The organism is Metabacillus crassostreae, from assembly GCF_016908395.1.
In the GTDB taxonomy this organism is placed as follows: Bacteria; Bacillota; Bacilli; order Bacillales; family Bacillaceae; genus Metabacillus; species Metabacillus crassostreae.
In genome coordinates, this window is the sequence record NZ_JAFBDU010000003.1 from 115,344 (window position 1) to 230,686 (window position 115,343).

The following is a 115,343-nucleotide window of genomic DNA, read 5'->3' on the forward strand; positions in this document are numbered from 1 at the left end:
ACTTCCAAAGGTGGAGGAAACTGAAAGTAATATTCGAGAAGCGATGGCAAAGTTTATATTAAGAGAAGATTTGCGTTTCCTTATTTTCGACCGTTTCACAGATGAGTTTATTGGTAGTACCGGTTTACATCGGATAAAATGGAATGTCCCTACTTGTGAAATTGGATATTGGATTGATTCAAGATTTAGTGGAAAAGGATATATAACTGAAGCTGTTGAAGGCTTAATCCATTTCGCAGTTAATGAACTAAAAACAAAACGAATTGAAATTAGATGTGATACTAATAATGATAGAAGTAAAAAAATCCCCGAGAAGCTTGATTTCACACTAGAAGGGACATTTCGCCAAAATAATTTGTCAGCAGATGGTGAGTATGTGCGAGATACATATGTTTTCGCTAAGGTGTTTTCGTGATCTTATTCCTTGATACTTAAAAAATGATCATTCAAAGGAGAATTACAACAAGTAATTCTCCTCATCTAAACTCCAGTAACCTTTCCATATGTTCCTCCACCACCTGATGATACTTGAAGTTTTCCTTCTCTTGCTGCAATGATAAATTCTACAAGCTTGTTTGGTACAACTTTTTGAAGCTCTTCTTTTGGAACGTGATGTAGGATATTCATTTCAGTACCAAACAGGTCCTTTAATTTATCTAATGTCTTCGGTCCAACACCAGGTATAAATTGTAATGGCACTTGATGTATATATGGAGGACGATTTTTATTATTTTCACGATTACCGGCTAACTCCTGTATTCGCTTTGAAACACCTTTAGTAAATCGAATACTTCCGCAATGGCTACATTCTACTTCATTTAACTCTGGCTTTAAGCCGCATTTTTCACAAGTAGTTTCATAATATTTACCTAAGTAAGGATTTAACCCGTAATTCGCTTGAACAGCTCTGCCCTCTTTAGAATGCAAAGCTTTTTGTAACTCGAGGAAGCTTGGCTCCTTTAAAAGTAGCTTTTGGTATTCACGAGCAATTTTCGGTAATGAATGTGCATCTGAATTTGTTAAAAAAGTAAACTGATGTAATTCTTCTATTTTGTCAGCCATTAATGTATCTGAGCTTAACCCTAATTCAACAGCATCAATTAATGAAGGAGAAAATATTTCTGTTAATGAAACACTCACTCCACTGCCATATAAGCTTTTGTGAGGTGTGAAAATATGCGCAGGTATAAATAGCCCGCCTAATTCTTTTGCATATTTCTGAAGATTTTCTCCTGTTTCATATATTCTCTGTGAGCTAAGTGTAATATTCTTAAGTCTTGATGAAATCCATATAGAAAATTGCTTCATTTTTTCTAGTGTTGGCATAAAAACTAAAACATGTACAGGTCCTTTACAGGTATTATCATAAAGTTCAAGCTCACTGCCGAGAATTAATGTTGTATTTTGAAACCTAATACCTCCATCATCTAATTCATAACACTCACCTTCCTCAATAAGCTTAGTTAATGTTAGCAATACCTCTGGAACATGACAATCGATTATCCCGATGATATCAATTCCTTTATGGTCACTTGCTTCAACTAATATATTTTCAAGTGTTAATGAACGTGACGCTGTTATTTTCACTGGTTTTCCAGACTTTGTTTGTCCGATATGAATATGTAAATCAGCAAAATAGCTATTCATCTCTTGAATAGAACACCCTCCTTTAAATAGCTTTTACTATCTTTGTTCTCTTTTTTGCAAAAGCTGTAAGTATTGAACTGCATAAGCTGTTTTTGCATCAAAAATTTGTTGAGTGACGATCATTTCCTGCGCTTCTTCTAGCGTGATTTCCAGTACTTCTACAAATTCATCTTCATCTAACTCTGCTTTATTTGTTAGTTTTTCCAAATTCTTTGCAATAAATAAATGGACAAGTTCATCAGCAAAACCAGGTGATGTGTAAAAAGAGATTAATGGCTCTAATTCTTCACATGTATACCCTGTTTCCTCCTCCAGCTCTCTTTTAGCCGTTGTTATTGGTTCTTCCCCTTTTTCAAGCTTTCCTGCTGGTATTTCAACAATTGTTCGTCCAAGTGGCTTACGATATTGCTCGACCATCACAATTTTATGATCATTAGTAAGCGCTAATACCGCTACTGCACCTGGGTGTTTGACAATTTCTCTTGTACTTGTTTTCCCATTTGGCAATTCGACTTCTTCTACATATAAATCAATAACTCTTCCTTTAAAAATCTCTTTCGAAGATATTGTTGTTTCTTTTAAGTTTTCCACATGATCCACTCCTGTTCTACATACTTTTTGATCTTCATATATTCTATCATACCTTACTGGAAGGGAATGGATATGAAAGTGAAAATCTATCGAAACGATAAAGGCATCGTCTTAATAGGAAAACCCCATGAAATTCAAGCTAAATTAAAGGAGTATGTTAAATTATACGAAACATTAGATCAACTGATTCAAAGTAAGAATACGAGAAAAGGGAGAGTTCTTCTTTCTCCAACCTACAAGCTTAGTGATTGATTCTTATCATTTGATTTTCCCATCGCTTTATACTACCCTCAACATAAAGACTCTAGAGGAGTGATAAGCTTTGCGAAAAAGACAGCTTGGGAATTCAGATTTATATGTAAGTGAAATTGGATTAGGCTGCATGTCACTAGGAGATAATGAACAGCACGCTCTCTCTTTAATTGACAAAGCAATTGATGTAGGAATTAATTATCTAGATACAGCTGATTTATATGATTTCGGAAAAAATGAAGAATTAGTTGGAAAAGCAATTAGAAATCATCGACATGATATCGTATTGGCAACAAAAGCAGGTAATCGCTGGAAAGAAGATAAATCTGGCTGGACTTGGGACCCTTCAAAAAAATACATAAAAAAAGCTGTTAAGCATAGCTTAAAGCGCCTACAAACAGATTATATTGATTTGTATCAACTCCATGGTGGAACAATTGAAGATAATATCGATGAAACAATCGAAGCCTTTGAGGAATTAAAACAAGAAGGACTTATCCGTTACTATGGTATTTCATCTATTCGCCCAAATGTGATTAAAGATTATCTAAATAAATCAAACATTGTATCCATTATGATGCAATATAGCCTGCTAGATCGACGTCCTGAAGAGCTGTTTCACCTTATAAATGAGCATAATGTAAGTGTAATAGCTCGCGGCCCACTTGCAAAAGGGCTTTTAACAGAAAAACCTTTGTCCTCTAAATTACAAACTGAAAACTATCTTTCCTACTCAAAGGATGAGCTAAAAACACTACTTAGTGAACTTGAAGCAATAGATTCTCCACTAACAATGACAGAGCTTGCCCTTCAATATTGTCTTTATGAAGAAACGGTTGGTGCTGTTATTCCTGGAGCTAGTAAACTTCAACAATTACTTGAAAATGCAGCTGCTGGAGATGCCAGTCCCTTAAATGCTGACACTTATCATAAGCTCCAGCAAATTGCTAAACAAGATAAGTATGAGCAACACCGATAGATAGTAACTACAATATTCAAATAGAAGAGCTTAGTAGAATTTTCACTTCTCTAAGCTCTATTTTAACGCATTTTCACTTATACTCTTTCCATGATAACGAGCTTTCGTTTAATAATTCTTCAAAGCTTTTGTTTTTTTCTTTCTGTTTTCGCTCTTCTATTTTTTTCTTCTCAAGCTCAGCCTCTTTTTCTTCTTGCTCCTTTGTTAAACCTTTTTTCACTGCTTTTAATTGCTCTAATAAATCGCTATTTAAATGATCTGAAACAGATACGTTTTTATCATCTTTTTGCTTTTTCGATTTTCTCATCTTTGCTACCCCTCTTTTCTAAACTTTTCTTAAAATTATAGGTATAACATTGTATAAATATCAAGCATTAGACATTGATCTTCTAAAATTTCAACCATGAATAAATACAAGAATACTGCCAAAAGGATAAATGTATCTTATTGAAACGACATCTTAAACACCCTGTATATTTTATTACCATTACTGACATTTTATATGGTAGGAAGGAGTGATTAATCATGGCAAAACAACAGAGTCAAAAAGGGAAACCTAATGCTGATACATCTAAAAAGATGATGGCTGCTGAAGAGATGGAAAAGGCTATTCATCCTACTAAGAGACAAAATTCTGAGCAATAACCCAAAAGGAACCATTCTGTTGGTTCCTTTTTTAGTAGATAAGATAGTATATAATGTTTTAATGCCAAACTCCAGGTACATTGACTCTAGCGGAAAAATAACACCCATTCATATCACGTTTACTACCTAATTTATGATATTATTCGTATAGATGAACGAATCAATAAGGTAAGGAGTTAATTTTCATGAAAAAACTTGTAATTGGTCTACTCATCTTTTTTTCTTATGTTTTTATCATCGGATTTTTCTTTACGAATAAAATGATGTATATCAAGAAGAAAACAGATAAAGAACTAATTGATCGTGATACAAATTTCGGACTATTTAATCAACGTGAGTATGAAGAATTAGAAAAGCGACATTTTTCAATTCCATCCAAATTCGGTTATAACATTAAAGGATCACTTATTGCTCCCTATCAACACAATCGGTATATGATTATATGTCATGGAGTGACTGTTAACAGACTTAATTCTGTTAAATACATGAATCTTTTTTTACAAAAAGGTTGGAATGTTGTGATTTATGATCATCGAAGACATGGAGAAAGCGGTGGTAAAACAACTAGCTATGGTCATTACGAAAAGTTTGATCTGCAATCTGTTGTTCATTGGCTAAAAACAGAAGTTGACGACTCCATTTTATTAGGTATTCATGGTGAATCAATGGGTGCTGTTACAACTTTGCTTTATGCAGGTATGGTTGAGGATGGTGCTGATTTTTATATAGCTGACTGCCCCTTTTCTGAGCTAGAGGCTCAGCTTCTATTTCGCCTAAAAGTTGAATTTAAGATCCCTAGTGTGTTTATTATGCCCATTGCGAAGCCTTTTGTGAAACTTCGTGATCGTTACACTATTCAAGAGGTATCTCCATTGAACGCTGTACAAAATATTACAAATCCTGTTCTTTTTATTCATAGTAAAGACGATGATTATATACCTGCTGAAATGTCCAAACAGCTATATCAACAAAAAAAGGGAGCTAAAAAGCTCTTCATTGCAGAAAACGGATCTCATGCTATGTCATACACCACCAACCGCGAGGAATATTCTAATGTTGTGGATGAATTTCTTAAAGAAATTGGTTTGTAGAATTTAACCGGTACTATTCCGCCCTTAGTATCGTGCCTTTGTATCTTACATAACAAATACCTTAACTGAAAGGAGAAACAGTCCAGTGTAAATTTAATCCCACCTTACCTAGCTAAACAAATAAATCATTAATTATTTAGGGCGGGATTTTTATGTTTAAAAAGTCATTTCATTTTTTATGGATCGGTCAAGCATGTGCAAATAGTGGTGATGTTTTCTACATTATTGGAATTATTAGCTTAATATACCAACTCACTGGCTCAGCTTTTTATACTGCTTTACTACCTTTTACAATTACATTGGCACGATTTTTTGGGAGTTTCGTTGCTCCTTGGGTATTGGATCGGATGTTATTAAAGCATGTGTTAGTAGGTTCACAAGGTGTAAAGACCTTATTGCTTATGATTACAACTTTTCTTTTTATTTCAGACTATATAACAGCTACCACAGTCATATTCATTTTTCCACTTGTCAGTTTTATCGCCTTTTTAGATGGATGGGCTGTACCAGCACGGCAAGCTCTTATTGTTAAAATACTTGATCGAAAACAACTTTTAAAAGGTAATAGCTTTCTTTCAGTTGTTGATCAAACCATTAACCTAGGATGTTGGCCTTTAGGAGCCATCATCACATCATTAGTAGGCGGGCAAGGATTACTTCTTGTGACAGGTATTTTATTTTCAATTTCCACTTTTCTTATGTTGTTTATTATGGATAACAAAAGGAACTCTTCTTCATCAACACAAAGTAAGAGTGGATCCTTTCTTGATGGTTGGAGGATGATTTGGAGCTCACCTTCTATCAGAACTATAGCAATGATCGATGTCTTAGAGTCTTTAGCAAGTGTCGTTTGGATTGCTGCTATTTTATACATCTATGTTGAGGAAATTCTTCAGAAGCCTGAAGCTTGGTGGGGGTATATTAATTCAACATTTTTTGCAGGCTTGTTAGTAGGTGGCTTTATTACTTTAAAATGTCAGCGTTTGTTTGCAACCCATGTACACAAAACAATGCTTATAAGCTCTATTCTTATTTCTTTACTTACCATTCTATTTGGCTTTACTTCAATCGGATCGGTCGCACTCATCCTTTCTGCTGCTGTTGGTATGTTCAGTCAATTTAAATTAATACTTTCAACAACAATTTACCAAACGGTAGCAACAGAACATGTGCTTGCAAAAGTATTTTCAGCTCGTGATGCTATTCTGACAGGGTCCTTTGCAGTAGGAACTCTTCTTTTCGGAATCATGGCAGACTTTTTTCATGTGACATTACTTTTTATAATCTCTGCTGCTTTTATTTTCGTTTCTTCAATCATCATTTTACTAAGTAAACGTTTTTTATCGATCCACAATTTGATGGGAAAATAGGCAGATAAAAGGGCTGACTTCTTCATAAGTCAGCCCCTTTTTATCTTAAGGATTGTTTTGTGCTTTTTTCCGTAAACAGATGTAAAAATCACTAATAAGTCTAGGGCATTTTTCTTGTTAGAAAAGTACTTATCACGTTTTAACGTTTAATTATGTCGATTAGTAACTATCATTTGAAAAGAACTATCCTAACACATCTGAAATATGCTCCATATGTTCTTCCATCCACTTTATCGCCTCATCTATAGTAGGGAATTCCTGTGCTTCAAAGGACATTTCATCCTGAAGCAACCAAACGTCCTTTGTATCTTCATGAACACCTCCAATAGACCAATGGAGGAGACTATATGGATGGTTATCATTTAAAAATGACACCCACGTTTTATTTAGTGCAACATTTTTTATTGAGTTTAATCGATCCTTCACTTATCTTTCCCTCACTTTACAAGCAAGCTCATGCGTGGATTTAGAATTTGTGAAGGGCTTTTTAACATATAACAGTTTGCTGTTTTATTATATGAAACAGTAAGCTCTTCATCTAGAAACACCATTTTTGTTTTCTCCACAAATAATGGCACAGAATTTGTTTCAATTTTCACATCATCATCATCTAACTTCTCTACTAACCACAAAGCTGTAACTCCGCTCATAACACATCCACAGCCTTCTGTATCATATTTCATTTTCAAATAACGCCCTTCATTTCTTTCAATAACAGGTGTTAGGTGATCAATTGCTTCCTTTGTCATTGTTATCTTCATGATAAATCTCCTTCACAGTTGTTCTAATAATAGTTTATCATACAGATTTCTATCCTGCATGATTCTGCTACGATAGCATCATTGATTTCCTTCTTGTTTTGGTTTGTCTACATGTTATTTCTAGAGGGGTAGATTAATATGTACGGAGATAAGGGTCTAATGTAAATTAAAGATACTGAAGTAGAATTGTTGTTAATGGCCATTCAGCAGATCTGAATAATGTAGTGTTACGTTACTGCAATAGAAATAGTAGAGGATTATTTTAAGTTTGAAGGATGAGGTTTTACTCACCCTTATTGTTATAATTACTTTCTCTTGACATCAATTACATCTGTCAGTGGTAACTGTAAGCGCGTGTTTGTTTGTTCATCCACAATCCGAAGTGTTTGCTGTATCGGATCCATATAGTGAACATAACCTGAACATGTATGAAAAAGGTGGTTTTTATAATACGTAAAAATAAGTGCTACATGTTCTTCCATCGCATGGAAAATCATCTCATTAAATTGCTCCAACTGTTGTTCATCAAGTTCAGGCTTTTCTTGATACATATCTGTCTCAGACCAGGCTCTTAATAATTTAACATGCTCTGGTAGCATCATTGATGTCCATTTAATATTTCCTCTATCGCGTATCAACTATGTCACCACCTAAATAAACCATTGTATTAGTTAAACAGCAGGATAGCCTAATTCACTCAATGTTTCGGCAATCATTTTATATCCTAAGTTATTAGGATGAATACGATCTCTTGATAAAAGCTCATCTTGCCTGCCTTGAAAAGCAGAATATAGATCAGCTACTAAAATGGTTTTACCATTATGAAAGCTATTTAAATGCTGATTAAATAGTTTTACCCATTTATCAGCAAGTTGAATTTGTGGTAGTGGATTATAGAGGTTAAGTAAATAAACACGATACGGGATACCACATTGCTGTTTTAACCTGTGAATTGTCCCCATAATTCTTACCATATTACTGTGACAATCCTTCACAGATTGAACAAGCTCAGCTGTTTCTCCAGATTCAATAAAGTCCTTACTTGCTTGAATCAAATCATTTCCTCCAGCTGAAATTGTAATAATATTCGCACGCTCAATTTTACTATGCAGCGCTTGACTCTCGACAATGTCTAATACTCCATCTGTTTCAATCCCAGATCTCGCGTAAATGCTAGTACACACATTTACATGTTTTTCTTTCTCTATTAACCTCACATATTGGCCTACAAATCCTGGTGCTAGAAATGATGCACCAACTCCAACCGTTAAAGAATCTCCCAAAGCTACATATGTGATAAATGATTGGTGATCTACTTCCACATAACACCCTCCCAAAAAATAAATAAAGTATAACTTATCCGGATTCTCACAGATACCTTGTTGTATGCGATAGCTTTTTAGAGTGCTTGTGTATCAAAAGGATAAGATCTTTATACTTTATTCTTAAATAGAAGTGTTGTGCTTTTCCTTAATAAAATGGTCAGTAAAATGCGGGTAGCTACTTGTCATGCTTTATGACCACCTACTAGTTTTGCACGGTGCTTCGCTGTCCCAGCTGTTGTGTATGACACCGCACGAAGAAGAGCATCTGATCCATATTTATGTCGAATCGAATCCATCACATATCCTAGTGTCCGCTCCTTCGTTCGATTTGGTCGAAATAAATCAAGCTGCATATCACAATCTTCTTCAATATTTGATAGCGCAATCGAAATCTTCCTTACTGTTTTATTGGCATAAAATTTTTCAAATAGTTGTAAACAAGCTTCATAAATGTCCATTGTAATGTTTGTTGGCTGTTCAATTGTTACAGAGCGATGAAAACCACCCCCAAATTCATCACGGCTATAACCAATCCCAAGGCTAATTGTGCGCCCCACCTTTTTATGTTGTCTTGCTCTTCGGGCAACTTCTTCACTTATCTCTAAAATGACATGCTTTACTTCCTCTGGATCTGGATAGTCACGAAGTAAGATCTGACTTTTGCCAAAGCTGATTTGCCCCTGCATAATCGGCGCACCAATCTCAGATAAATCTACTCCCCACGCGTGATAATAAAGCTGATTTCCCATTACTCCAAATTTCTTTTCAAGCAGTTCAAGTGGATAATTAGCAAGTTGACCAACATTGAAGATCCCCATTCGATTCAAGGTTTTTTGAACTTTTGAGCCTATTCCCCACATTTCACTAAGTGGCTCAAGCTTCCAAAGCTTTCTTTCCACATCATCATATGTCCATTCTGCAATACCAGTTTTTTTTGCTTCTGTATCTAAACAAATCTTGGCTAAAAGCATATTTGGACCAATACCAATTGCACTTGGAAGTTGAAATTCTCTCTCCATATCATCACGAATTTTTTCAGCAATCGTTCGTGCATCACCCCAAATATGCTCTACCCCATCCACTTCAATAAAGCTTTCATCAACGCTATACGTATGAATGGCCTCTTTTGGTACATAGCGATGAAATAGCTTTGTTAGCTCAGTAGAAATGCGAATATACATTGCCATCTTTGGATTTACAATTGTAATGCGAGGGTCATTAGGAACTTCAAAAAACCTCGAACCTGTTTTAATGCCAAATTCCTTTTTTAATCGTGGAGAAGCCGCTAACACAATACTGCCTTGCCGCTCTGTATCACCAACAACAGCCAAATAGCATGTTAATGGATCCAACCCAAGTAAAACCGCAGCACAGCTTGCATAAAAGCTCTTTATATCGATACAAAGAATTTTTCTTTTTGGCAATTGATCGTAATTTTCAATCATAGCCAATTCCTCCAAAATAGAATATATGTTCGTATTTAAGTATATACTTTATCTTAAGGGAATATACGTTCGATTTCAATGGTAGTTTTCACCAAGATTAAGACATGGATAGAGCGACATATAAGAAATGAAGGGTTCCTTACGACACCTTTAGGATAAATAAGTTATAATTCTTGCTTCATAAATAAAGGCTGTTTTCGCAAACTTTGTTGCTTTTAAATACACGAGAAATCAGCACAGTAGTAAGTCTAGTGGCATCTTTTCTTTATAAAATGGTAGCCTTTTATGCGAAAATACACTATTTCCACTGTATATTTTGGTTACATAGCAACAATCTTTCAGAAAAGAGCCTAAATAAAAGAAAAGTCTGATACTATCAAATAGTGAGGTGTATGATGGAAGAAAAGTTTCTATTAAAAATGCTAAGGAAAAGTTTTTTACAATATGGAAGAGACTTGAATGAAAATCCTCTTTCCAAAGAAGATACTGAAGGTTTATTAAAACAACTAAGAAAGTCAAAAACAGAAGATACAGAATGGTATGAAATCATTGAGGATATCGTATATAGTTATTTAACGAATTAAATAGAGGATAAAAATGACAAAATTCAATTTCTACTTTACAACTTGATTACTTGCTACTTTAGCGTATAATCAATAATAATCAATCACGAAATTCCTCATGGTAGCTTACACCATAAACAAAATATTTTTAAAAAATTGTCTAGAGAAATCAGCTCCTAATTTTAATCCAACTATTCAAGAAAACAGCTTGTTAAACATTCAACATAGATAGAAATCACTTAATTTTCCTAGGGGTGTCAAAATGGAGAGATTTTTTACCAAAGCAGAGCAATGGCAACAAGACAATATCCTTTTACGCGTAACTTACTCTAAAGCAAGAGTTGGCACAATCACTTTCTCCGGACGTGTGCTTCAAATATCACCTGATCATAAACAGCTCTTATTTTATAATGATGATACGAAATCTGTCTTAAATCTAGAACTAAATGCAATAGATGACGTTCTACCTTTTGAAAATTAATAAGTCCCTTACTGTTGGGGGAAACTGCATTATTACAAGGCTCTATTCCATCAAAAAAGATGCGACTAAACTATACTCATCACTGCTTTCTTCCAAGAAGTAAAAGCAACGAAATTTACGGAAAATAGCCTCAAGTAGATAACACAAGTAAACGCAGTCCTTAGATGAAACTGCGTTTTACTATATAAAGACCTATTCACAAACAATAACCTCTCTAGTAAATGTGCCCTTTTTTGCCACACAACGATCTCTTATGTTAAAACCAGCCTCTCGAAGGGGAGAATCAATAGGTTCAATTGTGATCACGACAACTTTCTTTGCGATCCTTCTTGCACTTAATAGCATATCAAGCTTTTCTTCAAAAGGAAGTACTGAACAGAGATTATAGGGCATATCAATAATCGCTACATCATAGGTATCTTTTATTTGCCTTATCTCTCTCAAAATCACTTCTCCTTCAAAGCCAAAAAATGCAATATTCTCTCTTGCTCCAGTTGTAACAAGCGGATTACGATCACTGCCAACAATATTAATATTCATTGAAAGTGCTTCAATTAAAACCGTACCTATCCCACAACAAGGATCAATCGCAGTTACCCCATCAATAGAAGGAATAGCTATATTAACCACAGCTCTTGCAACACGCGTACTTAGAGCAGTTGAATAGTTTTGTGGTTTATTTTGATGATATAACCAAACAGAATCACTTTTAGAATACTCTCCAAACATCCACTCCCCATCAACTTCCATTATGGCAAACTGGATCTGTGGAGCAAGTAAATCAACATTTCCTTTTAGTTGTAAACCAACCTTTCTTTCAATAAAGCGCCTTTCTTTAAAACCGAGTTTATTGGAATGATTTTCAAGACAAAGCACCTTAAATGTTTCTTCACCTATCTCTAGGCCTTCCACATGATGTATTAGTCCATCTAAGCTATCAGATTTATAAAGCACTTCAATTCTTTCTTTAATAAACGGACTTCGAGTTGGATTAATTCGTTTTGTACTCTTCAAATATGATTTTTGAGAATCATATCCAAAGAGAGAACGCATTTCTAACTGACAAAGTGACTTTTCATCTTCATGAAAAGCGTAGGTGTATATGTAATACAAGGGATCATTTAATATAGACAAGCTTTTTCCACCTTTTTTTGCTAAATCGTTTTATCTCTATCGTCTTGTTCAAGCCATTCAGGTTTTAGTATACTCATTTCCCAAAGACTCCAATAGCCTTGACCAACTTTCCGACAGTCTCTTAATAAACCTTCCTTTTTAAAGCCAGCTTTTTCATAGCAAGCAATCGCAGAAGCATTAAAGTCAAACACTCCTAAACTTACACGATGAAGATGGAGGTCATTGAATGCAATCTTCAATAGTTCAACAATCATTAAATAGCCGATTCCTTTTCCTCTTACACTTTCATCGCCAACTAATACTTTACCAATTCTAGCTGAGTTATTTTCTCTATCAATAGTAGATAAAGATATATGTCCAATAACATTACCAGTGTCTTTTAAGATCACACAATAAATAAGGCAATCAGAGTTATCTGTGTTAGAATTTTCCATATAATCCTCTAGTTGCTTTAAATCTAAAGGAAAGTGAAAAGCAGGTCCTCCCCATTGTATGAGAAACTCGGGTGTTTTAACCCAATTTATAAGCTGGTCCATATGAGAACGATCAAAATATCGCAATTCAATCATATACATACTCCTTTAGTAACTTAAAATAGTAACTTTATATTACTACTGAACAAAAGAAAGGACAATTTTGATGATATTGATTCTTTAATCTACCCCTTATGAGTCATGTTTCCTAAGTGCATAACCCTATTATAAATTTAAAAAGGCTGTTTTCATAAACTTTGTTGCTTTTAGGAAATTGGAGGAAACAGCACTGTATATTGTCTAGTGGCATCTTTTCTTCTTAGAAATCGTACTTCGATAAAACACTGTTGTTAACAGATAATAAAATCATTTAGCAACAATCTTTCAGAAAAGAGCCTTTAAAAACAACAAAAAACACCATGCAAAAAAAGCATCGTGTTATGGCGTAAAAGTTATTTCTTATAAAAAGCTCTTCCAGCTATTCGTTCAAATAATCTTGGCATAACTTGGTATAACGTACTCCCAGCGTTCATCCAACCAGGTAAATTAATTTCCCGTTTAGGTGTTAACATCGAAGCAACTATTATTCGTGCTACCTTATTAGGATCAAGCATCCAGCGTTCAACATTTTTGACATAATCACCTTTTTCATCAGCAATGTTGAAAAAATTAGTTTTAATAGGTCCTGGATTAACAGAAGTTACATAAATGTTACTAGGCTTAACTTCAAAACGAAGACTGTTTGTAAATCCTAATACAGCATGCTTACTAGCTGAATAAAGACTTGATTTTGGTGTGGCAATTTTACCAGCCTGTGAAGCAATATTGATTATATGACCTTTTTTCCTTTTAATCATCTGAGGTAACACCATTTTAGTACTAGCAATTAAACCATATACATTAACCTCAAACATACTCTTCATTTCATCAAAAGTTGAATCAAGTACATCGTTAAAAATACCAAAACCTGCATTATTAACAAGAATATCAATTTGTCCAACTTCTGATTCAATTTTTGAAAAGACCGATTGAATAGACTCCAGCTTCTGAACGTCTAGAGGATAGTAGTAACACGAAACACCATAATCTTTAGAAATTCGATCAGCAAGTGTAGCTAATAATTCTTCTCTTCTCGCAAGTAAAATCACATGTGCCCCTTGTTTCGCACACTCTATAGCAATTTTCTCACCTATTCCACCAGAAGCACCTGTTATTGCAACATAACATCCTTGTATTCGCGTATTCATATTTTCCACCTCTATTTATGTAACAAAATACATATGTTGATTCTTTGATATATCCACTCTAATTTGACCGATTTCTTGTAAATAGTCAAGTTGACCGACTGTTTCTGACATCGTAAGCATTAGCTGTTTATGATAAATAGTTGGAAATAAAACTTTGCTAACCTCAAAAGCAGTTAAAGGTTTTTCAGCAATGAATTTACGAACTTGTTCAGCTCTTTCAGCCTGTTTCTTTAATCTGTAAGTAATTAAATCGTTCACTTCTACAATATTTTCACCATGACCAGAATAAACAAGAGAGATTGGCAACTCTAGCAATTTAGCGAGAGATTCATTTAACTGAAGCTGTGGTTTAGGTCGATCATTCACACCTTCGATCATTGAAGGCTCTAGTAACGGGTTTGGTGAAATATGTTTAAGTAACAAATCACCACCTATTAACACTCTTGATTTTTCATCGTATAATACGATATGACTTTGAGCATGACCAGGCGTTTCTAGTACACGCCAGTTATCCAGACCATCAATCTTATCTCCTTCTTTAAGAACACCTGTTAACTCTCTGTGACAGGAATAAACTAACATATCATTTAATCTTTTCACATATGGCATAAACCTCTGATCAACACCAAACTCAACTAAAATTCGTTCGAAAAATTGAGCTTGCTTACTCATAAATTGTTGATCCTGTACTAACCATGGACTATTAAAGACGTGACCATAAACAGGAATATCTTTACTAAAAAAGTCCAGCATTCCAACATGATCAGGATGGTGATGTGTAATAATAATCTGTTCAATATCCTCAGGCTTATAGCCAACTTCATTTAATTGTTGTAAAAACGAATGCCAGGCTTCTTCTGTTTTTGGACCAGCATCAACAAGTGTTAAACGTTCACCCTTAATCAAATAAACATTCACATCTCCAACTGGGAATGGTGTTGGCAATTCGAATTTGTAAACTTGTTCAGAATCTGTAATTGGCATCATACTCTCCGCCCCATTTATTATTTTTAAATAAAGCTATCTTTAATCATTTTTTCGTAAAATTAATGTTATATAGCTATTGTAACTTGTTAAAACACTAGTGTCATTATATTCAAATAATTCAACTATCATTCTCCTAACAGTACTCATGAGCATAACTCGATAAAAGCTTGACAAAGTACTAATTCAACAGTCATAATGAATAAAAATTCAGAACATTGTATGTTTAAGTGAAATCAATATGATCAATGTGTTGACTAGGAATAGTAAATAGAATAGCAGCAGCAGAGAGTGAGACTCACGGCTGAAAGGTCCCATTGCAAGTTAATCTATTGAACCTGCCCTATGAGCAGTCAGGAAAAAACTGACCGTATATCTGCGATAAAGATGAAAAGTTGGGAATGTTTTTTCCAAATAAGGTGGTACCGCGGAGTCAATTTCGTCCTTTTTAATGGGGATAGAAGTGGCTTTTTTTCTTGTGAAAATTAACATATATTGTGATCGTATAAAATAGCGTTATCCAAAGAGTTCTTAAAATAAGCTATTGATAGAGTTCATAAACAAAAGGAGAATCGATTATGGGTAGTATTGGATTTATTGGCGCTGGTTCTATGGCAGAAGCAATGGTGGCAGGATTATTAAAAGGAAAAGTATACAAACCAGAGGAAGTCACGGTTGCCAACCGCTCGAATTCCGCTCGCCTTGAGCAGTTATCTAAAATGTATGGAATAAAAACAACACATGATAAAGAAAGACTGGTAAAAGAATCATCCATCATCGTTTTGGCAATGAAACCAAAAGATATACAAGCAGGTATTGATGGAATTCAAGAGTTAATAGAAAATCAATTAATCGTTTCTGTATTAGCAGGAATCTCATTTGAAACAATAACGAATATTCTTGGGAAACAAACTGCAATCGTACGTGCCATGCCTAACACATCAGCAGCAATCGGAAAATCAGCAACAGCTATAGCTGCTAGTAAAGATGTAACGAACGAGCAAATTGAAACTTGCAAATCGTTATTTGAGGCAATTGGTATATGTAAGCTTGTAGAAGAAAATCAACTTGATGCAGTGACAGGCCTTTCCGGTAGTGGTCCAGCTTACATTTATTATCTAGTAGAAGCGATGGAAAAGGCGGCTATTGAGGTAGGATTGGAATCAGCAGTTGCAAGAGATTTAATTGTACAAACTCTTCTTGGAGCTTCTGAAATGATTGCAATATCAGAAAAGCATCCCTCACAGCTTAGAAAAGAAGTCACAAGCCCTAACGGAACAACTGAAGCAGGCATAACAATTCTCAAGGAAAGAGGATTTGAAGACTCACTTGTTTCCTGTATTAAGCGAGCAACTGAACGTGCTACAGAATTAAAAGAAATGTTTGAAGATGAACTTATTACAATAGAAAAAAGTGACTAATGGAGTGAGTAAATCACTCCATTTTTTTAATAATCAGGTTAATAAAAGCAAGACGATTAAAATGTGCACTCAAACACATTAAATGACTCTCCCTCTCCATAACCATTTATCACTTCATGATATACCACATGCTGAAATCCATGGAAATAGAGTAATTCTTCAAATTCTGTCCTTTCATAAAGGCGAATGCAAAAATCCATCAGTTCAGATTTTATGATATCTTCGTTTTGAATTAACTCATACTTCAGGTGGAATTTAACAAAGAAGTTTCTTTGTTAAATTCCACCTTTCTGTATTCAATAATAACTTCTTGATCACATTGAATTCTATTTGTTTCTTTCCAGTTTATAATTTCATTGATCGTATCGCTTTTAGTCACAATCGTTAATAAAATTTTTCCATCTTCTTTTAATGCTAGTTTCAAATTAGTAAGACTATCGGCAACTAGTTCATCTGACAAAAGAGAAAACGAACCAAATGGAATGATAATTAAGTCATATAATTGATCAGCTTTAAAGTTTTCTATTTTCCCAGTAAACACATTAGGACTTAAGTTTAATTTTCTAGCTTTCATTTGACATACCTTAAGCATATGTTCAGAAAGATCAAAACCATCGATATGTATTCCCTCTAGCATAAATGGAATGAGCATCCTCCCATTCCCACACATCGGCTCTAACACTTTCATATTTTTATCTTTAACAAATGATAAATAAAAATCTACCTCTTTATTTCTAGCCAATGATTTGTCACTTTCATAAACTTTTGTACATAGATCCCCATAATACGTGTTCATTTTTTGTCTCCTACACTTTAATCTTGCTAAATATATATAGCAGTTTATTTCATACAACACTTCCTATTTTACCTCTACCTCTGGTCATATCAATCTATCAGCTTATCTTAAAAGCGATTTAATCGCATATTCAAGAATAGAAGGTAATGTATCAAATGCATATGGAATATGTAGCCGCTCTGTCCATTTATGAGGGTCTCGCCCCACAGGTCCAATGTTTAAAGCAGGTATATTCAGACTCTTCATTTCCTGAAATGGCAAGTGAAAATGCTTTCCATACAAAGGCATACTTGTTGTAAGTTTAGCAATTGATTCCTTACTTTCATTTAATTGAACAAAACTTAAGTCAGAGAGCCCTGGAAAATAATGCTGATGATTTAATGTAATACCATACTGATCTTGAGTGTATGAGATCACTTTTTGTATCGTTTTCTGAATAAGTCGATCATTACTAGATGAAACTGCTGGGTAAAATGGTGGACTATAAAAAAGAACAATCATAGGACTGTATTCCTTACAAAGCCCTGCTAGTTCAGAAACCATCCTAGTTGAGAAATCTCGATCTCCTTGGGCACCTCTGTTTGCTGCTAAATAATTTAGTCTTCTACGTACTTCACTTTCACCAGATTTAGCAACTGCTTTTTCAAGTAGTTCTTCGTAAGTAAAAACATTGACATTTAAATCAAGCGGAGTAAATGCAACAAATTGTTGATAATTTGTTGCTCGTTCTTTATAAAATTCCTCTACATTAATAGCCGCTATTTTCGCAACAGACAAAAGCTTTTCATGAATGTCATTAATAGCTTGATTGAACATAAGAATATTATACATCGATACTGATGTGTGTGGAATTTGAACAGAATATTCTTGCTTTAAATCTCTCATCATTAAACCTGTTGGTGGAGGTGTCACTTCATTTCCTATCTGTTCACAGAAAGAATCATTTAGCTCCATGTTACGGTTGATTTCTGAAATTAATGTAGTTGCATTAAGACCGGAAAATGGTTCTCCCACATGGGTTTCTATTCCTGAGCAATAAAAACTAGCGAGCATCTTACCAATAGATCCCGAATAAATGTATTGATTTTCATCATAAGGGTACTTTGCAAACATCGGCTCTGAATTGATACATGCTTTGTATGTTAAATCATACTTTTTTCTGATATCCTCTAATATAGCTACTGCACTTAACATTCCTGCAGAATTAACTTCTTCATCAGGAACAGTTACTAATAAGATATTTCCCTGAAATTCCCCGCTAATTGCTTTTTCTAGCATAGATAACTGAACAGAAAGACCAGCTTTCATATCCATAGTTCCTCTTCCAAATAACCATTCATCAGATTCCAAATCTTTTAACACTTCTTTAGATAGCTGAGATTTTCTGTTTTTCAACTCATTTGTTAGCTGTATTGGTTGAAAAGCTAAATTCTTTAAGTCTCCATAATCCTTCACATCGACCACATCAAAATGACTTAAAAGAACAATTGTCTCTTTGTGATCTCCCTGTCTAACTAAAGCTGTAACAAATGATCTTCCATCATGAACAGGATGCAAACCTAGATATTCTCTATTTTGTTGAAAATATTTCTTTCCCTTTAGTAGATAATATATATATTCTGATAAAGCTACTTCTTCCTGTGAACCCGTTATACTAGCTCGTTCAACAAGACTTATTAAAAGCTCCAATAACTGTTCTTTTGAATTCCATTGATGTTCCAATCACCTTCACCCACCCTTTTATCATCTTTTCATCATTGTATTAAAATTCCGAATAATTAGAAAGGAGAATTCTGCTTTGAGCAGGAAAGATGACGATTCAAAAAATATATTGTTATAATTTTTTTAGACAAATTCGATTTGGAGGAATCATAGATGAAAGCAAAGCTTTTTGAACCATTCAAAATAAAGGACATCACATTAAAAAATAGGATTGTTATGTCTCCAATGTGTATGTATTCTTCAACTGAAGAAAAAGGTTATGTAGAAGATTTTCATTTAACACATTATATTAGTCGTGCAGTAGGTCAGGTTGGCTTGATCATGGTTGAAGCAACTGCAGTCACTCCTCAAGGAAGAATTTCAGCAAAAGATCTTGGTATTTGGAGTGATGAACATATACCAAAGCTTACTCAACTAGTTGATGGTATTAAAAAGTATGGTTCAGCAACCTCTATCCAGCTTGCACATGCAGGTCGTAAAGCAACCGTTGATGGAGATATTTATGCACCTTCAGCAATTCGTTTTGATGATAAATATAAGCTTCCCACTGCAATGTCGAAAGAGGAAATAAAAGAGACAATCAAAGCTTTTAAAGAAGGTGCAGCAAGAGCAAAAAAAGCCGGCTTTGATATTATTGAAATTCATGGTGCTCACGGCTATTTAATAAATGAATTTCTTTCTCCACTTTCTAACAAACGCGATGATGAATATGGCGGGTCAAAAGAAAATCGCTATCGCTTTTTACAAGAAGTTATCGAGGCTGTTAAAGAGGTGTGGAATGGTCCATTATTCGTAAGGATTTCCGCGTCAGATTATCATCCTGAAGGATTAAGTGTTGATGATTATATTGAGTATTCTTCAAGAATGAAAGAACAAGGTGTAGATCTAATCGATGTGAGCTCAGGAGCAGTTGTACCAGCAAAAATCAATGTTTATCCTGGCTACCAAGTTAAATTTGCTGAAAAAATTAAGGAGCAAGCTAGCATACCAACCGGCTCAGTTGGCTTGATTACAAACGGCTTACAAGCAGAAGAAATCCTACAAAACGAACGTGCCGATCTAATTTTTATCGCCAGAGAATTGCTACGTGACCCATATTTTCCAAGAACCGCTGCTGCTCAACTAGGAGAGGAAATTTCAGCACCAGTTCAGTATGATCGTGGTTGGTAAATCAAATGCATGAGAGATAATCAATAAGAGAGGCCGGGACATAAGCATTTTAAGCTACTGATAAACCCGAAATATTAGGAGATATTTCAATTGATTATTCGCCTAATATTTCGGGTTTTTATTTGTTGTCTTCAATAGATTTATTGATTTTGCACACTATTTTTAAGAACTAGTGGTATGGAGCGGAAGACATTTGACTCCTGCGGGTGCAGAGGAAAGGCTCTAGACCCCATAGGCGCGCAGCTTACGAGGAGGCTTAGCTGCCTCCCCGGGAATCTTATTCTACAGCATAATGGAACGAACTTGTTTCTTCCAACTTAACTGAATTTAGATTTATTCGTCTTTTTGTATGACATCTTTAATTATGTCCCAGCATCTTTTTTACTTTTAAGATATTGCTAAAGCTACAAATAAACAAACCGTAAGCCTTTGAAAGCCCAACTTAATAACTTCTGATTTTAATTTTATAGAGTTAGCTTCGATTCGGATTTTTGCAATTTGTCTTTGATTTTTCTAATTTATCTTAAATTAGACACCTTGCGACAAAACCCTCCTCCATTAACTAACAATCTAAAAAATAAAAGGACCTCCCTAAGTTTGAAAAAATCAAGAAAGTCCAATAAGAAAATTATATTTATCGTTTCTTTATCAACTATTCACCATCAACAAAAGTGAAAAAATCATTTTTGTTCGCGTTTCTTCGGAATTTCCATCTGCATAAAATCCGAAGCAATGAAAGAGCTTGGGAATATCGCTTGTGCTTCTTTTACTAGTGTCCCAAGGTCCTCCTCTGTTTGATATCTCGAACTAATATGTGTGAGAATAAGCTTTCTGGCATTAGATTGTAAAGCAATTTTAGCAGCTTGCTTTGTTGTAGAATGAAAATAATCATATGCAAGTTTTTCATCTTCTTCTGAAAAGGTTGCTTCATGAATTAATATATCAGCATCTCTAGCAAGCTCTAAACTTTTTTCAGTATATCTTGTGTCACCTAGTATTGAGACAATTCTCCCTTTTTGAGATGGACCAATAAATTCAGCACCATTTATGATTGTGCCATCTTCTAGTGTGATGGTTTCTCCACGCTTAATTTTTTGATAAATTGGACCAGGGTTAATCCCAATATCCTCAAGCTTATCAACCAATAATGTTCCCTGTAGATCTTTTTCCATTACTCGATAGCCATAAGAATCAATACCATGCTCTAGCTTCTTAGCACTTACTTGAAACAAATGATCTTCAAAAACGATACCCTCTTTAATTTCAATAAACTCCAAAGAATATGTAAGGTAAGTAGAACTAACTGATAAAGCGGTTCTTACAAACTCCTCAATTCCCTTTGGACCATATATTGTTAATAGGCCTTCTCCACCCTGAAAGGAGCGACTGCTTATTAAGCCTGGTAAACCGTATATATGATCACCATGCAAATGTGTAATAAATATCTTTTCAATTTTTCTAGGCTTTATTGTTGTATGTAAAATTTGATGCTGTGTTGCTTCACCACAATCAAATAACCACACAGCATTTCTCTCTTCTAATAATTGTAAAGCAATACTTGTTACATTACGGGATTTTGCTGGAATTCCAGCACCCGTACCAAGAAACATAACATTCACTTACAGTTCCTCCTATTAAAAATGGCTTCTTTCAATAACTTTGTTTTTTAAAGTAAATTGAAGAAAAAAGCTATGTATATAGTCTAGTTAAAGATAGTCCTTTTATCAAAATAAACAACTCTGTCACAAAGATCATTAGAATTGTACAATCGATCAGAAGAAAATATAATAAATCACTATCACTACTTTAAGAATACACGAAAGTGAAAAATAGAGAAACAAAACACATGATGATTCTATAAATCTTCCTGCTTAGGAGGTTATACTTTCAATACTATAGTTTATTTATCGGTTTAAGCGGATAAATCTAAGTCAGAATACTTGACCAAACTGATATTATTTACTAGAATAGACTGAATTATATAAACATTTTATTAATTTAGGTGCATATAAGACGATAATTTTTCAACTATCGTTTATAATAAGTAAAGAACCAACTTTTAAAGGTTTATGGTTTGATTTACTTTACAATTACCTTTAAAATTAAGTATTTGTATAGGAGTATTTTACGATCAGTGGTCAAATATTGCGATTACATATATAGAAACTAGCTTTTTTAAGTCAAAATACGTATCGTTTCTGTATTTTTTTCACTGATAAAATAAATAAATGCATTTGACAAAGTGAGGTACGAACGTGATTACACAAGAACAACCAAAATCAGTTATTGTCATTTTCGGAGCAACAGGTGATCTAGCTAAAAGAAAGCTGTTTCCATCTATTTATCGCCTTGTACAAAACAATAAAATTGGCGAAAATTTTGCTGTTGTAGGTGTTGCTAGAAGACCATGGACAAATGAAGAATTTCGCAGTAATGTTACCGATTCAATTCAAACATCAATAAAAGATTCAAAAGATCTGGATGAGTTCACATCTCATTTCCATTATCATCCTTTTGATGTAACAAACCCTTCTTCTTATTTAGAGCTTAATGATTTATTAAATAAGCTAGATGGAACGTATCAAACTGAAGGAAATCGAATTTTCTATTTAGCGATGGCACCAGAGTTTTTTGGAACAATTGCACAAAACCTTAAAAAAGAGGGATTAACTGCAACTGATGGCTGGAGCAGACTTGTTATAGAAAAACCATTTGGACATGATTTACCATCTGCTCAAAAGCTTAATCAGGAAATTAGAGAAGCTTTTAACGAAGATCAAATTTATCGTATTGATCATTATTTAGGCAAAGAAATGGTTCAAAATATTGAGGTTATTCGATTTGCAAATGCCTTATTTGAACCACTTTGGAATAATCGATACATATCAAACATTCAAGTGACTTCTAGTGAAGTGTTAGGTGTGGAAGACCGCGGACGTTATTATGAGAAATCAGGTGCACTTCGCGACATGGTTCAAAACCATATGCTTCAAATGGTCGCATTACTTGCTATGGAGCCACCGATTAAATTAACAACCGATGAAATTAGAAGTGAAAAAGTAAAAGTATTAAGAGCTCTTAGATCAGTAAAAGATGAAGATGTTTCGAAATACTTCATCAGAGGACAATATGCAGGTGGAAAATTAGGAGACAAACAACTAATTGGATATCGTGAAGAAAACAATGTAGAAGATACATCTCAAACTGAAACATATGTTGCTGGGAAGCTTCTTATTGACAACTTTAGATGGGCTGGCGTTCCTTTCTACATCAGAACAGGAAAAAGAATGGCCGCAAAATCAACTAAAATTGTTGTTCAGTTTAAAGATATCCCAATGAATCTTTACTATAATAAAGGTGAAACAGTTCCTCCAAACTTACTTGTTATTCATATTCAACCAGAAGAGGGAATCACACTTCAATTAAATGCTAAAAAAGATGATGAAGCTGATTACTCTAAGCCAGTTAATTTAGATCTTTCTAATAACTTCCTAGAAGGTATAAATACACCAGAAGCATATGAAAAGCTTCTCTATGATTGTATGCGCGGTGATGCAACGAATTTCACGCATTGGGATGAAGTTGCCCTATCTTGGAGCTATGTAGATCCAATTTCAGATGCTTGGAAAAAAGGATTAGCTGAACTTACTACTTACCCATCAGGCTCTTCAGGTCCTGACGAAGCTGATAACATGCTTAAAAAAGATGGATTCCACTGGTGGCCACTAGGATAATAGTTGTAAACATTAATTCCTAATAGTAACAATGTGGAATCGATATCAAACATAAACCAACATTAAAAAAGCCGATCAAGAATTTTTAAAATCTCTGATCGGCTTTTTTATAATGAGAAACATAAGTTCCTTATCATTCATTATTCTTTGAAGAATAGTAACCACATTATAAAAAATGTGCGGATTAGCCTGTCTATTTGCCTCATGCATTCAATTTAATGAAGCATATAATAAGAATGTAAGAGGCAACCCTAAGTAAGCTCCTTAATTAAGCTATCACCTATGTGATAGCTCCTTTTTTAGCTTTAAGCTGTTTTTATAGTATGTTATTAGTTTAATCCTTATTTATTGATCTGACCTAAAATGAGAGCCAAGGAATGGATAGATAAGAATCAAAAAAAACGAACAAACCATTTAGCTGGTTTGCCCGTTTTTTATTTTTATTATTTTTCCATCCATTCTGTATGGAAGACACCTTCTTTATCAACACGTTGGTATGTGTGAGCACCAAAGTAGTCACGTTGAGCTTGTAGTAGGTTCGCTGGAAGTGTTTCAGTACGGTAGCTGTCATAGTATGCAAGTGCAGACGAGAAGCAAGGTACTGGAACTCCATTTTCGATAGCAACAGATAAGATTGTACGAAGTGCTCCTTGGTAGCCTTCAACAATGTCTTTAAAGTAATCATCAAGTAAAAGGTTTGCTAATTGTGGTTCCTTGTCATATGCATCTTTAATTTTCTGAAGGAATGCAGCACGGATGATACAGCCTCCACGGAAAATCATTGCAATATCACCGTATTTTAAATCCCAGTTATATTCTTCAGAAGCAGCTCTCATTTGAGCAAATCCTTGAGCATATGAAACAATTTTGCTCATGTATAATGCTTTACGTACAGCTTCAATTAACTCCTCTTTATTGCCTTCAAAAGGCTTTACAGATGGACCTGAAAGAATTTTGCTTGCTTTTTGACGCTCGTCCTTCATTGCTGAGATAAAACGTGCAAAAACTGATTCTGTAATGATTGGAAGTGGTACACCTAAATCAAGTGCACTTTTACTTGTCCATTTACCTGTACCTTTTTGACCAGCAGTATCTAAAATCACATCTACTAGAGGTTTACCAGTTTCTTCATCCTTTTTCGTGAAGATATCAGCTGTGATTTCAATAAGATAGCTATCAAGCTCACCTTTATTCCATTCAGCAAACACTTCATGAAGCTCGTCAGCTGTTAACCCTAGTACATTTTTCAATATGAAATATGCTTCAGAAATTAATTGCATATCACCATATTCAATTCCGTTATGTACCATTTTAACGTAGTGACCTGCTCCATCTGGACCAATATACGTACAGCATGGATCTCCACCTACTTTTGCAGAAATAGCTTCTAAAATAGGTTGTACTAGATCAAATGCCTCTTTTTGTCCACCCGGCATGATTGAAGGACCTTTAAGTGCTCCTTCTTCTCCACCTGAAACACCAGTACCTATGAAATGGATTCCACTTTCAGCTAGATCTTTATTTCGACGTTGTGTATCTGTATAAAGCGTATTTCCGCCATCAATTAAGATATCGCCTTTATCAAGATGTGGTAAAAGCTGTTCAATTGTAGCATCTGTAGGAACACCAGCTTTAACCATTAATAAAATTTTACGTGGTGTTTCTAAAGATTGTACAAACTCTTCAATACTGTATGTACCTACTACATTTTTTTCTTTTGCTTCTGATAAAAATTCTTCTGTTTTCTCTGCAGAGCGATTGAAAACAGATACTGAAAATCCACGACTTTCAATATTTAATGCTAAGTTTTTGCCCATTACTGCTAAACCAATTACACCAATTTGTTGTTTCGACATATGTTTACGTCCCTTCTAATCCTTAATAGTATGTAAAACTAAACGAGAAAAGTTTAGTTTCCCGACACTTCTTTAAATTGACACATAATTCGAATTATTTATTATAACTACAACTTTGAAAATAACACATTTTCAAGATACATTTCAAGTAACATATCTTATGAAATCGCTTACTCCCTTAAAAAATCTTTATTAAAGCTAGTTCCAGATGAAATGTCCTGTTTCTTTTCTCCCTTTACCCCACGTTTAATAAGCTGATTTCCATACTTGGAATTAATTTTATCAATGACAGATAATAGTGGCTCATCTTTGGCATCTTTTTCAAAGGAAAACAAATCTAGCTGCTTAATAGCATCATTTTTTTCAATTAACTCTTGGCCAGTAATACCTAATAATCGTATCGGCTCTTCCTCCCAGTGTGAAAAAAACATTTGTCTAGCTACAGTATATATATCTGCTTCTTCATCAATAGGATTCTCTAATTTCTTGCTTCTAGTAATTGTTTTTAAATTTCCATAACGAATCGTGATAAAGATTTTACTTGCTAGTACATCTTTCCGTTTCATTCTGATAGAAACCGAATGGGCAAGCTTGTGTAAAACTTCATTGATTTCTGATTCATTTGTTGTATTTTTAGAGAGGGTAGTAGAATTTCCGATGCTTTTAAAATCATAAATCGAATCAGGATCCACTTCTCTTTCATCGATTCCATTTGCACGTTCCTTTAAACGTTCTCCATTGATCCCAAGCAGTGCTTTTAATTTGACAGAATCAGCGTGGGCAACATCAAAAATTGTATTTATATTTATTGTTCTAAGTTTTTCTGCTGTTTTTTCACCTATTCCATGCATCTCACTAGCAGGAAGTGGCCAAAGTTTAACTGGCAGATCTCGCTTTCTTAAGATTGAGATTCCAAGAGGCTTCTTCATATTCGAAGCCATTTTAGCTAAAAATTTATTAGGAGCTATTCCAATACTGCACGGTAGCAAAAGTTCGTCAAGAAGGCGCTCTTGAATGGATTTTGCCATATCTAATGGCTTAGCACCATCAAATTCGCTAAAATCTACATAACCTTCATCAATTGACACTGGTTCGACGCGATCAGTAAATTCTCGGAGCAAATCGAACATTGCTCTAGATGCAGAGCGATAGCGGTCAAAGTTCGGTTTTTTAATGATAAGCTCTGGACATAACTTTTTAGCTTGCCAAAGTGGCATCGTCGTTTTTACTCCCTTAGAGCGAGCTTCATAGCTACAGGTAACAATGATCCCTTTTCTCTCCTCAACATTTCCTGCTATCGCAAGTGGTTTGCCTTTAAGTGAAGGGTCATAAGCCATTTCAACAGAAGCATAAAAGCTATTCATATCAACATGTAAAATTACTCTTCTATTAGACGTTTGCCTCATACTCCTTCACCACACATAATTTTCTTCTTACTATTTTACCATGATTACGAATTAAATGTTTTCACATTCGCTTACTATACTAGAAAATCAATTAAAACAAATAAAGTCACCAATATTTATTGGTGACTTACAATCTCTTCTTTCACGATGGCAATGCCTTCAAGCCCTGCTATTAATAAGTTAGGATCAATGATTGTAATAAGACGATCTTCAATGCTTGCAACAGCAGTAAAGTATTTAGTAGCTTGAAAAGCACCCACTGAAATTGACTTTAATTGTTCCTCTTGGATATCAAGGATTTCTTTTGCTTCTTTTACAATAAGTGCTGCAGATAATTCATCAGAGTGAACAACAATCAGTTTTGTTGTTTGTTCATCAATAATACTGTCTTGATGATAGAGAATTCTATTTGTATCAAGCACAGGAATTAATTCTCCTCTTACCTTAACTACACCCTTCATATAATACGGCATATTAGGGATTACGTTTATATCTTCTAGTTTTTCAATAGAAATAACATGTTGAATCGGCAAACCATATTCTTCATTTCCTTCACGAAAAACAACTACTTTTGATAATTCCATGATAATCTCCTCTCGGATACAGCTTGTACTCGATATATCTATGACTATCATACTATGAAAGTAGGAGTTTTGGAAGGTCTTATCTTTCTATATCAGTTCAAGTAGTCTAAAAATCACACAAATTAATAATGGAAATTAATCCGCTATTTTACTAGTGAGTATCTTTAATTTTTTCGCCAATTGATTTGCTCAGTATTGTACAATTTTTCATGAAGAATTTTTTCACATTTGGAAAAAATTGATTCTATAGCGGGAGTATCACAAGCTAAGATCCTTATCACAAGCCCTTTCACATTTAATTCACTAATACCAACACGAACATCTGCAATATCTTTTAGAGTATGTCTTAATTCTTGAAGAAGATTATCATTTACTTCTTTATGAATGATAAAAAGTGTGCCAATATGACTATATCCTTCAAGCTGCATGATATTCTCCAACTGATTACAAGGCTGCAGAAGCTGATGATCGAAAATTTCCAGCCTTCCATCTACGTAGACTTTCATTTTCATCGCTAGTTTTTTATATTGAAAAAGCAAACCATCAGCTGACCAACCAGGCGTTACAATTTCAGTATAATAAAAGACCGAAGATGATTTCATATATACATTAGTATATTGCCTAAAATCTGCATTTTTATATAAAATTAGTGAATCTTGTTTAAGAAACAATTCACTTTCATTACCCAAGAAATAATCCATTTCCTGTGAAACACCATGCTTTAAACATTTATAAACCTTTGTAGAGGCTTGTGTTGTTAATGCAAATTTTGCACCATCACCTATTGTTACCTCTGTTTTATAACGATCTCCGTCCACATAACCTCCACCTACATGAATAAGAGTAAGTAATGGTAAGCCATCTGGAAGATAAGTAGGACGAGTGATTTTGAAAACTCCATCAAAATAACTATTTGAAATAACAGACCGATCATGTTTTTTGCCTACCTCAAGTTGCAGGTAGCCTGTATACGTCATGCTTCTAATCCAACTAAAAATGCTTCCTTACGAATCCAATCCACCACATCTTTAACTCCTGATCCATCTTTAAGATTCGTAAATATAAACGGTCTGTCCCCACGAGAAACTAGTGTATCTTTCCGCATAATTTCAAGATCAGCTCCAACATATGGTGCTAAATCAGTTTTATTTATAATAAATAAATCCGATTTAATCATTCCCTGACCACCTTTACGAGGGATTTTTTCCCCCTGTGCAACGTCAATGATGTAAATTGAAAAATCCACTAATTCCGGACTAAACGTAGCTGCAAGATTATCTCCGCCACTTTCAACAAAAATTAAATCTAGGTTTGGGTGACGTTCATTTAATTCATCAATTGCATCAAAATTCATTGACGCATCTTCACGAATGGCTGTATGAGGACAACCGCCTGTTTCAACACCAATAATTCGATCTTCAGGAAGAGCACCATTTTTTATTAAGAATTGTGCATCTTCTTTTGTATAAATATCATTAGTAATAACGCCAATTTCCAGTTCATTCATTAACTCTCTCGTTAATTTATCTACTAATAATGTCTTCCCCGCACCTACAGGTCCTCCAACTCCAATTCGTATTGGTTCACTCATGTATAATTACATCCCTTCAGAAATATTTTTAGCTGTTTTCATAAACCTAGTTGCTTTAACAATTCCAAGTAAACAGCACTATAAAAAGCATAGTGGCATCTTTTTTCATAGGATAGTACCTATTTTTCCATGACAACAATGTTTCCACTGCATATTAGGTCAATTAGCAACAATCTTTCAAAAAAGAGCCTTATTTTATGACATAAATAATCGAACTGACAGCTCTTCATGTAGCATTTGAGCAATCTCTAAGCCTTGAGCACCAGCACCAAAATCAGCTTCATCAAGTGATAGTATTTCTTCAACAATATCATTTAAATATGGTTGAATCTCGATCAAAAGTTTCTGACCATCCGTTTGTCCTAGAGGAATACCTCGAACTGCATTTTGGACTAATGAAGAAGTAGTCGCAAACAAATAGGTTTCTAGTGTTGTTTTTAAATCAACTTCTAACCCTAAGCAGACCATCGCAAAAACTATAGAGCTATGTCCATGAACTTGTTTTTTTATAAGCTTTTCACGATATTCAATAAGAAAATCATTCACATATAATTCGTTCATTACCTTTGCTAGCTGTCTTCCTATCCTTCTATTTCCTTCACGAGTTTCCTTTGCCAATGCTAGAGCAAACAATTCATGATCTACTTGCCACACCTTTTCAAGGACATTATCTATCATATATTCATAGGATATCCGGCAAGCCATTCCGTCCGTATAGACGAACTGCGTTTTAATAAACTCCTTCAAAGCTACTAAAAAACTATCCTTGTTATATACTTTGTTTTCTTGGATATATGTTTCAAGTCCAAAAGAATGAGAAAATGCACCTGAAGGAAAGTTAGAATCACAGATTTGTAGCAAGTGAAACAATTGATTAGTCATGAGAATGTCCGATATGTTTAAATGCTTTGTTCATTCTCCTGTTTTCTCTCACAAACGGAACTTCCAATTCTTTCAGTAATTTCTCTACTAAATAATCGTATTGAACAACCATCTCACTGTTCTCAAATTGAGCCGGGAGATGACGATTTCCAAGTTGGTGTGCAATTTCCCCCATCTGTAAGATACTCGTAGGCTTTATGACTATTACATCATCTTCAACAACACTAATAATGATTGAGTTTTTTTCATCTTGATATAAGATATCTCCATCCATTAATTCCTTAACATCTTTCAGACGGATACCAAGTTCTTTACCATGATCTGTTTTTACTCTTTGAATCTTTTTCACTAAATCATCACTTCTTAAATAAACACGTTCAACATGATGTGGAGGTTTTTCTAATTCTTTTACATTTCCAACTATTTTCTCGATAATCATTTTTTCACCTCAAAATAAGAAATATCGTTGCGCTAAAGCAACTTTTTCATCTGGCTCACAGGTTATTAGCTCACCATCTACCTTTACTTCATACGTTTGTGGATCTACATCTATTTCAGGTGTTTCCCCATTTAATTTCATATCCGATTTTTGTAGCTGACGTATATTCTTTACAACAGCAATTTTCTTTTCTAGACCAAGTTCTTCATGAACTTTTTGTTCATATGCAGCTTTAGATATAAAAGTCATAGAGGTTGAATATTTGGCTTTACCAAAGCTAGCAAACATCGGACGGTATAATGCTGGTTGTGGGGTTGGTATTGAAGCATTAGGATCACCCATTACACTCCAGGCAATCATTCCACCTTTTACAATAAGCTCTGGCTTCACACCAAAAAATCCAGGGTCCCATAAGACGATATCAGCTACTTTCCCTACTTCAATTGAACCAACATAATCTGATATTCCATGTGTTAGTGCAGGGTTTATGGTATATTTCGCAATATATCTTTTTGCTCTAGAATTATCATTTTGTTCACCCGCAACAAGTTCGCCTCGTTGTCGCTTCATTTTATCTGCCGTTTGCCATGTTCTAGAAATGACTTCTCCAACTCTTCCCATTGCTTGAGAATCAGAGCTGATCATACTAAACACTCCTAGATCATGGAGAATATCTTCAGCTGCGATTGTTTCCTTTCGTATTCTTGAATCAGCAAATGCTAAGTCTTCAGGAACGGAAGGATCTAAATGATGACAAACCATAAGCATATCTAAATGCTCTGCAATTGTATTTACAGTATATGGTCTTGTTGGATTAGTGGAAGAAGGAAGAATATTCGGATATGAAGCCGCTTTAATTATATCAGGCGCATGACCGCCACCAGCTCCTTCTGTATGATACGTGTGAATAACACGACCATTAATTGCTTTTATTGTATCTTCCACAAATCCACCTTCATTTAACGTATCACTATGAATAGCAACCTGAATATCGTATTTATCTGCAACTGTTAACGCTTTATCAATGTTTGATGAAGTTGTTCCCCAATCTTCATGAAGCTTAAGTCCAATTGCTCCTGCTTCTATCTGTTCGATTAACGCCTCTTCATTTGATGCATTTCCTTTGCCAAGAAACCCAATATTCATTGGAAATTCCTCAGCAGCTTTTAGCATATTTTGAATATTCCACTTACCAGGTGTACATGTTGTTGCATTCGTTCCAGTCGCTGGACCTGTACCCCCACCAATCATTGTCGTTACACCTGACTCTATTGCTGTTTGGATTTGTTGTGGACAAATAAAGTGAATATGTGCATCAATGCCACCAGCTGTAACAATCATCCCTTCAGCTGCAATGACCTCTGTAGATGCACCTATGACAATGTCAACAGAATCCATTAATAAGGGATTGCCAGCTTTACCAATCGAAGTAATAATACCGTCTTTAACACCAATATCAGCTTTATAAATTCCCGTGTAATCCAGAATTAAAGCATTCGTAATCACAAGGTCAACAACATCTTTTCTTGTTGCTAACGGATGTTGACCCATTCCATCACGAATAACCTTACCTCCACCAAACTTTACTTCATCACCATATGTTGTGTAATCCTTTTCTACTTCAATAAATAGTTCAGTGTCTCCCAACCTTACCTGATCACCTACTGTTGGACCGAACATATCGGCATATTGGTGTCTTGACATCTGAAAGCTCATATTTACACTCCTTTACCGTAACACGTCATTTGTTAAATTATTTAAGCCATAGACCTTTCTTTCTCCTGAGAAAGTTATAAGCTCTACTTCTTTTTTATCTCCTGGTTCAAAACGAACTGCGGTACCGGCAGCAATATTTAATCTTTTACCAAATGAATCTACTCTATTAAACTCAAGCGAGGTATTTACCTCAAAAAAATGAAAATGAGAGCCTACCTGAATAGGTCGGTCACCAATGTTAACAACCTCAACATTAGTTACTTCCTTATTTTCATTACATAAGATAGGAGTATTCTTTAACCTATATTGACCTGGAATCACGTTCATCACCTCCTACTTTTATTTATTAAGGCTCTTTTTTGGAAAGATTATTGCTATTTGATTCCTTTATCTGTTGTAGCCAGTGTTTTATCGCATAAAGAAAAGGGCCATTTGTAGAGAAAAAGTTTCTAGAACATATATAATGCTAGTTATTTAGAGATATCAAATGCAGGAATGTTTAGAAAACAACTCTAGTAAATTCACCTTAATGGATCGGTTCATGAACTGTAACTAGCTTCGTTCCATCAGGAAATGTCGCTTCTACCTGAATGTCATGAATCATTTCTGGAATACCTTCCATTACATCTTCTCGAGATAAAATATGACGACCTTCCTGCATTAATTGAGATACTGATTTCCCATCCCTTGCCCCCTCCATTACTTCATAAGTTAAAATGGCTATAGCTTCGGGATAATTTAATTTCAAACCTCTTTTTTGTCGCCTTCTCGCTAAATCAGCTGCAACGACAATCATGAGCTTTTCTTGCTCACGAGATGTAAGCTTCATTGATATTTCCTCCTTAAACCGCTAAGTGCTTATATAGTTCATCCTCATTAACATTATCACATTTCCCACTCATTACCATATAACCACGATCAAGAATATAATAATGATCCGCACATGATAAAACAGCATCTAAGTTATGTTCAACTAATATAATCGACATTTCTTTCTCTTTTGCTATTTTCACTAAAACATCTTGAATCAATTGAACAATAGAAGGTTGTATTCCTTCCATCGGCTCATCTAAAAGAAGAAGCTTTGGGTTTGAAATTAACGCTCTGGCAATTGCTAGCTGTTGCTGTTGACCACCACTCAGATCTCCACCCCGACGATCAATCATTTCCTTCAATACAGGAAACCATTGAAATATTTCCTCAGGTATTGTTTTTGAACGTTGTGATTTCGGTAGTGCTTCCATCCCTATAAGAAGATTCTCTTTTATTGTTAAATCTGAGAATATCTCTCTACCTTGTGGAACATATGCAATCCCTGCACGTGCTCGATGCTCAGGCTTTTCCTTTTTTAAGGATTTCCCATCAAATACAACTTGACCGTTAACTGTAGGTATTAGTCCCATCAACACTTTTACTAAAGTTGTCTTTCCCACACCATTTCTACCTAAAAGCCCTACAATTTTCCCCTTTTGAATCTCAAATTCAACATTTCGTAATATCATTGTTTCGTTATACCCAGCTTGTAGCTCTGACACATGAAGCATTTAACCACTCCTTCCTAAGTAAACATTCTTCACTTCTTCATTTTCTTGAATATCCTTCATCGAGCCTTGACATAGTACTTTCCCCTCATGCATGACAACGACTTTACTAGAGAAATTACGGACAAACTCCATGTCATGTTCTACAACGACAACTGTACAATCTTTTGCTATTTCTTTAATTAGTTCACCAGTTTTTGTTCTTTCGTCACCTGACATACCAGCAATAGGTTCATCTAATAATAGTAAAGTAGGTTCTTGAATAAGCTGCATACCAATTTCAAGCCACTGCTTTTGACCATGTGATAATGATCCTGCTAAAATATGACGACATTCAAACAAGCCAACCTTTTTTAGAATCGCCTCAATTTTCTCTTGCTGAACTCGTGTCATTTTTGCTAATAAAATGGATAGTAAGCTTTTCTTCTGCTTCATCGCAATTTCTAAGTTCTCAAAAGGTGTTAAATGAAGGAAAATGGAGGGTGCCTGAAACTTCCGAGCAATTCCTTCTTGAACGATCTTCTGTTCTGGAAGTTTTGACAACTCTATTTTATCTTCAAAAAGAATTTGCCCATTACTTGCTCTAGTTTTTCCACAAATACAATCTAGTAAAGTGGTTTTCCCAGCTCCATTTGGACCAATTAAAAAGAGCACCTCTTTATTCTGCACATCTAGATCAACACCTTGAAGGGCTTTAAATCCAGAGAAATCAACCATAACATTACGACACGAGAGAATCGGCTTCACGTTGTTTTACCTCCTTTTTTCCATTATTAGAGCTAAAACGAGCTTTAATTTGTTCAACTAAACCTGCTAAACCATTTGGTAAATATAGAACAACTAGTAGGAATAATCCTCCAAGGAAAATCGTCCAGAAGTCTGGATATGTTTCACTTAAAAAGCTTTTTGCGCCATTCGTTAAAATAGCTCCTATTGCAGCACCTAAAATAGAATATCTTCCACCAATAGCAACCCAAAGCACCATTTCAATTGAAGGAATAATTCCCATCATCTCCGGTGAAATAATACCAACTTGAAGAACAAACAACGCACCTGCAATTCCAGCAAAAGCAGCTGATAAAGCATAGATAAAGACTTTAAAAATAGCTGGATTATACCCTAGAAAACGCAATCTATTTTCACCATCTCGTATCGCAATTAATAAACGACCAAAACGTGATTTTGTTAATAGGAGGGAAATACCCATAATCACCGCTAGTAATGCAACAGTTATAAAATATAATATTTGTTTTGTTCCAGGATCAGATAGTGGTACTTGGAAAACAGTAAAAAAGTTAGTTAATCCACTAGTTCCACCCGTAATATGCTGACTACCAATAAATAAAGTTACTGTTACTACAACAACCGCTTGAGAAATAAGCGAGAAAAACACTCCTTTAATACGATTTTTGAACGTAAAGTAACCGATAATCCAAGCAACACAAAAGGGAAGTAGAACAGCTGCTGCTATAGCAAAAAAAGGATTTTTAAAAAGGGTCCATATAAAAGGAAGCTCTGTAATACCGTTCCATTCCATAAAATCTGGTAACCCACTTGGTGATGCCTCAAGTTTTAAATACATCGCCATACAATAAGCTCCTAAACCGAAGAAAACACCATGACCTAAACTTAAAATACCGGTAAAACCCCAAATTAGGCTTAAGCCGACAGCAATAATAGCGAAACATAAGAACTTAGCTAGCAGCCCCATCCTAAAATCGGTAAGCAGCAATGGGGCGATTATTAATATCAGGAAAAAAACACCGTAATAGGCTCCTTGACTATATTTTTTCAACATAATTGCACCTCCGTTAATCTAATGCTCGCACTCTAACATTGACAAGACCAGTTGGTTTCCATTGTAAGAAAATAATAATAAAGGCAAATACAATCACTTTTGCAATCGTTGCGCTTGTTGATAGTTCTACAAACGTACTTAAGATACCTAGCATTAATGCAGCCAATACTGTACCTTTTAGCTTTCCTACTCCACCTAAAATTACAATCATAAATGCATCAACAATATAGGTTGTTCCCAGTGTTGGACCAATCGAACCAATTAAAGTTAAAGAACACCCCGCAATACCTGCAAAGCCACTTCCTAAAGCAAAAGCTGTACTATCTACTTTTCTAGTAGAAACACCTAAGCAAGAAGCCATATCACGATTTAATGTAACAGCCTTCATTCTTCTTCCTGAAGGTGTTTTATATAAGTAAAGAAATAACAAGAAGATACTCACACCAACTAAAGCAATAATAAATAATCGCTTATAAGGGAATGTCATACTTCCAATCGTCAATGCACCGCTTAACCAATCTGGTGCTACAACAGCAACATTAGGTGCTCCAAAGATTGATCTAGCTACTTGTTGTAAAATCAAACTAACTCCCCAAGTCGCTAGTAAGCTATCGAGTGGACGTTCATATAAAAACCTTACAATTGATTTCTCCATTAAAAATCCAATAAATGCCGCAATCACAAAGGATAGTGGAATCGCTAGAATAAAATATAAACCAAAGATGGATTCTGGAAGATATTGAATGAATGCTTGCTGGAGAACATACGTAGTATAAGCTCCAATCATAATGAACTCACCATGAGCCATATTGATAATGTTCATAAGACCAAATGTTATCGCAAGACCTAAAGCGATCAATAATAGAATTGATCCCAGACTCAAACCATTAAATAATTGAGAAATGATAATTGACAAGGATTATTCCTCCTTTATATGAAGTGAAAAGACAAGCAAGATCAAATAGTAAGAATCTATATTATAGGGGGAATAGAACTACAAATAATTGATTCTGCTTGGCTTTTCATTCATTTTTCAATAAAATATTTTAAGATTGTTTCTCGTAAAACAAACATAGACTAACATTTTGTAAAAACAGTTTCTAAAAAACCCATTTTGCAAAGAGTAAGTCGAGTCTTCCAAGCTTCACCTGTAGGGTCTCGACCTATCCTAGTGCATCCGCAGGATTCAAGTGTCTTCTGCTACATTCCACTAAAGTGATTACAGTGCAATAAATTCCTAAGAAAACATCATGCTATTATTCACTTAAACTCGTTGCCCAATCATATGATTTTAAATATGGATCAGGTTTTACTTGTTCACCTGAATTCCAAACCTCTTTAAATTGACCATCAGTTTGAACTTCTCCGATTCGTACCGTTTTATAAATATGCTGAGTTTCTCCATCGATTTTAACAACCCCGCCAGGGCCATTAAATTCAATACCATCAGATGCTACTTTCACTTTATCAACTTCAAACGAACCAGCCTTCTCTACAGCTGCTTTCCATAAATAAACGGCAATATAAGCTGCTTCTATAGGATCACCAGTAACTCGATCATCACCATATTTTGCTTTGTAATTTGCAACAAATTCTTTATTTTCAGGAGTATCCGTTGTTTGGTAATAGTTCCAAGCAGCAAAGTGACCCGCTAATACATCTGTTCCAATACCACGAATTTCTTCTTCTGCTACACTAACTGACATAACAGGAATATCCTCTGCGGTAATTCCTGCATCTTCTAGTTGTTTAAAAAACGCTACATTACTGTCACCATTCAATGTATTAAAAATTGCATCTGGTTTTGAAGATTTGATTTTGCTAATAATTGTGTTGTAATCTGTATGACCAAGTGGTGTGTATTCTTCTGCAACAACTGTTCCACCTTTTGCTTTTAGTTGCGCGTTAACAATTTTGTTTGCAGTACGCGGGAATACATAATCAGATCCTACTAAGAAGATATTTTTACCTTGATTCTCAATCATCCAATCAATTGCAGGAACAATTTGTTGATTTGTTGTTGCACCTGTATAGAAGATATTTGGAGATTGTTCCATACCTTCATATTGAACTGGATACCAAAGTAATCCATTGTTTTGTTCTACAACAGGCAGCATTGCTTTACGACTAGCAGAAGTCCAACCACCAAAAATTGTTGCTACTTTATCTTGTTGAAGTAATTTTCTTGCCTTTTCAGCAAATGTCGGCCAATCAGATGCTCCATCTTCAATGATCGGTTCAATTTGCTTTCCAAGAACTCCTCCAGCTGCATTTATCTCTTCAATTGCCATTAATTCTGCATCACGTAAGGAAACCTCACTTATCGCCATCGTACCGCTTAATGAGTGCAGTATCCCTACTTCAACTGTGTCACCATCAACAGTAGCTTTAGTGTCACTTCCTGTAGTTGTTGCTTCAGGCTCACTTGTTTGAGATGAACAAGCACCCAGCATAACTATTGTTGACATCATTAATGCTAAAAACCTCTTTTTCACTTTCATGAATGAACAGCCCCTTTTAATTAATGGAATCTTCTAACAGTAATGTTACTAAACATAACTTTCTATGTAACAAAACATAACATCACTTTATATTTCACATTATACAGAGTTTTAATTGATATACAATGAATTTTTTAAATTTTTTTAATATTTTATTATGTAAACGTTAACAAAATAGACTTTTTCTGATTTAACATTCGGATTAAAAGGAAAACTATTTACTGATAAAACCTCACTCATTAATTCCGACAAATTCCTTGTTATACTTTCTTACATAGATATTGTGATGTTGAATTTGTAACTTTAATGGTGTAAATTACGACAATGTAAGTAAGAAGACATAAAAAGAAAGGAAGATAATCTTGAAGATGTTGATAAAAAACTGGTTTATTTTATTGATCATGATAATACTAGCAGGGTGTGGAACAGGAAATGCAAATAGTAATACTGAAACGGAAGGAAGTAAAAATGGTGAAGATAATCAAATTATCGCTGGAGAAATGGTAGCCAGTTTAACAGAATCTAGTCCTTTACATTACACCTATAAAGTTAAGAACCAAACAGAAGAAGTTGTAAAACTGGAGTTTACAAGCTCACAACGAGTTGATTATCAAGTAATAACAAAAGAAGGAGAGGAAATTTTTCTATTCTCGAGTACAGCATCATTTCTTGCAGCATTAGGTAGTGAAGAAATAAAACAAGGTGAAGAATTTACTTATGACATTAATTTGTCTGAATTAAATCTTTCAAGTGGAGAATATGAGCTTTCAGTATGGATGACACCTAAAGAGGGTAAAAAATACGAAGTGAGTAAGAAGTTCACAGTGAACTAACTTTCAATTTCAATTACTTCTTCTATAAAAATTATACAGGCTGGGACATAAGTATTTAAGCTAATGATAAACCCGAATAATTAGGTGATACTTTAATTAATCATTCGCCTAATAGTTCGGGTTTTTATTTGCTGTCTTCAATAGATTTTTTGATTTTATATAATATTTTTAAGAACTAGTGGAATGTAGCGGAAGACATTTGACACCTGCGGGTGCAGAGGAAAGGCTCTAGACCCCACAGGCGCGCAGCTTACGAGGAGGCTTAGCTTCCTCCCCGGCGAATCTTATGTCTGCAGCGCAATGGAACGAACTTGTTTTTTCAACTTAACTGAATTAAGATTTGTTCGTCTTTTTGTATGACATCTTTAATTATGTCCCAGCCTCTATTAATCTGAAAAAAAGTAATCTCTTTTCTTTAATGATACATTAAGAACTAAACCAATCCCCATCATACTTGCCAAAACAGAGCTCCCTCCATAACTCATAAGCAATAAAGGAATTCCTGTGATCGGTAACAGACCTGTTACCATTCCGATATTTTGAAAGCTATGGAAGGTAAAGAGTGCCACCATTCCAATACATATGTAAAACTCAAAAATTTCCTTCCTCACATACATTGCAATTCCTAGTATTCTATAAATAATAAAGAAATATAGAGCAATGACTATTGATCCACCTAAAAAGCCAAATTCTTCTGCTACAATAGTAAAAATAAAATCTGAGTGTGCTTCTGGTGTATAAACATTACTATTTTGAAAACCTTTCCCTTCAACCATTCCAGACCCTATAGCATGAAGCGATTGATTTAATTGGTAACCTATACCTTTAGCGTGTTGTTCTGGATCTAACCATGAATAAATTCTGTTTAACTGGTATGTCCCAAAAACCTCCAAAAGAATGTCTGGATTTGTTATAAAGAGATACACGAGTATCCCAACCATTCCTAGTAGAACAAACACGATAAAGCTAATTATCCTCCAATCTATACCAGATAAGAAGATGATTGAAATCGTAATAACAAGGATGACTAACGAAGAACCAAAATCATTTTGCATCAAAATTAATAGCATAGGCAAAAATGACGTTACACCTATTTTAATTAATAAATATAAATCTTGTTTAAACGTTCTTCGATAATCGTCTCTATAATGACTTTGTGTTATTTTAGCAAGCATTAAAATTAAAAATATTTTCATATATTCAGAGGGTTGTATCGAACCAAATCCAGGTATAATAAACCATGACTTTGCACCATTACGAACTGGTGCAATTGAATCAGGCGCAATTAATATCCCTATTAATAAGAGGACTCCAATTCCATAAAAAAATGGCGCTAGCTTACTTATTTGTTCAAAATCAAAGAGAAAAATCAATCCTGCAACAACAATACCTAAAACAAACCAAATAATCTGCTTCATTACAAAATTTTCATCATATTGAGCATACTTTTGAGCACTAAGAATACTCACACAGCTACAGATCATTAGTAAAAATAAAAAAAAGATAAGTGAAACGTCAAAATAAGCGTATTTTTTGGATGTCAAAGAAATCACCATTTCTACTATTTAATTTTTTGGAGTGTAAAATAAAGAAAATCCACCTCTTATTTATTAAGTTACCATAAATGAGGTGGATATTATACAAATATTAGGTTATTTTACTAAAATTTGATTATCTTCCAACAAACATCTGTGTCCAATGGTGACCATTTTTATCATATCCTACACCGATATGAGTAAAGTCCTTACTCAAGATATTTTTGCGGTGACCTTCACTATTCATCCAAGCTTCAACAACTTGCTGTGGGGTTTGTTGTCCTTGGGCAATATTCTCACCTGCTGTTTTATAAGTTACGCCAAAATCACGCATCATATCAAATGGTGATCCATAAGTCGGACTTGTATGTGAGAAATAATTATTTTGTCTCATATCTTCTGATTTCTTTTGAGCAACTCCATTTATTTGAGTATCTGCTTGTAAATCAGGAAGACCATTTTTTCGTCTTTGTTGATTGGTTAATTCAATAACCTGTTGAACTGCTTCATTCATGTTTTGTGCAGGCTGTTGTGTTTCAGGTTGTTTTTCTGCTTGATTTTGCTCTTGCTTAGGAGCAGGTGCTGGCGCTTGCTGTTCTTGCTTTGGTTGAGCCGGTTCTTGTGCTTGTTGAGTTGGTGCTTGTTGCTCATTTGCCTTAGCCTGTTGTTTTGCTTCTTGTTGTTCTTGTTTATTTTGTTGTGCTTTCTCTTGAATTTGCATTTGTGATTTTTGATGTTGTTGAGCTAATTGTTGTGCTCGTTGAGTGCCTTGTTGTTTTTGTTGTTCAATAAATTGGTTTGCACGCTGTTTTGCATCACCAGCATTATTGGCAACAAACTTATATTTTGCTTCTTGAACGACTATCGCCTTTGTATGTGGGTAATTTTTACTCGACAAATCTGTTTTGGAACTAGAAATTGTCATGCCATCTAAATCACCATTTGTTAATGAATCATCAGGAACAAAATCTAAGTTGTTATCATCGTTAATTGTTCCAAAACGACGATCATCGTCAAGCCCATTAGGCATTGTCTCTCTCGTATCAATTTGACGAGCAAACGGCCCATAGGTATGATTACCGTTGTCATTTACATTTTGAACATCTCTTGTGCTTAATCTATTTTCATCAAAGGCTCCGTCATTATTATTACAACCAACAAGCCCTACAACTAAAGCACTTGCAGCGATAAAACCTACTTTTTTCTTTATCAAACATAACGCCCCCTTTTACATTGAAAATACTTACCATCCTATTTTCCTTCATTTTGATGAAAATATAGGTGGTAATTTTATTTTCAATTGGAGGCTTTGAACTCATTTTGTTAAAAAAACCATAAAAAAATACTCAGACCATTGATCTAAGTATTTTTCATTAAAACTTATTTAGACACTTCTTGAATAATAGAAACCACTAATTCTGCCGTTTTTTCTAATTCTTCTATAGGCATTTTTTCATTTTTTGTGTGGATGTCTTCATATCCCACTGCCAAATTGACTGTCGGAATTCCATTTCCCGCTATAACATTGGCATCACTTCCGCCACCACTTGTTTGTAGTTCACTAGTGCGCCCAATGTTAGCAGAAGCCCGCTTAGCTACCTCTACAACATGATCTTCATCTGCAAATTTAAAGCCAGGGTACATAACCTCTACCTCTACTTCTGCACGACCTCCCATTTCAGCAGCAACAGTTTCAAAGGCCTCTTTCATAGCAGCCACTTGTTTTTCCATTTTTTCTGGAATTAATGATCTTGCTTCTGCCAAAATATGTACTAAATCACAAACAATATTTGTTTGTGTTCCTCCTTCAAAACGACCAATGTTAGCGGTTGTTTCATGATCAATTCTTCCTAAAGGCATTTTCGAAATTGCTTTAGCAGCTATAGTGATAGCTGACACACCTTTTTCTGGTGCAACACCTGCATGTGCCGTTTTTCCGTAGATTGTAGCCCTTACCTTAGCTTGTGTTGGAGCAGCTACAATAATAGTACCTACTTTTCCATCACTATCTAAAGCATAACCAAATTTTGCAGTCATCAAGGACGGATCTAAAGCCTTTGCACCAACTAAACCAGATTCCTCGCCAACTGTAATAACAAATTCAATCTTCCCATGCTTAATTGATTGTTCTTTTATTGTCTTTATTGCTTCAAGCATTGCAGCTAATCCTGCTTTGTCATCTGCACCAAGAATTGTCGTACCATCTGTAAAGACATAACCATCTTTAACACTTGGTTTAATACCATTTCCTGGTACAACCGTATCCATATGTGAAGTGAAGTAGATTGTATCTATACCATCCTTCGTCGCTGGTAATGTACATACTAAATTACCTGCACCATGTCCTGTAATAGACATAGTATCATCTTCTACAACGTCTAAGCCTAAAGCAGAAAACTTTTCCTTTAGCACTTTAGCTATTGCTGCTTCATGTTTTGTTTCTGAGTCAACTTGGACAAGTTCTAAAAATTCATCTAATAATCTTTTTTTGTTAATCAATTTATGTACCTCCTACAATTAAAGGGGAATATTCCCATGCTTTTTTATTGGTCGAACTTCTTTTTTTGTTCTTAACATCTCAAGAGCTTGAATGAGCTTTAACCTAGTATCTCTTGGGTCAATAACATCATCAACCATCCCTTGGCTAGCCGCAACATATGGATTAGCAAATTTTTTTCGATATTCCTCGATTTTCTCTGCTCTGGTTTTGTCAGGATCTTCACTATTTTGGATTTCTTTTGCAAAAATAATATTAGCCGCCCCTTGAGGACCCATTACGGCAATTTCTGCGTTTGGCCAAGCATACACAAGATCTGCACCTATTGATTTACTATTCAAGGCTACATATGCTCCACCGTAAGCTTTTCTTAAAATGACTGTTAATTTAGGTACAGTCGCTTCAGAATAAGCAAATAAGATTTTAGCTCCATGTCTAATAATTCCTCCATGCTCCTGCTTAACACCTGGGAAAAATCCTGTAACATCCTCAAACGTTATTAGAGGTATTTGAAAGGAATCACAAAAACGAATAAATCTTGCCGCCTTATCTGATGAATCAATATCTAAACCACCAGCCATAACTTTTGGCTGATTACAAACTAGCCCAACTACCTCACCTTTTATCCTCGCTAGACCAATAACAATATTTTTCGCAAAACCTTTTTGTACTTCCATAAATGAATTCTTATCAACAACTTGATCGATGACAATTCTAACATCATAAGGCCTTATAGAATCAAATGGAATTAAATCAGTTAGTTCAGGTCGATCATGTGTTTCTTCTTCAAAAGAAGATCTTGGTGGTTTTTCTTCATTATTTTGTGGCAGGTAACTTAACAGCCTTCGAACTTGAAGCAATACTTCTTCCTCTGTAGAACCAGCAAAATGAGCATTACCACTAATTGTATTATGTACAGCTGCTCCACCTAAATCTTCAGAGCTAATTTTTTCTCCTGTAACTGTCTCAATGACCTTTGGACCTGTAATAAACATTTGACTTGTTTGTTCTACCATAAAAACAAAATCAGTAATAGCAGGAGAATAAACTGCTCCACCTGCACATGGACCTAAAATGACAGATAGCTGAGGAATAACACCAGAATAGATCGTATTGCGATAAAAAATTTGTCCATAACCATCTAATGATAACACACCTTCTTGAATCCTCGCACCGCCTGAATCATTTAAGCCTATAAAAGGCGTTCCATTTTGAGCAGCTAAATCCATGACTGCAGCTATTTTCTTCGCATGCATCTCACCTAGGGCTCCACCAAAAACTGTGAAATCCTGTGAAAATAGATATATTGGTCTGCCATTGACTTTTCCATAACCTGTGACAACACCTTCACCAGGTCCCTTTGTATCTTTTAATCCAAAATCATTGCAGCGATGCTCCATAAAAGGATTGATTTCTACAAATGTACCATCATCTATCAATAAATCAATTCGTTCTCTTGCTGTTAGTTTACCCTTTTCATGCTGTTTATCAATCCTTTCATCTCCACCTCCCAATTCAATCTTTCTTCTCCGCTCATATAATTCATTTATTTCCCCATAGATATCCTTTTGCATTTACCTTTCCCCCCGCTTTTTTTCACAGAACTCAATCAATACATTATTAACTGCCTTTGGATGGATAAAAGCAATCTCCATATCTGCTGCACCCTGTCTCGGCTTTTCATCAATAAGAGGTAATCCTATCTCTTTGATTTCTTGTATTCGAGATTCAATATTCTCAACCCCAAATGCAATATGATGGATACCTTCTCCCTTTTTAGCAAGGAACTTTGCAATTGGACTATCTTGTGATGTTGGCTCTAATAATTCAAGCTTTGTATTTCCTGCATGTAAAAAAGCAACCTTTACTTGCTGTGTTTTGACTTCTTCAAAGCCTAATAAATCAAGCTTTAACACATCTATATAAAACGACAACGCCTTTTCTATAGATTGTACTGCAATTCCGATATGATCTACTTTATTTTTCATTTAGACATCCAACCCCTTTGTTGAAAACGCTACCATTACAGATAAATTCTCTTTTTGAATAGAATTCTCCTTCTTATTCGTCGAATTTCTTTCACATTTTACATGTTGTCCTAATTCCTTATTCACGATAAAATAATACGTACAAGGAGTGAAGTATAATGTCACGTAAAACACAAAAAATCGTTGTATATTTAATGATAGGTGTAATGCTAATTACAACCTTACTTGCTGGTGTTTCTGTTTGGTTTTAATCTCTTTATATTTAAAGTACTGATATATCATTACTTTTACATTTTATTATCTTTCAAACATAAAAATGAGTCTAAGGGCAAAAGAAAACTTTCGCCACAATAGACTCATTTTTTTAATGCACCATATTCTATTCCTAGCTGTTCAAAACTTTCTTGAGAATTAATTATTAAAACATTTGTTCCTACAGGGACTTTCTCATATAACTTTTCTACATTTTCATTTTGGAGCCTTACACAACCTTGAGTAACATAATGACCAATCGATTCTTTTTTATTCGTTCCATGGATACCATAAATTCGACCATCTGTATCTTTTGCATTAAAGCCTATCCACCTAGTGCCTAAAGGATTATTAGCATCTCCACCTGGTATATCTTTTTTTCGATAATAAGGATTTATTGCTTTTACTGTTATCGTAAACTTCCCTTCTGGAGTATGTTCTTCTGTCACTCCAGTAGCAACGTGAAAAATATCTTTTATGTCATTTTCATTTATATATGCAAGTTCATTCGTTTGTTTATTTATAATGATAAACGGATCTCCGACGATCGGGTTTTGTCCTAAAGGCCAAATTGGTGAAGATATGATAAAAAATAAAAGAAGCATTGTTTTCATTCCATCAACGTCCTTTTATTCTTAATATGTTCAAGGAATATGAAATAAATACTACTCGTTTGCTTTCATCCCCTTAAATTGACTTTTAATAACTAAGTAGTTCTCCATTTCCCTTAGAAAGTGAAATAGAGCAGCTCTCACCTCAAATTCCTCTCGTGTGTCTGGTAAATCCATTTCCTCTATTTCTTGTCTCATTTTAAATAATTGCATAAGAAATCTATTTGCTGTATTTCCCGGATGAATATTTAATCTTAATTCATGTATAAAATCAGCTATCATTCTACTTTGATCTATTGCGATATGTATCGAAGTGATAATTGGTATGACTCTTTCAATGATTTCAAATTGTTTTTCTCTCATTTTGAAGTAATGATAGTATGTATTTTCATGTCGTAAAAAATGGTTTTCAACATCACGAAAAGCAAGGGTTTTGGCTTCATCAATTAAAATCGCAGTTTTGGTAATTTCCTTGCCATCCCATTTCCGATCTTTTTCAAGTAAATACAGCTCAATTTCTTTAAAGATATTAGCAATATTATCCTCAATTTCTTCCTGATAATTCTTCAGCTTTCTTTCTACACTTGGCATATACAAGTTCATGATTAGGGCCATCCCAATACCAATCGTTACTAATAAAAGTTCATTACCTATCAATCCAAATGTTATCTTTTCCGCACTATATAAATGAAAAATAACAACTGTGCTTGTAACAATCCCTTCAGTCGCTTTAACAATAACAGTCGTTGGAATAAAGAATAATAGTAATAAACCAATAACTATAGGATGATAGGTAATTCCTTCAAAAAAGACGAATGAAAATACCATAGCAATAGAACAGGCAAGAAATCGTGCCCAGGAACTTTTTAATGATTTCTTTTTTGTTACTTGTATACATAATATCGTTATAATTCCTGCTGATGTATAATTTTGAAGTTGTAGAAACTCAGCAAGCATAATAGCAATTGTTGTTCCTAAAGCAGTCTTTGCTGTTCGATACCCAATTTTAAACATTAAGCTTCTCCCCATTTTCTGCTAAAAAGTTCTTAAATCCATATAATTAACTTATGGGCCATTATAGGCTATTTCTAATAACTCTCAAATAAGGTTAACTGTTCGTATTTATGATACATAGTTTACACTAAATAAAGCAAAGACATAGCTTTCTTCTTCAAATTCTCAACTATTTTAAGATGAGAAAAAGAATCTGGGATTAACTAAAGAAGTCATACAAAAAGACGAATAAATCTAAATTCAGTTAAGCTTAGAGAAACAAGTTCGTTCCATTTCGCTCCACTAGTTCTTATAATAGTATGCAAAATCAAAAAATCTAATGAAGACGGCAAATAAAAACCCGAATTATTAGGCGACTGAATAATTGAAGTATCACCTAATAATTCGGGTTTATCATTAGCTTAAATACATATGTCCCAGCCTCTTTTGTGAATTATAACATTTTTTCTAAAAATAGCTGAGCACGCTTTGTTTTAGGATTGGAGAAAAATTCAGTTGGTGGAGCATCCTCAACAAGCTTTCCTTCATCAAGAAATAGAACTCGATCTGCTACTTCTTTTGCAAACCCCATCTCATGAGTAACAATAGCCATCGTCATACCTGTCATTGCCAAGTTTTTCATAACATCTAACACTTCTTTTACCATCTCAGGATCAAGCGCAGATGTAGGCTCATCAAAAAGCATCACTTCAGGTTGCATCGCAAGAGCTCTTGCAATGGCAACTCTTTGCTTTTGGCCCCCTGATAATCGATTTGGAAATTCAGAAGCTTTTTCAAGCAAACCAACTTTATCCAATAATTCTTTTGCTTGTTTTTCCGCTTCTTGCTTTGATAAACCCTTAACTGTAATTGGTGCATACGTTAAGTTATCAAGTACAGATTTATGTGGAAATAGATGAAAGTGCTGAAAAACCATCCCCACATTTTGCCTAAACTTAGCTATATCGGTTTTTGCATTTGTAATCTCTTGATTATCAAACAAAATCTTCCCTGAAGTTGGTTGCTCTAATAAATTTAAACACCTTAAAAAGGTAGACTTGCCTGAACCAGAAGGTCCTATTATAGCGATCACTTCACCTGAAGCAATATTTGTAGATATACCTTTTAACACATTTAATTTACCAAACGATTTATGCAAATCTTCAACTTTAATCACTACGTCTCATTCTCCCTTCAATACCCTTACCTAGGAGTGTTAACACCATAACTAATAGATAATAAACTAAACCTGCAAATAATAATGGTGCAAAATAATTGTAAGAATCTGCTCCAACTTGGTATGCACGTCTCATGATATCCTGAACACCAATAACTGTCACAATCGCTGACTCTTTTGTTAATGTTATAAATTCATTCATTAATGCTGGTAAAATATTTTTAAAAGCCTGTGGTAAAATAATATCCTTCATCATCTTTGAATAAGGAATACCTAATGCCATCGCAGCCTCTTGTTGTCCTTTATCAATTGCATTTATACCTGCTCGTATAATTTCCGATATATAGGCACCAGAGTTCAAAGTAAATGCTGCAACTGCTGCTGGATATGGATCTATTGGAAAACCAAGAATTTGTGGAAGTCCAAAATAAATAATAAGTAGCTGTAGTACTAAAGGTGTTCCTCTAAAAATAGACGTATAGGCATCCGCAAACCACATTAAAGGTTTTATTCGACTAATTTTACATAACGCTAAAATGATTCCCCAGGCAAACCCAAGTAATAAGGATAATACAACAATTTTTAATGTAACCCATACCCCTTCTAAGATAAATGGAAGGGATGGAACGATTGATGAGAAATTCAATATATCCACTTTTATCTAATTCCTTTCATATATAAACATTAAAAAGGCTGACAAGTATTATTGTCAGACCCTTTTATATAATCTGTTATTTTTGATCTCCGAACCATTTAACGATTAATTTATCAAGTTCGCCATTTTCTTTCATTTCTTTTAATGCAGCATCAAATTCTTCAGTATATTGACTTTCTTTTTGGAATGCAATTGCTGAACCAGCTTCTTCAGATGAATCAAGCGTAAAACCTGCTAACTGGTCGTCTTTTGCGAAATAACCATTAGCTACTGTATCTTCAATAATTGCCGCATCAATTCTTCCAGCCTTTAATTCTTGAACAAGCTCTGAAATCTTATTACGATTTTCAACTTTGATTGTTACTTCTTCAGAAATTTCAGCAGCTTTTTCTTCTTGAATAGAACCAAGCTGAACACCAATTGTTTTACCTTTTAACTCTTCGATACTTTTTACTTCATTATCCTTTAAAGAAACAATCATGTGATTCGCTGTATAATAAATATCTGTAAAATCTACATTTTCAGCACGTTCTGGTGTTGGAGTCATCCCAGCTAATACTAAATCTATTTGTTTTGCTTGAAGAGCTGGGATCAAGCTATTAAAATCCATATCTTGTACTTCTACTTTGTAACCAGTTTTTTCTGCTAAAGCATTTACTAGATCAATGTCAAACCCGATAATTTCGCTTCCTTTTGCTGTATCAATATATTCAAATGGTGGATAATCAGCAGAGGTAGCCATTTTTAATACTTTTTGCTCACCAGATTCAGCACCAGTGTTTTGTTCACTTTCATTTTTTGCCGTACCACATGCTGATACTAACGCAACAACTAATATACTTATAATGAATAACGATATTTTCTTCATAATAGTTTCCCCCTATAATTTCTAATGTGTATGTTTTCTATGCATAAAAAACTAATATTTATTCGATATTTTGTATTTTAACACATACTAATAATTATGCAATATGTATTTATAAAAATGTAATTATCTATGTTTTTTGTATATTTTAAGTTTTCTGAAATAGTTTTCGATATAATAGAACATTATATATAATTATCCATTTCGGATATTTTCTATAGAGGATAAGAGGAGAAAATAAAAAATAGAGCTGTTTTTACGTCAATAGAAATAGACCAAATCATGTTGATTTGGTCTATTTCTATTGATCACATTTAAAGATTAAGTTTGATATAACCTAATTTTTTAAACTTCTTCGCAATATTCATCAAATGCTGCTTGTAGTTTTGCAACAACTGACATTGGATCATGTCCTTCAATTTCATGACGCTCTACCATTGTCATAAGCTGTCCGTCTTTTAGCAATGCAAAAGAAGGAGAAGACGGTGGATACCCTATAAACATTTCACGTGCACTAGCTGTAGCGTCTTTGTCTTGTCCAGCAAATACTGTAACTAATTGATCTGGGCGCTTGTCAAAGTGAACAGCATGAGCAGCTGCTGGTCTTGCAATTCCACCTGCACATCCACAAACACTATTAACCATTACTAGAGTTGTTCCTTTTTTATTAAGTGTTTCATTTACATCCTCTGGAGTTTTTAACTCTGTATATCCTGCAGCAACTATTTCTTTACGTGCTTGTTGTACTACATCATTCATAAATAAATTAAAATCCATACTCAATGAAATCTCTCCTTTTAACATCAGTAATACTATTTTACCAACAAGTTAATGTATTGAGCAAATTGTTAGCTTAATAATCTATTTCCACTTAATAATATTTTGCTTTTTTAAAAAAAGCTTCTAATAAGTTAACAGCACTTGCAGAAACAGTTTTTTCTCCCTTTACAATTGCTTCTTCTAAAATAGGAAGCTTTTGTTTAATGGAAGGATGGTCATAAAATACTTTATAAAGCTCCTGCTCTACTAATGTATAAAGCCATTTCCGCTGTTGCTCACTTCTTACTTGATCAAAGACAGAGCTTGTTTTTGTTGTAATTTCAAAGTCTTGGATCACTTTCCAAATCTCATCTATACCTGTTTCTTGTATTGCTGATGCAGTTAACGCTGTTGTTGTCCATCCTTCTGTATAAGAATGTAGAAAATGAAGAATTGTATTATAATCTCTTTTCGCCATATTAGCTTTGTGTAGATTATCTCCATCTGCTTTATTAACGACAACTAAGTCTGGCAATTCCATAATGCCTTTTTTCAATGTTTGTAACTCATCACCTGCACCTGTTAGCACTAGAAGTAAAAAGAAGTCTACCATGTCTCTAACAACAAATTCTCCTTGACCGACACCCAGCGTCTCAACAAGTATCACATTATAGCCTGCAGCTTCACACAAGATAATTGTTTCTCGTGTTTTGCGACTTACTCCTCCTAGATTTCCACCAGATGGAGAGGGTCTAATAAATGCATTAGGATCTTTTGATAAACGTTCCATTCTTGTTTTATCACCCATAATACTTCCTTTTGAAACCTGGCTACTTGGATCAACAGCTAACACCGCTACTTTATATCCGTTATTTGTTAAGTATGTGCCGAAAGCATCAATAAATGTGCTTTTACCCGCACCTGGCACACCAGTAATTCCAATTCTAATAGATGTGTTTTTCTTTTGTAAAAGATCCTCTATTATTTTTTGCGCTTTTTCAAAATGACGTGGTGCATTACTTTCTGCTAGCGTAATCGCTTGAGCTAACATCACCCTATTACCATTTACGATTCCCTCAACAAGGTCATCAACCGTAACCTCGGGATTCTTTTTAATATATTTGGTCATTCTGCAACTTCCTCATAGCCCAAACGTTCAAGAATCTTATCCAAAACCTTTGTCGCAGCTACAGGTATAACAGTACCAGGTCCAAATATTTCGGACGCTCCTTTTTCCTTTAATTCAGCATAGTCCTGAAAAGGAATAACACCACCAATTATCACAACAATGTCTTCTCTACCTAATTTTTTTAGCTCAGAAATTAACTGTGGAAGCAAGGTATTATGTCCTGCAGCGAGAGAGCTTATTCCAACAACATGAACATCATTTTCTACAGCTTGAACAGCCGTTTCCTCAGGCGTTTGAAATAGTGGTCCAATATCAACATCAAATCCTAAATCCGCAAAAGCTGTTGAAATAACCTTCGCTCCTCGATCATGACCATCTTGACCCATTTTCGCAATTAAAATTCTTGGTCGTCTACCTTCCAGTTCATAAAATTGGTCTGTTTTTCCCCTTACTTTTTTTATTTCTTCTTCATTTGAATATTCTGCGCTATAAACACCACTAACAGATTTGATCATTGCTTGATGACGTTTACTCACTTTTTCAATTGCATAAGATATTTCTCCCAAGGTTGCTCTAGCTCGTGCTGCCTCTACTGCTAATTCCAATAAATTTCCTTCATTGGTTGCACTAGCATCGGTTAATGCTTGGAGTGCTTCACTAACAGACTTTTCATTTCGATTTTTCTTTAGGTTGTGAAGACGCTCTATTTGTTTGTTTCTAACTACAGAATTGTCTATTGATAAAATATCAAGTGGATCTTCTTCCTCTAACCTGAATTTATTCACACCAATAATCGCTTCTTTACCAGAATCAATTTTCGCTTGTCTTCTGGCAGCAGCTTCCTCAATTTTCATTTTTGGAAGACCTGTTTCAATCGCTTTTGTCATGCCACCAAGCTGTTCTACTTCTTCTAAGTGTTCTTTTGCTCGCTGAATTAAACTATTTGTTAGAGATTCTACATAATAAGAACCACCCCAAGGATCAATTACATCACAAATACCAGTTTCATTTTGCAGGTACAATTGAGTGTTTCGGGCGATTCGAGCCGAGAAATCAGTTGGTAGAGCGATTGCTTCGTCTAAAGCGTTTGTATGAAGAGATTGTGTATGACCCATTGCTGCAGCATGTGCTTCAAGACAAGTCCTAACGACATTATTGTAAGGATCCTGCTCTGTTAAACTCCAACCAGATGTTTGCGAGTGAGTGCGTAGCACGAGTGATTTAGGATTACCAGGATTAAATTGCTGCATCATTTCTGACCACATAAAACGAGCAGCTCTCATTTTTGCAACTTCCATAAAGTAATTCATACCAATCGCCCAAAAAAATGATAACCTTGGGGCAAACTGATCAATATCTAAACCAGCTTTTAAACCTGTTCTAATGTATTCGAGTCCATCTGCTAACGTATAGGCCAACTCAAGATCTGCAGGTGCGCCAGCTTCTTGCATATGATAACCTGAGATGCTGATACTATTAAACTTTGGCATATGTTGTGCTGTGTACTTAAAGATATCACCAATAATTCTCATTGACATCTCAGGTGGATAAATATACGTATTACGTACCATATATTCTTTTAAAATATCATTTTGAATCGTTCCTGACAGTTTCTCCTTAGCCACTCCCTGCTCTTCAGCCGTTACAATATAAAAAGCCATTATTGGTAATACGGCTCCATTCATCGTCATTGAAACAGACATCTCGTCTAAAGGAATACCCTCGAATAATATCTTCATGTCCAGGATCGAATCTATCGCTACCCCTGCTTTCCCAACATCACCTTCTACACGCGGATGATCTGAGTCATATCCTCTGTGTGTTGCTAAATCAAATGCAACACTTAAGCCTTTTTGCCCCATTTCCAGGTTACGTCGATAAAAAGCATTACTCTCCTCTGCTGTCGAAAAACCAGCATATTGACGAATTGTCCAAGGACGATTTTTATACATCGTCGCATATGGTCCACGCAGAAATGGTTTCACTCCAGGATAAGTATCTAGATGTTTTACATCCAATAAATCTTGACTTGTATAATGATTTTTTAACTGTATTTGCTCATTCGTAATATATGTTTCTACTGAAGAGTTCACATGATGATCGATATTTATAAGCGGTGCAGATGTAATAGATCGCCTTTTCATCATATACCTACCTCCATAACGTTATGAATATTGAGTAAAAACTCATACACATTTATGTCCGAAGAGATAGTTCCACTCAATCCATATTTATTCACCTTGTCTAAAGCATTATTTCCTAGCAAATAAATCTCTTCAATGTTGCTATCAGATTTTAATTTTTTAAGGTCTTCCACTTGAATAGCATCATAAGTTTTGTCTGTCCCACAGACTATAACAATTTTACTATCACTCTTAAGATCATTGAGTTTGTCATATGAAATCACATCACTATAAATGCCACCTGCAGTTAAAAGGCCAATGATAAAATCAAGCCGGGGTTTATAATCTTTTAATGTTCCGACCGTTACAATCTGTACCTTAGGGATAATTCCTGTTTGTTCTTTATAATTTATTGCATTCAACCTAAGCTTTTCAAAATGCTCCACCAAACGCTGTGTTTTTAAAGGTTCTATTTTTATCTCATCAATATTTCTACTAACTATTCCAGGTACCTTCTTTTCTACCTCTACATAATTCATTGCTTCTTCAAACGTATATACTTGTATGTTGGTTTCTTGTTTATTTTTCAGTTCAGCTTCATAGCTTACATCTAAGTGATCATTCGAATTAGCATAAACATTTGTTCCAATCACATGCAATTTTCTAGTATTTACATCATTAATTTTCTGTTTATGCATTGAGGTAATATCTTTTTGGAGTTCTCCCTTCTTTAATGTTTCTAGAAACCCACCACGTTCATCTATCTTCTTTATTTCACTCCAAGCGATTTCTGCTAACTGATTCGTTAATGCTTCCACATAGTAAGAACCATTTGTAGGATCAAATACGCCTGCTAGAAAACTTTCTTCTTTAAAAATAAATTGCATGTTTCTAGCAATTCTTTCTCCTAATTTACTAGTATTGTTAAATACAGAATCAAATGCGTCAATCGTCATTTCATCAACACCAGCCACAGCAGCTGCAAATCCTTCTGTTGTTGTTCGAAGTAAATTTACATAGATATCATTTTTTGTTTTATTATAGATCGCTGTTTTTGTATGTAAATAGATTTTTTGAGATTCCTCATTGCCGCCTAGAGCTGAAATAAGTGAAGCCCATATTTGCTTAGCAGCTCTTAGCTTTGCTATTTCCATAAAAAAATTGCCACCAATAGCAAAAGAAAAGATCATATTACGTGCAATTGTATCAATTGAAATGTTTCGATTTAATAATTCATTAATTACTTCTAAAGCGTGACTAAAAGCATAAATTAACTCCTGAACAGAATTTGCTCCAGCTTCATGATAAACATTCCCTTTAATAAGTATTGCTTTTGTCGAAAAGTGACTTTCGTCCTTCCACCTCATAATATCTGCAAGATAATCCAGCTTCGTTTCTAAACCTATAGTTTGAGAACCTGTTATTACTAGTTCTTCATATGGATCAAAAGCTATGACACCTGTGAATTTTTTTATCGTTTGTTGATCTTGAAAATGATAAAATAGCAAGCTAGCAAATCCTATGTTTTCTCCGATGTCAAAAAAGAGAGAATCATTTTCCCAATCTATTTCTTGTAGAGCAAACGTTACATCATCACTATTTTTTATAAAATCAAATTTGTTAATAAAAAAAGAGTTCTGACCACGTTTTTTCGCTTCTTGTATTTTTACTGTAAAATCTATTTGACTTTCACCAGCTATTTCCTGACTTATTTTCCAGCCACTCTTTGAGGAAATAGCTCGTTGCTTTGTTGCTTTTGTTATATTTTCTATATCACTTGAATCGTATAATGGCTTTAATTTTATTCCTTCATATGTTGAAGTGTATAAACTTTCAAACGCTTTACCCCTTAACGCTCTCTCAGCCTCTTCTTTCCATTCATTCAAACTACCGCTATTTGTAACAATTTGTTTGTCGCCCATAATATGCGCCTCCTACACAAGAGTAGGAAGCCCACCCCCTTTGACTCAAATGAATTTCTTCAACTTGGTACAGTTTATGCGGTGTTACTTCAATATAATTTAATATGAAACAATATTATTTAAATTGAATACGTTTACATTTCTAATTAAAATGTAAACCTCCCCAATTTTATTTTATTATAATTTAAATCAACTAGCAACGTAGTTTCCATTTATGGGTAAAAGTTAACATGTTTACTTATGTAATAATTTATAGAATTGCTTTTTGTACCTCTAATAATATTTAAAAACGCACTTTACGAAATTGATTTAATTTTTAAAAAAGCTTATAGAGAAATAAGGCATAATTTTCTCTACAAGCTTTTTTTGTTTTAATTTTATTGACTAACTAACTACAAAATTCAGAAGATTGAATATTAATAAATTGAAGTTGTTTCTTTAGATGTTTGTTCTAAAATTTCCTTCACTCTTGCTAAAAAGCGCCCACATATTAAACCATCTAAAACACGATGGTCCAGTGACATACATAAATTCACCATATCACGAACAGCGATCATACCATTTATGACAACTGGTCGTTTGACAATCGATTCTACCTGGACGATTGCGGCTTGAGGATAATTAATAATGCCCATAGACTGAACAGAACCAAATGATCCTGTATTATTTACAGTAAAGGTTCCACCTTGCATCTCTGAAGAAGTTAACTTACCATTTCTAACTTTATTGGCTAACTCTGTAATCTCTCTCGCAATACCTTTAATCGTTTTTTCATCTGCCGCTTTAATAACAGGTACATACAATGAATCCTCTGTTGCGACAGCGATTGAAATATTAATATCTTTTTTCTGAATAATCTTATCTCCTGCCCACATTGAATTAATTTCAGGGAATTCCTTCAATGCTTGTGCTATAGCTTTTACAAAGAAAGCAAAAAACGTTAAATTAAAGCCTTCTTTTTTCTTAAATTCATTTTTAATTGAATGACGGTATTCAACAAGATTTGTTACATCCACTTCCATCATCATCCATGCATGAGGTGCTTCATGTTTGCTTCGTACCATATTTGCAGCAATTGCTTTCCTCACACCTGAAACTGGAATTTCTATATCACCAGGTGTTACTGTGTGAGAAGCCGCAGGTGATGTTTTATTAACAGCTTCTTGCTCAGCTAACATCCTTGAATCTTCTTTATTTACTATTTCTTGTTTGTGATCTTGTTTCACAGGAATTGACCCATTAGCAATAATAGTTTGCAGATCTTTTCTCGTTATTCTCCCACCTGCACCGGTTCCGTCAACTAACGTCAAATCAATGTCATTTTCTTGTGCAAGTCTTAATACTGCTGGAGAATAACGTGCTTTATTTGGAGCATCTGTTTTGTTTTCTATAGTAGATTTATCGTTTGTTATAGAAACATTTTGATAATTTTCTTCATCAGTTATGCTTTTTGTAGTAGATGAAGTTTCTCCACCTTCAACCTCAACAGTACAAATGACTTCACCAATCGCTAAAGTTTCATCTTCTTTTGCGATCAGTTCCTTTATAACTCCTGTGAATGAAGATGGAACCTCTGCATTCACTTTGTCAGTCATAACCTCAGCAATAGGATCATATTTATTTACCTTATCACCAACTGCTATTAACCATTTGCTTATTGTACCTTCTGTTACACTCTCACCTAACTGAGGCATTTTAATTTCTTCTATCGCCACTTGACTACCTCCTTTTAAAGGCTATTCTTGTAAAATACGATATTAAAATTCAGCAAGCTTTCTTAATGCTTCTTCTACTTTATCTGGGTTAAGCATAAAAAACTTCTCCATCGTTGGTGCATAAGGCATAGCTGGAACATCTGGACCTCCAAGCCTCATAATAGGTGCATCCAAGTCAAATAAGCAGTTCTCAGCTATAATCGCAGAAACTTCTCCGATAATACTTCCTTCTTTAGTATCCTCAGTTACAAGTAACACCTTCCCTGTTTTAGAAGCCGCTTCGATTATTGCTTCCTTATCTAGGGGATAAATCGTTCTTAGATCTAACACATGAACGGATATTCCATCCTGAGCTAATCTTTCTGCTGCTTGTAAAGCAAAGTGAACACATAGCCCATAAGTTATGACAGTGATGTCTTCTCCTTCACGCTTTACATCGGCTTTTCCTATTGGCAGTACATAGTCATCATCAGGAACTTCTCCTTTAATTAGACGGTAGGCGCGTTTGTGTTCAAAATATAAAACTGGATCTTCATCACGTATAGCTGCTTTAAGTAAACCTTTTGCATCATAAGGTGTAGACGGAATAACAATTTTCAAGCCTGGTTGATTTGCGAATATTGCTTCCACAGATTGGGAATGGTACAAAGCTCCATGCACTCCACCGCCAAATGGAGCACGAATCGTAATTGGACAGCTCCAATCATTATTTGAGCGGTACCTTATTTTAGCCGCTTCTGAAATTATTTGATTTATTGCAGGCATAATAAAATCAGCGAATTGCATTTCTGCTATAGGTCTCATCCCATACATAGCTGCGCCAATACCAACTCCAGCAATTGCTGACTCTGCTAGTGGTGTATCTATTACTCGTTCTTCCCCGAATCTATCATATAAGCCTGCAGTAGCTTTAAAAACTCCACCTTTTCTACCAACATCTTCTCCAAGCACAAAGACTTTCTCGTCTCTTTCCATTTCTTCTCTCATCGCCATTGTAATAGCGTCAATATATGAAATTATCGGCATTATAGTTCCCCCTTACTCTGCATAGACATATTTTAAGGCATGCTCTGGATCGGCATACGGTGCCGCTTCGGCATATTCTGTTGCTTCATTTACCAGCTTCACAATTCGTTCAACAATCTCTTTTTCTATCTCATCTGTCAGAATATCTAAATCTTTTAGATAACTAGCAAATTTAAGGATAGGATCATTTTTCTTCGCTTCAGCTACCTCTTCTTGTTCACGATAGCTACGATCATCATCATCACTAGAATGTGGTGTTAATCGGTAGGAAATCGCTTCAATTAATGTTGGTCCTTCTCCACGGCGACCTCGATCTCTAGCAGCTTTCACAGCACGATACACTTCAAGCGGATCATTCCCATCAACTGTTTCACCTGGCATGCCATATCCAATAGCTCGATCAGAAATCTTCTCACAAGCTACCTGCATATCATAGGGAACAGAAATTGCATACTTGTTATTTTCACACATAAAAATAACTGGAAGCTTATGAACTGCGGCAAAATTTGCACCTTCATGAAAGTCACCTTGATTTGAAGAACCTTCTCCAAACGTAACAAAGGTAACAAGATCCTTTTTCTGCATTCTACCAGCTAAAGCAATCCCTACTGCATGTGGTACTTGAGTTGTAACAGGTGAAGAGCCTGTTACGATTCTATTTTTCCTCTGTCCGAAATGTCCCGGCATTTGACGCCCACCTGAATTAGGGTCCTCCGCTTTGGCAAAAGCTGATAGCATTAACTCTTTTGCTGTCATTCCAAATGCTAACACAACACCCATATCACGGTAATAAGGAAGCACATAATCTTCTTTACGATCTAAAGCAAAGGCAGCTCCAACTTGTGCTGCTTCCTGTCCTTGACATGAAATAACAAATGGGATCTTTCCTGAACGATTTAACAACCACATACGCTCATCTATTTTCCTAGCCAACAACATTGTTTCATACATGCCAAGCACATCTTCATTTGTTAAATTTAGTGAAATATGACGATTCTCTGTCATGCTAATCCCTCCTTAATAAGAAAAGCGCAAGCTCCTTGTTTAACCTAAAGCTAGACACTAAATATAAATTTTTAATTTTATTTACTAGCATTGATCTAAACGATTTAATAATGAATCGCTTTCCCATATACCGCAAGTGCTGCTTCACCAATTGCCTCAGATAATGTAGGATGTGGATGAATAGTATGTGAAATCTCCCAAGGTGTTGCATCTAAGACTTTGGCAAGACCTGCTTCTGAAATCATATCAGTTACATGAGGACCAATCATATGAACTCCTAATACATCATCTGTGTTTTCATCTACGACAATTTTTACAAATCCATCTGCTTCTCCAAAAACAAGAGCCTTACCGATTGCACTAAATGGGAATTTACCAACTTTCACCTTAAAGTTTTTCTCCTTAGCTTCTTCCTCTGTGTAACCTACACTTGCAATTTCAGGTGAACTGTAGATACATTTTGAAATTAGAGTCTCATCAATCGGAAGGGGATTTTGATTTGCTATATGCTCCACTGCTACAATTCCCTCATGTGAAGCTACATGGGCCAGTTGTAATCCGCCAATTACATCGCCAATTGCGTAAATATGTGATTCTTTTGTTTGGTAATATTTATTTGTATCAATATAGCCCTTTTCTATTTTGATATCAGTGTTTTCAATACCAATACCTTCTATATTAGGTAAACGTCCAACAGAAACTAAAATTCGGTCTGCAGAGAAAGATGCTTTCTCATTATTCAATTCTGCTTGAATCGTTACTGTATTTTCATGTTTGACAAGAGTTTCAGGTAATACCTTAGCATCTGTAATAATCTTAATACCTTTTTTTGTCATTAATTTCTTCATTTCATTTGCGATCTCTTTATCTTCTGTAGGAAGAATTCGATCAGAATATTCTAATACGGTTACTTCTACATCAAAATCAGATAACATAGATGCCCACTCAATTCCAATAACACCACCACCAACGATAATAACTGATTTTGGCAGACTTTCTAATTCTAGTGCTTCATCGGAAGTTAGGACCAATTCTCCATCAATATCTAGTCCAGGAAGACTTCGGGGACGTGAACCAGTTGCAACAATTACATTTTTCGGAATCAGCATCTCGTTTTCTTCTCCATTATTCATTTCAACAGAAATCGTACCTGGCATTGGAGAGAAGATTGAAGGACCTAAGATCCGGCCAATTCCCTCATAAATATCAATACTGCCTTTCTTCATTAAGTGTTGCACACCATTATGTAATTGTTCGATAATTGATTGTTTTCGTTGTTGAACTTTAAGAAAATTAAGCTTTACTTCAGCAGTTTCAACACCAAATTCTTCACTTTTTTTAGTTGTTGCAAAAACCTCAGCACTTCTCAGTAACGCCTTACTTGGGATGCACCCCTTATGAAGGCATGTTCCACCTAACTTACTTTTTTCTACTACTGCTGTTTTAAGTCCTAGCTGTGATGCACGAATAGCCGCTACATACCCACCAGTTCCTCCACCAAGAATAACGAGATCGTATTCAGTAGCCATTTTCGAACGCCTCCTTTAACCGAATCTTCAACATTAATTAAGCTGTTTTCGTAAACTTTGTTGCTTTTAGACATATGAAGAAAACAGCACTGTATAAAGTCTAGTGGCATCTTTTCTTCTCAAAATAAGTACCTTATATATGATAAAACCATTGTTACTACTCGAAATTAGGTAATTAGCAACAATGCTTCAGAAAAGAGCCTTAATTAAAGATTTTTGAAGTCATCTTTTCATTAGGATAATCTTTTGCTTTTTCCTCTCCTAATAAAACGCGTAAAGCACCTTCTGCTAATGCTTGAAGTTCATTTTCACCAGGAAATACTAATACATCAGCTATCCAATCTATATAAGAAGAAATTTCTTTTACAAATTTCTTACCGTAAGCTAAACCACCAGTTAAGACGATTGCATCTACTTTACCTTTTAAAACAGCACTAGCAGATCCTATTTCCTTCGCAATTTGATAAGCCATTGCAGAATAGATGAGTGTCGCTTCTGGATTTCCCGCCTCTACCATCTTTTCTACTTTAACTGCATCATTCGTTCCTAAGTAGCCAACAAGACCACCTTGACCTACAAGCTTCTTCATCATTTCTTCACGGAAGAAATCACCTGAGTAACACATTGACACCAAATCACCAGCAGGAACTGTACCTGCACGCTCTGGGCTAAATGGTCCATCACCATGAAGACCATTATTTACATCAATTACACGCCCCTGCTTATGAGCTCCTACAGTTATACCTCCACCCATATGTGTAATAATAAGGTTCATTTCTTCATATTTACGATGATGATCTGCAGCAACTCGTCGCGCAACTGCCTTTTGGTTTAACGCATGAAAGATACTTCTTCTTTCAATTGCTGGAACTCCTGATACTTTTGCTATTTCATGCATTTCATCAACCACAACTGGATCCACTATATAAGCAGGAATGTTTAATCCATTTGCAATCTCAAAAGCAATAATTCCACCTAAATTTGATGCATGCTGTCCAGCAAATCCGTTTCTTAAGTCTTCTAGCATTTGATCATTTACCGTATACGTGCCACCTTCTATTGGACGTAATAACCCCCCACGTCCACAAACAGCATTTAATTTGGAGATATTAATGCCTTCTTCATCAAGTGTTTCAAGAATCGTTTGCTTTCTAAATTCATATTGATCAATAATGCTTGGAAACGTATTAATCTTCTCTGCATCATGTCTAAGTGTTTTCTCAAACATAGATCTCTCATTATCAAAAACACCTATTTTCGTTGATGTGGATCCTGGATTAATAACAAGGATTCGATATTCATTAACCTGCAACGTTTAAACCTCCGTATAGTGAGATATCCTTTCCCATTTAGGGTTTATCACCCTTATCTATCTTAATGTGAAATTGGAGTTAAGAGATTCCTCCTCCTAACTCCAGTAACTGCGTAAATAGTCCTTATGACTTACGACTTAAAATATGATGACCATTCTGAAGGAACTGACTTCTTGAATTTCTCATTCGAGCAATTCTTTCTTCAGCTAAACGATCAGCAGCCACATATGTTGGAATATTGTCACGTTTTGCAATCTCAATAACACGCTCAATATTACTATAAATTCCTTCTACCTTTTTCAAAGCTCTCTCACTATTATAGCCATATAATTCGTCTGCAACATTTATAACTCCACCAGCATTTATCACATAATCAGGAGCATAAACAATCCCCATTTCATGAATTAGATCTCCATGCTGTGTATCTTTTAGTTGATTATTAGCAGCACCAGCAATAACACTTGCTTTCAGTTGTGGAATTGTCACATCGTTTATTGTTGCTCCAAGTGCACAAGGAGCATAAATATCACATTCGACTGAATAGATATCATTAGGTTCTACAGCTTTTGCATCAAAGTCTTCAACCGCACGACGAACTGCATCTTTATTAATATCAGTAACAATTAATTGTGCTCCTTCTTCATGAAGATGTTTACACAAGTTGTATGCAACATTTCCAACACCTTGAACAGCTACAACTTTCCCTTCAAGCGAATCTGTGCCAAATGCCTCTTTTGCCGCAGCTTTCATTCCACGATATACACCATAAGCTGTAACTGGTGACGGGTTACCAGATGAACCAAACGCAGGTGAAATCCCTGTAACATAATCTGTTTCTTCATGAATTAAATCCATATCTGCAACAGTTGTGCCAACATCCTCAGCTGTTATGTAACGTCCATTTAATCCTTGAATATATCGTCCAAAAGCACGGAATAACTCTTCATTTTTATCTTTTCTAGGGTCTCCAATAATAACTGTTTTACCACCACCAAGATTTAAACCTGCCGCTGCATTTTTATAAGTCATTCCACGAGCTAAACGAAGAGCATCTTCAATTGCTTCTTCTTCTGAATTGTATGTCCACATACGAGTTCCACCTAATGCAGGTCCTAGTGTTGTGTCATGAATGGCAATAATCGCCTTTAACCCTGATTGTTTATCTTGACAAAAAACTAGTTGCTCATAATCATACTTCTCCATATATTTGAAGATTTCCATGTTGTATTTCCTCCTAATTTTCTCACTTTTCAGTAGAGCATAAAGCTAATGCTAAAGAATATAATTTACTTTCTGAAGTATCTGATCGACTTGTTAAAACTATTGGAGCTTTAGCCCCAGCAATAACCGCTCCTACTTTTGCTTTGGCAAAATAGATGAGTGATTTATATAGAACATTACCTGTTTCGATAGAAGGAACAAATAAAATATCTGCTTGACCTGCCACAGGACTGCTAATTCCTTTTAATTCAGCTGCATCTAAAGAAATTGCATTATCAAGCGCCAACGGTCCATCAATAAGGCAATTTTTAATTTGACCTCTTTTATTCATAATTGTTAAGGCAGCAGCATCAATTGTTGCTTGCATTGATTGATTAATGGTCTCAACAGCAGTAATAACAGCAACCTTAGGCTGAGCAATGCCAATCGCTCTTGCAACTTCAACCGAGTTGTTTATAATTTGCTCTTTTTGACTTAGATCTGGAGCGATATTCATAGCAGCATCTGTCACTATTGTTAATTTTGAGAAGTTAGCTACTTCAAAAACTGCAACATGAGATAACACTTTTCCCATTCTAAGTCCATATTCCTTATTTAATACAGCTTTTAATAAGGTTGAGGTCGGAACATGACCTTTCATTAAAACTGATGCTTCATTTTCAAAAACAGCTTTAACGGCCTGTTGAGATGCTTGTTCCTTAGATCTTGTGTGAATAACTTTAACATAGTCCTTGTTACAGCCCTTTTTCACTAATAACTCTTCAATTTCATCTTTATTTCCAAAAAGCAAGAATTGAGCTAAGTCTCGATTAATAGCTTCAGCCACAGCTTCTATTACTTCTTCATCCTCTGCAGAAGCAACTGCTACAGTATTACCTCTTAATTTAGCAGCTTCTATTAGCAGATCATCTAAATTCATTTAAGCTTCAAATCCTTCCACTAATGTTTTCATCTGCATCTACTATCTTTAATGCAAGAATCGTGCCAACAAATCTTTTTTCGAAATATTTTTTTCGATATATCTAACTTGTCCTTTTTCCTTATGTTTTAAGGCGGTCTTTCTGCACATTTTAAGAATTATGTATTAAGAGCACACTATTAGTTTTTTAGAAGTTCTTTTATATCATATACCGATCATGCACCTTTTTGCAAACTATGAATTTTATTGCATGCTATTATTTGCAAGGTTATACTTTTCCATCTTATAATATAAACTCCTTAAAGAAATTCCTAGTGCTTTTGCAGTTTTTGTTCGATTATATTCATGAAGCTCTAATGAGTTTTTAACTACTTCTGCTTCCACTCTTTCAACAACCTCAGAAAGTGTCTCTTCATTATTATGAACAAAACGGCCAGTTTCTTGTGCTTTTCTTTCTTTAGCCGAAAGCTGCAGCATCGGAATATGCTTTCCATCAATTTCAATTTCATGATGTTCCATAAATATAATAGCCCTTCCAAGGATGTTCTCAAGCTCACGAACATTACCTGGCCAATCATATTGTAGTAAAAGTTTAAGTGCTTTAGCATTTACACACTCAATATTTCTTCCATAATCTTGATTTAACTTCCCGACTAACCTTTCACATAAAGCAGGAATATCTCCTTTACGATCTCTTAAAGGAGGTATTGAAATTGGGTATCTATTCAAACGATAGTAAAGATCTTCTCTAAAATCTCCTTCAGACATAGCTTTTTCAATATTGACATTTGTAGCAGCAATTACTCGAACATTTACAGCAATTGGCTTTGTTCCTCCAACTCTTACAATTTCATTTTCTTGCAGAACTCTTAATAGCTTCGCTTGCATGTTAGCCGATAATTCACCAATTTCATCTAAAAAAATACTACCATTATTTGCTTCTTCAAAAAATCCTCGTTTCCCTCCGCGCTTCGCTCCAGAAAAAGCTCCTTCCTCGTAACCAAACAGCTCACTTTCAAGTAAATTTTCTGAGATCGCAGCACAATTAACTCGTATAAATTTGTTATACTTTCGATCACTTGCATTATGTATAGCATGAGCAAAAAGCTCTTTACCTGTCCCAGATTCACCTCTTAATAAAACAGTAGCAGGTGTTTTTGCTCCAAGTTTTGCTTGCTCTATAGACATTTTAATTTCATCGCTTACACCTATAATATCCTCAAAGGTATATTTCGCTTCTAAAGTACGAATAATTTGCCTAGCTCGATTAAGCTCGGTTGTTAATGTTTGAATTTCAGACATATCATGTATAACACCAACACTACCTTTTAGCTTCCCATCCACAATTACTGGAGCCACATTAACAATCACATCTTTTTTCGAAGGACCAACCTTCATTCTAGCTCCTCTGACAGCACGCCTTGTTTTCAGTACCTGCATATGCATACTTTCACCTTCAGATATATCTGCAGTCGCCGGCTTTCCAATAACCTGTTCCTCTGTTAATCCGGTCATCTTTGTATAAGCTCGATTAATAAGAATTCCATGACCTTCTTCATCAACTACAGAAATTGCTTCCTCTGAGGATTGAATAATTGCCTCAAGCATAACTTGAATTTCCTTTAAATTCGTCACTTCTTCTGCTAAGTTAACAACTTCAGTTATATCCTTAAACAAAGATAATGCTCCAAGTAGATTACCCGATTCATCAATCATCGGAATTCTTGTTGTAATGATCTTTAAACCATTTTCTAAAACTTGTTCTTGATTTGTTTCAAGCTCTCTTGTTTTTAATGTCCTTGAAAGCATGCTGGAGGGTATCACATCATTAATATTCATACCTAGCGCAGCTTTTCTGGAAAAACCCGTGATTTTCTCTGCTGTTTTATTGAAAAGAATGATTTTTTCGTTCGTATCAATAACAATCATTCCATCATTTGTTGAATTCAATATTGTTTGTTGCTTATATGCTTCTTCTTTAAGTCTTGCAATTAATACTTCTTTTTCATCAACTAGTTCAGAAATAATATAAGCTACTGAACCTGGTATAATTACCACGCCTTGAGCTACATCTCTATGCAACTCTTGCATAACCTCTTCACTACCTGTCGCTTCAATAATAATACTTATCTTCTCATTGATCATCGTTTTCCAATTAGAACCTATGTTTATACCTAATTTTCTCGCATATTCTAATCCAGGCGCTCTCTCATTTATATCAACAACAGCAATAACATGCATAATGTTAGTTTCTACAATTCTTTTTAATAGTGCTGTTCCACCTTTACCTGCTCCTACAATCATTACTTGTTGCATATTCTCATATCCCCTTCTAAATAAACTTGTTACTTTCCACCCCATTGTTAGACACTGCAATTTTTTGCATACCTATATCATAGCCTATCGAATAACACTTGACAAACAGGTAATAGAAACAGACAATTAATATGTATGATGGCTATTTTCATAAACTTTGTTGTTTTTCAAACTTATTGGAAACAAATCTAAATAAAGACTAGTGGCTTCTTTTCTTCTACAGATTGTACTCTTAATCGAATAGAAAACTGATTCTAACAGATAAAGATGTCAATAAGTAACAATCTTTCAGCAAAGAGCCTTGATGATATAGAAAGGACTATTTGTATGTCTAGAATAATTGCATTAATCATTATGGTGATTCCCGGAATTTTAGCTGTTTATGGAATTAAGCTTATGCGTGATATGACATTTGGCTTACTTCAGCCCCCTATACCGTTTTTATGGCTACAGTTTATAATAGGTCTTTTATTATTTTTAGGAGGCTTGAGTTTTGTAGCTGGCTTTATTTTCTATCGTGATCGTAAAAGAAATAAGGTACAAAAAAGATTCGCGAAAAAATAAATTCTTTATAGTAAAATTTTCACTAACATCTACAAATATAATCACAAAAAAAGAGTGAGCTATAAATTAATTGCTCACTCTTTTTTATATTCGTTATACAATTTCAACGCACGCTCAGGATAGTCAGTTATAATAGCCGCTACTTGATCACTAAACATTTGTCTCATCACTGAGGGATCATTTACCGTAAAAGGTCTTACATCGATGCCAAAAGACTGCGCTTCTTTAATCAATGAACTTTTAGCAGCATAAAAATATGGGTGTAAACCTTGAGCTCCAATATTTTGAGCATATTCCCACGGCTTATATAAGCCCTCCATAAACAAAATAGCTGTTTTGATTTCATCTGAAATAGACCTACATTTCACTAAGCTATAATGATTAAAAGATGAAAGAATCACTTTATCTTCTAGCTTGTATTTCGTAACTAATTTTATCGTTTTTTCTTCCAATTCAGGATACTCAACAATCCCATTTTTTAATTCAATATTCACCAATATAGATGGATTCGCCACTGACCATTCTAAAACTTCTTCAAGTGTAGGTATGCGAACTTTACCACTAAACTGCAAAAAAGAATGACTTGCGTCTAACATTGTTATTTCTTTATAATCCAAATCTTTAATAAACCCTTTGCCATTAGTTGTGCGATCGACTGTTTCATCATGAATGACAACAATCACGCCATCCTTTGTCATCTGCACATCTAACTCAATTCCATGAGCCCCTGCTTGAATTGCCTCATCAAATGAAAGCATTGTATTCTCTGGAAACGATCCAGCAGCACCTCTATGACCAAAAATTAATGTCATTCTTGTATGCACCTTCTTTTCGTGTAAAATAGAATTAGGAGGAATGTCAAATGAGACCACTACAAATTTCTGCTGATACAGCACAAAAGCTTGCAAAATCACTAAACGTCCCACTAGAACAGGTCATGCATATGCCTCAGCATATATTACTTGCCAAACTAGCTGAACTTAACACAAAGGAAGAAAACGACAAGAAGGACTGAATACAGTTCTTCTTTTTCTTTTATGAAAACATTTCTGTCATTTAAAACAATCATCTTTTTAAATTATTCGCCCTTTTCATTATATTACTTTTCTATAGCAGTAAAACATATTTAATTGGATATATATCAATTTTTTATAAAAACCAGTCTTCTTTATTACGATAGTTTTCCCTCTTTCAGAGTTTTGTTTTTGAAGAATGAACAATCAAACTGTCAATATCTTTTAATTATGATAAAAATTCTCCACTTTTAGTACCAGATACTAGGGTTAGATGTTATTATTAGGTTATAAAAAATAAGAGGTGTTCATACATGAATTCAAAAGCTCGTATTACCGCTATAGGAAGTTATGTTCCAAATAATGTAATGACTAATGATGACCTTGAAGCACTTGTAAACACAAACGATGAATGGATCACTAAAAGAACGGGTATTAAAGAGCGAAGAATTGCAGGTGTTGATGAATACTCAAGTGACTTGTCTTTAAAAGCAATTAATGATTTAACAGAGCGTTATAATAAAACTATAAGTGATGTTGACATGATTATTGTTACAACACTAACACCTGACTACCAAACACCAAGTGTAGCTTCATATATTCAAGGTAAACTAGGTATAAAAAATGCTGGAGCTATCGATCTTAATGCAGCATGTGCAGGATTTACATATGGATTACATATGGCGAATAGCTTAATTACTAGTGGATTACATCGAAAGATCCTTGTCATAGGTACCGAAACATTATCAAAAATTATTGATTTCACAGATAGAGCAACTTGTATTTTATTCGGAGATGGAGCTGGAGCCGTTCTTGTTGAATACAGTGAAAAAGGAGGGTTTCTATCTTCACTCGTTACTTCTGAAGGAGAAAAGGCACATCATTTATACGGAACAAATTTATCTGATACCATGTTTGATCAAGAACTTCAACACAAGCGACAACTTGTTCAAAATGGCCGAGAAGTATATAAATGGGCTGTTTCAACTGTCCCTAAAGGCATGATGTCAGTTTTGGATAAGACACCATATACATTAGAAGATGTAGACTGGTTTATTCCCCATAGCGCAAATCTAAGAATGGTTGAATCAATTTGCACAAAAGCAAAATACAGTATGGACAAAACGTTATATAGTATGGAAAAGTTCGGTAACACATCGGCAGCTTCTATCCCCTTAGCTCTAGATCTTGGAATTAAAGACGGAAAGGTAAAAGCGGGAGATCGTTTGTTATTATACGGATTTGGTGGAGGTCTTACACAATGTGGACATTTAATTGAATGGGGATAAGTTAAATCAAATTCTTTACATTAACATTTTTTTGCAGTTTGACCTTTGTAACGACAAAAATTTGGATCTATGCTCTTTTATAAGTTTATTTTTTCTTGTGAAGTCTCTTATTATTTTTATTGTTACATATTCAGTTAGCTATAGGAAACACTAGATAATAATTGTATTTTTCTACAGGAGTTGAAATATGTGAACAAAATACACCTAGCTTCTATTCTGTTCCTTGTGTTTGCTTTTTCTACCATAAACGAAGCCTATGCAAAAACCCCAGATTTTTATGGGGCAAGTGGTGTTCTTAAAGAGCACCACCTATCACTAGTCAAAGCACTAACTTATTCACTGGAAGACGAATATTTATCTCAAGCAAACTATGATGTATATATTGAAGAATTCGGTGCTATTCGTCCTTTTGTACAGAATAAGGTTGCGGAGAAACACCATATTAATAAACTCCTATCACTATTCAAAAAATACAATATTGATGTACCAACGGATATAGCTAAAAAATTTACAACTAAACCCAAAACTATCGACAAAGCATTTTCTCAAGCAACAAAGAAAGAATTGGATACTATCTCGATGTATAGCAAGCTTCAGTCAATAAAAGTATTTCCTGAGGATATACTAACAACATTTTCTGAATTAAAAATGGATTCTTATCATCACTTAAAAAAGTTAGAATATAAAGAAACAAACTCTCTACATTAAATATAGAGAGTTTGTTTCTTTATATTTCAATTATTCCATACGAAGTTATAAGTTAACAAGTCAATTGAGCTTTAAAGGAACTCTAAATTTCACACCCTCAAATTCCATTACTAATGTATTTTTGTTATTCTTAATTTCTTCTTCACTAAAAGAAAACAATAGGTTACCTTCTAATGTACCGGTAGATGATTTATTAAAATTAATCACTCTATCTTTTTCAAGATATTCAAAGTCCTCATTCGATGGTAAAGCTTCATAAGGAGTTATATCAGCTTCTGCTTCACTTTCTATTGAAAAATTTGTATGATCAAGTTCAATATCTCCAGTATGTAATGATGTATCTATTAATATAGCTTTATGTCCTTCTTCAAATGTTAAATCCATTTCTTCACCATTTTCAACTATAACTAGTTTATCCCTTATTTCTGTTCCGTTTACCGTTAACCAACTTTCATCATATTCTAATTTCTCACTGACTTCTCCAGTAACTACTTCTGCGGAATTTTGACATCCAGCAATCAGTATAGAGATTAATAATATTAAAATTACATTAGCTCTGTTCATTTCCTTCTAACCTCTTTTTCAATTTATAAATCACATATATCTCCTTGAATAATATATCAATAAATACAAATCCTTACAATAGCGAATTCGATAGATAGTGAATTTAAAACATGAAAAACCTCTAAGTTTAATTGTTCATCTAAACTTAGAGGTTTTTTTAATTAGTCAGTCACTAACTTGTATTCGCCGGTCACTGATGAAGTGATCCAAAAAATACAAGTTAGCGCCAATTTCTTAATCGATCATACCTAGTCTATTCAGCTAGCTTTATGTTCTAAACGAAGTTTATCTGCCACCATCGCAATAAACTCACTGTTTGTTGGTTTTGCTTTTGTCATGCTCACTGTATAGCCGAATAATGTTGAGATTGAATCGATATTTCCACGACTCCATGCAACTTCAATTGCATGACGGATTGCACGTTCTACACGTGATGCCGTTGTATTATATTTTTTTGCAATGTCTGGGTATAACACTTTTGTAATAGAACCTAATAATTCTATATCGTTGTATACCATAGAAATCGCTTCACGTAAGTATAAATATCCTTTGATATGAGCCGGAACTCCAATTTCATGAATAATACTAGTAATATTAGCGTCAAGATTTCTTCCTTTAGTTGGTGTTTCATTTGTTCTCATACTTGAGTTAGCTCTTTTAATGATAGGTGCTGCATTTCCACTAACTTGACGAATATGACTTGCTAGGCCTTCCATATCAAACGGCTTAAGAATGAAATAAGCAGCTCCAAGATCAACCGCCTTTTTTGTTACATCTTCTTGTCCGAACGCAGTTAACATAATAACATTTGGCTGAGGACGATCGATTTGTCTTATTTTTTCTAAAACTCCTAAACCATCAAGATGCGGCATAATAATATCCAAGACTAAAACGTCTGGATCTTTTTCCTTTAACATAGTTAAGCATTCTTGCCCATTATATGCTACACCAAGAACTTCCATATCATCTTGACTTGATAAGTACTCCTCAAGTAAACCTACGAGTTCTCGATTATCATCTACAATACAAACTTTAATTTTATTCACAAAAATTTCCTCCTCTGTCCTGATTAGCACGTATGCATTTATATATCTATTATATATACGATTACGTTAACAATTTCGACATTTCTTCAAAAATTCCTTTAAATTTTTAAAAAAACTTTGAAAAATGGAGGAAAAGATAGTTTTTCTCCATTTTACTCCTAAATTCGACTAAATACTCCATTTGACATTTATATTAAAACCGTTTTGTCGAAAAATCTTTTCTTTCTTTTATTGTACCTAACAGATCATTAAATGGAAAGCTAAAAATAATAAAAACTGTCAAGAAAACAGAATTTTCTTGACAGTTTTTATTTTAACTTACTTTTTGTTGTTGTTTAGAGTAGATATCGATTCCAGCTTCATTTAGCATCCATTCGATATGAACACCATATCCTGAAGTAGGATCATTAACAAAAACATGTGTGACTGCACCGATTACTTTTCCGTTTTGAATAATTGGGCTTCCACTCATTCCTTGGACAATTCCACCTGTTTTATCCAAGAGTCTTTTATCAGTAATCTTTATAACCATTCCTTTAGTTGCAGGAAACTTTTGTGGAACCGAGCTTACAACTTCCACTTCAAATTCTTCTACCTTATCATTATCAACAACAGTTAAAATTTTAGCTGGTCCTTCTTTTACTTCATTCGATAAAGCGATCGGCATGGCTTTGTCCATTACACCATTATTCATATCCTGATTAAGCTCACCGAAAATACCAAAAGCACTATTTCTAGTTATATTACCAATAATTTTTCTGTCTCCAGAAAATCGAGCTAATTTCTCACCAGGATTTCCGTTACTCCCTTTTTCAATTGAGGTTACTGTTGATCTGACAATTTGCCCATCCTCAACTACTATCGGCTTTTTTGTGTCCATATCAGATATAACATGACCTAAAGCACCATATTTCTTTGATTTAGGATCATAAAAAGTCATCGTCCCAATACCGGCTGCTGAATCCCGAATATACAAACCGATTCTAAAGGATCGATCATTTTCATCTTTTAAAGGATATAGCTTTGTTTTAATTTCTTCATCTTCTCTTTTTAGTACTAAATCAAGTGGCTTTCCTGTTTTTCCAGCATCTTGAATGTACGGTGTCACATCACTCATTTGTTCAATCTTCGTTCCATTAATGTTTGTGATGATATCACCAACTTCAACACCTGCAATTTCTCCTGGTGACTTCTTACCTTCTGCTGTATTGATTTGGTGGTGTCCTACCACCAATACGCCAAGACTATTCAATTTTACACCAATCGATTGTCCACCTGGAATTACTTTAAAATCAGGTAAAACATTAACACCAACTTTTTTCACTGGAAAACCTGCAAGGTCGAAAACCACTTCTCCTTCGCCTGCTTTTTTTCCTTTTACATCAAGAGTTTGACCATCACTATTTTTTTGAACTGTAAATGCTTCTGCTGAATCTTGTGAAGCATTTACCGGAAATGAACTTTGTACAGTTACATTTTGCGTTTCAAATACTTTTAATTGATTTGGTATTTGAACGTATTCCCTAACTTCTTTAACAAAACCTAAACTTGTAAATAAAACAAGGAGAAGTACACCAATAATTTTTCTCATTTTATCTGTCTGCAAAAACCTTCACTCTCCTCGCTCCTACCCACACCATATGTTTATATATGGCTACAGTTTTAATGTAGCCTTTTCGGTGCTTATTTATAACTTGAATAAGGAGAAATTTAAAGGATTTGTTGTAAGAATTAGGAGACATGAATGAGAAATCAATAAAGTTAGTTTATCCATAAGACACTGACTAAAAATATTGTTTAAAAAAAAATGAAGTTTTCGCTATATGTTTTATAGAATTCAAAAAAGTCATCCATAAAAATAGATGACTTTTTTGATTTAGAACCTGACAATTGAAAATTTATCCTTTTGATGTATGAGCAAGTGATAATAATTCTTTAGCATGTTGTTTAGATAACTCTGTAACTTCTACACCTGCTATCATACGACCTATTTCTCTGATTTTTTCTTCTTCTTTTAATGGCTTTACACTTGTTTTTGTGCGTCCAGATGTGGTTTCCTTCGCAATATATAAGTGAGTATCAGCCATTGCAGCAACTTGTGGTAAATGAGTGATACAAAGTACCTGTGAGCCATTTGAAACACGATAAATTTTTTCGGCAATTGCTTGAGCAACACGTCCACTTACCCCAGTATCAACTTCATCAAAAATAATTGAGGTTATCCCTTGATGCTGAGAAAAGATACTTTTCATAGCAAGCATGATACGAGAAAGCTCTCCACCTGATGCTGTTTTACTTAAAGATTTCAAAGGTTCCCCTGGATTTGTTGATATGAAAAATTCTACATCATCTGTACCATTTGCTGTATATTTAACATTTTGTCCAGAAGTTTGTTTCAATGATACATTCACATCAAAAGTAGTTTTTTCCATATAAAGCTCTTTTAATTCTTGATGAATTTCATCAATTAAGACCTTCGCAAAATTTTTGCGAATACTTGTTACATTTTTCGCCTCAATCGATAAATCTTCAAGAATAGAGTCTAATTCTTTTTGAAGCTTATATAAATGACTATCTTTATTTTTAATCGTATCAATTTCTTCTTCTATTTTTGCTGAATACGTTAAAATTTCTTCTACAGATTGTCCATATTTACGTTTTAAAGTGTTAATTTCGTTCAATCTGCTTTCAACAAAATTTAGGCGTTCAGGATCAAACTCTAACGACTCCAGTTCATTTCTTACCTGATATGAAAGGTCTTCAAGCATATAATATGCATTAGAAATTGTTTCTGAGAGATCTTGTAATGTTTTATTAATACTACCAACATTCTCAAGATTACTCATAGCATGTCCTACCCAATCTAACCCTCTTTGCTCACCATGTAAGGCACTATAACTATTTTGCAATGAATCATAGACTTTTTCATAATTAGAAATCTGATTTTTTTCTTCTATCAGCAATTCATCTTCTTTTGGTTGTAATTCCGCACCCTCAATTTCTTCTAGCTGAAATTGTAATAGATCTAATCGATGAGCCATTTCTTGTTCATTTTCTGATAGCTGTATGATTTTCTTTTGTAATGTATCATAATTGCGATAAACATCAAAATAATTTTCAAGAGCAGCTTTTATTTTTTTACCACCGTATTGATCAAGAAGATTTATGTGGTTTTCCTCATTCATTAATTCCTGGTTATCATGCTGACCGTGAACATCAACTAAATATTGTCCAACCTCACGCAAAATAGCAATAGTAACTAATTTGCCATTAATGCGACAAATACTTTTTCCAGTTGCCGATAAATCTCGACGCAAAATAATCATACCATCACTAACATCAATACCAAATTCGTCACACTTATTATAAACAGGATGCCTGTCATCCTCCATTAAGAAAAGTGCTTCTAGTTCAGCACGCTTTTCCCCAAAGCGCACAAACTCTGATGATCCTCTGGCCCCAGCTAAAAGATGGACTGCGTCAATAATAATTGATTTACCTGCACCAGTTTCTCCCGTTAATACTGTTAATCCCTTTTCAAACGAAACAGTTAATGACTCAATAATCGCAAAATTTTTAATTGATAATTCCGCTAACAAACAGAATCACACCTCTTATATATTTTTATATGCAAAGTAATTTTACATTTGCATATAAATTAGTTCTACTTCATTTTTTTAGAATCCTATATATCTGCTTAAAGCATGTCTAAAAATCGCTGTGTTATGGAATCAGTATCATTCGATGTACGACAAATAATTAAAATCGTATCATCTCCACAAATTGTTCCGAGTACTTCATCCCAATCTAAGTTATCGATTAAAGCACCAATAGCATTTGCGTTACCAGGAAGTGTTTTCATTACTAGCATATGACCAGCAGAATCTATTTTAACAAAGGCATCCATTAACGCACGTTTTAGCTTTTGTAGTGGATTGAAGCGCTGATCAGCTGGTAAGCTATATTTATACCTTCCATCAATCATCGGAACTTTCACTAAATGTAATTCCTTGATATCTCTAGAAACAGTGGCTTGTGTTACATTAAAGCCCATTCCCTTTAATAAATCAACTAATTCATCTTGAGTTTCAATATCATTATTAGTAATAATTTCACGGATTTTTATATGTCTTTGTCCTTTATTCACTTTAAGCACCCCTTTTGCAATGATGCATTACAATCAATCTTTGCATGTTTATACCTTACATCTTATATGAAAACCCTTAAAAAGTACAGTTTTATTGAAAAAAACTCCCTTGAAACTGCATAAAAACTATAAAAAAGCAACTAAGATATAGCATATTATAAATAGGGTAAATAATTCATTTGCATGAATATACAGATTATTCTGTGAAAAATAAAAAAACAAGAACTGTTTTACTTCTACAGTTCTTGTTTTTCAATTAATTTATTTTCCTTTAATTGTGTGTGTGCTTCTTCCACAATATTTTTAGCCGTTTTTGAAAAGTTATTAGCTCCCATTTCTATTGGACCATTCCATCGTAGATGAAGAAGAAATTCAATATTTCCGTCTCCTCCTGTGATAGGTGAGTAGGAAAGATTTTCAATATGATAGCCTTCCTTTAAAACAAAATCAATCATTTCTTTTAACACATACTCATGTACTTCAGGATCGCGAACTATTCCTTTTTTCCCGACAAAATCTCGACCAGCTTCAAATTGCGGCTTAACTAGAGCAATAATATCACTATTAGGTACTAAAATTGTTTTTAACACAGGAAAAATCAATTTTAGTGAAATAAATGATACATCAATAGTAGCAAATTCTGGCATGCCTTTCTCAAAATCCTCAGGTTTCACATAACGGAAATTTGTTCGTTCCATCACAACTACTCTTTCATCCTGTCGCAATTTCCAAGCAAGCTGATTATAGCCAACATCTAAAGCATAAGAAAGCTTAGCTCCGTTTTGCAAAGCACAATCGGTAAAACCACCTGTAGATGAACCGATATCAATCATAACTTTTCCATCAACAGATAAATCAAATTCTTTCAAGGCCTTTTCTAATTTTAATCCTCCACGGCTTACATATTGTAACGTCTTGCCTTTTACCGTTAAATGGAGGTCACGTGAAACCTTTTCACCTGGCTTATCTAACCTTTCTTCATTTCCATAAATTTGACCAGCCATGATAGCCCTTTTAGCTTTTTCACGTGTTTCAAATAGGCCGTTTTCAACCAAAAGTATATCTAGCCTTTCTTTTTTACCACTCATGACCTCATAACCTTTTTCTCTTGTTCTGGCATCATGTCTTTTAATTCCTTTACAACGTTTTCTGTTGTCATACCTATTTCTTCTAAAAGTTTTGAGACACTACCATGTTCAATAAAACGATCGGGAATACCGATACGGGAAATTGTTGACGTTGCCTGCTGCTGTTGAGCAAACTCTAGCACTGCACTTCCAAATCCACCTTGTAACACAGCTTCTTCAATTGTCAATATAGGAATACCTTCAGCAAAAATATTTCTTAGCATATCTTCATCTAAAGGTTTTATAAATCTTGCATTTACAACTCTAATCGATTTACCTTGTTCAGATAATAAATCGGCCGCTTCCATTGCCATCTCTATTGTTGTTCCAAATGTTAAAATGACTGCATCATTACCCTCTTTTAACACTTCCCATGTGCCTATCGGAATCACTTTTAGGTCTTCGTCCATATTTACTCCGATACCATTACCGCGTGCATATCTAAGAGCAATTGGTCCATTATCATATTTTAATGCCGTATTCACAAGATGCTGTCCTTCATTTTCATCTTTTGCCATCATAATGACCATATTAGGAATATGTCTTAAAAATGCAATATCAAAAACACCTTGATGTGTTTCTCCATCTGCACCAACTAATCCTGATCGATCTATTCCTATAAAAACATTTAAGTTTTGTCGACAGATATCATGTACAACTTGATCATACGCTCGCTGCAAAAATGTCGAATAAATCGCTAAAAACGGCTTCATATCCTGTGTAGCAAGACCAGCCGCTACAGTTGTTGCATGCTGCTCAGCAATTCCTACATCAAACATCCGATCAGGAAATTCCTGGGCAAAGCCTTCTAGCTTAGAGCCCACAGGCATAGCAGGTGTAATTGCTACAATACGCTCATCCGTTCTTGCAAGCGTTCGAACAGTTTCACTGACAACCTTACTCCAAGCTGGTCCTACTACAGTAGGCTTTACAAAATCGCCTGTTTCAATTTTATAAGGACCTGTTCCATGCCACGTTCCAATTGTATCAGTTTCAGCAGGTTGATAGCCTTTACCTTTTTTTGTGATTACATGTAGTAATACAGGACCTGGCGTTTTTTTAGCATATTGGAGATTTTCAAATAAATCATCATAATCATGACCATCTACAGGTCCAAGGTACGTAAATCCAAGTTCCTCAAAAAACACACCTGACACTAATAGATATTTCAAACTGTCTTTAACACGTTCAGCGGTTGAAGCAAGCTTTCCACCAACTGCAGGGATACGCTTCAGTAAATATTCAAGCTCATCTTTAACCCAATGATACTTTCCTGCTGTACGTAAGCGCCCAAGAACATTATGAAGTGCCCCAACATTAGGTGCAATTGACATTTCATTGTCATTTAACACAACAATAACATCTTTCTTTTCACTACCAATATGATTAAGTGCCTCAAGTGCCATTCCACCAGTTAAAGCACCATCTCCGATAATTGGTATAACATGCTCCTTTGATTTTTTCAAATCTCTGGCAATAGCCATACCCATAGCAGCAGATAACGATGTAGAGCTATGACCTGTTTCCCATACATCATGCTCACTTTCACAACGCTTAGGAAAACCACATAAGCCTTGGTATTGACGTAAAGTATCAAATTGACCAGCACGACCTGTTAAAATTTTATGAACATATGACTGATGTCCTACATCCCAAAGGAACTTATCTTTTGGACTATCAAATACTTTATGAAGTGCAATCGTTAATTCAACAACACCTAAATTTGGACCAATATGTCCTCCAGTGTCAGCTAGCTTCTCAATTAAAAATTGACGAATTTCAGCACTTAGCTTTTCTAATTCATGGTTTGATAATTTTTTTAAAAAACTCGGGTCTTTAATGGATAGAAGATCCAAATGGATCACTCACTTTCGATTCAGTTTGTTTCATATAGTCAATTGTTTGTAAGTAATTTATAGGCTCTATAGCCATTTAGCATTAATTTGTGTTATTTATCTATTTTAACGTAAAATCCCATTATTTGAAAACGTTTTAGGATACAAGCTATATTTTTGCCAGTATTGATGTTAAAAAAGCTTTATAAATTTGCGAGCTATAAAGTAGTTATCAGATTATTATCTAATAAAAATACCTATTATAAACCGATGATCAAGCAAAGAAAATTTACCATAAAATTGTTCTAATTACAATGTTTTATGTCACTATAAAAATTATAGTAAGATAAATAACTCAATGGAAGTTTCTAATTTTTATTACTTTGAAACAATAGCTTTAATTAATAAAACTTATATTTAACAAATTACTTTTATTTCATCATGCTCTTTGCACACTTTGTTTCTTTTAATTATTTTTAGATTATTAAGGAATTTGTTTCAATTGCCTTTTGCCATAGAGTATTCTATATAAAACGAAATTGATGACGAAAAACACCTGAATAAAACAGTAAAAAACCGTTACCTATGGAAACGGTTTACATCATTTCGCAATTTGCTTTTTAGTGATCTCTATTTGCGATTAATTCACAGATTTGAACAAGAATGGATGATTGAACAGATAAATCGTCTATTAATTCTTTTGCTTGCTTTATATGCTCATCTAGCTTTGCCTTAGCGCCTTGCATCGTTAAAATTTTCGGATATGTTGTTTTTTCATTTAAAGTATCAGAGCCAACAGGTTTTCCGATAATTTGTTCGTTTCCTTCAATATCTAATATGTCATCTCGAATTTGAAAGGCAAGTCCAAGATGATACCCAATTTTCCTAAGCTTTTCAATATCATTTTCAGGAGCATCTGCTAAAATAGCACCAGAAATGATACTGTATTGTAGCAATTTACCTGTTTTATTTTCATGTATAGACTGAAGTTCCTCAAGACTTAAGGCTTTCGCTTCACCTTGCATGTCAGCAATTTGCCCTCCAACCATTCCCTGTGCACCTGCTGCATTTACAAGCTCTGAAACAAGTCGAAGCTTATTTTCTAATGAACAATAAGGATCATTGACTATTAAAGAAAAGCTCTGTGTTAATAAACCATCACCCGCTAGCACAGCAACTGCTTCCCCATAAACTTTATGATTGGTTGGCTTTCCTCTTCTTAAATCATCGTCATCCATACACGGTAAGTCATCATGAATTAGTGAATACGTATGAATCATTTCAATCGCACACGCAGTTGCAATCCCTAACTCCTCCCGTTTACCATACGTGTGAAGCAAAGCAAGCACCAAAATTGGTCTTAAACGTTTTCCACCCGCTTTGAGCGAATAAAGCATTGCCTCTTTAATTGTTTCAGGAGCCTTAAGCTCTTTTATATAATCGGGAAGGCGTGTTTCAATGGTTTTCTTTCGAGATTGTAAAAAATCGCTTAATACACTACTCACGATTTTTCTTCCTCCTGTAATTCAAATGGCTTTAATTCACCATCTTCTCGTAAAATAAAATCCATCTGTTTTTCAACATGCTGTAGCTTGTCATGACAAAGCTTTGAGAGAACCATTCCCTTTTGAAAATAATCAATTGCTTTTTCTAAAGGTACGTCCCCTTCTTCAAGCTTCCCAACAATTTCTTCAAGCTGCTGCATAGCATGTTCAAATGAAACTTCTTCCTCTTTTAGTTCCTTATCTTTACTCATTAATTGTACGCTCCTCTATTCCCTTTACTTGACAATCAAGCTGACCGTCTTTAAGTTGTACTTTGAGCATTTGGCCTGATTGTACTTGATTTATACTTTTTATGAGCTGCTTCTCTTGATACACAATACTATATCCTCTATCCATAATTTTCAGTGGACTTAATGCATTAAGTTTATCAATTGTTGCTTTAAATTGCGAGGTTTTATGTGTTAACACAGAAGACATCTCTCGATTCAACTTCTTCAATAAAGACATATATGCTTCGTTTGCTCTTTTCACTTGATCAGAAGGATGTTCATTCCCAAGTCGGTTCTTTAGAGCTACATAGGAGTCTTTTTTATGAGTAATAGCTCTTCGACCTTCCTTTTGTAATCGATCAACAATCGTATCCAATTGCTGCTCTTTTTGTTGATAAAGCTGTTTAGGATATCTAAATGCATAAGAGCCTTGATAGTGGGAAAGTTTGTCTCGATTTGAGGTTATCTTTTCCTGAATAGATCTTTTCAATCTGTTTTTACGATCTGAAATCCGGTCTAATAACTCATTAAAATGAGGAACAGCTAGCTCCGCAGCTCCAGTTGGTGTTGGTGCACGTAAATCTGCCACAAAATCAGCGATAGTAAAATCAGTTTCATGTCCAACTGCGGATATAATAGGTACTTGTGAAGCAAAAATTTCTCTAGCAACAATTTCTTCATTAAAAGCCCAAAGCTCTTCAATTGATCCTCCACCGCGACCGACAATTAATACATCTAGCGTTTCTAATGCATTTGCTGTTTTAATCGCTTTTGCTACAGATGCTCCCGCTTGAACACCTTGAACTAAAGCAGGAATTAATATCACTTTCGCCATTGGAAATCTTCGATTAATGGTTGTTAATATATCGCGAATAGCTGCCCCAGTAGGAGAAGTGATGACACCTATTTGATTAGGGTATTTTGGAATTGGCTTTTTATGGATCGAATCAAATAACCCTTCTTTTTGTAAGTTTTTCTTTAATTCTTCATACGCCAAATACAAGCTGCCAATACCATCTGGTTGCATTTCTTTTACATAAACCTGATATCCACCACTTTGTTCATAAACTGATATTTCTCCGCGTAATAAAACCTTCATACCATTCTCTGGCTTAAATTTTAGAGATTTATTTGCTCCTGCGAACATAACTCCTTGTATTCGTGCTTTTTCATCTTTAAGTGTAAAGTACATATGCCCACGGCTATGTAAATTAAAATTTGATATTTCTCCTTTTATCCATATGTCCGATAAATGTGGGTCAACATCAAATTTTCGCTTTATGTATTTTGTTAAGGCTGTAACAGTTACATATTTTATTTCACTCATTGTACAACCCCCTTTTTATTACATGCATAAGCAAAGGGTCAGACCCCAACAGAACGGTATATAGCTTTTAGGATACAAAAAGCCTATATTTTGTTTTCTGTTGATAAAGTCAAACCCTTTGTATGAAACTCTAATTTAAGTTTTTTGATTGTTTATGTAAAGTGATTTTTATATCAGAAACTGTATTTACTGGGAGTAAGTCGTACCTACTAAGCCTGACTTGCAGAGTGCAGACTTTTACCAGTAAACCCCACAGTAGATTGTCTTCCGCTAAAAACATCACTTTTTCGTAAGAAATTGTTTTGCAGATTGTACTGTGTTATGAGCAAGCATAGTAATTGTCATTGGACCAACTCCACCAGGAACCGGAGTAAGGTAGCTTGCCACTTCCTTAGCTTCATCAAAAACTACATCTCCACAAAGTTTACCTGTATCAAGTCGGTTAACTCCTACGTCTATAACAACAGCTCCAGGTTTAATGTCTTCACCTTTAATAAAATTAGCTCGTCCTACAGCGGCAACTAAAATATCAGCTTCTTTTGTATAAGAAGAAAGATCTTTTGTTTTTGAATGACAATATGTTACAGTCGCATGTTCATTTAGTAGGAGCTGTCCTACAGGTTTACCAACTATATTACTTCTTCCAACAACAACAACATTCTTCCCGGCGATTTCAACACCAACAGATTTGATCATTTCAACGATTCCAGCTGGTGTACAAGGTAAAAACGTTTCTTGGCCAGTCATCATACGTCCAATATTTACTGGGTGGAATCCATCAACATCCTTTAGAGGAGAAATTGTCTCCACAACAGCTGTTTCATCGATATGAGCAGGAAGTGGAAGTTGAACTAAAATTCCATGATACTCATCATTGTTGTTGTAATTTCCAATTACATCAAGCAATTCCTTTTCTGTAAATGATTCTGGGTAGTGCTCTAACTGAAAGCCTACTCCAATCTCTTCTGCAGCCTTTTGTTTTCCTCTAATATAAGATAGTGATGCAGGATTATCTCCTACTAAAATAACAACAAGCTTAGGAAGTAAACCCTTCTCTTTAATTTCTTCTACTTCTTTAGCTAGTTCGTTTCTTTTTGATGTGGATAATTGCTTTCCATCAATTATGATTGCTGCCATTCCTAATTCCTCCTCGATACTAGTGATTAACCCTCTAGGTTTTGTTTAATTTTAGAGAGAACACCGTTGACGAATTTACTAGAATGATCATCCCCGAATGCTTTAGCCAACTCAACCGCTTCATCAATTGTTACATTTTTCGGAATATCTTCTTCGTATTTCAATTCATATGCTGCCATACGTAGAATTGTAATATCAATATTAGCTAACCGATCGATTGTCCAATTTTTTAAATGGGGTGTAATGAGTTCGTCTAATTCTACTTCATGCTCAATAGAACCAAAAACAAGCTTATTCATAAATTCATCTTGATTTCCTTCTTCTAACGCATGTTCGATTGCTTCGTTCGGATCTGTATCACTTACATTCACTTGAAATAACGCCTGTAGTGCCTTTTCTCTCGCTGTTCTTCGCTTCATTCTTTACTTGCTCCTTTAATGTTTAAAAATGTCGAAAATGTCATAAAGTGATCATACCATATCTGTCTTTTAGATTCATGCCGAAAATGGATTGTTTTACATATTTCCCATATGAAAAGGCTTTTATTTTCTTGTTCTCTTTAAACTTAGCTGCTGATCTCCTTAGATGCTTTTGCTTCCTCATGGAAAATAATCTATTTTACTACCCGGGAGCCTTCACGTAAGCTAAGCTCTAGTGATCTCTCATCTCCCTACTAAAACAACTAATCCGTTTCTCCTTTATTCAATAATCTTGGATGTTTAAACAAGTTCTATACCTAATACATGGATAAACCCCAAATAATTTTGATTTCAAGAGCAAATTTAAAACAAATAAAACCAAAGGAGTCTAACCCTCTGGTTTTAATTTGCTTCTATCTCTATTTTAATTAATGTAGAAATAACCTTTTACATTTCTTGATCTATTTCAACATCCTGAGTTTTTGTTTCGAATTGGATTCCTACAACATGAATGTTTACTTCGTTCACTTCTAAAGCAGTCATGTTAAGTAATGCCTGACGGATATTGTCTTGAATTTTTTGTGCAACTGTTGGAATTGAAACACCGAAAATCATCACACAATACACTTCAATAATAATACCTTCTTCTGTAAGATCCACTTTTACACCTTTACCGTGGTTTTTCTTACCAAGTCGTTCAACAACACCTGCAGCAAAATTACCGCGCATTGAAGCAACGCCTTCAATTTCAGAAGCTGCAATACCCGCGATTACTTCAATTACCTCTGGAGCAATTTCCACCTTGCCTAAACCATTGTTTTCTTGATTCATTTCTAATACATTATTTGTATCTTTCAAGGTTTTAGCACCTCCATGTGTTTTTTACGATTCCATTACTTTATATAATTCAAGGAATTTTGTATTAAAATCCCCACTTACAAATTTTTCATGCTCTAATAATTTTAAATGGAACGGAATTGTTGTAGAAATACCTTCTATCACAAATTCACTTAATGCACGCTTCATTCGTGCAATCGCTTCTTCCCTTGTTGCGCCATATGTGATCAATTTTGCGATCATTGAATCATAGTATGGTGGGATTGAATAGCCTGGATATACTGCTGAGTCTACTCTAACACCTAGACCACCTGGCGGCAAGTACATCGCGATTTTCCCTGGTGAAGGCATGAAATTTTTAGCTGGGTTCTCTGCATTAATACGACACTCAATTGACCATCCGTTAAAGGTAACCTCTTCTTGAGTAACAGATAATTTCTCACCAGATGCAACTTTGATTTGTTCCTTAATTAAATCAATTCCTGTCACCATTTCAGTTACGGGATGCTCTACTTGAATTCGTGTATTCATTTCCATGAAATAAAACTTCTTATTTACATGGTCGAAGATGAATTCAACTGTACCTGCACCAGTGTATGCTACTGCTTCAGCAGCCTTTACAGCTGCTTCTCCCATTTGCGCACGTATTTCTTGATCAAGTGCTGGTGATGGAGTTTCTTCAATTAGTTTTTGTAGCCTTCTCTGAATTGAACAATCACGTTCACCTAAATGAATCGTATTACCATGTGTATCTGCCATTACTTGAATTTCAACATGGCGGAAATCCTCAATATATTTCTCAATATAAACACCAGGATTACCAAAGGCTGTTGCAGCTTCTTGTTGTGTAATTTGAATACCTTTGATTAGTGCTTGCTCATCAGCTGCTACACGGATACCTTTTCCACCGCCACCTGCTGTTGCTTTAATTATAACAGGATAGCCCATGTCATTGGCTAATTTTTTTGCGTCTTCAACGTCTTCTATAATTCCTTTTGAACCAGGAACAATTGGAACGCCAGCTTTACGCATTGTTTCCCTTGCCACATCTTTTGTACCCATTTTAGAAATCGCATCTGCACTCGGGCCAACAAAAATGATATTACACTCACTACAAAGCTCTGCAAAATCAGCATTTTCTGCTAAAAATCCATAACCAGGGTGAATGGCATCACTTTCTGTCAATTTTGCGACACTAATAATATTTGTGAAATTTAAATAACTATCTTTTGATAGCTTTGGTCCAATACAATAAGCTTCATCAGCCAGTTGGACATGTAATGCTTCACGATCAGCTTCTGAAAAAACTGCTACAGTTTCTATATCAAGTTCTTTACATGCTCGAATAATTCGAACTGCAATTTCTCCTCTGTTGGCAATAAGTAATTTCTTTATCATTTTATAAGCTCCTTATTCAGGCTTTACAAGGAATAGAGGTTGGCCATACTCGACAAGTTGTCCATTTTGTACAAGTATTTCAACAATCTCACCCTTAACTTCAGCTTCAATTTCGTTAAAGAGTTTCATCGCTTCAACTATACAAACGACTGTTTCATTTGTCACCTTTGATCCAACTTCTACATAGTTACCAACATCTGGTGAAGATGCTGCATAAAAAGTTCCTACCATTGGTGAAGTGATTTTATGTAAATTTGATGTATCAGCACTTGCTTCAACTGTTTCCTCCTGCTTTACCGCTTCAACAACAGGTTGAGCAGCAGGTGCAGGTGCAGATTGTGTAACTGGCTGTGCTTGAATTGTTTCAACAGCAGGTGCAACTGAGTTACGGACAACTGTTTCTACTTCTTGTAATTGTTTTTTCATTTTAATTTTTGTACCATCTTGATCAAATGAAAATTCGTTAATAGAAGATTGATCGATTAATTTAATGATCTCTCTTATTTCTTGTATTTTTAGCATGCTTAGGCACCCCTTCAATCATATAATCATGTATTAAAGTCAAAATACACGATCTCTTTAAAAATTATAATCTAGTACTAAAACTAAGTCTTATATTTCTATCTTACGATATAACCCTAAACAAATTCAACAACAATTGTACCTATTTTATATCTAATCGAAGGAATAACTGTTTTATTTACTCCAAGATCTTTTGAAAATTGGATATAAATTCTAACTTTGTTGTTATAAATAAGTTTTGCTTATGGTTGATTTCCGCTACAGGTTGCTCGCTTTCCGCGGGGCGGGCGGTGAGCTTCCTCGGCGCAAGCGCCTGTGGGATCTCACCTGTCCCGCTGCTCCCGCAGGAGTCTCGCACCTTCCGCTACAATCAACCTAAAAAGTTTTCTCGTAAAATAACAGTAATATAAAACAACTTTTATTAAGGCTTTTTTGTAAAATTTTGTTGCTATAGTTATCTGAAGAAAATAGCACTGTATAAAATTTATTGGCATCTTTTGTTTTAAAATCTTGCCTTCTAAAGGATAATCACCTTGTTGCTAAAGGGAAATTTAATTAATTAGCAACATAGCATTAATCCTTCAGAAAAGAGCCTTTATTAAAGTTTAAAAAGTATAGTGGAGTGTAGCGGAAGACACTTGACTCCTGCGGGTGAAGAGGAAAGGTCAAGACCCTACAGGCGTAGCCGATGAGCCTGACTTCCTCCCCGCGGAAAGGAAGTGTCTGCAGCGAAATGGAACGGATTCTATTCTTCCTAACAATTTTTTTAAGGCAGCAAAGTTGATAAAAACAATGATTTAAAAGAGAAATTCTTAAAGTTATCTAAACACCCTATCGCACAAATGGCCAATCCCAATTATAGGATTGACCATTTGTTATTAATCTATTACTGAGCAGGCTCAAATGTAACAATTACATCTTCCATATTATCCATCTCTTCACTTACAAGAGCCATAATTTTATTAGCAGAAGATTTGTCATGCTCTTTAGCTTTTATAGTAATTTTCACATTGTTACCATCTGCTCTTACTAAAGCATCTTCATAACCTTTTGATTTAATAAGCGTTTCAATAATGCTTTCTTTTTTCGCTGCATCAGTTAATGCTTCCATTTCATCATATGCATCGTTCTTTTCATTTGGAGAAGCATCATTACTTGCTACAATAGCTTGTAATTGCTCTTTTAACTCATTACGTTGATCATCTAATTGTAAACGAAGCTCTGTAAATAATTCATCACTTGCATTTGTTACACTAGAAATAACTGTTCCATCTTCAAATTCTTCTGTTTGAACTTCACCCTCAGCTTCAGCTTCTTCTCCCTTTTCAGTGCCTTCCTCTGTTCCTTCTTCAGCACCCTCTTCTTTTGCCGGTTGTTCTTCTGTTGCTCCTTCAGTTGTTTCTTCCGTTGCTGTAGCATCATTTGCCTGTTCCTCACCAGTCATTGCCATATTACCTGCTCCACCTTCTGGACTTGTCACATAATACACAGATAAAACCACCACTAAACTTAGCATTGTTAATAACCAAACTGTTTGTTTTTTCAACATAATCTATTCATCCTCCTTCATTTTTTTCGAGACTACTGCTACTCGGTGACTTGAAACACCTAATACCCGAGTAACTGATTCGATAATTGTTTTTTTTATATGAATGTTATCAGCCCCAGCAGCAGAAATTAGAACTCCACGAATTTCTGGTTTTTTCGTTTGTATAACAAGTGGAGTCTGTTTCTCACCATCCTGAATGATGACAACTTCTTCATCAATTGATTGATCTTCTACTTCTCTTGTTCCGCCTTCACGGTCGGTTTCTTTCGTTACTTGCGTTTGATTTACCCGGTTTTTCTCGACAATTTTCTGAGCAGTTGCATCAACATTCACCACGACAGAAACATCTCCAACACCAGATATTGTTTCTAACACTTCTTTAAGCTGATTTTCATACTCATCTTCATAATCAGAGATGGAGCCTGAATTACTGCTTTTTTCTTGTTTAAAGACTTCGGTGCTTTCTTCTGTTGCACTTGTTGAAGCTGTAGGTAGAGCTTCTTGAGTTTGATTAGTATCACTAGTAAATAGATTACTAACGAGCATGAAAGCAATACCTAGGATAAAAACAAGAATAAAATAATGATATTTAGATGGTTTTTTAGAATCTGACTGGCCAAGTAAAGATTTCAGCTTTTGCATAAGCGTTTCTTTATTGCTCATCTAATGACTCCTCCCCCCTTTCCACTTGGAGTTTGATGACTTCTACTTCTACTTCCCAAATTTCTGCTAGTGCTGCTGCAATCTTTTCTGCATCCACTTCGTCTCCTGCATCATCCTTTGGTATGACTCTTGATGTATCAATTGAAACCGGCTTAACGGTATCAACATCTCCATTTTCAACTACTTGATCCTGTTGATTCTTTTTTAGAACCACCTGGATCTCTTGCAAATCTTTGTGAGACTGAATGTTTGCAACTTGGTTTGATTCGGAAAGAAGGATCTTATCAATCATGACATCATATTTATCCACCAGCTCCTCGTCTGCCATTGTTTTCATTTGGACAGCCATCTGTTTTAAAATATATGCACGTTGTGAGGCTTGTATTTCTTTTTTTTGAAATTCTATTAAATTTTTTGTGTTTTCGTTTTCAGAGGCTGATGTAATCGTAAATTCTGAGAGTACATCATTCATATCTTTTGAAAATAATTTAAAGATTGGATTAATAATAACGATGATTAATAAGAGACTAATGACCATTTTTGCATACTTTTGCATCGATGAATTAGGTAAAAGAAGATCTATTACCACAGCCAGTAAAATAAATACGATAATATTGGTGATCCATTCAGTTAAAAATGACATAGTAGATTCCCCCTATCGCATCATAATCGTTAAATTACCAGCTGCTATGATGACAGTTAAACTCAAGAAAAACATCAATGAAACAATTGCTAATGCTGCAAAAATATAGATAACGCTTTTACTTATAATGTCCAAACAAGCAATAACTGGTCCACCACCAAGTGGCTGTAAAATGGAAGCAGCAAATTTATAAATGAAAGCTAAAGATAATACCTTTATTGCCGGGAAAGCTGCAATGAATAATAACACCGCCACTCCCAATACACCTACTGTATTTTTCAGTAAAACGGAAGCACTTATCACTGTATCAGTAGCATCTGTAAACATCCTTCCTAACACTGGTACAAAGTTTCCTGTTATAAACTTTGCCGTTCGAATAGTAATGCCATCCGTAATCGCTGCTGACGCTCCTTGAACAGAAATTACTCCGAGAAAAATAGTTAGGAAAGAAGCCAACAAGCCGATGCTTATATTTCTAAGTAATCCAGCAAGCTGGGTTACTTTATATTGATCTGTTAGCGTACTAACGATATATAATAATGCAGATAAGAAAAGCAGAGGTAATACGATATTTTGGATCAGTAATCCACTTGTATTCATAAGGAAAATAATAACTGGATGGAAAAAAGCTGCAGAGGCAATACCACCTGCTGATGCCATTAATGCTAATAAAAGAGGAATTAAAGCCAAGATGAAGTTTGTCATCGCATGAATTGCATCATTTGTATATTCGATTGCTACATGAAAACTATTTAATGCAATAATAATTAATACCATGTAAACAAGAGCGTATGCTACCTTACTTACTGTGCTTTGGTTAAACGCATTTTGTAATAATTGCAATAGCATACTAAAAATTGTTAATAGAATTAATGTGCCTAATAGCTTTCCATTTGCAATTAATTCATGAAACATAAATTTCAATAATGCTTTCATCCATTCTTGAAAGGATAATTCTTTTTCTCCACTTAAAAACTGAAGTAAGCTTCCTTTTTGACTTTCAGGTAAAAACCCACCATACTCTGTCATGACTTTATCCCAGTAGGTTTTAATATCATCAATATCAAGCTGCTCCACTTGATCATTTACAAACGTATTAGGATCAACAGCTTCCGCTCCTTCAGTTTCTGTTTTATCTACCTGCTGAGGTGTTGTTAAAGCTTGTACATCTAATGGGTTTAATAGAAAGATAAAAAGTAGGGCAATGAAAGTAAGCACTTTTTTCAATAAATCACACCTCCAGCTAAACACTTTCTAGTAATCTATCTATTTTTAAGTACCTGGAATCATTTCAAGAACTGTTTCGATAATTACTGTTAAAATTGGTATCGCCATTGTAAGAATTAAGATTTTTCCACCTAATTCAATTTTTGAGGCAATCGCACCTTGTCCAGCATCCTTCGTAATTTGGGCACCAAACTCAGCTATATAGGCAATACCAATAATCTTTAGGATTGTTTCTACATAGATTAAATTCACATTCGCATTTAAGGCTATTCGTTCAACCATTCGAATGATTTCATAAACTTGATCTATTAAAAACAAAAAAATAACACATCCAACAAACACAACAAGCATAAAGGCAAAGGTAGGTTTTTGTTCTTTAACGATTAAGGCTAGAAATGTAGCGATTAATCCTAGGCCAACTATTTGGATAATTTCGATTGAGAGCGCCCCCTTTACCCTTGGAAAAGAAAGACAGATTTAATCTTTTTAAATAAGTCATCTACAATTGATGCCACCATAAACAAAATATAAATAAAGCCAATAAGAGTAACCCATTGTGCATATTCCTTTTTTCCCATTTGATCTAAAATTGTGTGAAGGAATGCAACGACGATTCCTATCCCGGCAATTTGAAAGATCGTGTTAATATCTACGCCCATTGCTAAGACTCCCTTCGACTACTACATCAATAAAATAACTAACAATACTCCTGTTAAAACACCTAAACTTCTAACCATTCGCTCATATCTTGTTTGTCGATCAATTGCATCTGCTTCTTCTCGTTCAAGATGTGTTAATGTTAATTTAATATGCTTTTGTTGCGAAATACGATCATGCTGTCCTAAGGTTTCTCCAAACTGTTTTAAAACCTCGTATTCACCTTGTTTAAATGCTGTAAACTTCCATATATCTTGAAGACTCTCTTCCCATGCCACCTTTACACTTGTATGACCCTTAGTTAATTTTTCAGCAAATTGTTCAAAAAACCACGCTAACGGTTTTGGTGTTTGCTTGGAAATATTTTGTGCTGCGACAATTAAAGAGGTATGTCCATACATTATCTCCGCTTCTAGGGATTGAAGAGCAACCTTTAGCTGCCTAATCTGGCGTGTTCTTTCGCTCAAATGCTTGGCAGCTTCAAACCCAACCCATGTTGTGGCAATGACAATTAAAATCGCACCGACCCACTTAATCATGTTGTTACACTTCTTTCAGTTAATAATTGCTGACCACTTTTATTAAGAATTTGTTGAACAGTACCAGGTCCTTCTTTTCTAGTTAATTCCATATACCGATCAAATACGTGAGCATCGAATAATGGCTTTAAGCTTGGACGATTTCTTAACTCACTCATTTTATATCCATGTACTGTGACAAATAATTGAACACCAGCATGAACAGCCTCTAATACCGATTCAGCATCTTCAATTGTCCCTATTTCATCAACAATCAAAACGTCTGGACTCATAGAACGAATCATCATCATCATCCCTTCCGCTTTAGGACAGGCGTCAAGTACATCGACACGTTCACCAAGCTGATGCTGTGGAACACCTTTTACACAGCCTGCAATTTCAGATCTTTCATCAATAATTCCCACTTTTTTTGAATCAATCTCTTTATAGCCGCTGCTGATTAATCGGGCAAAATCCCTTAGCATAGTCGTTTTCCCAGTTTGTGGAGGACCAATGATTAACGTATTCAACCACCTTTGTTCATAAAGAAAGGGAACATATTTATCTGCGATCCCTATCTTTTGTTTAGCAATTCTTATATTAAAGGACGTCACATCTCGAATTGCTTTAACTCGTCCATTCTCAGTAATGACTCTTCCAGAAAGGCCAACACGATGTCCACCACGAACTGTTATATAGCCCTTTTTCAACTCATCCTCAAGTGTGTAAATTGAATAATGACTTAATTCGTTTAGTAAATTCATTGAATCTTCATATGTCACAACATATGAAAGAAACACAGGATTTCCAACAATTGTAACCTCCACCCTTTTCATCACACGTATTCGTATTTCCTCGATACGCTGTAAACTAGCAGGATGTATTTTTTTTATTTCGTTACTAATTGATTCTGGAAGCATTTCAATTATTTCTTTCATAAAGCTTCCCCCTATTAACCAATTCGTTACTATCAATGTATGCATGCTTGGCCACATTCATGACTTAAATGTCAGGAAGTTTTTCTTATAACCTATTTATAAATTCCAAATAAAATAAAAAACACACCTAGTCCAATAAATAGTAGTTTTGCATATGATAGTTGATCAGCAATATGAAAAATACCAATTGTCATTGTTACGATAAAAATAACTGGTCCAACAATCGCGAGTAAGGAATTAATTGTTACCGCCTTTTTAACATCATTAAATACAAGCATCAAAATTGCTGCTGTTAATTCGATAGATGCAGATAAAATTCGAAGTCCAGCCATAGTTAAAACAGTAGAATCAAAATGTCCGAAAAAACGTTTCATAGTCTCCTCCTTAACGATACAGTTTTTACACCATATGCGTTTGGAAAGGAATTTAGACAAGTATTTGTAAATGAAAGTGTTGAGGGATGAATAATTTATTCTTTGAAGTAGTGATGTTTCTGAAATGGAAAATAACAAGTGAGGAAAAAATTATTATATTGGAGGTGTTTTAAGAGTTTAAGCTGCTTTGATTCAGTTTTTTATATAATATAGTTAAACTTAAAAACTAGTTCGTTTCATTTCGCTGCAGACTCAAGATTCGCCGGGGAGGAAGTCAAGCCTCCTCGCTGCGCCTGTGAGGTCTCGACCTTTCCTTTACCTCCCCCTGGAGTCAAGTGTCTTACGCTCCATTCCACTAATTTCTTTGTACCTTAAATTCCTTATAAATAGGTTATTGGGGTACTTCAAATTCAAATCGATAATTGAAAACTTTTAACTATTTTTTCGACTTTTAATAGACATAGGACGTATGTGTGCACTCAATAATATATATTCATTAGTTAACTGGGCATTTCCATTCATCTTACACAATATGATCACCAACTATTGAATTATCTTATCTTGCTAACTTTAGGTTGTTTTAATTAGTATCAATAAATAACTATAGTTTTCCATTTGTTTTAGCACATAGTTCCATTTGTTCAACAAGCTTTTTCACACTAAGAAACTGTTTGTTAATTACAAATAGGAAATTTTTAAAAATCCCAATACGTTGAATTATCAACAAAAAAAGCGCGAATTCGGATGTGAATTCGCACTTTTTTTGTTGGGATTTACTTTTTTGTAACTCTACTCGGAAACAGTTACGTTTTCCTGGTATCGCTTTTTTCTATCAAAAAATTTAATTACGCACGTGAAACATATGAAGCTTCAGATGTGTTAATAATTAGACGGTCACCTTGGTTGATGAAAAATGGAACTTGAACTGTTAAGCCAGTTTCTACTGTAGCTGGTTTCGTACCACCTGAAGCAGTATCACCTTTGATTCCTGGCTCAGTTTCTGTTACTTCTAATTCAACTGTGTTTGGTAATTCAACTCCTAGAGTTTCTGTACCAAACATAACAATTTGAACTTCCATATTTTCTTTTAAGAATTTTAACTCATACTCAATTTGTGATGAGTTTAATTCGATTTGGTCGTATGTTTCTGTATCCATGAAAGCATGTTGATCACCATTTGCATATAAATACTGCATTCTACGTGTTTCGATTTGAGCTTTTGCTACTTTTTCTCCAGCACGGAATGTTTTTTCTTGAACAGCACCTGTACGTAGGTTACGAAGTTTAGAACGAACAAAAGCTGCCCCTTTACCTGGTTTTACATGTTGGAAATCCATTACTCGCCAAATACCGTTATCTACTTCAATTGTTAATCCTGTACGAAAATCGTTAACTGAAATCATTAAAAAAATCCTCCTAAAAATAGCTGAATAAGAGATTAAGAATTAGTTCTTAAAACCTTAATTTCTTTTTTATATGCCTGCTCTTGTCAACCTTAGAGCTTAAACATATTCTATATGTAAAGAACATGTCTTCCATATTACAAAATTATTAGATCCTTTGGTGAATGTGATAATGACTCATTACCTGTTTCTGTAATGACAGTATCATCTTCAATTCTTACCCCACCAAGGCCTGCTACATATATCCCAGGCTCTACTGTAACAACCATTCCTGTTTCGAGAATAGTGTCTGATTTAAAAGAAAGAGCTGGACCTTCATGTACTTCCATACCTAGTCCATGACCTGTGGAATGACCGAAGTATTCTCCATATCCTTGTTCTTTTATATAATCACGTGTTAATGCATCAGCTTCTTTTCCAGTTATGCCTGGTTTGATCCCATTCATTCCTCGTAATTGTGCTTCTAGCACTGTTGCATATATTTTCTTTAGTTCATCAGATGGATCTCCCACAGCAAATGTACGAGTAATATCAGAGCAATAACCTTTATAGTATGCACCAAAATCCAATGTAACAAAATCACCTTTTTCTATTTCCTTATCACTTGCAACTCCATGTGGTAAAGCAGAGCGATAACCTGATGCTACAATAATGTCAAATGACGAAGAAACTGCACCATTTTTTCTCATGAAAAATTCAAGTTCGTTAGCTACATCGATTTCTTTTATACCAGCTTTAACGAAGGTTAAGATATGCTTAAAAGCAGCATCTGCTATTTCGGTTGCTTCCTTTAATATCTTAATCTCTGCAGGTGACTTAATCAAGCGTAACTTTTCCACAGCACCTGATACAGGAATAAACTCAAGATTTTTCAATGCGTTATAGTATAAAGAATATGACTGATATGTAAGGTGATCTTGCTCAAATCCTAGCTTTTTGATACCCATCTTTTCAACTATTACAGCAGCTTCATCAATAATTGACCCTTTATGCTCAACAATTTCAAATCCGTCAATTTCTTTTGCAGCTTGTTCAGTATAGCGAAAATCTGTAATAAATACAGCACGGTCTTCTGATATAACAGCAATTCCTGCAGTTCCTGTAAAACCTGTCATATATCTTCTATTATAATTGCTTGTAATTAATAATCCATCAACCGATAATTCTTTAAAGCGATTTCGTAGTTTTTCGAGCTTCATCTTATTTTCCTCCTCGTTGTTCTTTTAAAGCTAACATTGCCAGCTCATAGCCCTTAAAGCCTAATCCAACAATTTGGCCTATAGTAACTGGAGCTGTTACTGATGTGTGGCGGAAATCCTCTCTTGCATGAACATTTGATATATGTACTTCTATTGTTGGGATGTGTACACTTGCTATAGCATCACGAATCGCATAACTATAATGAGTAAATGCTCCTGGATTAATGATAATTCCTTCATACTGATCATTAGCTTCGTGAATCGCATCAATCAAGTCTCCTTCATGATTAGACTGAAAACACGAAACATCTATACCTTCTACATCTCCAAAAACCAATAACTGCTGTTCTAGATCTGTTAGTGTTTTTGAGCCATACACACCTGGTTCCCTCACACCTAATCGGTTAAGGTTTGGCCCATTTATTACGATAATTCTCATCAACTTCACACCTCATTTCTAAAACCAATATGTTAATAACCAATTTAGAGCAATTTCTTTTCCATAAGCTATGTTAAAGCTTAATGTTGATTTTTAGCACTTTGTTGATTGGGGGTGAATATATGAGACTCCTGCTTAGAGAAGCGTGTCAAAGGGTGACCCCACAGGCGCGCAGCTTACGAGGAGGCTCCCGGACCTAGGAAAAAACGAACTGCTTTTTTTCCCGGGAAAGCGAATGCCTGTAACGGAAATCAACAACAAAGTTTAACAGAGCCTTTCCATAAAAAAATAGAATGTTCATCACATGAACATTCTATCATAATCCGTCACTGTCATACTACGTTTTCCCTTTAGCTTTCAGTACTTGTTTGAAATTCATTATAATCAAAAGAAATGGAATAACCGACGAAAACACCATATAAAATATAGAAACAGACAGTCGTTACAACTGTACCTCGAGGTAATTCAAAAACAGTATCTAAATTAGGAAATATAGGGTTTAATATGAAGAAGACAAGTGCCCATAGAGCTGCTCCAAACGCAATTCCCACCCACATAGATTGAAACCTTTTCAAAATTGCATAATAAACTAAAGCAACTCCAATTGACACGACTCCAATTAAAACAATGCTAATGATGTTTCCTAGTGTACCTTCCTTCCAATCTCCCAATGCAAAAGGTTGAAGAATAAGATTTGGGCTAACTTCAGTAAAATTCAAAAAATAAGCCAAATATGCTAACGTGCTCCAAAACACGCCTCCGATAAAGCCAATAGAGATGACTTTACCCATAGCTGAGGCGGGCTGCTCCTGTTTGTTTTGCTCAAGTTTAGGGTTATCTTTCGTTTTTGGTTCTTCAGTTTGATCTTTTTTATCCGTCATCTTGTAACACCTCCATTAATTACTATGTCCATTTTTCTAATTGAGCATGTTACGAATGAACTTTTTTATAGCATCTAAATTTAAATGTCTAGTTATTAAAAGCGTGGGCATAATGTAAATAAAGGAATGTTTACCAACCATTTGAAATATCTATATAAGCACCTAATCTTACTTAAATTAACTTAATATTATCAACTTTAAACATCTCTCTAGAGGTTTCTGTCTAAATTCTGTATTATAGAGATAATGGTTAAAATTATTTTTAACGTTAGTTATTTAAAATGAGAATTAGAATAGATAGGTAGGTTGGTGTCAGATGTCAAATCAAAATAAGCCCGCATATGGTGGGCAAGCTGTTATTGAAGGAGTTATGTTTGGTGGCAAACATCATTATGTAACAGCAATTCGCAGAAATGATGAATCCATTGATTATTTTCATGTACCTAGAAAAAAGCAAAATGCATTATCAAAATTAAAGAAGATTCCTTTCTTACGTGGAATTGTTGCAATCATTGAAGCTAGTGCTAATGGATCGAAGCATTTAAATTTCTCAACTGAAAGATTTGAAGTCAATCCAGAAGAAGATGAGCAAATAATAGAAGAAAAAAAGAAAAATGATTCAAAGCTATCAATGTGGTTAGGCATTGCAGCTGTTGGGGTTTTATCATTTTTCTTTGGAAAAGTCATTTTCACACTACTACCTGTTTTTCTAGCAGAATTTTTACGACCTCTAGTACCGTCAGATTTTGGGCAAATCGCAGTCGAAGGCGCTTTCAAACTATTATTATTACTAGCATATATATATGCTATCTCCTTTACACCATTAATTAGACGTGTTTTTCAATATCATGGTGCAGAACATAAAGTAATAAATGCTTATGAAAGTAACTTATCTCTAACTGTCGAAAACGTACAGAGTAGCTCTCGTTTACATTACAGATGTGGCAGTAGCTTTATCCTATTTACTGTTATTGTTGGTGTATTTGTTTATACATTAGTCCCAACTGAACCATTATGGTCAAGGGTTGTTAATCGTTTAGCTTTAATCCCTGTAGTACTCGGAATTTCCTTTGAAGTTTTACAGCTTACGAACAAGGTTCGTGATCTTCCTGTATTACGATTTTTAGGCTATCCTGGATTATGGTTACAATTATTAACAACAAAAGAACCAACGAATGACCAAGTTGAGGTAGCAATCGCTAGCTTTAATGAACTTTTACGTATGGAAAAAGAGACAGAAACAGCATCTTCTGAACAAATTGTTTAACTTCAACATTTGTTGACTGGTATCCTTATTGGAGGTGGTTTTATGAATCGACGTATGAATGGATTTGTCTTGGTTATCATTTCATTAGGTATAATAGGTGTAATTACAACATTAGTATCAGATCCATTATGGCTATTGAAACAAATCGCTATTTATGCAGTTTTAGCTGGTGCTATTTATCTAATTTATCGCCTTTTTATGAAAAAGCGAATGGGAAAAGAAAATACTTCCTATGCGAAAGCAGTTAAACAATCAAAAAAACGCTATGATGATCGTAATACCCGTGGTTCAAATATTAAAAATATTTCACAAGTAAAAAGATCATCAAAAACCTCAACAATTAAGAAGAAGAAACAGCCATCACATTTAACCGTAATCGAAGGAAAAAAAGGCAAAAAGAAAAATCGAGCATTTTTCTAATACGTCCACGTATTTAGAAATTTGTTTGTTCGACTCCTCCCTAGCTCAATTAGAGCTAGTTTTTTTTGTTCGTTCAATTCAAATTCAGTAGTTACAATGTCATCGACTGGAATAAACACAATATCCTTTTCATGACGACTAGATATATGTCTTCCATCATGCGCTTCTTTCATCGTTTCAAATAAAGCTCCATACATATCAATAGCATTTGATATTTTCTTTTTTGTTCGATCTTTTTCACTTGAGCTAAGCTTAATACCAAGCACAGGCCGTGTTCTTTTATAAGACTTTTCAGATTGGTAAAATAGCCAAATAGGAAAATTACTAAGCACACCACCATCACATACTATATTAACACCAGATGAAGTAGTCAGCTTTACCGGCTCAAAAAAATAAGGTAAACTACAGCTCATTCGAATCGCTCTCGCAACCGAAAACGAAGCTGGATTTATACCATAATCCACAAGATCATCTGGTAAAACAATTAACCGTCCATTGGTCAAATCTGAAGCAACGACTCTTAAGCTTCCCGGAGGAATATCTGCAAAAGTAGAAATTCCTTTGTCCTTAAGCTTTGATATAAGCCACTCCTCAAGTTTAACTCCTCGATATAACCCTAAATTCCAATAAAGAGAAATCCATTCAGTAAAAGGGAGCGACAATAAGGATTTACGCTTATCTAAAAATGTTTTTAAATCAATTTCATCCACTAACTCGAGTATTTCATCACTTGTATATCCTGCAATAATAAACGAGGCGACGATTGAACCAGCACTTGTTCCAGCAAGACGTTTAAATGTAAAGCCGCGTTTTTCTATTTCCTTATAAGCACCAATAAGCGCAAAGCCTTTAATTCCACCGCCTGAGAAAACACCATCAATATACATCCATCTCTCCCCCCTCTTATATAGTGTAAGTACTCTAGTTAGAAAATAGACCATTAAGGAGCTATTATAGGATGCTTAAGGCTATTCAAAACGGCACACAATGTAACTGTCATTGCAGGATTTAAACCAAATGTGATTTTAAAAAGAGGCTGTGACATAATTAAAGAAATCATACAAAAAGACGAATAAACCTAACTTCAGTTACGCTGTAAGAAACAAGTTCGTTCCATTTCGCTGCAGACACTCGCTTTCCACTGGGAGGAAGCTGTGCCTCCTCAGCTACGCTTGTGGGGTCTCAGCCTTTCCTCTAGTCCCGTAGGAGTCGAGTGTCTTCCGCTCCATTCCACTAGTTCTTAAAATTGTATGCACAATTAAAAAATCTATCGAAGACAGCAAATAAAAACCCGAAATATTAGGTGAATGATTAATTGAAATATCACCTAATATTTCGGGTTTATCTTTAGCTTAAATACTTATGTCCTAGTGCCTTCATGATTTTTATCACATTCAATATTACTGCTTCATTTTAGGGTCTAAAACATCTCTTAGACCATCTCCCATTAAATTAAATCCTAGCACAGTTAACATAATCGCAAGGCCAGGAAAGAATAGGGTCCATGGAGCTTGAACGAGATATTGTTTTGAATCTGATAGCATTTTTCCCCATTCTGGAGTTGGCGCTTGTGCCCCTAAACCTAAAAATCCAAGTGCTGCCGCTTCAATAATGGCAGTAGCAATCGCTAATGTTGCTTGAACAATAATCGGTGTCATGCTGTTAGGCAAGATATGTCTAAATAATATTCTAGCATCTCTCATCCCTACAGCTCTAGCAGATAATATGTATTCCTCCTGCTTAACACTTAAAACCTTCGAACGAACAAGACGTCCAAAATTTGGAATATTAATAATAGCAATTGCAATCAAAGCATTTTGCAAGGATGGACCAAGTATTGCTACAACTGCTATTGCAAGCAAAATACTAGGAAACGCTAACATAATATCAAATATTCGAGAAATGATCGCATCCACCCATTTGCCATAATATCCTGCGATGATGCCTAGTATTGTTCCAAAAATTGCAGAGCCTAGCACAGAGAAAAATCCTACCCATAGAGATATTCTTGCACCATATAAAATTCTTGATAAGATATCTCGTCCGAAATCATCTGTTCCTAGCCAATGCTCACTTGAAGGAGCTAATAAACGTTTGGATAATTCTTGGTCCTTAAAACCATATGGAGCAATTAAAGGTGCTATAATGGCAAGGATGATAAAAAATATAACAATTCCTAAGCCAACAACAGCTAATTTATTTTTACAAAACGCCTGCCATGCCTCTTTCCATGGTGGTGTAACACTTTCCTCAATTTGCGGAGGCACACTTTGAGTGTTTTTTGCTAACTCAGCCATTTCAATCCCCCCTTATCTACGTTATTGGTGATATTTGATTCTTGGATCTACAACAGCATACAAAAGGTCGACAATTAAATTGATCATTACAAATATGGCTGCAATAATTAAAATACCTGATTGAATAACAGGATAATCACGATATCCAATAGCATCATATAAATATCTTCCAACACCAGGCCATCCAAAGATTGTTTCTGTTAATATCGCTCCACCTAATAACAGCCCTGTCTGCAAGCCAATTACAGTTAATACAGGTATAATGGCATTTTTTAAAGAATGCTTATATACAACCCAAAACATTTTGAGACCTTTTGCTCTAGCCGTACGAATGTAATCAGACTTCATTACTTCTAACATTGTTGATCGAGTCATTCTTGCTATAATAGCCATTGGAATTGTCGCCAAAGCTATGCTTGGTAAAATGATATGTTTTATGACAACCCAAAACTGATCAAATCTTCCTTGAAGCAACGTATCAATTATATATATATTTGTGATGGCTGATACTGGATCTCGTACATCCTCTCTACCTGTCGAAGGTAACCAACCTAATTCTATCGAAAACGCCCATTGCTCCATTAATCCTAACCAAAAAATCGGCATCGATACTCCAACTAATGCAAGAATCATTGCCAGATAATCAAACCAAGAATTAGAAAACCATGCACTTATAATTCCAGCATTTACACCAATAAAGACAGCAATAATCATAGCTACAACAGTTAATTCGATGGTTGCAGCTAGATAAGGCCATATTTCCTCATTAATTGGACCTCTAGTTCTTAATGAAGTTCCTAGATCTCCTGCAAATAACGCTTTAATATAATCACCGTATTGGATATACCAAGGTTTATCTAAACCTAACTCCCTTGTTAATGTAGCAATGGCCTCTTTCGTAGCCTTTTGTCCAAGAATAACCTGTGCTGGATCTCCAGGAATTGCACGTATAATAGCAAAAACAACTAAAGTCATGCCAAATAGAACAGGTATAAGTGAAAAAACACGACGGATCGTATATGAAAACATATTGCTCACCTCTTTTTTAGGCACTGTTATATGATAATTGTTAATCAGAATCTTGAACTTTTATTAAACATGCTAACATTTAAGATCACTACATTATGTGTGCTTGAAACAATTAGTTAGCAATCACTAAAAAGGAATTCAAATCAACATTAAAACTTAACAGAGATTTTTATAAAACTTTTACAATGAATGTTTCGTTAACAAAAGGGGAGTCAAAACTCCCCTCTCTAAAGAATTATTTGAATTCAACATTTGTTAAAGCTTCAGAGCCAGTTGGATGTGGTAAATAATTAATCAGATCACTTGCTCCTGCTAATAACGGTGTTGAGTGAACTAATGGTACCCATGGTGCATCATCATGAATAATTTCTTGAGCTTGCTTGTATAATTCATTTCGTTTAGCTTGATCAGTTTCTGTTTGAGCTTGAATTAAGATATCATGTAACTCGTCACTACTATAGTAAGAATAATTGTTACTACCAATACTATCTTTATCTAATAAAGTATATAAGAAGTTATCTGGATCACCATTGTCACCAGTCCAACCTAACATAAATGCATCAAACTCACCCTTAGATGCTTTATCTAAATAAGTAGCCCAATCAACTGACTGGATTTCCGCCTTAACACCAATTTCACTGAATGATGCTTGAATAACCTCAGCTACTTTCATACCTTCTGGCATATATGGTCGTGCTACTGGCATTGCCCATAAATCCATTTCAAACCCATCTTCGTATCCTGCTTCTGCAAGTAATTCTTTTGCTTTCTCTAAATCATATGGATAATCTTCAATATCATCATTATAGCCTTCAACAGATGGCGGCATTGCATTTTTAGCAGCTTCTGCTTTACCACCATAGAAAGCATCGATGATTGCTTTTTTATCCACAGCATGGTTCAGAGCTTGACGTACAAGCTTATTGTCAAATGGTGGACGATTTGTTGTAAAGCCTAAGTATCCAACATTCATTGATGGACGCTCAATTAATTGAAGCTGATCATTACTTGTAACAGTGGCTTCATCAGAGTTATTTACTCCATCCATCAAATCAATTTCTCCATTTGTTAATGCATTTAATCGAGCAGAGTTTTCAGGGATTACACGGAAGATAACTTGACTTAATTTCGGTAATCCTTCTTGCCAATAATCTCCGTTCTTTTCAAGAACAATTCGATCATTTTGCTTCCATTCTACAAATTTAAATGGACCTGTTCCTACTGGATTTTCTCTAAATTTATCTCCATGCTCCTCAACAGCTGCTGGACTTGCCATTCCAAATGGTGACATAGCTAAATTCTTTAAAAATGGAGCTTGTGGTCTATTAAGGACGAATTTAACTGTGAACTCATCTTCAGCTGTAATAGACTCAATGACATGTCCTTCTTCACCTTTAAAGCCACCAAACATCGTATAATATGGAAAATCATCTGCATTTCCATTCATCCAACGTTCAAAATTAAAGACAACTGCTTCAGCATTAAAGTCTGTTCCATCATGGAATTTAACTCCTTGACGCAGCTTTAATGTGTAAGTTAGCGCATCGTCTGATACTTCCCATGTTTCAGCAAGTCCAGGATGTAATGTTGTATCTTGTTCACCATACTCTACAAGTGTTTCAAAAATATTTTCAGTTACCTTGAAGGTTTCACCTTCAGTTGTCGTGATCGGATCTAAAGATGTTGAATCACCACCACGTCCAAATACAAGTGTATCTTTTTTAGCTTCTTCTTTAGCTGGTTGTTTCTCCCCTTCAGCTTCATTGTTTGTGTTACTACTACAGCCCACTAATAGCATACTGAATGCTAAAAAGGAAACTAGTAACAGCCTGAATGATTTCTTTGTCATCTGTAATTACCCCCAATTTTTTATTTAATTTATCATAATTGCACCATATCAATTTTAGTAAAGATGACATGCTACATAATGACCATCAATGCTTCGATATTCTGGTCGAGTTGTTTTACACATATCCATACATTCAGGGCATCTAGTATGAAAAGCACATCCAGAAGGTGGATTTGATGGACTCGGTATTTCCCCAGAAATATTTATTCTTTCTCGTTTAATCTCAGGATCAGCAATTGGCACTGCAGAAAGCAACGCCTTCGTATAAGGATGAAGTGGGTTATTATAAAGCTCCTCACTATCAGATAATTCTATTAATCTACCTAAATACATAACACCCACACGATCACTTATATGGCGAACAACACCAAGATCATGTGCAATAAATAGATAAGTTAGTTGAAATTCATTTTGAATATCCTTCATTAAATTTAAAACCTGAGCTTGAATTGAAACATCCAAAGCAGATACAGGCTCATCAGCAATTATTAACTTAGGCTTCGTCATCAATGCCTTAGCTATCCCAATTCGTTGACGCTGACCACCACTAAATTGATGAGGATATCGTCTTGCATGGTAGCTACTTAGTCCTACAATTTCGAGCATTTCTTGAACCCTTTTCTTTCGCTCCTCTTTTGTCCCAATGCCATGGACAATAAGAGGCTCCTCAAGAATTTTGCCGATCGAATGTCGTGGATTCAATGACGCATAAGGATCTTGAAAAACCATTTGTATATCTCTACGAGTTTTTCTTAATTCAGATTTTGTCATACTAGTAATCTCTTTATCTTCAAACAAGATCCTTCCATCACTTGCTTCAATTAAGCGCATAAGAAGTCGACCGGTTGTTGATTTCCCACAACCACTTTCACCAACAATTCCAAGAGTCTCTCCTTTTTTCACAAAAAAAGAAATATCATCTACAGCCTTTACTTCCCCCGTCTTTTTACCAAAAATACCACCTGTTATCGGGAAATATTTCTTCAACCCGTTAACTTCAAGAAGTAACTCCGACATTTTCATCAGCCCCCTCTTTCACTTGATGAAGGAAGCATCTTACATGGTGACCCTGTTTTTCCATGTTATATAAATCAGGTGTTTCTTCATAACATGGACCGAAAACTTCCTCACATCTGGCTGCAAATCGGCAGCCTTGTTCAATACTTCCTGGTCTAGGAACATTTCCAGGGATACTATATAATCTTTCTTTCTTACCTCTAATATCAGGAACTGATTTAAGCAAACCTTTTGTATACGGATGCTTTGGATCTTTTAAAATGGTATGTACATCACCTTGTTCAACAATCTGCCCTGAATACATAACAAGGACTCTATCACAGATCTCAGCAACAACTCCTAGATCATGTGTTATAAAGATAATTGATGTATTCATCTTTTCATTTAAATCCTTCATAAGTGTTAAAATTTGTGCTTGAATTGTTACATCTAATGCGGTTGTAGGCTCGTCTGCTATTAAAACTTGTGGATCACAAGCCATAGCCATAGCAATCATCACCCTTTGTCTCATCCCCCCAGATAGCTGATGTGGATATTCATTAATAATTTCTTCTGCCCGCGGTATTCCGACTAATTTAAGTAATGTAACCGTTCGATCTCTAGATTCTTTTTTTGATAGTTTCGTATGTAGCTTTAACGCTTCTATTAATTGATTACCAATCGTAAACAAGGGATTCAGCGATGTCATTGGTTCTTGAAAAATCATAGAAATTTGATTTCCTCTAATTTTTCTCATTTCTTTTTCGTTAAGCTTTGTTAAATCTTTTCCATCAAATAAGATCTCTCCTCGTTCCATTTTTCCAGGTGGACTTGGAATTAATCCCATTGTTGAAAGAGAAGTAACACTTTTACCACTTCCTGATTCTCCAACAATTCCTAATATCTCTCCCTCTCTCAGGTCAAAACTAACTCCATCTACTGCAGGGATTAACTTTTTTTCAGATTGAAACGATACTTTTAAGTCTTTTATTTGGAGCATTTGTTTATTCTTCACCAGATCACCTACCAATTATCGTATAAAAATTTAAAATTATTAAAATATAATGATATTATTCCATATAAAGGTTAATAGTATTGCTATAAATTGTCGAAATAATCAAATAATATTTCGACATAAAAGTCCGAACTCTTTTTTATCACGTTAAAGCAAAACTACTTCAACGCGTTTGTTCATTTTAGTTTCCAACCAGTATAGAAAGATATATATGATTTTGGATATGATAGATCTAAGAACCACTTTATTGAAATAATAATCAGAATAATATTATTATTTACTCTTCTTATTTTAATGCCTCTAAAAATACAAACAACTCGTTTGTTACATTTTATTCCATATTATATTTTTCAGAATAAGATAAGAAAATAAAAAAAGAGCAACAAGTAGTTAAAATTGAACTACTTGTTGCTCTTTTTATTGTTCTTCATTATTTTTTTGAATAGTACGTAATGCATCAACCCTTTGTTGATCTTCTTCGAAAAATTGAACAAGATCACCAATTCGATCAATGGCATTCCAGCTTAAATGATGCTCTATACCTTCTACATCATCATAGATTTTATCCTCATCAACGCCTATTATTTTCAAAAATTGCTCTAGAAGCTCATGACGATATACGAGACGTTTTCCCGTTTTCTTCCCTTTGCTTGTTAAAACAAGTCCACGGTATTTTTCATAAATTAAATATTCGTCTTTATCTAATTTTTGAACCATTTTTGTGACTGAGGAGGGATGCACAGTTAATGCTTCTGCTATATCTGAAACACGAGCATATCCTTTTTCTTCTATTAGTAAATATATTTGTTCAATGTAATCTTCCATACTTGGTGTTGGCATGTGGTCCCCTCCAGAATTGCCGATCTGATTAAACGAAATCATATCAATTTTACATGAGTTTGTATGGCTTTACAAGGGGAATACGGTGGGTGGTGGTTGTCTCTGTACAACTTTTATTGTGCATACTAAGTTAGGTAAACTCTCCAGCTCTAATTTAGTCTATTTTTAGAACTAGTAGCAAAGGATCTGTCATATTGCGTAGAGTGTTCATTTTTAGATGTTAGTTGTATATAGATTACAGATTTTTCTCTTTGGAAACCACAAGAAGATTATCGTAATAAGTTCGTTCCATTGCGCTCCAGACACTCGCTTTCCGCGGGGAGGAAGCTAAGCCTCCTCGGCGCAAGCGCCTGTGGGGTCTCAGCCTTTCCTCTATACCCGCTGGAGTCGAGTGTCCTGCGCTCCATTTCACTAAGTTGATTTAACTTAATTTACAAATGTTACGATACAGATATTTATTTAGTATTGTACATCTTACAATTCAATTCAACATAGGATGTATGTGTTAGATAATTAATTTGTACTTAAATCATCTCGGTTATAATTTAGTTGCACCTATTGCTTTTCAATCCCACGGTATATCAAGACACTCTTCAATAGTTAACAATCTAAACGAAGTCATAGTTACTATTTTTGGTGCATCTACTCTCTTTTAATCTTCAATTACAAAATATCTGCAGTATACGAATTAACCTACTTCACTAGGAAAATATATTTTATTTACAAAACTAATTTTTTTATTATTTCTCTACTTTTGTCAGAGTATCTCTTTGTTCAATTAAACATCGTTCTCTAGGGAACAGTTGTAATGTAGAATTAGAAAAAAATTTAGAAATTTACCTCAAAGTTGATTAAAAGACAAAAGTAAAAGCGTGAATTCATATGTGAATTCACGCTTTTATAGTATAGTAAATTTTTGTTAGATCTTATTAATCTATTTTAAAGACCACATTTTAACTGAGCACCACAGCTTGTACATGTGTTACAGCCGCCTAAATCTTCTACTGTGCCTTCACGACAAACTGGACATTTGTTTCCTACTTCATTTCCGATTGTTACGTCTGTAGAACGAAGGGCATTGATTGTATCAACTAGGACAACTTTTCCTTTTTCCTTTGTTTCTACATTTTCATTTTCACTTTCATCAAACGTGTTTTCTTCTGCTTTTAACGTTAGTACTTGTGTGTCACGGCTTCCATCAACATAAACTGTACCGCCTTTTGCGCCACCTTTGTATAAACGCTCGTACACTTTCTCTACTTGTTCAACTGTATATCCTTTTGGTGCATTAACTGTTTTACTAATTGAGCTGTCAATCCAGCGTTGAATGACACATTGAACATCAGCATGTGCTGATGGAGCTAGCTCCATTGCAGAAACAAACCAAGCTGGCAGATTATTTGCATCAGCTTCAGGATGCTGATCTAAATATTCTTGAACAATATCTGCTTTCACTTCGATAAATTTCCCTAAACGTCCACTTCGGAAGTAAGAGAATGAGAAGTATGGCTCAAGACCTGTTGATACTCCGACCATTGTTCCTGTAGATCCTGTAGGTGCAACAGTTAATAGATGTGAATTACGAATACCATACTCTTTAACACCTTCTAATATATCAGCAGGCATTTTACTCATAAAGCCTGTTTGTGTAAATGCTTCACGAAGACGGTTTGTTTCAGTCTCTCCTTCTCCAACTAAGAATGGGAAGCTACCCTTTTCTATCGCTAGATCAATTGAAGCACGATAAGCAGCTGTTGCTATAGTTTCAAATACTTTATCAACTAAATCATTACCTTTTTCTGAACCGTATTCTGTTTCACAGTATATTAAAAGATCATGTAATCCCATTACTCCAAGACCTACACGGCGTTCACCTAATGCTTGATGCTTGTTCTCCGCTAAGAAGTATGGTGTTGCATCGATAACATTGTCTTGCATTCTTACTCCAATTTCAACAGTTCTTTTCAGCTTATCAAAATCTACTGTTTTTGTTTCTTTGTTTGCCATTTCTGCAAGATTCACGGCTGCAAGATTACAAACAGAATATGGAGCAAGAGGTTGTTCACCACATGGATTTGTCGCAACTACCTGTTGACCATATGCTTTTGCATTTGTCATGTCATTTGCATTATCAATAAAGAAAATTCCAGGCTCAGCCGAGTAAGTTGCACAAATATTAATCAAATTCCAAAGCTCTTTAGCTTTAATTGTACGATACGTACGAACTTTATATCCCTGCTTTTCCCACTCACGCACATCTCCAACTTTATGCCAATTTTCATTGTATGATTTCATGCTTTGCTCATCATAGCTTTCCACATCTGGGAATCGTAAATCATAGTCAGCATCTTGCTCAACTGCATCCATAAAATCTTTTGTTAATGTGACAGAAATATTAGCACCTGTTAAAAACTCTGAATTGTGAACACTGTATGTTCCACCTGTTCGAAGTTTTAACTCAGCATCTCTGATAATTTTTTCACTGAAGCCACCAGTTCCAGCAATTTGCTTGTAATTGACAATTCCTTGATACATATCTACTTCCTGCTGTGTTAATGGTGTGAATTTCAATTTATCTTGTGCATATTTTTTAATACCTTCGTCGTTTGTATTCTCGATTAGATATCGTAAAATTCTTGGGTTTTGCATTTTAGAAATAATAAACTCAATAATGTCAGGGTGCCAATCTGATAGCATAATCATTTGGGCGCCTCTACGACTTCCACCTTGCTCAACAAGATGTGTTAACTTTGCAATATCATCTAACCAAGAAACAGATCCAGATGATTTTCCATTAACACCTTTAGCTAGTGTATTACGCGGGCGTAGAGTTGAACCGTTTGTTCCAACACCACCACCACGGCTCATAATCTCCATAACTTGCTTTCTGTGCTCTGAAATACCTTCACGTGAATCTTGTACAAATGGCATAACATAACAATTAAAATAAGTTACTTCTGTTCCTGCTCCAGCACCATACAACACACGTCCAGCAGGTATAAAGTTCAGATTTACTAACTCTTGATAAAATTTCTCAAACCATTCTGTTCGTTTTTCTACTGTTGTTTCAACCGATGCTAATCCCGTTGCATTTCGTTTTGCAATTTGTTCGTAAAAGATTTCAAGCGGTTTTTCAATGACGTCTAACGAGCGTTTTACAATCCCTGTTTCAACTTCCTCGGGTTTGTCCAAGGAATGACGATATTCCTCGTCAATTAATACACTTGCTGTTTTTGCTTGCCAATCAATTTCTTTAATAAATCCTAGACCACGTGCAGGGAACTTCGGGTCCTCTTTAATCGTCAAGACGACAAAATCACCCTCTGATAAGGTAATTTTTTCTGTATCTTTAAACGTATAGCGATCAAGCATAACAAGTCTTGATACACCTTTATGTGTTAATTTCATATCTTTTGTAATTGGATGAACCTGTGGAAATACAGTGATATCTTTATTAAGCTTTTCTACATCCACACTCATCTTTTGCTCGATTCCAACTGTCATTGTAACAACTCCTAATCAATCTCTCTATTAAATGTCCTGATTTAATTTATCATATCCTACCCCACAATTCAATATATAGTGTTAGTTTTTTTAAACATAATACTACATATAGTTTTATGGTCAATTCATTTCAGATTTGTCAAATTGAAAACTCATTAAAATAGTGAGGAAAAATAAGAGAAAGAAAGATTTCGAAGACTAAACTGCAGTTTTTGAAGTATTTTGTCACTTGCATGTAGTTTTATGTCATAAAACACTGTGAATTCAGCATTCCTTATAATTTTTAGATAAAAAATTAATTTTCGTCAAAATTCTACAAGTCTGACATCAACAATATCCAATGTTTTTTAATCATATTTTTTCATAAGTGATATTATTGTAGCTAATAGCTGAAGCGAACTAAAGGAACGAATTTGAGAACTTAGTAACATCAGAAATCATCTATAGCTTCTCTGAGTAAATATAACTTTCAATGGCAGGAATTATTATGATACATGGTAAAAAGGTCAGAATAACTAACAAAAAGTCACTTAATGGTGGCAGAAATATTGTAATAATACCTATTACAAACAATGGAATTGACCAAAGCATCATCCTTTTTGCACCGTATTTATTAATTTTGTACCAATTTTCATCAGATTCAAATGATTTACTAAATCTTACCCCATATAAATGGTTCATCTTTATTCTTTCTTTATATAAAGGAATGCTTAAACCTACAAATAATAAACCGCAGCTTATATTTAAAATAGCAATAATAATGTTTTCCATTTTAACCTACCTCCCATTTGAACTGACATAAAAATTTCTTTTAAGTTTCTTATATATACTTACGATTTAATATTGAATCAGTTTCACTTTTTATCCATATACGAATAAAAATCCCAATAAAAAAAGCAGTTCAATTTTCACATTCCAAATTGAACTACTTGTTTGCTCCGAACTTTACTACCTGGAAGATATAGAGTATCTGAATTTAAAAAGTGTCTTTACCTTTTAAAATTCCATTCGTCACTTTCATATTTCTTCTTTGCAATATTATTTACATACTCTATTTCATCACTTGTTAACACATATGGCTCTAGATCTATATGTAGTCCTTTTTCAAAGCCCTCTTTAAAAGCCTTTTTTGCTTCTTCAATTGTTACCGGTTTTTCACGAAGGGTATTTGTGGCAACTGCCTTACTTTTGAATGCACGTTGCATTCTTTCCTTTACACGATCATTAGGGTACTTAAATAAATCAAATAGCATATCTTCATCAAGATCTAGTAGAATTGAGCCATGTTGAAGGATCACACCCTTCTGACGTGTTTGTGCACTTCCTGCTACTTTACGTCCTTCGACAACAAGCTCGTACCATGATGGAGCATCAAAGCAAACAGCTGAACGTGGTGATTTCAGTCCTTGCTTCTCTTCATCGGTTCTAGGAATAGCAAAATATGCATCAAGTCCTAGGTTTTTAAATCCCTCTAAAATCCCCTCTGAAATAACCCGATAAGCTTCTGTAACTGTTTTTGGCATTTCAGGGTGCTCTTCAGAAACAATAACACTATAAGTAAGCTCTTGATCATGCAATACACCACGACCACCAGTTGGTCTTCTCACAAAACCAAGACCATATTTTTGAACAGCATCTAAATCGATTTCCTTTTCTACCTTTTGAAAATATCCAATTGAAAGTGTCGCTGGATTCCAGCCATAAAAACGGATTGTTGGAGGTATTTTCCCTTCACTATGCCACTCTAATAACGCCTCATCTAATGCCATATTAAAAGCTGGAGAACAATTTCCAGAATCTATATATCGCCATACTTCTTTTGTCATGCTGCAAACCCTCTTTATCGATAATTTTATTTATTAAGTCTAGCAGAAGTTTCTATAGAAGAAAATAATAATGATCTTACCTAATGACAATTAAGACAAGCTCTTATATAATGATATAAGTCGATATGAGTTCTTGTGAGCTTACCAATTAGAAACAAAACATAAAAGGGGTCGAGCAAATTGACAACAACATGGTTATTAATCATTTTAACAACAGCTATTATCGCATACTCTGCATTCAGCTTCTTTTATCAACGCAAAATTATGAAGCATTTAACAGAAGAAGAGTTTCGTGCGGGTTATCGTAAAGCACAATTAATTGATGTACGTGAACCAAAAGAATATGAAGGCGGTCATATTTTAGGAGCAAGAAATATTCCACTTTCTCAATTACGTCAACGTCATAAAGAAATCCGTCAAGATCAACCAGTTTATTTTTATTGCCAAAACACTGTTCGTAGTGGCCGTGCAGCTCAAATGTTAAAGCGTAAAGGCTATAATGACATTAACTGCCTAAAAGGTGGCTTTAAAGGCTGGACAGGTAAAGTTAAGAAGAAATAACAACCAACACATATATAAGAAGCTGCTTTCACCATACTTTTATATGGTCAGAAAGCTGCTTCTTTTTTTACATAATTTAAATAGTCAACAACCAAGCACGTTATTCTCTCACGACTATTACAACTTAATCAATATACTGATCAACGTCACCTTAAGGGTAAACCAAAGATCAAAGAAGTGTATACTAACAGTTTTAAGTTCTATTAAAGTTGTGTAAAAAAATGAAGTATGGGAAATTTAATTAGTAATAGCTCCTTTTTATTTATTAGTAAGATCTTTAATGATATGATGAAGGGTGAAACAAATTACATTCACTAAGATTTTGGAGGAATATTTAACTTGATAGTCGCCATACTGTTTTTTCTATTTATGTCTTTTTTCTTATCAGGAAGTGAAACAGCGCTAACCGCAGTAAATAAAATGAAGTTAAAAACAAAAGCTGAAAATAATGATAAAAAATCTCAAAAATTGCTTGAATTCGTCTCAAAACCTGATGAATTAATTACAGGCATATTAATTGGAAATAATATCGCAAATATTATGCTCCCAACACTTGTAACGATCCTCGCACTCGAGTATGGAATAAACGTAGGGATCGCAACTGGGGTACTAACTATCGTTTTAATCATTTTTGCAGAAGTACTACCAAAATCAATTGCAGCCACATTTGCCGATAAAATAGCTTTGATCGTATTCCCTGTTATCAGAGTCTTATTGTTTGTATTTAAGCCTTTAATTTTTCTTTTATCAAGATTCACCAGACTCGTGATAAGGTTTTTATCAAAAAATCAAGCTAATACAACATCTATATCAAGAGAAGAATTGATCACAATGGTCAACATTGCAACATCAGAGGGAACTCTTCAAAATGAAGAAAACCAGAGGATAAAAGGTGCGATTGACTTCTATGATCTTGATGTTCGAGATGCTTTAAAAACTCCTAGAACAGAAATACAAGGAATACCTTGTGAATCATCTTTCGAAGAAACTCGTGAGTATGTATTAGATGGTAGTCATACAAGATATCCTGTTTTCAAGGAAAATATGGACCATATTGTTGGTGTGCTTCACTCTAAATCTTTGCTATCTTGGTCGTTAGAGCCTCATAAGAATCTTGAGGATTTCATTGATAATGAACCATTGTTTGTCTTTGAGTTTCATTCGATTGAAAAGGTATTCAAATTGATGTTAAAAAAGCGAAGACATTTAGCCATTGTTTTAGATGAATATGGTGGTACAAAAGGAATCATTAGTCATGAGGATATTATTGAGGCTATGATTGGTCAAGATATTAAAGATGAAACTGATGATGATGAAGAAATATTGATTGACGAATTAACAGATTCACATATTATTTGTAATGGTAAATTAGCGTTAAGGCGTTTAAATGAAGTTTTTAAAACAAAGATTCCAGAGCAAGAAGATATTTTAACAGGCTTTTTATTAAAAGAAATGGGACGCTTCCCTCTTGAAGGCGAAACATATGAGTATCATCATTTACATTTTGATATACAATCTGTTGAAGAAAACAAGCTAAAGAAGATCATGATCACAAAGAAAACTCCACCTGGAGAATAACAAAAAAAGCTAGGCGTTGCTGTAATCGCCTAGCTTTTTCATATTATTTAAATATCACACTCACTTAGCAAAGCCCATTATTTGTTTAATAAAACCCAATCCAAATCTTTGTTCATGCTTAATTCTTTCTTGACGAACTTGGTGCTCCTTTACAAAAGCTAGGAACCGCTCTTCACGTGCATCTGTATGTTTTTGCGCAAGATCTCGTTCAGTTTGAATTTCTTCTTTATATAACTCTCGTTCAAGATGTGATGTTTCTTCTAAGCTTGAAATCATATCTTGTACATCAGAAAATTCAAATCTAGCAACTTCTGTTTGTAGCTTTGCCGTTTCTGTTATCTTGTGGTTAACTGAGTGTACAACATTTTTCTCTAATTGATTTAATTTTTCATTAAGCTGTAAAATTTCTTGAACTTCCTTTGAATCGATAAAATTTGTAATCTTCGTTAATGATTCTTTCATTTCCTCCACAACATCACTACTTACAGATGGATTTGCCTCATCTGCCACTGTTTGCTGATTTGAAAGTAACTGCTTAATTGTTTGTGTATCCATATTACTATCTTTAAACGATTTAATTTTTCGAAGCATTTCGATATTTTCAGGCGTTAAAAGTCTTGCATTTTTATCATCTCTTTTAATATCAATAAACTCAGAAAATTCCTCTTCCCAATTTTTCAAGATGAATACCTTTTCTCCTACAAGTGACGCTGCTTTTGAAATTGTTACATATTTTGCTGCCAATCTACTCCACCAACCTTTGTCTATTTTTTCTTAAGTTACTAGTTCTATATTCGCTCTACCAATTTCCTCCCTATCGACAAAGGTTCTAAAAACTAGTCATAATGTTAGTGGATTTGCAAGATTACTACATTTACGAACAAAAAACTGACTTACTATACAGCAAGTCAGTTTTTTCAACAATTTATCTTTGATATTTTAAAATCGGTTTTCTAGCAGCTGTCGTTTCATCCAGACGTTTAATAACTGTAGTGTGCGGAGCTTCTTGAACAATCTCAGGATTTTCTTCAGCTTCTTTTGCAATTTGAATCATCGCATCAATAAAGGAATCAAGCGTTTCCTTTGATTCTGTTTCTGTTGGTTCAATCATAATACACTCTTCAACATTTAACGGGAAATAGATTGTTGGTGGATGATACCCAAAATCTAGTAGGCGTTTTGCAATATCGAGTGTACGTACACCCAGCTTCTTTTGTCGCTTGCCAGATAGTACAAATTCATGCTTACAATGCTGATCAAATGGAAGATCAAAATATGGAGCAAGACGACGCATCATATAGTTTGCATTTAATACAGCATATTCTGTTACAGCCATTAATCCATCAGGTCCCATTGAGCGGATATATGTGTATGCACGAACATTAATGCCAAAGTTACCATAGAACGGCTTTACACGTCCGATTGATTCAGGACG

The 115,343-nt window shown here is 34.7% G+C and carries 112 protein-coding genes, 1 pseudogene and 1 other annotated feature (2 of these 114 cut by a window edge); of the genes and pseudogenes, 20 read left to right on the plus strand and 93 right to left on the minus strand.

Going from position 1 to position 115,343, the window contains the following annotated elements; all coding sequences use genetic code 11:
- Positions 1–415 carry the 3' portion of a GNAT family N-acetyltransferase gene (locus JOC75_RS12215; protein WP_204954340.1) on the plus strand. It extends 149 nt beyond the left edge of the window, so 415 of the gene's 564 nt are visible here — the last part of the coding sequence; the start codon falls outside the window, past its left edge; it ends in the stop codon at positions 413–415.
- Positions 416–480: 65 nt separating this feature from the next.
- On the opposite strand, the gene JOC75_RS12220 is transcribed toward JOC75_RS12215, so the two are convergent.
- Together JOC75_RS12220 and JOC75_RS12225 are read right to left on the minus strand one after the other, a co-directional pair.
- Positions 481–1,647 carry an endonuclease Q family protein gene (locus tag JOC75_RS12220; protein ID WP_204954341.1) on the minus strand — a complete coding sequence of 389 codons (1,167 nt, stop codon included), beginning with the start codon at positions 1,645–1,647 and terminating at the stop codon, positions 481–483.
- Between the two features lie 36 nt (positions 1,648–1,683).
- The gene (locus tag JOC75_RS12225; RefSeq protein WP_204954342.1) at positions 1,684–2,238 is read right to left on the minus strand and encodes an NUDIX domain-containing protein; all 555 of its coding nucleotides are present in this window, start codon (positions 2,236–2,238) and stop codon (positions 1,684–1,686) included.
- A gap of 72 nt (positions 2,239–2,310) precedes the next feature.
- On the opposite strand from JOC75_RS12225, the gene mciZ reads away from it, so the two are divergent.
- Together mciZ and JOC75_RS12235 are read left to right on the plus strand one after the other, a co-directional pair.
- Positions 2,311–2,490: a Z-ring formation inhibitor MciZ gene (gene mciZ / locus JOC75_RS24495; protein ID WP_239589443.1), complete on the plus strand. Its 180-nt coding sequence runs from the start codon at positions 2,311–2,313 to the stop codon at positions 2,488–2,490.
- Positions 2,491–2,560: 70 nt separating this feature from the next.
- Positions 2,561–3,469 (plus strand): aldo/keto reductase, encoded by a 909-nt coding sequence (locus JOC75_RS12235; RefSeq protein WP_204954343.1) that lies wholly within the window; start codon positions 2,561–2,563, stop codon positions 3,467–3,469.
- A gap of 73 nt (positions 3,470–3,542) precedes the next feature.
- Here the strand turns inward: JOC75_RS12235 and JOC75_RS12240 are convergent, their stop codons facing one another.
- On the minus strand, positions 3,543–3,776 hold the full coding sequence (locus tag JOC75_RS12240) for a YqkE family protein (protein ID WP_204954344.1): 234 nt from the start codon (positions 3,774–3,776) through the stop codon (positions 3,543–3,545).
- A gap of 523 nt (positions 3,777–4,299) precedes the next feature.
- Between JOC75_RS12240 and JOC75_RS12245 the strand changes: the two genes are divergently transcribed.
- Positions 4,300–5,205: an alpha/beta hydrolase gene (locus tag JOC75_RS12245; protein WP_204954345.1), complete on the plus strand. Its 906-nt coding sequence runs from the start codon at positions 4,300–4,302 to the stop codon at positions 5,203–5,205.
- 152 nt (positions 5,206–5,357) lie between these two features.
- Positions 5,358–6,575 (plus strand): MFS transporter, encoded by a 1,218-nt coding sequence (locus JOC75_RS12250; protein ID WP_204954346.1) that lies wholly within the window; start codon positions 5,358–5,360, stop codon positions 6,573–6,575.
- Between the two features lie 183 nt (positions 6,576–6,758).
- Here JOC75_RS12250 and JOC75_RS12255 read toward each other — a convergent pair whose 3' ends face one another.
- The 5 genes from JOC75_RS12255 to JOC75_RS12275 all read right to left on the minus strand — a co-directional run bounded on the left by JOC75_RS12255 (position 6,759) and on the right by JOC75_RS12275 (position 10,106).
- Entirely contained in the window at positions 6,759–7,001 is a 243-nt protein-coding gene (locus JOC75_RS12255; RefSeq protein ID WP_204954347.1) for a DUF2552 family protein, read from the minus strand.
- A gap of 11 nt (positions 7,002–7,012) precedes the next feature.
- Positions 7,013–7,336: an iron-sulfur cluster biosynthesis family protein gene (locus JOC75_RS12260; protein ID WP_204954348.1), complete on the minus strand. Its 324-nt coding sequence runs from the start codon at positions 7,334–7,336 to the stop codon at positions 7,013–7,015.
- A 305-nt stretch (positions 7,337–7,641) separates the two neighbouring features.
- Positions 7,642–7,974 carry a YolD-like family protein gene (locus JOC75_RS12265; protein WP_204954349.1) on the minus strand — a complete coding sequence of 111 codons (333 nt, stop codon included), beginning with the start codon at positions 7,972–7,974 and terminating at the stop codon, positions 7,642–7,644.
- A 33-nt stretch (positions 7,975–8,007) separates the two neighbouring features.
- Positions 8,008–8,658, minus strand: coding sequence for a GDSL-type esterase/lipase family protein (locus JOC75_RS12270; protein WP_204954350.1), 651 nt, complete (start codon positions 8,656–8,658; stop codon positions 8,008–8,010).
- Positions 8,659–8,843: 185 nt separating this feature from the next.
- Entirely contained in the window at positions 8,844–10,106 is a 1,263-nt protein-coding gene (locus JOC75_RS12275; RefSeq protein ID WP_204954351.1) for a Y-family DNA polymerase, read from the minus strand.
- Positions 10,107–10,501: 395 nt separating this feature from the next.
- Between JOC75_RS12275 and JOC75_RS12280 the strand changes: the two genes are divergently transcribed.
- Positions 10,502–10,690 carry a YqzH family protein gene (locus JOC75_RS12280; RefSeq protein ID WP_204954352.1) on the plus strand — a complete coding sequence of 63 codons (189 nt, stop codon included), beginning with the start codon at positions 10,502–10,504 and terminating at the stop codon, positions 10,688–10,690.
- Between the two features lie 241 nt (positions 10,691–10,931).
- Positions 10,932–11,150 (plus strand): hypothetical protein, encoded by a 219-nt coding sequence (locus JOC75_RS12285; protein ID WP_146946236.1) that lies wholly within the window; start codon positions 10,932–10,934, stop codon positions 11,148–11,150.
- Between the two features lie 192 nt (positions 11,151–11,342).
- On the opposite strand, the gene JOC75_RS12290 is transcribed toward JOC75_RS12285, so the two are convergent.
- The 4 genes from JOC75_RS12290 to JOC75_RS12305 all read right to left on the minus strand — a co-directional run bounded on the left by JOC75_RS12290 (position 11,343) and on the right by JOC75_RS12305 (position 14,991).
- Positions 11,343–12,203 (minus strand): TRM11 family SAM-dependent methyltransferase, encoded by an 861-nt coding sequence (locus JOC75_RS12290; RefSeq protein WP_204954571.1) that lies wholly within the window; start codon positions 12,201–12,203, stop codon positions 11,343–11,345.
- A 101-nt stretch (positions 12,204–12,304) separates the two neighbouring features.
- Positions 12,305–12,853 carry a GNAT family N-acetyltransferase gene (locus JOC75_RS12295; protein WP_204954353.1) on the minus strand — a complete coding sequence of 183 codons (549 nt, stop codon included), beginning with the start codon at positions 12,851–12,853 and terminating at the stop codon, positions 12,305–12,307.
- Between the two features lie 356 nt (positions 12,854–13,209).
- Positions 13,210–14,004: an SDR family NAD(P)-dependent oxidoreductase gene (locus JOC75_RS12300; RefSeq protein WP_204954354.1), complete on the minus strand. Its 795-nt coding sequence runs from the start codon at positions 14,002–14,004 to the stop codon at positions 13,210–13,212.
- A 15-nt stretch (positions 14,005–14,019) separates the two neighbouring features.
- A complete protein-coding gene (locus tag JOC75_RS12305; RefSeq protein WP_204954355.1) occupies positions 14,020–14,991 on the minus strand; it encodes an MBL fold metallo-hydrolase in 972 nt (323 codons plus the stop codon).
- A gap of 241 nt (positions 14,992–15,232) precedes the next feature.
- Positions 15,233–15,438: a binding site (T-box leader), on the plus strand.
- Positions 15,439–15,566: 128 nt separating this feature from the next.
- On the opposite strand from JOC75_RS12305, the gene proC reads away from it, so the two are divergent.
- The gene (gene proC, locus JOC75_RS12310) at positions 15,567–16,409 is read left to right on the plus strand and encodes a pyrroline-5-carboxylate reductase (protein ID WP_204954356.1); all 843 of its coding nucleotides are present in this window, start codon (positions 15,567–15,569) and stop codon (positions 16,407–16,409) included.
- 56 nt (positions 16,410–16,465) lie between these two features.
- Here the strand turns inward: proC and JOC75_RS12315 are convergent.
- Both JOC75_RS12315 and JOC75_RS12320 read right to left on the minus strand, forming a co-directional pair.
- Positions 16,466–17,205, minus strand: a pseudogene (locus JOC75_RS12315) (class I SAM-dependent methyltransferase).
- Positions 17,206–17,307: 102 nt separating this feature from the next.
- Positions 17,308–18,927, minus strand: coding sequence for a M20/M25/M40 family metallo-hydrolase (locus JOC75_RS12320; protein WP_204954357.1), 1,620 nt, complete (start codon positions 18,925–18,927; stop codon positions 17,308–17,310).
- Between the two features lie 153 nt (positions 18,928–19,080).
- Between JOC75_RS12320 and namA the strand changes: the two genes are divergently transcribed.
- Positions 19,081–20,097: an NADPH dehydrogenase NamA gene (gene namA / locus JOC75_RS12325; RefSeq protein WP_204954358.1), complete on the plus strand. Its 1,017-nt coding sequence runs from the start codon at positions 19,081–19,083 to the stop codon at positions 20,095–20,097.
- A gap of 680 nt (positions 20,098–20,777) precedes the next feature.
- On the opposite strand, the gene rnz is transcribed toward namA, so the two are convergent.
- Positions 20,778–21,716: a ribonuclease Z gene (rnz, locus tag JOC75_RS12330; protein ID WP_204954359.1), complete on the minus strand. Its 939-nt coding sequence runs from the start codon at positions 21,714–21,716 to the stop codon at positions 20,778–20,780.
- Between the two features lie 639 nt (positions 21,717–22,355).
- On the opposite strand from rnz, the gene zwf reads away from it, so the two are divergent.
- On the plus strand, positions 22,356–23,831 hold the full coding sequence (zwf, locus tag JOC75_RS12335) for a glucose-6-phosphate dehydrogenase (RefSeq protein WP_204954572.1): 1,476 nt from the start codon (positions 22,356–22,358) through the stop codon (positions 23,829–23,831).
- A gap of 443 nt (positions 23,832–24,274) precedes the next feature.
- Here zwf and gndA read toward each other — a convergent pair whose 3' ends face one another.
- The 15 genes from gndA to urtA form a co-directional block, all read right to left on the minus strand.
- A complete protein-coding gene (gene gndA / locus JOC75_RS12340; RefSeq protein WP_204954360.1) occupies positions 24,275–25,687 on the minus strand; it encodes an NADP-dependent phosphogluconate dehydrogenase in 1,413 nt (470 codons plus the stop codon).
- A 170-nt stretch (positions 25,688–25,857) separates the two neighbouring features.
- The gene (locus JOC75_RS12345) at positions 25,858–27,093 is read right to left on the minus strand and encodes a DNA polymerase IV (RefSeq protein ID WP_204954361.1); all 1,236 of its coding nucleotides are present in this window, start codon (positions 27,091–27,093) and stop codon (positions 25,858–25,860) included.
- Between the two features lie 116 nt (positions 27,094–27,209).
- Positions 27,210–27,677: a chemotaxis protein CheW gene (locus JOC75_RS12350; protein ID WP_239589444.1), complete on the minus strand. Its 468-nt coding sequence runs from the start codon at positions 27,675–27,677 to the stop codon at positions 27,210–27,212.
- A gap of 164 nt (positions 27,678–27,841) precedes the next feature.
- Positions 27,842–28,654 carry an urease accessory protein UreD gene (locus JOC75_RS12355; protein WP_204954362.1) on the minus strand — a complete coding sequence of 271 codons (813 nt, stop codon included), beginning with the start codon at positions 28,652–28,654 and terminating at the stop codon, positions 27,842–27,844.
- Positions 28,651–29,268 (minus strand): urease accessory protein UreG, encoded by a 618-nt coding sequence (gene ureG / locus JOC75_RS12360; RefSeq protein WP_204954363.1) that lies wholly within the window; start codon positions 29,266–29,268, stop codon positions 28,651–28,653. Before ureG ends, JOC75_RS12355 begins: the two co-directional genes overlap by 4 nt.
- A gap of 195 nt (positions 29,269–29,463) precedes the next feature.
- Positions 29,464–30,150 (minus strand): urease accessory protein UreF, encoded by a 687-nt coding sequence (locus tag JOC75_RS12365; RefSeq protein WP_204954364.1) that lies wholly within the window; start codon positions 30,148–30,150, stop codon positions 29,464–29,466.
- Entirely contained in the window at positions 30,143–30,589 is a 447-nt protein-coding gene (gene ureE, locus JOC75_RS12370) for an urease accessory protein UreE (protein ID WP_204954365.1), read from the minus strand. Before ureE ends, JOC75_RS12365 begins: the two co-directional genes overlap by 8 nt.
- A gap of 9 nt (positions 30,590–30,598) precedes the next feature.
- Positions 30,599–32,305, minus strand: a complete 1,707-nt coding sequence (ureC, locus tag JOC75_RS12375) for an urease subunit alpha (RefSeq protein WP_204954366.1) — start codon at positions 32,303–32,305, stop codon at positions 30,599–30,601.
- A gap of 12 nt (positions 32,306–32,317) precedes the next feature.
- On the minus strand, positions 32,318–32,626 hold the full coding sequence (locus JOC75_RS12380; protein WP_204954367.1) for an urease subunit beta: 309 nt from the start codon (positions 32,624–32,626) through the stop codon (positions 32,318–32,320).
- Between the two features lie 205 nt (positions 32,627–32,831).
- A complete protein-coding gene (locus tag JOC75_RS12385; protein ID WP_204954368.1) occupies positions 32,832–33,134 on the minus strand; it encodes an urease subunit gamma in 303 nt (100 codons plus the stop codon).
- Positions 33,135–33,147: 13 nt separating this feature from the next.
- Positions 33,148–33,849 carry an urea ABC transporter ATP-binding subunit UrtE gene (gene urtE, locus JOC75_RS12390; protein ID WP_204954369.1) on the minus strand — a complete coding sequence of 234 codons (702 nt, stop codon included), beginning with the start codon at positions 33,847–33,849 and terminating at the stop codon, positions 33,148–33,150.
- A complete protein-coding gene (gene urtD / locus JOC75_RS12395) occupies positions 33,850–34,593 on the minus strand; it encodes an urea ABC transporter ATP-binding protein UrtD (RefSeq protein ID WP_204954370.1) in 744 nt (247 codons plus the stop codon).
- Positions 34,568–35,641 (minus strand): urea ABC transporter permease subunit UrtC, encoded by a 1,074-nt coding sequence (gene urtC / locus JOC75_RS12400; protein ID WP_420828035.1) that lies wholly within the window; start codon positions 35,639–35,641, stop codon positions 34,568–34,570. Before urtC ends, urtD begins: the two co-directional genes overlap by 26 nt.
- A gap of 16 nt (positions 35,642–35,657) precedes the next feature.
- Positions 35,658–36,560 carry an urea ABC transporter permease subunit UrtB gene (gene urtB / locus JOC75_RS12405; RefSeq protein ID WP_204954372.1) on the minus strand — a complete coding sequence of 301 codons (903 nt, stop codon included), beginning with the start codon at positions 36,558–36,560 and terminating at the stop codon, positions 35,658–35,660.
- A 340-nt stretch (positions 36,561–36,900) separates the two neighbouring features.
- Positions 36,901–38,145, minus strand: coding sequence for an urea ABC transporter substrate-binding protein (gene urtA, locus JOC75_RS12410; protein WP_204954373.1), 1,245 nt, complete (start codon positions 38,143–38,145; stop codon positions 36,901–36,903).
- A 368-nt stretch (positions 38,146–38,513) separates the two neighbouring features.
- Here urtA and JOC75_RS12415 point away from each other — a divergent pair, with 368 nt between their 5' ends.
- Positions 38,514–38,978 (plus strand): BsuPI-related putative proteinase inhibitor, encoded by a 465-nt coding sequence (locus JOC75_RS12415; RefSeq protein WP_239589466.1) that lies wholly within the window; start codon positions 38,514–38,516, stop codon positions 38,976–38,978.
- A 386-nt stretch (positions 38,979–39,364) separates the two neighbouring features.
- Here the strand turns inward: JOC75_RS12415 and JOC75_RS12420 are convergent, their stop codons facing one another.
- From JOC75_RS12420 to mce, 5 genes are all read right to left on the minus strand, one after another.
- Positions 39,365–40,522, minus strand: a complete 1,158-nt coding sequence (locus JOC75_RS12420) for an FtsW/RodA/SpoVE family cell cycle protein (RefSeq protein ID WP_204954375.1) — start codon at positions 40,520–40,522, stop codon at positions 39,365–39,367.
- 127 nt (positions 40,523–40,649) lie between these two features.
- The gene (locus tag JOC75_RS12425; RefSeq protein ID WP_239589446.1) at positions 40,650–41,726 is read right to left on the minus strand and encodes a CAP domain-containing protein; all 1,077 of its coding nucleotides are present in this window, start codon (positions 41,724–41,726) and stop codon (positions 40,650–40,652) included.
- A 167-nt stretch (positions 41,727–41,893) separates the two neighbouring features.
- Positions 41,894–43,012, minus strand: coding sequence for a tripeptidase T (locus JOC75_RS12430; RefSeq protein WP_204954376.1), 1,119 nt, complete (start codon positions 43,010–43,012; stop codon positions 41,894–41,896).
- A gap of 18 nt (positions 43,013–43,030) precedes the next feature.
- Entirely contained in the window at positions 43,031–44,584 is a 1,554-nt protein-coding gene (locus JOC75_RS12435; protein WP_204954377.1) for an acyl-CoA carboxylase subunit beta, read from the minus strand.
- Positions 44,585–44,998, minus strand: coding sequence for a methylmalonyl-CoA epimerase (gene mce / locus JOC75_RS12440; RefSeq protein ID WP_204954378.1), 414 nt, complete (start codon positions 44,996–44,998; stop codon positions 44,585–44,587).
- Between the two features lie 158 nt (positions 44,999–45,156).
- On the opposite strand from mce, the gene prli42 reads away from it, so the two are divergent.
- Entirely contained in the window at positions 45,157–45,249 is a 93-nt protein-coding gene (gene prli42, locus JOC75_RS12445; protein WP_204954379.1) for a stressosome-associated protein Prli42, read from the plus strand.
- A gap of 105 nt (positions 45,250–45,354) precedes the next feature.
- Here the strand turns inward: prli42 and JOC75_RS12450 are convergent, their stop codons facing one another.
- The 17 genes from JOC75_RS12450 to JOC75_RS12530 form a co-directional block, all read right to left on the minus strand.
- On the minus strand, positions 45,355–45,864 hold the full coding sequence (locus tag JOC75_RS12450; protein ID WP_204954380.1) for a L,D-transpeptidase: 510 nt from the start codon (positions 45,862–45,864) through the stop codon (positions 45,355–45,357).
- Positions 45,865–45,915: 51 nt separating this feature from the next.
- Complete coding sequence (locus JOC75_RS12455) at positions 45,916–46,875, minus strand: aromatic acid exporter family protein (protein WP_204954381.1); 960 nt, start codon at positions 46,873–46,875, stop codon at positions 45,916–45,918.
- A gap of 433 nt (positions 46,876–47,308) precedes the next feature.
- Positions 47,309–48,031 carry an ATP-binding cassette domain-containing protein gene (locus JOC75_RS12460; protein ID WP_204954382.1) on the minus strand — a complete coding sequence of 241 codons (723 nt, stop codon included), beginning with the start codon at positions 48,029–48,031 and terminating at the stop codon, positions 47,309–47,311.
- Positions 48,024–48,677, minus strand: coding sequence for an amino acid ABC transporter permease (locus JOC75_RS12465; protein ID WP_204954575.1), 654 nt, complete (start codon positions 48,675–48,677; stop codon positions 48,024–48,026). The genes JOC75_RS12460 and JOC75_RS12465 overlap by 8 nt, the downstream gene beginning before the upstream one ends.
- A gap of 85 nt (positions 48,678–48,762) precedes the next feature.
- Entirely contained in the window at positions 48,763–49,554 is a 792-nt protein-coding gene (locus JOC75_RS12470) for a transporter substrate-binding domain-containing protein (protein ID WP_204954383.1), read from the minus strand.
- A gap of 342 nt (positions 49,555–49,896) precedes the next feature.
- Entirely contained in the window at positions 49,897–50,334 is a 438-nt protein-coding gene (locus JOC75_RS12475; RefSeq protein ID WP_204954384.1) for a BrxA/BrxB family bacilliredoxin, read from the minus strand.
- 88 nt (positions 50,335–50,422) lie between these two features.
- Positions 50,423–51,439 (minus strand): methylmalonyl Co-A mutase-associated GTPase MeaB, encoded by a 1,017-nt coding sequence (gene meaB / locus JOC75_RS12480; RefSeq protein WP_204954385.1) that lies wholly within the window; start codon positions 51,437–51,439, stop codon positions 50,423–50,425.
- Positions 51,436–53,586, minus strand: a complete 2,151-nt coding sequence (gene scpA / locus JOC75_RS12485; protein WP_204954386.1) for a methylmalonyl-CoA mutase — start codon at positions 53,584–53,586, stop codon at positions 51,436–51,438. Before scpA ends, meaB begins: the two co-directional genes overlap by 4 nt.
- Positions 53,583–55,484: a methylmalonyl-CoA mutase family protein gene (locus JOC75_RS12490; protein WP_204954387.1), complete on the minus strand. Its 1,902-nt coding sequence runs from the start codon at positions 55,482–55,484 to the stop codon at positions 53,583–53,585. Before JOC75_RS12490 ends, scpA begins: the two co-directional genes overlap by 4 nt.
- Before the next feature lie 416 nt (positions 55,485–55,900).
- Complete coding sequence (locus tag JOC75_RS12495; protein WP_204954388.1) at positions 55,901–57,199, minus strand: 2-oxo acid dehydrogenase subunit E2; 1,299 nt, start codon at positions 57,197–57,199, stop codon at positions 55,901–55,903.
- A gap of 42 nt (positions 57,200–57,241) precedes the next feature.
- Positions 57,242–58,225, minus strand: a complete 984-nt coding sequence (locus JOC75_RS12500; protein WP_204954389.1) for an alpha-ketoacid dehydrogenase subunit beta — start codon at positions 58,223–58,225, stop codon at positions 57,242–57,244.
- A 12-nt stretch (positions 58,226–58,237) separates the two neighbouring features.
- Entirely contained in the window at positions 58,238–59,230 is a 993-nt protein-coding gene (locus JOC75_RS12505; RefSeq protein ID WP_204954390.1) for a thiamine pyrophosphate-dependent dehydrogenase E1 component subunit alpha, read from the minus strand.
- 104 nt (positions 59,231–59,334) lie between these two features.
- Positions 59,335–60,759: a dihydrolipoyl dehydrogenase gene (gene lpdA / locus JOC75_RS12510; protein WP_204954391.1), complete on the minus strand. Its 1,425-nt coding sequence runs from the start codon at positions 60,757–60,759 to the stop codon at positions 59,335–59,337.
- A 202-nt stretch (positions 60,760–60,961) separates the two neighbouring features.
- Complete coding sequence (buk, locus tag JOC75_RS12515) at positions 60,962–62,071, minus strand: butyrate kinase (protein WP_204954392.1); 1,110 nt, start codon at positions 62,069–62,071, stop codon at positions 60,962–60,964.
- A 124-nt stretch (positions 62,072–62,195) separates the two neighbouring features.
- Entirely contained in the window at positions 62,196–63,293 is a 1,098-nt protein-coding gene (gene bcd / locus JOC75_RS12520; protein ID WP_204954393.1) for a branched-chain amino acid dehydrogenase, read from the minus strand.
- A gap of 22 nt (positions 63,294–63,315) precedes the next feature.
- Positions 63,316–64,212: a phosphate butyryltransferase gene (gene yqiS / locus JOC75_RS12525; RefSeq protein WP_204954394.1), complete on the minus strand. Its 897-nt coding sequence runs from the start codon at positions 64,210–64,212 to the stop codon at positions 63,316–63,318.
- Between the two features lie 243 nt (positions 64,213–64,455).
- Positions 64,456–66,528, minus strand: coding sequence for a sigma-54 interaction domain-containing protein (locus tag JOC75_RS12530; RefSeq protein WP_204954395.1), 2,073 nt, complete (start codon positions 66,526–66,528; stop codon positions 64,456–64,458).
- A gap of 327 nt (positions 66,529–66,855) precedes the next feature.
- On the opposite strand from JOC75_RS12530, the gene JOC75_RS12535 reads away from it, so the two are divergent.
- The gene (locus JOC75_RS12535; protein WP_204954396.1) at positions 66,856–67,092 is read left to right on the plus strand and encodes a DUF2627 domain-containing protein; all 237 of its coding nucleotides are present in this window, start codon (positions 66,856–66,858) and stop codon (positions 67,090–67,092) included.
- Between the two features lie 74 nt (positions 67,093–67,166).
- On the opposite strand, the gene JOC75_RS12540 is transcribed toward JOC75_RS12535, so the two are convergent.
- Positions 67,167–67,904 carry a glycerophosphodiester phosphodiesterase gene (locus JOC75_RS12540; protein WP_204954397.1) on the minus strand — a complete coding sequence of 246 codons (738 nt, stop codon included), beginning with the start codon at positions 67,902–67,904 and terminating at the stop codon, positions 67,167–67,169.
- Between the two features lie 50 nt (positions 67,905–67,954).
- Between JOC75_RS12540 and JOC75_RS12545 the strand changes: the two genes are divergently transcribed.
- The 3 genes from JOC75_RS12545 (at position 67,955) to JOC75_RS12555 (ending at position 70,102) form a co-directional block, all read left to right on the plus strand.
- Positions 67,955–68,107, plus strand: a complete 153-nt coding sequence (locus JOC75_RS12545; RefSeq protein ID WP_204954398.1) for a YycC family protein — start codon at positions 67,955–67,957, stop codon at positions 68,105–68,107.
- Positions 68,108–68,419: 312 nt separating this feature from the next.
- Positions 68,420–69,394 (plus strand): ketoacyl-ACP synthase III, encoded by a 975-nt coding sequence (locus tag JOC75_RS12550; protein ID WP_204954399.1) that lies wholly within the window; start codon positions 68,420–68,422, stop codon positions 69,392–69,394.
- A 189-nt stretch (positions 69,395–69,583) separates the two neighbouring features.
- Positions 69,584–70,102, plus strand: a complete 519-nt coding sequence (locus tag JOC75_RS12555) for a ferritin family protein (RefSeq protein ID WP_204954400.1) — start codon at positions 69,584–69,586, stop codon at positions 70,100–70,102.
- A gap of 60 nt (positions 70,103–70,162) precedes the next feature.
- Here the strand turns inward: JOC75_RS12555 and JOC75_RS12560 are convergent, their stop codons facing one another.
- The 28 genes from JOC75_RS12560 to JOC75_RS12695 form a co-directional block, all read right to left on the minus strand.
- On the minus strand, positions 70,163–70,666 hold the full coding sequence (locus tag JOC75_RS12560) for a hypothetical protein (RefSeq protein ID WP_204954401.1): 504 nt from the start codon (positions 70,664–70,666) through the stop codon (positions 70,163–70,165).
- A 257-nt stretch (positions 70,667–70,923) separates the two neighbouring features.
- Positions 70,924–71,712 (minus strand): sporulation transcription factor Spo0A, encoded by a 789-nt coding sequence (spo0A, locus tag JOC75_RS12565; RefSeq protein ID WP_204954402.1) that lies wholly within the window; start codon positions 71,710–71,712, stop codon positions 70,924–70,926.
- 313 nt (positions 71,713–72,025) lie between these two features.
- Entirely contained in the window at positions 72,026–73,303 is a 1,278-nt protein-coding gene (spoIVB, locus tag JOC75_RS12570) for a SpoIVB peptidase (RefSeq protein ID WP_204954576.1), read from the minus strand.
- A gap of 307 nt (positions 73,304–73,610) precedes the next feature.
- Positions 73,611–75,311 carry a DNA repair protein RecN gene (gene recN, locus JOC75_RS12575; RefSeq protein ID WP_204954403.1) on the minus strand — a complete coding sequence of 567 codons (1,701 nt, stop codon included), beginning with the start codon at positions 75,309–75,311 and terminating at the stop codon, positions 73,611–73,613.
- Between the two features lie 98 nt (positions 75,312–75,409).
- Entirely contained in the window at positions 75,410–75,859 is a 450-nt protein-coding gene (ahrC, locus tag JOC75_RS12580; protein WP_146946288.1) for a transcriptional regulator AhrC/ArgR, read from the minus strand.
- A gap of 236 nt (positions 75,860–76,095) precedes the next feature.
- Positions 76,096–76,947: a TlyA family RNA methyltransferase gene (locus JOC75_RS12585; RefSeq protein WP_204954404.1), complete on the minus strand. Its 852-nt coding sequence runs from the start codon at positions 76,945–76,947 to the stop codon at positions 76,096–76,098.
- On the minus strand, positions 76,944–78,842 hold the full coding sequence (gene dxs / locus JOC75_RS12590; protein ID WP_204954405.1) for a 1-deoxy-D-xylulose-5-phosphate synthase: 1,899 nt from the start codon (positions 78,840–78,842) through the stop codon (positions 76,944–76,946). Before dxs ends, JOC75_RS12585 begins: the two co-directional genes overlap by 4 nt.
- 599 nt (positions 78,843–79,441) lie before the next feature.
- Entirely contained in the window at positions 79,442–80,326 is an 885-nt protein-coding gene (locus tag JOC75_RS12595) for a farnesyl diphosphate synthase (protein ID WP_204954406.1), read from the minus strand.
- Entirely contained in the window at positions 80,323–80,577 is a 255-nt protein-coding gene (locus JOC75_RS12600; RefSeq protein ID WP_146946348.1) for an exodeoxyribonuclease VII small subunit, read from the minus strand. Before JOC75_RS12600 ends, JOC75_RS12595 begins: the two co-directional genes overlap by 4 nt.
- Positions 80,570–81,922 (minus strand): exodeoxyribonuclease VII large subunit, encoded by a 1,353-nt coding sequence (xseA, locus tag JOC75_RS12605; RefSeq protein WP_204954407.1) that lies wholly within the window; start codon positions 81,920–81,922, stop codon positions 80,570–80,572. The genes JOC75_RS12600 and xseA overlap by 8 nt, the downstream gene beginning before the upstream one ends.
- A 279-nt stretch (positions 81,923–82,201) precedes the next feature.
- Positions 82,202–83,059 (minus strand): bifunctional methylenetetrahydrofolate dehydrogenase/methenyltetrahydrofolate cyclohydrolase FolD, encoded by an 858-nt coding sequence (gene folD / locus JOC75_RS12610; protein WP_204954408.1) that lies wholly within the window; start codon positions 83,057–83,059, stop codon positions 82,202–82,204.
- A 26-nt stretch (positions 83,060–83,085) separates the two neighbouring features.
- Complete coding sequence (gene nusB, locus JOC75_RS12615) at positions 83,086–83,478, minus strand: transcription antitermination factor NusB (protein WP_204954409.1); 393 nt, start codon at positions 83,476–83,478, stop codon at positions 83,086–83,088.
- Positions 83,479–83,925: 447 nt separating this feature from the next.
- Entirely contained in the window at positions 83,926–84,336 is a 411-nt protein-coding gene (locus JOC75_RS12620; RefSeq protein ID WP_158638531.1) for an Asp23/Gls24 family envelope stress response protein, read from the minus strand.
- 24 nt (positions 84,337–84,360) lie between these two features.
- Complete coding sequence (gene accC / locus JOC75_RS12625) at positions 84,361–85,713, minus strand: acetyl-CoA carboxylase biotin carboxylase subunit (RefSeq protein WP_204954410.1); 1,353 nt, start codon at positions 85,711–85,713, stop codon at positions 84,361–84,363.
- A gap of 12 nt (positions 85,714–85,725) precedes the next feature.
- Complete coding sequence (gene accB, locus JOC75_RS12630) at positions 85,726–86,235, minus strand: acetyl-CoA carboxylase biotin carboxyl carrier protein (RefSeq protein WP_204954411.1); 510 nt, start codon at positions 86,233–86,235, stop codon at positions 85,726–85,728.
- 886 nt (positions 86,236–87,121) lie between these two features.
- Positions 87,122–87,784: a SpoIIIAH-like family protein gene (locus tag JOC75_RS12635; protein WP_204954412.1), complete on the minus strand. Its 663-nt coding sequence runs from the start codon at positions 87,782–87,784 to the stop codon at positions 87,122–87,124.
- 3 nt (positions 87,785–87,787) lie between these two features.
- On the minus strand, positions 87,788–88,447 hold the full coding sequence (spoIIIAG, locus tag JOC75_RS12640) for a stage III sporulation protein AG (RefSeq protein WP_204954413.1): 660 nt from the start codon (positions 88,445–88,447) through the stop codon (positions 87,788–87,790).
- A complete protein-coding gene (gene spoIIIAF, locus JOC75_RS12645; protein ID WP_204954414.1) occupies positions 88,437–89,090 on the minus strand; it encodes a stage III sporulation protein AF in 654 nt (217 codons plus the stop codon). Before spoIIIAF ends, spoIIIAG begins: the two co-directional genes overlap by 11 nt.
- Positions 89,091–89,102: 12 nt before the next feature.
- Positions 89,103–90,317 (minus strand): stage III sporulation protein AE, encoded by a 1,215-nt coding sequence (spoIIIAE, locus tag JOC75_RS12650; protein ID WP_239589447.1) that lies wholly within the window; start codon positions 90,315–90,317, stop codon positions 89,103–89,105.
- Between the two features lie 45 nt (positions 90,318–90,362).
- On the minus strand, positions 90,363–90,794 hold the full coding sequence (gene spoIIIAD, locus JOC75_RS12655) for a stage III sporulation protein AD (protein ID WP_193559348.1): 432 nt from the start codon (positions 90,792–90,794) through the stop codon (positions 90,363–90,365).
- Positions 90,770–90,976 (minus strand): stage III sporulation protein AC, encoded by a 207-nt coding sequence (gene spoIIIAC / locus JOC75_RS12660; protein ID WP_026558844.1) that lies wholly within the window; start codon positions 90,974–90,976, stop codon positions 90,770–90,772. Before spoIIIAC ends, spoIIIAD begins: the two co-directional genes overlap by 25 nt.
- 21 nt (positions 90,977–90,997) lie before the next feature.
- The gene (gene spoIIIAB / locus JOC75_RS12665) at positions 90,998–91,513 is read right to left on the minus strand and encodes a stage III sporulation protein SpoIIIAB (protein ID WP_204954415.1); all 516 of its coding nucleotides are present in this window, start codon (positions 91,511–91,513) and stop codon (positions 90,998–91,000) included.
- On the minus strand, positions 91,510–92,430 hold the full coding sequence (spoIIIAA, locus tag JOC75_RS12670) for a stage III sporulation protein AA (RefSeq protein ID WP_204954416.1): 921 nt from the start codon (positions 92,428–92,430) through the stop codon (positions 91,510–91,512). Before spoIIIAA ends, spoIIIAB begins: the two co-directional genes overlap by 4 nt.
- Positions 92,431–92,522: 92 nt before the next feature.
- A complete protein-coding gene (locus JOC75_RS12675; protein ID WP_146946360.1) occupies positions 92,523–92,804 on the minus strand; it encodes a YqhV family protein in 282 nt (93 codons plus the stop codon).
- Positions 92,805–93,649: 845 nt separating this feature from the next.
- A complete protein-coding gene (gene efp / locus JOC75_RS12680) occupies positions 93,650–94,207 on the minus strand; it encodes an elongation factor P (protein WP_204954417.1) in 558 nt (185 codons plus the stop codon).
- 137 nt (positions 94,208–94,344) lie between these two features.
- Positions 94,345–95,406, minus strand: coding sequence for a M24 family metallopeptidase (locus tag JOC75_RS12685; protein ID WP_204954418.1), 1,062 nt, complete (start codon positions 95,404–95,406; stop codon positions 94,345–94,347).
- A gap of 1 nt (position 95,407) precedes the next feature.
- Positions 95,408–95,848: a type II 3-dehydroquinate dehydratase gene (gene aroQ / locus JOC75_RS12690; protein ID WP_204954419.1), complete on the minus strand. Its 441-nt coding sequence runs from the start codon at positions 95,846–95,848 to the stop codon at positions 95,408–95,410.
- A 347-nt stretch (positions 95,849–96,195) separates the two neighbouring features.
- Positions 96,196–96,726 carry a YqhR family membrane protein gene (locus tag JOC75_RS12695; RefSeq protein ID WP_204954420.1) on the minus strand — a complete coding sequence of 177 codons (531 nt, stop codon included), beginning with the start codon at positions 96,724–96,726 and terminating at the stop codon, positions 96,196–96,198.
- 316 nt (positions 96,727–97,042) lie between these two features.
- On the opposite strand from JOC75_RS12695, the gene JOC75_RS12700 reads away from it, so the two are divergent.
- Entirely contained in the window at positions 97,043–97,993 is a 951-nt protein-coding gene (locus JOC75_RS12700) for a DUF1385 domain-containing protein (protein WP_204954421.1), read from the plus strand.
- Between the two features lie 42 nt (positions 97,994–98,035).
- A complete protein-coding gene (locus JOC75_RS12705) occupies positions 98,036–98,413 on the plus strand; it encodes an SA1362 family protein (RefSeq protein ID WP_204954422.1) in 378 nt (125 codons plus the stop codon).
- On the opposite strand, the gene JOC75_RS12710 is transcribed toward JOC75_RS12705, so the two are convergent.
- The 10 genes from JOC75_RS12710 to JOC75_RS12755 all read right to left on the minus strand — a co-directional run bounded on the left by JOC75_RS12710 (position 98,410) and on the right by JOC75_RS12755 (position 111,769).
- A complete protein-coding gene (locus JOC75_RS12710) occupies positions 98,410–99,300 on the minus strand; it encodes a patatin-like phospholipase family protein (protein ID WP_204954423.1) in 891 nt (296 codons plus the stop codon). The genes JOC75_RS12705 and JOC75_RS12710 overlap by 4 nt on opposite strands.
- Before the next feature lie 513 nt (positions 99,301–99,813).
- Positions 99,814–100,710, minus strand: a complete 897-nt coding sequence (nikC, locus tag JOC75_RS12715; protein WP_204954424.1) for a nickel transporter permease — start codon at positions 100,708–100,710, stop codon at positions 99,814–99,816.
- 21 nt (positions 100,711–100,731) lie between these two features.
- The gene (locus JOC75_RS12720; protein WP_204954425.1) at positions 100,732–101,739 is read right to left on the minus strand and encodes an ABC transporter permease; all 1,008 of its coding nucleotides are present in this window, start codon (positions 101,737–101,739) and stop codon (positions 100,732–100,734) included.
- Positions 101,740–101,974: 235 nt separating this feature from the next.
- Complete coding sequence (locus tag JOC75_RS12725; RefSeq protein WP_204954426.1) at positions 101,975–103,588, minus strand: ABC transporter substrate-binding protein; 1,614 nt, start codon at positions 103,586–103,588, stop codon at positions 101,975–101,977.
- Between the two features lie 54 nt (positions 103,589–103,642).
- Positions 103,643–104,605: an ABC transporter ATP-binding protein gene (locus tag JOC75_RS12730; protein WP_204954427.1), complete on the minus strand. Its 963-nt coding sequence runs from the start codon at positions 104,603–104,605 to the stop codon at positions 103,643–103,645.
- The gene (locus JOC75_RS12735; RefSeq protein ID WP_275580318.1) at positions 104,586–105,584 is read right to left on the minus strand and encodes an ABC transporter ATP-binding protein; all 999 of its coding nucleotides are present in this window, start codon (positions 105,582–105,584) and stop codon (positions 104,586–104,588) included. The genes JOC75_RS12730 and JOC75_RS12735 overlap by 20 nt, the downstream gene beginning before the upstream one ends.
- A gap of 432 nt (positions 105,585–106,016) precedes the next feature.
- On the minus strand, positions 106,017–106,439 hold the full coding sequence (gene mntR / locus JOC75_RS12740; RefSeq protein ID WP_146946372.1) for a transcriptional regulator MntR: 423 nt from the start codon (positions 106,437–106,439) through the stop codon (positions 106,017–106,019).
- Between the two features lie 939 nt (positions 106,440–107,378).
- Entirely contained in the window at positions 107,379–109,943 is a 2,565-nt protein-coding gene (locus JOC75_RS12745) for a vitamin B12-dependent ribonucleotide reductase (protein ID WP_204954428.1), read from the minus strand.
- Positions 109,944–110,384: 441 nt separating this feature from the next.
- Positions 110,385–110,714, minus strand: a complete 330-nt coding sequence (locus JOC75_RS12750; protein WP_204954429.1) for an SdpI family protein — start codon at positions 110,712–110,714, stop codon at positions 110,385–110,387.
- A 218-nt stretch (positions 110,715–110,932) separates the two neighbouring features.
- Positions 110,933–111,769, minus strand: a complete 837-nt coding sequence (locus JOC75_RS12755) for a lipoate--protein ligase family protein (protein ID WP_204954430.1) — start codon at positions 111,767–111,769, stop codon at positions 110,933–110,935.
- A gap of 180 nt (positions 111,770–111,949) precedes the next feature.
- Between JOC75_RS12755 and JOC75_RS12760 the strand changes: the two genes are divergently transcribed.
- Together JOC75_RS12760 and JOC75_RS12765 are read left to right on the plus strand one after the other, a co-directional pair.
- Positions 111,950–112,330, plus strand: coding sequence for a rhodanese-like domain-containing protein (locus JOC75_RS12760; RefSeq protein ID WP_239589448.1), 381 nt, complete (start codon positions 111,950–111,952; stop codon positions 112,328–112,330).
- Between the two features lie 339 nt (positions 112,331–112,669).
- On the plus strand, positions 112,670–113,908 hold the full coding sequence (locus JOC75_RS12765; RefSeq protein WP_204954431.1) for a hemolysin family protein: 1,239 nt from the start codon (positions 112,670–112,672) through the stop codon (positions 113,906–113,908).
- A gap of 60 nt (positions 113,909–113,968) precedes the next feature.
- On the opposite strand, the gene JOC75_RS12770 is transcribed toward JOC75_RS12765, so the two are convergent.
- A complete protein-coding gene (locus tag JOC75_RS12770) occupies positions 113,969–114,652 on the minus strand; it encodes a helix-turn-helix domain-containing protein (protein ID WP_204954432.1) in 684 nt (227 codons plus the stop codon).
- A 181-nt stretch (positions 114,653–114,833) separates the two neighbouring features.
- Positions 114,834–115,343, minus strand: the 3' end of a protein-coding gene (gene gcvPB, locus JOC75_RS12775) for an aminomethyl-transferring glycine dehydrogenase subunit GcvPB (protein WP_204954433.1). Its footprint extends 948 nt past the window's final position; only the last 510 of its 1,458 coding nucleotides appear in the window; its start codon lies off the right edge, out of view; it ends in the stop codon at positions 114,834–114,836.

Bases quoted from the DNA above. Each gene is read 5' to 3' on its own strand.
- JOC75_RS12285 (WP_146946236.1), top strand. From the start codon at position 10,932: ATGGAGAGATTTTTTACCAAAGCAGAGCAATGGCAACAAGACAATATC.
- JOC75_RS12350 (WP_239589444.1), bottom strand. From the start codon at position 27,677: ATGGAATTATCAAAAGTAGTTGTTTTTCGTGAAGGAAATGAAGAATAT.
- mce (WP_204954378.1), bottom strand. From the start codon at position 44,998: ATGAAAAATAAAGTAGATCATATCGGAATTGCAGTACAATCTATAGAA.
- JOC75_RS12735 (WP_275580318.1), bottom strand. From the start codon at position 105,584: ATGCTCCAAATAAAAGACTTAAAAGTATCGTTTCAATCTGAAAAAAAG.
- urtA (WP_204954373.1), bottom strand. From the start codon at position 38,145: ATGAAAGTGAAAAAGAGGTTTTTAGCATTAATGATGTCAACAATAGTT.
- spoIIIAG (WP_204954413.1), bottom strand. From the start codon at position 88,447: ATGAGCAATAAAGAAACGCTTATGCAAAAGCTGAAATCTTTACTTGGC.
- JOC75_RS12685 (WP_204954418.1), bottom strand. From the start codon at position 95,406: ATGAAGCTCGAAAAACTACGAAATCGCTTTAAAGAATTATCGGTTGAT.
- JOC75_RS12725 (WP_204954426.1), bottom strand. From the start codon at position 103,588: ATGACAAAGAAATCATTCAGGCTGTTACTAGTTTCCTTTTTAGCATTC.
- JOC75_RS12305 (WP_204954355.1), bottom strand. From the start codon at position 14,991: ATGATGCCAATTACAGATTCTGAACAAGTTTACAAATTCGAATTGCCA.
- JOC75_RS12560 (WP_204954401.1), bottom strand. From the start codon at position 70,666: ATGAACAGAGCTAATGTAATTTTAATATTATTAATCTCTATACTGATT.
- meaB (WP_204954385.1), bottom strand. From the start codon at position 51,439: ATGACCAAATATATTAAAAAGAATCCCGAGGTTACGGTTGATGACCTT.
- JOC75_RS12300 (WP_204954354.1), bottom strand. From the start codon at position 14,004: ATGAATACGCGAATACAAGGATGTTATGTTGCAATAACAGGTGCTTCT.
- spoIVB (WP_204954576.1), bottom strand. From the start codon at position 73,303: ATGAGAAAAATTATTGGTGTACTTCTCCTTGTTTTATTTACAAGTTTA.
- JOC75_RS12275 (WP_204954351.1), bottom strand. From the start codon at position 10,106: ATGATTGAAAATTACGATCAATTGCCAAAAAGAAAAATTCTTTGTATC.
- bcd (WP_204954393.1), bottom strand. From the start codon at position 63,293: ATGGAAATCTTCAAATATATGGAGAAGTATGATTATGAGCAACTAGTT.
- JOC75_RS12450 (WP_204954380.1), bottom strand. From the start codon at position 45,864: ATGAAAACAATGCTTCTTTTATTTTTTATCATATCTTCACCAATTTGG.
- JOC75_RS12695 (WP_204954420.1), bottom strand. From the start codon at position 96,726: ATGACGGATAAAAAAGATCAAACTGAAGAACCAAAAACGAAAGATAAC.
- xseA (WP_204954407.1), bottom strand. From the start codon at position 81,922: ATGAGTGAAATAAAATATGTAACTGTTACAGCCTTAACAAAATACATA.
- JOC75_RS12755 (WP_204954430.1), bottom strand. From the start codon at position 111,769: ATGACAAAAGAAGTATGGCGATATATAGATTCTGGAAATTGTTCTCCA.
- JOC75_RS12675 (WP_146946360.1), bottom strand. From the start codon at position 92,804: ATGAAACGTTTTTTCGGACATTTTGATTCTACTGTTTTAACTATGGCT.
- JOC75_RS12260 (WP_204954348.1), bottom strand. From the start codon at position 7,336: ATGAAGATAACAATGACAAAGGAAGCAATTGATCACCTAACACCTGTT.
- ureC (WP_204954366.1), bottom strand. From the start codon at position 32,305: ATGAGCTTTCAGATGTCAAGACACCAATATGCCGATATGTTCGGTCCA.
- JOC75_RS12705 (WP_204954422.1), top strand. From the start codon at position 98,036: ATGAATCGACGTATGAATGGATTTGTCTTGGTTATCATTTCATTAGGT.
- JOC75_RS12745 (WP_204954428.1), bottom strand. From the start codon at position 109,943: ATGACAGTTGGAATCGAGCAAAAGATGAGTGTGGATGTAGAAAAGCTT.
- urtE (WP_204954369.1), bottom strand. From the start codon at position 33,849: ATGCTTCATGTGTCAGAGCTACAAGCTGGGTATAACGAAACAATGATA.
- proC (WP_204954356.1), top strand. From the start codon at position 15,567: ATGGGTAGTATTGGATTTATTGGCGCTGGTTCTATGGCAGAAGCAATG.
- JOC75_RS12385 (WP_204954368.1), bottom strand. From the start codon at position 33,134: ATGAAGCTTACATCTCGTGAGCAAGAAAAGCTCATGATTGTCGTTGCA.
- JOC75_RS12290 (WP_204954571.1), bottom strand. From the start codon at position 12,203: ATGCGTTCTCTCTTTGGATATGATTCTCAAAAATCATATTTGAAGAGT.
- JOC75_RS12535 (WP_204954396.1), top strand. From the start codon at position 66,856: ATGTCTAGAATAATTGCATTAATCATTATGGTGATTCCCGGAATTTTA.
- JOC75_RS12470 (WP_204954383.1), bottom strand. From the start codon at position 49,554: ATGAAGAAAATATCGTTATTCATTATAAGTATATTAGTTGTTGCGTTA.
- mciZ (WP_239589443.1), top strand. From the start codon at position 2,311: ATGAAAGTGAAAATCTATCGAAACGATAAAGGCATCGTCTTAATAGGA.
- JOC75_RS12250 (WP_204954346.1), top strand. From the start codon at position 5,358: ATGTTTAAAAAGTCATTTCATTTTTTATGGATCGGTCAAGCATGTGCA.
- scpA (WP_204954386.1), bottom strand. From the start codon at position 53,586: ATGATGAAAAGGCGATCTATTACATCTGCACCGCTTATAAATATCGAT.
- JOC75_RS12540 (WP_204954397.1), bottom strand. From the start codon at position 67,904: ATGACATTAATTTTTGGTCATAGAGGTGCTGCTGGATCGTTTCCAGAG.
- ureG (WP_204954363.1), bottom strand. From the start codon at position 29,268: ATGAGTGAACCAATACGAATTGGAGTTGGAGGACCTGTAGGTGCGGGG.
- namA (WP_204954358.1), top strand. From the start codon at position 19,081: ATGAAAGCAAAGCTTTTTGAACCATTCAAAATAAAGGACATCACATTA.
- JOC75_RS12500 (WP_204954389.1), bottom strand. From the start codon at position 58,225: ATGCCGATAATTTCATATATTGACGCTATTACAATGGCGATGAGAGAA.
- nikC (WP_204954424.1), bottom strand. From the start codon at position 100,710: ATGGCTGAGTTAGCAAAAAACACTCAAAGTGTGCCTCCGCAAATTGAG.
- JOC75_RS12345 (WP_204954361.1), bottom strand. From the start codon at position 27,093: ATGAGGCAAACGTCTAATAGAAGAGTAATTTTACATGTTGATATGAAT.
- JOC75_RS12455 (WP_204954381.1), bottom strand. From the start codon at position 46,875: ATGTTTAAAATTGGGTATCGAACAGCAAAGACTGCTTTAGGAACAACA.
- efp (WP_204954417.1), bottom strand. From the start codon at position 94,207: ATGATTTCAGTTAACGATTTTCGTACAGGATTAACAATTGAAGTAGAT.
- JOC75_RS12355 (WP_204954362.1), bottom strand. From the start codon at position 28,654: ATGACGTATACAGGCTACCTGCAACTTGAGGTAGGCAAAAAACATGAT.
- prli42 (WP_204954379.1), top strand. From the start codon at position 45,157: ATGTCACGTAAAACACAAAAAATCGTTGTATATTTAATGATAGGTGTA.
- JOC75_RS12720 (WP_204954425.1), bottom strand. From the start codon at position 101,739: ATGTTTTCATATACGATCCGTCGTGTTTTTTCACTTATACCTGTTCTA.
- JOC75_RS12280 (WP_204954352.1), top strand. From the start codon at position 10,502: ATGGAAGAAAAGTTTCTATTAAAAATGCTAAGGAAAAGTTTTTTACAA.
- JOC75_RS12505 (WP_204954390.1), bottom strand. From the start codon at position 59,230: ATGACAGAGAATCGTCATATTTCACTAAATTTAACAAATGAAGATGTG.
- JOC75_RS12415 (WP_239589466.1), top strand. From the start codon at position 38,514: ATGTTGATAAAAAACTGGTTTATTTTATTGATCATGATAATACTAGCA.
- JOC75_RS12710 (WP_204954423.1), bottom strand. From the start codon at position 99,300: ATGTATATTGATGGTGTTTTCTCAGGCGGTGGAATTAAAGGCTTTGCG.
- nusB (WP_204954409.1), bottom strand. From the start codon at position 83,478: ATGAAGCGAAGAACAGCGAGAGAAAAGGCACTACAGGCGTTATTTCAA.
- JOC75_RS12545 (WP_204954398.1), top strand. From the start codon at position 67,955: ATGAGACCACTACAAATTTCTGCTGATACAGCACAAAAGCTTGCAAAA.
- JOC75_RS12295 (WP_204954353.1), bottom strand. From the start codon at position 12,853: ATGATTGAATTGCGATATTTTGATCGTTCTCATATGGACCAGCTTATA.
- JOC75_RS12245 (WP_204954345.1), top strand. From the start codon at position 4,300: ATGAAAAAACTTGTAATTGGTCTACTCATCTTTTTTTCTTATGTTTTT.
- JOC75_RS12220 (WP_204954341.1), bottom strand. From the start codon at position 1,647: ATGAATAGCTATTTTGCTGATTTACATATTCATATCGGACAAACAAAG.
- spoIIIAB (WP_204954415.1), bottom strand. From the start codon at position 91,513: ATGATTAAGTGGGTCGGTGCGATTTTAATTGTCATTGCCACAACATGG.
- ureE (WP_204954365.1), bottom strand. From the start codon at position 30,589: ATGATTATCGAGAAAATAGTTGGAAATGTAAAAGAATTAGAAAAACCT.
- accC (WP_204954410.1), bottom strand. From the start codon at position 85,713: ATGATAAAGAAATTACTTATTGCCAACAGAGGAGAAATTGCAGTTCGA.
- JOC75_RS12585 (WP_204954404.1), bottom strand. From the start codon at position 76,947: ATGAGTGGTAAAAAAGAAAGGCTAGATATACTTTTGGTTGAAAACGGC.
- mntR (WP_146946372.1), bottom strand. From the start codon at position 106,439: ATGCCAACACCAAGTATGGAAGATTACATTGAACAAATATATTTACTA.
- lpdA (WP_204954391.1), bottom strand. From the start codon at position 60,759: ATGGCTACTGAATACGATCTCGTTATTCTTGGTGGAGGAACTGGTGGG.
- folD (WP_204954408.1), bottom strand. From the start codon at position 83,059: ATGGCAGCAATCATAATTGATGGAAAGCAATTATCCACATCAAAAAGA.
- JOC75_RS12750 (WP_204954429.1), bottom strand. From the start codon at position 110,714: ATGGAAAACATTATTATTGCTATTTTAAATATAAGCTGCGGTTTATTA.
- spoIIIAF (WP_204954414.1), bottom strand. From the start codon at position 89,090: ATGTCATTTTTAACTGAATGGATCACCAATATTATCGTATTTATTTTA.
- yqiS (WP_204954394.1), bottom strand. From the start codon at position 64,212: ATGAATTTAGATGATCTGCTAATAGAAGCTGCTAAATTAAGAGGTAAT.
- accB (WP_204954411.1), bottom strand. From the start codon at position 86,235: ATGCTAAAAATACAAGAAATAAGAGAGATCATTAAATTAATCGATCAA.
- spoIIIAA (WP_204954416.1), bottom strand. From the start codon at position 92,430: ATGAAAGAAATAATTGAAATGCTTCCAGAATCAATTAGTAACGAAATA.
- JOC75_RS12530 (WP_204954395.1), bottom strand. From the start codon at position 66,528: ATGCAACAAGTAATGATTGTAGGAGCAGGTAAAGGTGGAACAGCACTA.
- gndA (WP_204954360.1), bottom strand. From the start codon at position 25,687: ATGTCGAAACAACAAATTGGTGTAATTGGTTTAGCAGTAATGGGCAAA.
- JOC75_RS12435 (WP_204954377.1), bottom strand. From the start codon at position 44,584: ATGCAAAAGGATATCTATGGGGAAATAAATGAATTATATGAGCGGAGA.
- JOC75_RS12700 (WP_204954421.1), top strand. From the start codon at position 97,043: ATGTCAAATCAAAATAAGCCCGCATATGGTGGGCAAGCTGTTATTGAA.
- JOC75_RS12730 (WP_204954427.1), bottom strand. From the start codon at position 104,605: ATGTCGGAGTTACTTCTTGAAGTTAACGGGTTGAAGAAATATTTCCCG.
- JOC75_RS12240 (WP_204954344.1), bottom strand. From the start codon at position 3,776: ATGAGAAAATCGAAAAAGCAAAAAGATGATAAAAACGTATCTGTTTCA.
- JOC75_RS12635 (WP_204954412.1), bottom strand. From the start codon at position 87,784: ATGTTGAAAAAACAAACAGTTTGGTTATTAACAATGCTAAGTTTAGTG.
- JOC75_RS12600 (WP_146946348.1), bottom strand. From the start codon at position 80,577: ATGAGTAAAGATAAGGAACTAAAAGAGGAAGAAGTTTCATTTGAACAT.
- JOC75_RS12490 (WP_204954387.1), bottom strand. From the start codon at position 55,484: ATGGGCGACAAACAAATTGTTACAAATAGCGGTAGTTTGAATGAATGG.
- spoIIIAC (WP_026558844.1), bottom strand. From the start codon at position 90,976: ATGGGCGTAGATATTAACACGATCTTTCAAATTGCCGGGATAGGAATC.
- JOC75_RS12365 (WP_204954364.1), bottom strand. From the start codon at position 30,150: ATGACTAATCAATTGTTTCACTTGCTACAAATCTGTGATTCTAACTTT.
- JOC75_RS12550 (WP_204954399.1), top strand. From the start codon at position 68,420: ATGAATTCAAAAGCTCGTATTACCGCTATAGGAAGTTATGTTCCAAAT.